This window comes from Candidatus Synchoanobacter obligatus, assembly GCF_024259865.1.
Classification (GTDB): Bacteria; Pseudomonadota; Gammaproteobacteria; order Comchoanobacterales; family Comchoanobacteraceae; genus Synchoanobacter; species Synchoanobacter obligatus.
The window spans coordinates 485,155-600,497 of the sequence record NZ_JAKUDN010000002.1; the positions used below are offsets into that span (position 1 = coordinate 485,155).

Here is a 115,343-nt window from a genome sequence, read left to right on the forward strand (position 1 = left end):
GTGAGAATGGCGAAGCTAAGATCTATGAAACAACGCCAGGACGGGTGATTCTATCTAAAGTACTGCCTAAGAAGTTATCTTTTGCTTCTGTGAATAAGTTGCTTAAAAAGAAAGATGTCTCTCAGTTGGTACAAGAATGCTATCGTGTGTGTGGAACAAAAGATACTGTTGTTTTTGTTGATCAAATCATGTATCTAGGCTTTGAATTTGCAACGCGATCCGGTGCATCAATTGGTATTGATGATATTGAGATTCCTGCTGAAAAAGGGCAAATTTTGGATGATAGTGCAAAACAGGTAGAGGATGTTTACAAGCAGTTCAATACGGGTCTTATTACACGTGGTGAGTGTTCAAACAAAGTGATTGATATCTGGTCAGATGCTCGTGATAAAGTAGCAGACGCAATGATGGCGAGTATGTCCGTTGAAACGGTTGAAGACAAAGATGGTGTGAAGCATGAGCAGGCATCATCAAATCCAGTTTACATGATGGCAGACTCTGGTGCGAGGGGATCGGTTGCTCAGCTACGACAGTTAGCGGGTATGCGTGGTCCAATGACACGACCAGATGGTAGTATTATTGAAACACCAGTAAAGGCAAACTTTAAAGAAGGTTTGGATGTATTGCAATACTTTATTACAACACACTCAGCAAGAAAGGGGCTAGCGGATACAGCATTAAAGACAGCAAACTCAGGTTATCTAACCAGACGTTTGGTGGATGTTGCACATGATCTTGTTGTCACTGAGAAGGATTGTGGGACATTGGGCGGCGTTGAAGTCGAGTCCTTGATTGAGGGTGGTGAAATTATCGAATCACTACGAGATCGTGTCCTAGGTCGTGTTGTTAGAGACGACATTATGGACTCAGAGGGCAATCTTCTAATGAAGCGTAATGCCTTAATCAATGAAGATGAAGCAGATAAGCTAGAGGCCGCAGGTATAGAGCGTGTATTTGTACGTTCTGTGATCACTTGTGAAACGGTCAATGGTGTGTGTGCATATTGTTATGGTCGTGATCTTGCTAGAGGAAATCTGGTGAATAAAGGTGAAGCGATTGGAATTATTGCAGCACAATCAATTGGTGAGCCAGGTACGCAGCTAACGATGAGAACGTTCCACATTGGTGGTGCAGCGTCTCGTGCTGCAGCTGAGAATAATATCGAAGCGCGTGGTACAGGTGTGTTGCGTATTCATAATGTTAAAATCATTGAGAATGCTGAAGGTAAGTTGATCGCAGTATCGCGTTCTGGAAGCATTAGCTTGGTGGATGAGAAAACCAACCGTGAACTTGAGAAGTATCCAATTGTATATGGTGCTAAGATTCTCTTTAAAGAAGGTGACCGCGTTGAGTCTGGTCAAGTCATGGCTGAGTGGGATCCATATACGCATCCAATTGTTTCTGAAGTAGCGGGTTATATCCGTTTGCATGATATGGTTGAAGGTGCAACGATTACGCGTCAGGTAGATGAGATGACAGGTTTGTCAAACATTGTTGTTCTACCAAGTGATAGTAAAATGAGCCGTGAGCAGCGCCCAATGATTGGTATTGTCGACAAGAAGGGTGAAGTTGTGATGATTCCTGGAACCAAGTTGCCAGCAAACTACTTCCTTGGCTCTGGCGCAATTACATCTTTAGAAGATGGTGCTAAGATTGAGGTCGGTGATGTTGTGGCAAGAATTCCAAAAGAAAGCTTTAAAACAACGGATATTGCAGGTGGTCTACCGCGTGTTGCAGATTTGTTTGAAGCAAGAAAGCCAAAAGATGCAGCGATTCATGCTGAGATTTCAGGGTTGGTAAGCTTCGGTAAAGAAACAAAAGATAAGAGACGTTTGATCATCACGGATATGGATTCTGATGAGCGCTGTGAAGAGTTAATTCCAAAGTGGCGTTCAATCACAGTATTTGAAGGTGAAACTGTTGAGAAAGGTGATGTGGTTGTAGATGGTGCAAGTGATCCACATGCGATTCTCCGACTCCTTGGGGTTGGCGCATTTGCGAACTACATTATTAATGAAGTTCAGGATGTTTATCGACTTCAGGGTGTGACCATCAACGACAAGCACATTGAAGTTATTACCAAACAAATGTTGCGTAAAGTTATGATTACCAATGGTGGTGATTCAGCGTTTATGAGAGGAGATATTGTTACTTATAAACAGGTGACAGAGGAAGAAGATCGCTTGTCTGGTGAAGGTCTGAAGCCAAAGTATGAGCGTGTTCTGTTAGGAATTACGAAAGCATCTTTGTCAACAGAGTCTTGGATTTCTGCTGCTTCTTTCCAGGAAACAACTAGAATCTTAACAGACAGTGCGGTTCAAGGTAAGAGTGATGAGTTGAAGGGCTTGAAAGAGAATGTAATTGTTGGACGTTTGATCCCAGCAGGTACAGGCTTTAAGAAAGAAGTGAAACATGAGAGTGCTGGGTTCAATCTTGACCAGTTATTCACAACATCATTGGTAGAGGAGTCAGAAGAACCTTCAGCATCTTCTGAGGACAATAGCAGTGATTAAGAAAAAGAGACGGAGTAAATGTATGATTTTTGAAATCTTGCTTGACAGATTCAATGTAAATCACATAGAATACTCCATCGTTATTAGTTAGTAATTAGGGTGATATTATGCCAACGACAAACCAGTTAGTAAGAAAGCCACGAAAGAGGCCACAAATTAAAACAAAAGTACCTGCATTGACAGGTTCGCCGCAGAGACGTGGTGTCTGTTTGAATGTAAAGGTTGTAAAGCCTAAGAAACCAAACTCAGCAAACCGTAAAGTTTGTCGTGTATTGTTGAGTAATGGTATGGAAATAACAGCTTATATTCCAGGTATTGATCATGACTTGAAAGAGCACTCCGTTGTTTTGGTTGCGGGTGGTCGTAGAAAAGATCTACCAGGTGTCGGATATACAGTTGTTCGTGGTAAGTTGGACGCAACAGGTGTCCAAGGTCGTAAACAGGGTCGCTCTAAGTATGGTACAAAGCGTCCTAAAGGTAAAGAATAGGTGGTAGAGTATGTCTAGAGGTAAAAGTGCAGCATTAAAGAATAGTGCAAGAAGGAAAAAGATCGTTGATACGAGATATGATAACTCTGAGAGTGTGTCTAAGCTAATTAGAGCACTAATGAAAGATGGTAAGGCATCTATTGCTAGACGCGAAGTGTATAAAGCAATGAATATCATGGCTGAGAAAGCCAAAAATGTCGATCTTCCAGAGCATAACGATGTTCGTGAAAAAGAGGTTTTGCTACTTGAGAAAGTCATAGAATCTGTAACACCGCGTGTTGAAGTAAAGAGTCGACGTGTTGGTGGTGCTAACTATCAGGTCCCTATCATGGTAAACCGTGAGCGTGGTAGGACATTGGCACTCAGATGGTTGGTAGATTCTGCGCGTAATCGTAAAGAAGGTCAGCCAATTTCAGCCAAGTTGTCTCGTGAAATGCTGGATACGCTAGAAGGTAAAAGTAGTGCATTGAGCAAGAAAGAAACTCAAGATAAAATGGCGAGTGCAAATAGGGCAAATGCCAATCTTGCAAGAAGAGAGCAGTCAACTAAGGATAGAGACGAAGGATCAAGGGGTAAAGTGTGAGTATTAAGAACGTAAATATTGAAATGACAAGGAATATCGGTATTTCAGCTCACGTTGATGCCGGTAAGACAACCACGACAGAGCGTATTCTGTACTATGCGGGGCATACCCGTAAGTTGGGAAGCGTTGATTCTGGCACAACGGTTATGGATACAATGGATGCTGAGCGAAAGCGTGGTATCACCATTCAGTCAGCGGCAGTGACCTGTTATTGGTCTGATCATAGAATCAATATTATTGATACACCTGGTCACGTAGATTTTACGGTTGAGGTAGAGCGCTCACTTCGTGTGCTAGACGGCGCGGTTGTTGTGTTTTGTGCAGTGGGTGGTGTTGAGCCACAGTCTGAGACAGTATGGCGTCAGGCAGATCGATATGGTGTTCCAAGGGTTGGTTTCATCAATAAAATGGATAGATCTGGTGCAGACTTCTTTAATGTCGTTGGTCAGGTGGAAAACCGCTTGAAGGCAACTCCAGTTATTATGAACTTACCGATTGGTAAAGAGGATTATTTTGAAGGTGTTGTAGACATCGTTAAGATGAGAGCCATCATTTGGAATGAAAGTGATAATGGCCTGACATGGGAAGAGAAAGAGATTCCTGACGCGCTGAAAGCGATTGCTGAAGAGAAGCGTGCAGCGTTGGTTGAGGCTGCTGCAGAAGGCAGTGATGCTTTAATGGATGCCTATTTTGCAACCAATGATCTTTCTGATGAGCAAATTAAAGAAGGTATTCGTGCCCGTACGGTTGCGAATGAAATCATTCCAATCTTTTGTGGATCAGCGTTTAAAAATAAAGGTGTTCAGCCAGTTTTGGATGCGGTTATTGACTACTTGCCAAGTCCTAAGGATGTGCCAGATGTTAAGGGTGTGGATGAGGCTGAAAATGAGATCACACGTTCAGCGGACCCAAGTCAGCCATTGTCTGCCTTAGCATTTAAGATCGTTACCGACCCATTTGTGGGTACATTGACCTATATTCGTGTATATTCTGGTACGCTGAAGGCGGGAAGTTCAGTATATAATATTGCCAAAGGTAAGAAAGAGCGTGTTGGTCGACTATTATTGATGCAGTCTGACCAAAGAATTGATATCACTGAAGCTAAGGCGGGTGAAATTATTGCTGCAGTCGGCATGAAGAATGTGACGACAGGTCATACCTTGTGTGATCAAGACAAGCCTATATCACTTGAATCCATGCATATTCCAGAGCCTGTTATCTCTGTTGCGATTGAGCCTAAAACGAAAGCAGACCAAGAGAAGCTATCGATTGCTTTGGGTCGCTTAACCGTTGAAGATCCATCTTTCCAGATTAAGACAGATCCTGATTCGGGTCAAACCATTATCATGGGTATGGGGGAACTACACTTAGAAGTGATTGTTGATCGCCTAAGAACAGAATTTAGTGTTGAAGCTGCTGTTGGTAAACCGCACGTTGCGTATCGTGAAGGTATTAGAAAGAGTGTTGAGCAAGAAGCCAAATACATTAAACAAAGTGGTGGTCGTGGACAATACGGTCACGTTTGGTTGCGTGTTGAGCCAATGTCTGAAGGCGATGGTTATGAATTCCATAATGAAATTGTGGGTGGCGTGATTCCTAGAGAGTATATCCCAGCAATTGATAAAGGGGTTAAAGAGCAGGCGGCAAATGGCGTACTGGCAGGATATCCTGTACAAGATGTCAAGGTCACTGTTTATGATGGATCGTTCCACGAAGTAGATTCAAGTGAGATTGCATTTAAAATTGCGGGATCACAGTGCTTCCGTGAGGCAGTCAAAAATGCAGATCCGTTCCTTCTAGAGCCAATTATGCAAGTTGAGGTGGTGACGCCTGAAGAAAGCGTAGGTGATGTTGTTGGCGACTTGAATAGGCGTCGAGGTATCATTCTTGGTATGGAAGATGGGCATGCTGGAAAGATTGTGAAGGCAGAGGTTCCTTTGTCTGAATTATTTGGTTATGTGACACAGCTTCGTTCTATGACGAAGGGTAGAGCGGTACCAAATGTCGATCCTAAGAGATATGGTGAAGTTCCTGCGAGCATTGCTGAAGCGGTAATCAAGGGTGAAAGTCATTAATTATTCGTAATTATGCCTTGATTTAATCGGGTTAACATGTTAAAAAAGATGTGTTATTGAGTTAAGTATAAATTTGATGTGTAAAATATAGTGGAGTAGCATAATGGCAAAGGTACACGTGAATGTCGGAACTATTGGTCACGTTGATCATGGTAAGACAACATTAACGGCGGCGTTGGTTCGTCAAAAAGGTGCAGAAGGCGGTATATCTGTTAAAGATATTGACAGAGCACCTGAAGAGTCTGCGCGTGGTATTACAATTAATACTGCTCACGTGGAGTACGAGTCAGAAAACAGGCACTATGCACACGTTGATTGCCCAGGGCACAAAGATTACGTAAAGAATATGATCACGGGTGCTGCCCAAATGGATGGTGCTATCCTTGTTGTATCAGCAAACGATGGTCCAATGCCTCAAACAAAAGAGCATATTTTGCTTGCACGTCAGGTTGGTGTTCCTCAGATCGTAGTATTCATGAACAAGTGTGACATGGTCGATGATGAAGAGCTGCTAGAGCTGGTTGAGATGGATGTTAGAGATCTATTGGGCCAACATGGCTTTGATGGTGATAACGCGCCTGTTATTCGCGGTTCAGCACTGAAAGCTGTTGAAGGTGAAGCAGGTGATCTTGGTGCTGGAGCTATTGATAAGCTGGTTGAGGCTTTGGATACGTTTATTTCTGATCCAGTGCGTGATTTGGATAAGCCAGTATTGGTGCCAATTGAGAACGTGATGACCATTTCAGGTCGTGGTTCTGTTGCAACAGGTCGTATCGAGCAAGGAATCTTGAAGGTCGGTGATGAAGTAGAAATCATTGGTATTCGTGACACTCAGAAGACAACCTGTACTGGTGTTGAAATGTTCCGTAAGGAATTAAAGCAAGGTCAGGCTGGTGATAACGTAGGTGTTCTCTTAAGAGGGCTAAAGCGTGAAGATATTGAGCGTGGTCAGGTTATTGCAACCCCAGGTTCTATTACACCTCATACCAAGTTTGTTGCTGAAGTGTATATCTTGAGCAGTAAAGAAGGTGGTCGTCATACGCCATTCTTCAAAGGTTATAGACCTCAGTTTTACTTCAGAACAACTGATGTGACAGGTGCTGTTGAGCTGCCAGAAGGTGTTGAGATGGTCATGCCAGGTGATAATATCACTATTACGGTTGAGCTGATTGCGCCGATTGCAATGGAAGACGGTCTACGTTTTGCAATTCGTGAAGGTGGTAGAACGGTTGGTTCTGGTGTAATATCTAAAGTAGTTGAATAAGTAAGTATTGAGAGGTTGATATGGCTGTTAAGAATAAAAGCTCGATAATCAGGATTAAGCTTAAGGCGCATGATTATCGTCTAATTGATAAGGCAACAAAAGAGATTGTTGAAACGGCTAAAAAGACCGGGGCGAAGATACATGGCCCAATTCCTATGCCGACTCGTAAAGAGCGTATTACCATTCTGGTTTCTCCGCATGTGAATAAGCATGCGAGAGATCAGTATGAGATTCGTACTCACAGTCGTTTGATGGATATTATACAACCTGATCCTGCAACAGTAGATGCATTGATGCGTTTAAACTTGGCAGCAGGGGTTCATGTTGAAATTAGAGTAGATGAAGTTAAGTAGGTATTAGAGATGACGATAGCAGTAATAGCTAAAAAAATTGGAATGACCACAGTGTTTGATGATAAAGGTCAAGCACATGCAGTAACGCTTTTATCTCATGCTGATGACCAGCATGTGGTCAGTCATAAGACAGCAGAAGTTGACGGCTATACTGCTGTTCAGCTTTCAGCCGGTCCTAAAAAGAAGAAGCCAACCAAACCTTTGAGTCAGCACTATGCTAAAGCCAGTGTTGAGCCAAAGCGTAAATTATATGAATGCCGTGTTGAGGATCTTTCACAGTATGATCTTGGTTCGGAGCTAACTTTAGAGACAATGAGCGAGTGGACTCATGTTGATGCAGTTGCTTATAGTAAGGGTAAAGGTTTTGCTGGGGTTATGAAAGCGCATAATTTTGCAGGACAGCGTGCTACCCACGGTGTCTCATTGGCACACAGAAAGCCAGGTTCTTCTGGTCAGTGTCAGGATCCAGGTCGAGTATTCCCTGGTAAGAAAATGGCGAGACGTTTGGGTAATGAAAGAAAAACCATTCAGTCGCTTCGTGTGATGGAAATCGATCATGAAAACAAGCTTGTTATTGTTAAGGGTGCGATTCCAGGTCCTAAGGGCGGTTATGTACTGCTGAAAGAAGCGCTGAAGAAGAATAGGAGCCAATCATGAAAGTAGCCATGCAGGATAACAAAAAGTCATCAGTAGATTTTTCACCAAGTGTTTTTGGTGTTGATACCAATCCAACAGTTGTCTGGAAAGTGATCACTATCTATACGAAGAAACGTATCACAACTTCTGCAAATAAGAGTCGTTCTGATGTTGCATTTAGTGGTAAGAAGCCATGGCAGCAGAAAGGTTTAGGACGTGCTCGTGCGGGAACAAAAGCCAGCCCGATATGGAGAAAAGGTGGTGTTACATTTGCTAAAACATCAATTGATTACCGTAGTAAATACAAAATCAATAAAAAAGAATATCGTCAAGCGATTCGTGTCATGTTGTCAGATCACATGAGAGAAGGCCGCATTAAACTTGTATCAGAGCTCAACGTGACTGAAGCGAAGACCAAAAGCTTCAAGCAGTTGATGACTGGTTTGGACTTTGTGAAAGCAGGTAAGCCAAATAACTGGACAGGTTTGATCATCGTTGGCGATTTAAGTGAGTCTATGTATCTTGCATCTTCTAACTTGTATGAGTACATGTTAACTGATGTCAGAAGTTTAGACCCATTGTCATTAAAGCATGCGAGTGAGTTATTGATCACTCGGGAAGCACTCAAACAGATAGAGGAGTGGTTGTCATGATTCAATCAAGTCAATTTGATATATTAGAAGCCCAGCGTATTACAGAAAAAACATCTCGTTGTTCTGCTCATAATCAGTACGTCTTTAAAGTTAGAAAAGATGCAACGAAAACGCTTATTAAGCGGCTTATTTCAGAAACCTACGGTGTTAAAGTAAAAGCTTGTAACATTGTAAATAGAAGAGGCAAGTTTAAAGCCCGACGTAATGGAAGCACCAAAGCTTTCAAGATTGCGTATGTGACGCTTGAAAGCGGCCAAGAACTTAACTTGACCAGTCAGGAGAGCTAATTATGACAGCAACGACAACATATATTCAGGTTAAAAAGCCGACAACCCCGGGTCAGAGAGGAACTCAAGCTGCAAAGCATCCTCATCTTTATAAAGGTAAGCCAAAGAAAAGCTTGCTGACTTCTAAGAAAGGTATCAGTCAAGGTGGAAGAAACTCAGAAGGTCGGATTACAGTTCGTCACCGTTCTTCTCGTAACCACAGATCACAGCTTCGTTTGATTGACTTCAAAAGAACGGCTAAAGATAATATTGCAGCTAAAGTGCATCGTATTGAGTACGATCCTCACCGTTCTGCACATATTGCCTTGGTTTGCTATGCCGATGGTGAATGGTCATATATCATTGCTGCCAAAGGAATGCGAGCAGGTGATGAGGTAATGTCAGGTGCTCAAGCTCAGATTACAGCGGGTAACCACATGCCTTTGGAATCTATTCCAGTTGGAACCGTCATTCACAATGTTGAAATGCGTCCAGGAAAAGGTGGACAGATTGCACGTAGTGCAGGTTCTTATGTTTCTCTGCTTGGTAAAGAGTCAGGGTATGCGATTGTTCGTTTGCGTTCCGGTGAAACAAGAAAGATTCATTTGTCATGCCGTGCAACAATCGGTGAAGTGTCTAATTCAGAACATTCATTGAAGAAGTTTGGTAAAGCTGGTGCAAAGCGTTGGATTGGTATTCGCTCTACAGTTCGTGGTGTTGCGATGAACCCAGTAGACCACCCAATGGGTGGTGGTGAAGGCCGTACATCTGGTGGTCGTCATCCATGTTCGCCATGGGGTTGGAAGACCAAAGGTTATAAAACAAGGTCTAACAAGCGTACAGATAAGTTTATTGTTCGCTCACGTAGAAAGGCGAAAGAAAAGAGGGGTAGCTAATCATGGCAAGATCATTACGTAAAGGGCCATATATTGATCCTAGTTTGTTTAAAAAAGTACTAGCACAAGTTGAAGGTCAGTCTAAGGGAGTGATTAAAACTTGGTCTAGATCCAGTACTATTTTACCTATGATGGAAGGTTTAACGTTCGATGTCCATAATGGTAAAGAGTTTATTCGTGTATTTGTGATCATGGAGATGATTGGTCATAAGTTAGGAGAGTTTGCTGCGACGCGTAAGCCACCTAGACACAGCGATAAGAAATCTTAAGTGGGGAGTTATTTGTGGTAGTAAGAGCAGAAATAAAAAATCAAAGATCGTCGGTCAAGAAAGCCCAGTTGGTGGCTAAAATTGTTCGAGGAAAGTCAGTTCCTGTTGTGTTAACGCAGTTGCAGTTTATGAATCAAAAAACTGCAAAGATTGTGCTGAAGGTGTTACGTTCAGCCGTTGCTAATGCAGAAAATAATCTAGGTTTAGACTCAGATGAAATGTATGTATCAACAGTCTTGGTTAACAAAGGGCCAACATTAAAGCGTTGGAGAGCTCGTGCAAAGGGTAGATCAGCACGTATATTAAAGCGTTCTATTCATGTCACAGTAGAGCTAGCAGAAAAGGTGGAGAGTAAGTAGTATGGGTCAGAAAACGAGTCCAATCGCAAATAGAATTTATATATCTAAGCTTCCATTATCAATTGGTTGTACGAATAATAAAAAGGAGTATGTTGAGCGTACAAAGGCAGACATATTGGTTCGTACAATGATACATGATAAGTATCCAGGCATTGAGAAAGTGGTTATTGAAAGAACAGCAAGTGAAGCACATGTGATCGTATATTGTGCTAAGCCTGGTGCGATCATTGGTAAAAAAGGCGCAGATGCTGAAGTTATCAAGGGTAAATGCAAAAACATCCTTAAAACCAATGTTCATTTAAGTATCCGTGAAGTGAAAAAGCCTGACCTATCTGCAAATTTGTTAGCAGAATCAGTTGCATTGCAGCTAGAAAAAAGGGTATTATTCAGGAAAGCTGTTAAGCGTGCCATCCAATCAGCAATGAGAGCGGGTGCGCTGGGGATAAAAGTTACAGTTAGTGGGCGTTTGTCCGGTGCTGAAATAGCGAGAAGCGAGACTTATAAAGAAGGTCGCGTTCCTCTACATACCTTTAGAGCAGATATTGATTATGCTTTGGCGGAAGCTCATACCACCTATGGTGTGATCGGCGTTAAGATATGGGTCTATAAAGGCGATGTATTTGATATTGAGAGTTTGTCATAAGATTGGAGTGAGGCATGTTACAGCCACCAAAAAATACAAAATTTAACAAGATGCGAAAAGGTAGGTCCAAAGGATCTGCTCGTAAGTCTGCAGTTGTGTTCGGAGATTTTGGAATGCAGTCAGCAGGTCGCTCTAGATTAAATGCAAGACAAATTGAGTCTGCACGGCGTGCAATGACAAGATATTTGAAAAGAGACGGTAAGTCATACACTAGGGTATTCCCAGATAGACCAATATCGAAGAAACCTCTAGAAGTAAGGCAAGGTAAAGGTAAAGGTGCAGTTGATCATTATGCATTTAATGTAAAGCCTGGCACGATTATTTTTGAATTGGCAGGTGTGTCTGAAGAGTTAGCAAGAGAAGCTTTTCGACTAGCAGCAGCTAAACTTCCGTTCAGAGTTAACTTTTTAAAACGAGAAATGAGCCATGATGAAAGCAGTAGCTCTTAGAGAGAAAACAGATAAAGAATTGCTCCAGACAATTCGAGACCTTCGTAAGGAGCGTTTGAAATTAAGAATGCAAAAATCACAAGGTGAAGACATTATGTTGCACCGATTGAAAGAAATCCGTAGGGATATTGCTCGAATTGAGACAGTTCTTACTGAGAAAGAAAAGAAGGAGGATAAGTAATGTCATCTCGCCAGAAAAAGTTAACAGGTGTAGTATCATCGAATAAGATGGATAAAACAGCTGTTGTGGTTGTTACTCGAAAAGTAAAACATGAAGTTGTTGGAAAATATTACAACCGTAGCCAAAAGCTTAAAGTACATGATGCAGAAAATGTACTTCAGATTGGGGATACAGTTGAGATTGGTGAAGTTAAGCCAATATCTAAGGACAAGTCATGGTCTTTGATAAAAGTGATTAGTCATGCGGCAGGAGTCTCCTCATGATTCAGATGCAAACAAAGCTGAAAGTGGCTGATAATAGTGGTGCGAAGATAGTCCAGTGTATTAAAGTTCTAGGTGGTTCACATAGAAATTCAGCAGGCATTGGTGATATTATCAAAGTGTCTATTAAAGAGGTACTGCCAACGAGCAAAATTAAGAAAGGCTCTGTTCATTTTGCAGTGATTGTTCGATCAAAGTATAAGCATGGTCGTCCTGATGGTTCTTCTATTCGATTTGACAATAACGCTGCAGTTATTTTGAATGCCAGTAAAGAGCTAGCAGGCACGCGTATCTTTGGCCCCATTCCAAGAGAGTTAAGAGAGCAGTTTGCAAAGATTGTCTCTTTGGCTGAAGAAGTATTATAGGAGCATATCATGGCAAGTAAGTTAAAGAAAAGTGATCAAGTGATTGTAGTAACCGGTAAGAGTAAAGGCCACGTTGGTGCTATTTTACAGGTACTAGATGATGGATATCTCATTGTATCGGGCGCCAACATGCGTAAGAAGTGTATCAAAGCTGATCCACAAAACAATATTGCAGCTGAAATTAAATCGATTGAAGGTAAGATTCATCATTCTAATGTTGCACTATATAACGCAGACCACAAAAAGAAAATCAAGGTTGGCTTTAAAACTGTTGATGGTAGCAAGGTTCGCGTAAATAAAGCATCTGGCGAGCAAGTATAGAGAGAAAGTTATGAACATGAAAACAGATTTGGATAAACAGTATCAATCAATCAAACCAGAGCTCATGAAAGCTTTAGGTATGAAGAGCATCATGGCTGTTCCAGGCATTAAGAAAGTGACTTTAAATGTTGGTTTGGGCCAAGACGCATCAAAAGAGGATGTAGAGAGAGCGGTATCAGATATTGAGAAAATATCTGGTCAGAAACCAATTGTTACTTATGTAAAGCGATCCGAAGCAGGATTTAAAATTAGGCAGGGTTGGCCTATCGGCGTTAAAGTGACTTTAAGACGTGATAATATGTATCGCTTCCTTGAGCATTTACTATTGATTTGTCTTCCTGCGTTAAGGGAATTCAACGGCCTAACAAAAAAATCAATTGATCGTCAGGGGAACATATCCTTTGGATTATCTGATTATTCAGTGTTCCGTTCAATCCCGTTTGAGCAGATTAAGCGTCGAACTGGAATGGATGTTTGTATTACAACCAGCGCGAGTGATTCGGCTTCTGGTTTTGAATTGTTAAAACGAATGGGCTTCCCATTTAAAGAAAATATGTCAGGAGGTGACAATGGCAACGAAGAGTAAGATCGCACGATCAACGAAATTATCAAAACTTCTTTCGCACAAAGAGAACCAAGAGAAAAGAGCAGATCTTAGAAGGGTTGTGAAGTGCTTGAAGTCAACACCTGATGAAAAGCTTCATGCCATGTTTACGCTTGCTGGTCGAAAGGTTGACGAGTCTCCAAGTAGGAATACAAGACGATGTTGGAAGTGTGGACGCCCTAAAGGTGTTTATCGTAAGTTAGGTTTGTGTCGTTGTTGCATTTTTGATGCAATGAGACGAGGCTGGTTAGTTGGTTTCAGAAAGGCCAGTTGGTAGAGGGGAACGATATGTTACAGTATGAAATAGCAGATTGCTTAACAAGAATAAGAAATGCTTATTTGCGTGGCCAGTCCAAGACGAAGGTAAGAAAGACGAAGTTTAATGCTTCTGTTCTTGCTGTATTAAAAGAGCAGGGTAGTATCAAGGGCTACGAAAACGGTCAAGGTGATGATAAGTACTTCATCGTTGTAAGCCTAATGTATATCAACCGTAGGCCATCTTTAAGGTCTGTAAAGGTATGCAGCCGTCCAGGTTTAAGAGTATACCATGCCTGTGACAAGATCCCGACATTTAAGTCAGGTCTTGCATATGGTGTGATGTCTACCTCTAAGGGTATGATGACAACCCACCAAGCAAAATCTGCTGGTGTGGGTGGTGAATTAGTTTGTGTGGTTGAATAATAGGTGAAAATATGTCTCGTTTAGCAAATGTACCAATAAAAATACCAAGTAGTGTGACCGTCACTGTTGAGAATAAGTCACTGAGTATCTCAAATGGTAAAGTGACTGAAAAGTGGGCGCTACATAGCGCGGTTAATGTCGCATTAGAAGATGATTCATTAGTGTTTACGATGAAAGAATCCGATAAAAAAGATGCGTTCTGTCGTGCAATGTTAGGAACAGATTATCGTCATATCAGTAACCTTGTTACAGGCATGGCCAAGCCTTTTGAAACTGTTTTGGAAATACATGGTCTTGGTTATCGTGTGAAGATGTCTGGAAATCAGCTGGTCTTATCATTAGGTAAGTCTCATGATGATATCGTTGACATCGTCAGTGATGTTGCTGTTGAAATGACAGGTGAAAAAGAGATTGTTTGCCGCTCACATTCTAAGAAAAAACTTGGTGATTTTGTTGCTGAAGTGTGTTCTAAGCGTAGACCGGATGCTTATAAAGCAAAAGGCGTTCGTATCCGCGGTGTTCATTATCGAACCAAAAGCGATTAATTGAGGAATAAATATGAGTAAGTTGAAAAGTCGAGTTCGGGATAGAGTTAAGCGTAAGAGTCGTGCAAGATTAGCGGGCAAAGACCGTATAATCATTACACGTAGCAACCGCCATATAAGAGTCCAAGTTGTTAATTTGAATGGTCGAGTATTGGGCGGTGTTTCTACATTAACACCTGCTGTTAAGAAGAAAATTTCTTATACAGGGAACAAAGAGGCTGCCAAAGAAGTAGGTATGGCACTTGCTGCTGTGATTAAGAAGTTAAAGTTGACGGACAATTTGGCATTTGACCGATCGGGCTATGTCTATCATGGTCGAGTGGCAATGGTTGCTGAAGGTTTGAGAGCAGCAAAAATCAAAATTTAAATGGGTAAAGTTATGGCAAAGAGAGAGCAGGAACAAGGTTACGAATTAAAGACTGAAGTCGTTACGATCAATCGTACGTCGTTGGTAAAAAGAGGCGGTCGTACTTTCAGTTTTACAGCGGTTGTGGTTGTCGGTGATGGAAAGTCTAAGATCGGTTTAGGTATAGGAAAGGCAAAAGAAGTATCTTTAGCTGTTCAAAAAGCTGTAGGCGAAGCCAAAAAGAATATGGTGAATATTCATTTGAAGAAGGGAACTATTCATCACCCGATTCGTTCGAAGTACGGTGCTTCTGTGGTATACATGGCGCCAGCAAGTATAGGTACAGGGGTTATTGCAGGTGGTGCAATGCGTGCTGTGTTTGATTGTTTGGGGATTAAAAATATTTTGGCCAAGCGCTATCGCTCATCTAATCCTATCAACGTCGCTAAAGCAACGATTAAAGGTCTGATGGAAATGGAGTCTATTTCTGTAGTTGCTCGCCGTCGCGCTGTCAGTAAGTCAGTCGTCGTAGGTCAAGAGGTTATTGAATCAGAGAAAGGTAAATAGTTATGAGTTTTTTAAATCAATTGTCACCTGTTAAAGGGTCAAATAAATCTAAATCCCGTCGTGGAAGAGGATCAAGTGGTTTTAGAGGTGATACCTGTGGCCGTGGTTATAAAGGTCAGAAGTCACGATCTGGTGGAAGTATACGCCCTGGTTTTGAAGGTGGTCAAATGCCATTTTATCTTCGTACGCCAAAGAGTGGTTTCTCTTCTAGAAAGCAATTTGTTAGAGAAGCATTGCCAGTTGGCGTGTTAAACCATATTGATGCCAAGTTACATCCTGAGGTAACGATTGAAGTATTACGTGAAATTGGTGTCATTCGTAAGAGCACGCAGTTTGTTAAGTTTTATGCATCTGGGAAAGTTAGTATCGCTCATACAGTAAAAGGCATTCCAGTGACATCTGGTGCTAAAGCTGAAATTGAGAGCGCTGGCGGCCAATATACAGAGAGTGAGTAATGAAACAAAACATGGTTGCAAGCAAATCAGGTTTTAACGACGTAAAATCTCGTATTTTATTCGTTCTATTTGCGATATTTGTATTCCGTGTAGGTTCTCACATACCTGTTCCAGGTATTGATTACAGCAAACTCTCTGTTATCTATGCACAGACAAAAACGGGTCTTTTTGGATTCATTAATGTGATGTCTGGTGGTTCTTTATCAAGAATGAGTGTCTTTACGTTAAGCCTTTCTCCTTACATTTCAGCATCTATTGCGATGCAATTTATGTCTTATGTGATTCCTCATCTTGAGCAACTACGTAAAGAAGGTGGCCGTGGTAAGCACAAGATGACCCAGTACACTCGTATATTCGCTTTAATGATTGCTTTAATCCAGTCCATTCCAATGACCCGTATGATGATTTCTATGGGCGTTGTCATTGATCCTAGCCGCCTATTTTATATTGTGACGGCCATGACCTTGGCAACAGGAACGCTTTTCCTTTTGTGGTTAGGGGAGCAAATTACAGAACGAGGCATTGGTAATGGCATTTCTGTGTTAATTTTTGCAGGAATCTCATCAAGATTTCCGGAAGGTGCGTCACAGTTATATGATATGGTGGCTTCTGGTGAGATGAATACCATTGTTTTCCTGTTAGTCATCGCCGCAGTCATTGCCATCACTGCAGGAGTGGTATTTTTTGAGAAAGCTCAAAGACAGATCAAGATTATGCACCCATCAAGGCATCAAGCACGTTCAGCATCAGCGCACTCTATTCCACTGAAGTTAAACATGGCTGGTGTTATTCCACCGATCTTTGCAACAACATTGGTGTTTATGCCAATGTCAATTTTGAATATGGTGTATGGTTCGGGACAGAGTCCATTTGTTGCAGCAATGATGAGAGCTTTGTCACCAGGCCAGCCGTTGTACATTATTGCCATGATATCAGCAATTGCTTTTTTCTCTTTCTTCTACACAGCAATGGTCATTAATCCCAGTGAAATTGCCGATAACTTGAAGAGAGGCGGTGTGATTGTGCCAGGCATACGACCGGGTGCTCAGACTGCAAGTCATATTGACTCAATCATTAAAAGAATTACATTATTTGGAATTATCTATTTGTCTTTTGTGATACTTCTTCCAGAAGTATTTGTAAGACTCTGGCAAATTCCATTCTATTTTGGGGGCACATCACTATTGATTGTTGTTGTGGTTGTTGTGGATTTTATGAGCCAACTATCTGCTCATTTATTACCAGACAAGTACGCAAACTTAGTAGATAAGCCAAGTAAAACGGGGAATAAACAAAACCTGCAACTATTTAGGTGAAAAGTATGAAAGTTAGAGCATCTGTAAAAAAAATCTGTAAATCTTGCCAATTAATACGCCGTCATGGGGTGCTAATTGTGCGATGTAAGAAAAATCCGAAGCACAAGCAGAGGCAGGGGTAGGTAATAAAATGATAAAAAACGTTGATTTATCGTTATTAAACGTTTAATCTATGACCGTAAACATAGCTGATTAAAATTTTGGAGAAAATATGACCATTATAGCGGGAAGCCGTTTAGCAGAAAACCAACACATTTGGGTTGGTCTAACACGTATTTATGGTGTTGGGAAAACTAGAGCGTACGAAATTTGTGAGTTAAGCAATATAGCGCCAGATAGAATGGTGAAAAGCTTATCCGATAAAGATGTTGAAGAAATCCGTCATCAGTTAACAGGAACTGGTTGGGATATTGGTACTGCACTACGTAGAGCTGTCAATAAATTCATTTCTGTTAAGAAAATGATTCGTTCTTACCAGGGGCGTAGACATGCCGTTAAGTTGCCGGTAAGAGGTCAGCGCACAAAGACAAATGCAAAGTCTGCACGCCGACGAAGAGATAGTTAATAATTTGTGAGTAAATAATGTCAGTTTCTACTAAAAAAGTTATGAAAACATCAACACGCAAGAAAGCTGGAAAGCATGGTGCTACAGTGTCTAGTGTTGGAACAATTTATATTAAGGCAACATCCAATAATACGATTATTACGTGTGCCAACCAGAAGGATCAAACGATTCGTCAAGAGTCTGGCGGTTCTGCGGGTTTTAAGAACTCTAGGAAAGGTACGTCAGAAGCCGCAGAAGTTGCTGCGAAGCGCTTGGGCGAGTATATTAAATCTAGAGGTATGACCACGGTTGTGATTAAACTGAACGGTGCTGGACAAGGTCGTGAAGGTGCTATTCGTGGTTTGGTCGTGTCAGGTTTGACTGTGACAACATTGCATGATGTAACTGGCGTTGCTCATAATGGTGTTAAAAAGAAGAAGCGTCAGAGAAAGTAGGGGGAAGTTATGGGAATGTATCATGGCCCAAGGGCTAAAAAATCAAGAGCAGTTGGTATGGATTTGAACCAGTTTGGTGTTCGTCCATATGAAACAAAGTGTAAAAACACAACGAAACCTGGCCAGTCTGGTAAAAGACGCCCAGGGTCTAGTCGCTTCGGTGACCAGCAGAAGGCAGTGAACGCTATGCGTCACTACTACTATGTGAAAGGGAAACAGTTTGAAAACTATTTTTCTAAAGCGAAGAAATTATCAGGTGCAACGGATGAAAACTTTATCCAACTTCTTGAGTCTCGGTTAGATAGCGTGGTGTTTACGATGGGCTTTGGTCTTACCAAGCGTCAGACTCGTCAAATGGTGTCTCATGGCCTTGTTACCGTGAATGGTAAGGTTGTGAATAAGCCAGGATATGCTATCAAGCCAGGTGATGAAGTTGCGATTAAAGAATCTGCACGTAAGCAAGATCAGGTGCAGATGTCAGTTCAACTTGCCCGCGAAAATAAGCAGTATGAATGGGTTGAGTGTGATTATGACTCAGTCTCCGGTGTGTACAAGTCTCATCCTACATTAGATCAAATTAATTTGTTTGATTCTAATATGTTGGGTATGGTGATTGTGTATTATTCTAAATAATTAGGTCCAAGTATGAATATTCAAGATGCATATAATATGTTAAAGCCAGAGACGATCAAGATTGACATGATCGATGATAATACTGCAAAGATTGTTCTAGAGCCTTTCGAAAGAGGTTTCGGGCATACTGTTGGCTTTTCTCTAAGAAGAACACTGCTATCATCAATGCCAGGTTGTGCTATCTCTTCATTTAAAGTTGAAGGGGTTATGCACGAGTACACGACTATGAATGGTTTGCAAGATGATTTTGTACAAGTAAAATTGAATCTAAAGTCTGTTGTGGTTGCACTAGGTGATGAATATTCTTCGGAAGAGTTTAAGCTTGAGGTGAAAGGACCTTGTCAGATTAAAGCGGGAGATATTGATACCGAAGGTAAAGCAACCATCTTTAATCCGGATCTTGTTCTTGCAACATTAAACTCATCAGATACATTCACGATGTATGTGACGGTTGAGCGTGGGATTGGCTATGTTCCCGCGTCTAGTTCTGATGAAGATGTGAATGCCATTAAAATTGATGCATCATACTCACCAATTAATCGTGTGATTTACAAAGTCGAAGACGCTCGTGTTGAAAACAGAACTGATCTAGATAAATTGGTTTTGGAAGTTGAAACCAATGGTTCTATTTCGCCAGATGATGCGATCAGATGGTCTGCAAGTGTGTTGCAGCATCAGTTATCATCATTCGTTGAGTTACAAGTTGCTCAGCAGGTTGATGATTCTCAAGGTTATACGGTCAACCCTAAGCTCTATGAGAAAGTAGATACTTTAGAGTTAACGGTTCGTGCTGCAAATTGCTTGAAGTCCGAGAATATTAGATACATCGGTGATTTGGTGACAAGAAGTGAGTCTCAGTTATTGAGAACACCAAACTTAGGTCGTAAATCATTGGCAGAGATAAAAAACATGTTAGCAGACCAAGGCTTGTCTTTAGGTTTACATGTTGAAGGCTGGGAAACGCCAGATGAAAGTAAGGTAAAGGGGTAAAACATGAGTAACAAGATTAAATTTAGAAAGTTAAACCGCACATCTTCTCATAGAAAAGCATTGATGCGCAATCTTACGTGTAGCTTGGTAGAGCATGAGACCATCAAAACAACATTACCTAAAGCAAAAGAAATGCGATCGTTTGTAGAGAAGTTGATCACTAAGTCTAAAGTTAATGACTTTAACAGTGTTCGTTATCTAAAAGCAGCACTTAACTGTAAAGAAACAGTGAAAAAGCTTTTAAATGTTGTTGGACCTAGAAATAAAGACCGCCCTGGCGGATATGTCAGAGTGTTAAAGGCGGGTCACAGAGCCGGTGATAATGCACCAATGGCTTACATCCAATTGGTTGAACAAGGCGAATAAAGTCGCCTTTTGACCCCCATAGTTTGACTTTTTTGCAATTTTGGCTATAATATTGTTAAAAAGGATCATTTATGTCATATTTTAATAGTATAAAATCTTTTGTTTTTCAGGTTCCGTCTGGTTCGTATCATTTCTTCAAAGATCTGATGCACTTCTTAGGTCATTGTATTTCAGATACAATGGCGAAAGTTCACAAATACCGTGAGTTTATTCTACGCTTTGTCTTTATTGGTATGATAACCTTATTGTGCTTCTCTAATATCTCGGTGGCATTATTATGCGGTGCAATTTATGCGTTAGCGGAGTTAAGTCAAATTACAGTGACTGAAGATAAATACCAAAGTACAATACGTGAAAGTCTTCAAGAGCTTAATCTTGATAAGTTAGAAGTGTTGGCGAGGTACTCCTATGGGTTGTCATTTCCAGATACGACGCAGCATGACATTGCACGTTCTAAAGTAGCTACAGCCTCATACCATATTGGGGAGAATGCATCACCGTTTGTGAAACAACCGCTTGCCGATGATTTGTATGCGTTGTTAGCGAGTAAAGAAAGTGACAGTATTCTGAATATGGCGTTTAGAGGAACATCGCTATATAAGCTTGATACGTCTATTGAGCATGACTTTGATGCGAATGGACCAGGTTATGGTGTGTTTCAGAAACACAAAAAGACGCTGCTTAAAGCGTTAGTAGAGAAGGTCAGTGATAAAGAGACCATTAACCTATGTGGCCACAGTTTAGGCGGCGCATATGCCATGATGATGGCCGTAGAGCTTCTTGATCGGATCAACGAAGGAGAGCTAACAGGAATTAAAACCATTAATGTGGCTTTGTATCAATCGGCAGGGGTTAATAACCGTGTGGCAGAAAGAGCAGAAACACTTTTGAAAACCTTGTTAGATAAGCAATCTCCAGTGCATTTTAACATTATTTCGCATGACTATGATTTTGATCCCGTTCCAGCGTCTGGTCAGCAAATATTGGGTGATTATCATGGTGAGAATGCTTCTGTGTATCTAGTAAGAAAGCGAATAAACTGGGCAGCTTTTGCGTATCAGTTGGCGACTTTTAATCCGTTTTTAGGACATTCACTATGGTTTTATAATTCGTCTAGAGAGAAAAGTACCGATTACATCAGTAATGCGGATAAAGCAGGGGTGTTACAATACTTTTCATCGAAGCAAACTGAGCATCAAGAAAGTATTTCAAAAAGCTTCAATGCAACGTACTTTAAGCTTATTAGTAATAGCTTATTACAACAATTCATTGGGTTTATTGGGGTTGATAATATTGTCATCGCCACAAACATGACGCTCTTTTTATTATCGACTGTTTCGGTTGGGGTGAATATGCTCCGCTTTGCAAGTTTACCAAGAATGTATCATTTGTTTCCATTGTTTGGTTCAGTGGCATCATGTTTGTTAGCTTCTGCCAAAGTATCTGTACCAAAACCTGTTGTAAATGCAACAAAGGCGGCATCTGGGACGTTGATACGTTGCATTTTCGGCGACGCTTTAAGCAGTAAAGCTTAATTCGTTCGCGTGCAGGATCGCATTATTTCCAAAGCGTTGCTTGATATCATGGTATACCTTCATTTTGGCATCAGAGGTTTGATCTAGCCAGTCTACTTGCTGAGACAAACAGAGTTTTGTAGCATATATACCGATCCTGATGACATTTAAAGGCCAGCTCAGTGATAGCAAATAGCGCTGATATTCTTGTTCAACTGTTTCCGGGTTATGGGTTCCTGCACTGATATTAAAGTACGTCTTTATTTTCTGTGTTCTTGTGTATATTACTAAGGTAATTCGCTTAGAAAACAGTTGATGTTCTTGAAGCCTATGACAGAGCTTAAGGTTCAGTGTATCGAAAGCTTTCTTGAGTTCAGAGGCGTTATAGTGGGTTGGTACAATATGTCGGCAGTGCCCCATGCTTTTTGGAAGCTTGGGCTTTGTATTGAGGGTAGTGGCGCCATCTCCCAAACACATATGCCATATCTGGCGGCCGATTTCTCCCCACCGGTTTGACAAGACACTGATGGGGATTTTTCGGATATCACCACAATTCATTACCCCGTACTGATTTAGAAAACGTTGGGTTTTTTTGCCAATGCCACAGAGAATACTGATTGGCTTATCATGTAAATATTGTGCGCCAGTTCCAGGAGGGATGATGAAATGCCCGCTAGGTTTGTTCACTTTAGAGGCGACTTTGGCAAGAGCGGTGTTTTCAGCAACCCCAATTGAGCAGGTGATACCAACCTGATCTTTTATGTGCTTTTGTATGCGTTGGATAATATCTATTTCGTTCTGATAGATATGTTCCATACCACTTATATCCAGAAATGCTTCATCAATTGAATAGGGTTGTAAGTGGGGTGAAAACGTTTGTAGGACATCCATAATAATTTTAGAGACAGTGCTATAGTGGGTATGGTCTGCAATGACAAGACTTAAGTTGGTTGCATTTGGTATGGGTTTACCGACCACCACACCTAAAGCTTTTGCTTGGTAAGAGGCGGCAATGGCTGTTTGGCTATATTTATTACTCAGTACCACAACGGCTTTGTTCCGTAGCTCAGGGTTGCGGGCTTGCTCAACAGATGCAAAAAATGCATCCATGTCAATATGGAGGATAAGGCTTTTCCAAGGATGTTTCATTGTAATGTCATGGCTGAAGTTATTAGGCAAATTAGCAATTATGACTAGGATAGGCAAATGGTATTCAATTTATGTTGTAGATTGCCCAAATATCAATAAGATTCACTGGCCTTGCATAAAATATTCAATTATACTCCAATGGATTAATATGATATGCCGTAGATTATAATGCATGAAACGTTAGAGGCTTTAAGACTTGGCTGGGATAATGATAAGCCAATGATATTAAATAAGTATATATATGAATTGGTCTGTCCACAGGAGGAAGAGGCTGGCTGTGACTTAGACATGGCGAATGTTGAAAATCTTGAGATCTCAACAATAAGGAAATTTCAGCTTATTTTTCCAGAGATTTATTCAAGGATGGTTGAGTACTTAAAGAGCTATTTGTCAATCATGTATGACTTATCAGGGTCTAGAGTGTATCTATCATCAACCATTGTGCCAGTAAAGAAAGCTTATTTGTTGGCGGTTAAAAATAAGTGTAGCCAATATTTTAGAGGCCTATCACTAGAATTACACACACACTTATTGCATGCGGCATATTCAGAGAAAGACGCATTAAGGTACTTTCCTGAGTATTTGGTGAATTATTTTGAACAAATAGGACTGTCAGCAGACGTTCTAAGCTGCTTTATGCTGAAATCATCTTGGCGATCGGAGTATGCTTTATGGGTGAGACTGTCGCTACTGGCCCCGGATATAAGCTCCAGATCTCTGTTAGAAGGAAAACGCGACCTAGATTCATCAATCAAAGCGATGATTATAAAAACGAGCAGTATTTATAAGAAACTCGTTGAAGTTTGGGTTAAGGAGAGTCTCGAAAGACACTCTTTGCCAAAAGATGTGGAGAAAGTATTAGATGTTGTGGATATTCTTATGTTAAATTTAACATCGATACAGATGAAACACCAAATACAATTTCCGTTAAGAAAAGAGCACAGAATTTCTCAGGAATTGATGGATTCTTTGTTTAGTGAACCCCGTAGTAAGGCGAAAGGTATCTTGAAATGATAGGAGAGGGCGCGTGATTGAGTTACTAAAAAACTCAAATTATAAAAGGATTTTACCGCTAGTATTATTACTGGCATACCCTCTTGTTGGGGGCAGTCTTCATCTATGTATGATGATATTGAGCTGTCTTTTTTGTTGGTTCTTTCATCCATCAGCAGCATTGGTTGCAAGTATATCAACGTGCTTAGGCTTGGTGATGTTTCAACATGTTTCTATATGGGAGGCTCAAACCATATTGTGTAGCCACCCAGTATTGTTATTGGTGGTTGGTTGTTTAATGGCAGAGGTGATTACCAAAAATAAAATACATTTGGTGGTATCGTCATTCTTATTAAAAACCTTTCGGCCAAGTACAGAATTAAGATTGGTGCTGATTATGCTGGGTATTTCAGGTTTAATTAGTATGTGGGTATCCAATACTTCGGTTGTTGCTATGCTGATTCCTGTGGTATTACATTTATCAAAGTCTAATGATATTGGTTGTGAGTATTTGCTCTTAAGTATTGCTTATGGAGCAACTATTGGGGGTATGCTAACCCCTATAGGTACACCAGCAAACCTTGTCGCTATTGATTATGCCAGTCGGTATTTTCATATTGAGATAGATTTTATCACGTGGGTTTTATGGGCACTGCCGTTTGTTGTGCTGCTGGCAAGCATGCTAGCGCTTTACTTTTATCGCGTCATGGATGACCAGCCCTTGTCAACGACATATACTCAGCAAAAGGTTACTTATGTTCAAAAGCGGGTAATGCAGCTATTTGGAGGGTGTATTTTTCTTTGGGCAACTCAAACCTTTCCTAATGGTGGTTGGTCAGCGTGGCTAGGCTATCATATCAAAGAAGAGTACATTGGTATGGTTGCGATACTGCTTTGTGCCTTATTACAGGATCAAAGTCATCGTGCTGTGGTATTGAGTGATATCAAGAGACTACCGTTTACCAGTATCTGGATGGTGATAACGGGTATTTTTATGGCCAGCGGCATCGAAAATTATGGCCTGGTTAAGCAGTTAATTGATTTCTGTTTATCCGATCAGTGGCTATATAATTACCAAACGCTGATTCTATTTGGGATGCTAATGAGCTCAGTAACTGAGTTGTGTAATAATACGGCCATTACGGCACTGGGCTTACCATTATCCGATATTATGATGAAATTGTCCCATTTAGAGGTATTACCATGTATATTCTTGATTACATTCAGTGCCAACTCAGCCTTTAGTTTACCGACTGCCACGCCACCTAATGCGCTTATTTTAGGCACTGGTCGATTACAAGCAAAGAAGTTACTTTGGGTAGGTGCTCAAGTTAGTTTTTATAGTTTATTGATTCTGACTATATTATTTAGTTGCATTTAATTCTGCCAAACTCAAATCTTGCGTTATAACATTCATGTTTAAATTGAAAAGGTGAATTATGAGTAAGGATAAAAGAGATGTAAATGAGATTTTGGGTGGTATTGGAAGTTCACTGTCGTCACTGGGTAAAGACGTTGTTGATCTTGCAGTAGCAGGAGCTGATAAAGCACAAAGTGCAATTAGTGACTATCAGTCAAAGTCTGCAAGTAAAAAGACAGAAGCTGCAGCATCTAAAGAAGAACCTGCTGAAGATAAGGCTGAAGCGGTAGAGGAAGCTAAAGAAGAACCTGCTGAAGATATGGCTGAAGCGGTAGAGGAAGCTAAAGAAGAATCTGCTGAAGATATGGCTGAAGCGATAGAGGAAGCTAAAGAAGAACCTGCTGAAGATATGGCTGAAGCGGTAGAGGAAGCTAAAGAAGAATCTGCTGACGCTGAGGCAAGCAGTGATGAGACTGTTGAGGAATCTTCAAGTGCTGGGCCTTCGCCTAAATCGTAGAGTTTTTCGAATCTTAAGTATCTAATTGAGAGATAATGTCAAGATATGCTTGTAGCTGTGTTTTTTCATCTTCAAGGGCTCTCATTGCACTTGCGTCGCTTTTCTTTAGCGATTCAGGTGCTCTCTCTTGATATTTAGGATTACTGGTTTTTTGTACAAGTTTGGATAAGTTTTGTTCAAGCTTGGCAATTTTCTTTAGGAGTCGTTGATGCTCTTGAGAGACATCAATATGACCAGAGAGATCAATACCAATCTCAAGGTTGCTTTGCACAAACGCACAGCATGTTTTAGGCATGGTGCCTGTGTTATGGATCGCTTCAATTCCAGCCAACGACTTCACTTCATCCATAAAGGTCTCGGTGAGCTTTAGCTCATCTTTAATGCAGTATAGGTCTAATGTTGCCTTAGGGGGGATATTGAGCTCTGAGCGTATATTACGGATGCCACTCACCAATGTTTTGAGTGCATTGAATTGCTTAAAGGCTGCAGCATTTTCTGGGAACTCTGTCAGGCTGGGGAATGATTCTGAGCAGATAGAGGCTTTAGAACCATGCTTGTCTTGCCATAGTGCTTCAGTAATAAAGGGCAATGCTGGGTGCATGACAATCAGGATTTTATCAAATAATTGGTTGAGATGGGCCATGCGTTCTGCATTTGTGGCAGTTTCATTAGAAACTTTTGCAATTTCGAGGTGCCAATCACAGAAGTCATACCAAAAGAACTCATAAATGGCTTGTGCATAGCGATCAAATCGATAGTCGTTTAAATGCTTCTCAAGGCCTGTTATCCACTGATGAACTTGATGGTTTAATGCTTGGGTAATGAGAGTATCCACTTGACCCGAGGCGGCATCTTGCTGGGATAAAAATCGTGCTGCATTCCAAATTTTATTACAAAAGTTTCTACTAGAGCGTAATTTATTGAGATCAAAGTTAATGTCTTTGGTATGGGTAGATAGTGCAAGAAGCGTTAAGCGTAATGCATCAGTCCCATGAGGGCTTATCCCTTCTGGGAAAGATTTTTTAGTGGCTTTTATTGCAGCATCACGCATTTTTGGTTGCATCATCCCGTGGGTTCTTTTTTCAATAAGATCTTCTAATGTTGCGCCTTCTATTAAATCAGTCGGATCAATCACATTGCCTTTGCTTTTAGACATTTTTTGACCAAATTCATCCCGAATGAGACCAGTCACATACACGGTTGAAAAAGGCATTCTTTGTGTAAAATGCTTGCCGAACATGCACATACGGGCAACCCAGAAGAATATAATGTCAAAGCCAGTCACCAGAAGGTTGTTGGGATAAAAGGTGTCTAATCGAGAACTATTGTTTGGCCAGCCCAAAGTGGCAAATGGCCATAGGGCAGAGGAAAACCAAGTATCTAAGACATCGTTGTCTTGAGTCAGCGGGCCTGAGATGTCATGGGCTTTTCTCACAGCTTCTTCAGACGTCCCAACATAGACGTTACCATTCTCATCATAAAATGCTGGAATTTGATGTCCCCACCAGAGTTGGCGAGAGATACACCAATCTTGGATATTATCAAGCCACATCTGATAATTTTTCTTCCAATTGTCCGGTACAAATTTTAATGATCCATTGTTAAGATCTTCTAATGCTGCTTCAGCCAATGCATCCATCTTGATGTACCATTGGTCAGTGAGATACGGCTCGAGCACGGTGTTGGTACGATCACCTATGGGTACTGCTGAGGTATGGGGTTCAACTTTTTCCATCAGCCCTAGACTGGTTAGATCTTTGATCATTTGCTTACGGGCACTAAAACGGTCTAGGTTTTGGTACTCACTGGGGCAATTATGATTCAAGCTGCCATCATCATTTAAGATATTCAGCATGTCTAATTGATGTCGTTTGCCAATGTCATAATCATTAAAGTCATGTGCGGGGGTGATTTTAACACAGCCTGTCCCAAATTCTGGGTCTACTTGATCATCGGCAATAATAGGGATTTCACGTTGGCATAGTGGCACTGTGGCTTGTTGTCCAATTAAATGTTGGTAACGTTTGTCTTCTGGGTGCACACAGATGGCCATATCTCCCAAGAGGGTTTCCGGTCTTGTTGTGGCAACGGTAATAAAGGTGTCACCAACTGGGTATTTGATGTACCAAATTTGGCCCTGACGTTCTTCGTTAATCACTTCTAAATCAGAGACCGCAGTCTTTAAGACAGTATCCCAGTTAACCAAACGTTTGCCACGATAGATATAGCCTTGTTCATAAAGCTGAATAAATGTATGAGAGACGGCTTTAGAGAACTCAGGGTCCATGGTGAAGCGTTCATTATCCCAATCGACAGAGACGCCCATTTGTTTCATTTGCTCAGAAATTTTACCACCAGATTGCGCTTTCCATTCCCAAATCTTTTGAATAAAAGCCTCTCTGCCAAGATCTGATTTACGGATGTTTTGGGCATTCAATTGTCGCTCTACAACCATCTGTGTGGCAATACCAGCATGATCTGTACCAGGCTGTAGTAAGACTTGATAACCATTTGAACGTTTATGGCGAACCAGTGTATCCATAATGGCATGCTGTAGCGCATGCCCTAAGTGCAAGCTGCCTGTGACATTTGGCGGGGGCACCATGATGCAGTATGGTTGACCATCACCCTTAGGTGAGCCAATGTTGTTATCTTGCCAAAAGGCAGTTAATTGTGTTTCAATGGTTTTTGGGTCAAAGGTTTTCGTTAACATCTCTTCGGTCATTTGAATCAAATTAATTCTATCTTTACAAATAAATAGATGCAAGAGATATATTTCTGTCAAGATAAAATAACCGGCTATAATAAGCCAGTTTACAATATGGGGAGAGGTATTATGACGTTAGATACATTTTTAGATGATGCTGGGGAGACAGTCGCTAAAAATGATGTGCTTGCTAAAAAATTAAACGGCTTGGAAGTCAGGTCTCACTTCGATGAGTCTTATCAGAATGAATTGGTCACTCAATCAGCTGAAAAGATATTTGCAGTGTGTATGTTGGGTATGACTGAGTCGGCATCCAGTGAGCCATCGGCGCTAGCTACTATTAAGCAGAAGCTCATTGAAAAAAAAGGTCCTGCCCATAGCGCGACACTAAAAACAATGCATATGGCGGGGATGAAGTTTCTGCAAGGGTTGAAGCCAAGTGCACAGGATCAGGATAGGGTGTTTGATAATTTACCAAAAAGTGTTTTGGCAAATATAAAAAATTGGGGAATGCAAGAAAATACCCATAAAGATTTTGCTAACCAAGATGGTAGAGAAGATTATATTAATGATTTGCTAGAATCATTTGGTGTAAAAGAGAACGAAGATTATTCACTAAGAAATGCTCAGGATAGTACTCCCAATCCTAGCGGCTAATGATTCTAAGCGGTATAGTGTAAATCAAAGCCGAGTTGTTTCCAGTGCTTGTAGCGTTGGCGTGCCAGTGCTTTGTGATCGGTATTGGGGTGATCTATAATCCATTCTATATGGGGTATCTTAGGTAATATCGATGTAGAACAATTGATAATGCATTCTCGATCTTCTGGAATGTCTTGATAGCCAATGTGAATAATGGCAGTAGGGCATGGTGTTGCAACCATATTGGCAATAAACCGATCAGGAGGGTGAGACCAGAGTAAATCGCTGATCTGGTTTGCGTGTTCTAAATCATTGGCATGAATATAAAGATTCTTGAAACTTTTCTCTAAGATAAATTCCGACAGCTCATGGGCTTGATTGGGTTGTTTGACATAAAAATATATTGCTTGGGACATGGTTTTCTGGTGCCTAGATTGGTTCTATGTTATGTTATCATTACCTTATTTGCAATATGATATTTATGCGTAGAACGACATTATTTTGGCCTACTTTAATGTGGGGTTTTGGGGCTGCATCTTTCTTACTACAGTATGCTTGTCGGGTATCGACGGGAAGTTTTCTAGGTCAGGTCATGCAAGATTTTCAAATTGATCCAGCAGCAGCAGGGATGATCGGGTCTTATTTTTTAATACCGTATGTCTTGATGCAGTTATTTGTCGGTCGGATTGTAGATCAAAATCCCGCTCACCAAGTTTTGATTGCAACGACATTGGTATTCTTTATGGCCAACCAGTTTTTCTCTGAGTCTACCTCACTGCTGGAAGTGGCTATTTCTAGAGCACTGATGGGTGCTATGGGCGCATTTGCCTTTGTGGTGACCATGAAGCTGGCGTTGGTATGGTTTAATAATCGTTTCTTAGGTGTCTTGGCGGGGTTAACCCAAGTATCTGGTATGTTGGGAGTGGTTGCGGGTTATACGTTGGTAGACTACTTAATGGTGGCAGGTCAGTGGCGTCATGTGGTGAAGATATTCTCATCGTTATTGGGGGTATTGGTGTTGCTCATGATTGTCCTTATGCGGGATAAACCCTATCAAGGCGATAAAAGTCAGGGTGTTGCCATGTTGCAGGGGCTGCTGCGGGTTTGGCGAAATCCTCAAAGTTGGTATAATGGTTTATTCGCAGGATTAATTTATTTGCCTACAGCGGCTTTTGGTGAACACTGGGGGCAGTTGTATTTGGTCAATACCAATACTGGGTTTGGACCTCATGAAGCATCGGTTGCCATGAGTACTATTTTTATTGGTTGGGCCTTAGGTGGGGTGTTGACTGGTTGGTTGTCAGATTATATTCAAAAAAGGAAGCCTTTGATGATATTGGGACCTATCGGTTGTCTGCTCACTTTAATGCCAGTATTGTACTGGCATAGTATGCCGGTAGCTCTGGTTTATGGTTCGTTATTTGCCTACGGGGTATTCAACTCGGCATTGGTGGTTTCTTATGCCATCTCAGGAGAAATTAATCCAGATAATGTTTCGGGTGTCTCAATTGCATTTTGCAATATGTGCTCAATTTTATTGGGAGCAGTGGCATTACCGTTTGTGGGCTATGTCATGGGTCAATATGCTCAAGAAGGTGCTTCTGGTGCCATGATTTACAGCACACAGGCATACGAAGCAGCTGTCTTTTGTTTCCCGGTGGCGTTAATTTTTGCGCTGTGGGCTGCTTATGTTATTCAAGAAACCCACTGCCAAAAAGTTTAACCATCAATCGTCTTTCTTTTTCTTCTTAAGAAGATTCTTGGTTGTACTGGGAATGCCTTTAATAAACGCAATGAGTTTTGGATAGTCAACTTTACCCGTACCCAATAATGGGATTTGCTTCATCACTTGGATTTGGCTTGGCACAGCAATACTGCTAACACCTTGTGACTTCAGTTTACGTGCCAATTCTGCTCGGTCTGCATCCGGTTTGTCAGTAATCAAAATGAGCTTTTCTCCTCTTTTTTGATCATGCATACTGACAATACCATGAATGTGTTCAGGCCAGCAAATAGCAACTTCATTTTCAATGGCGCTGAGTGAGACCATTTCCCCAGAGATTTTAGCAAAGCGTTTGATTCGGTCAACAATGGTGATAAAGCCATTGTCATCATAGGTGACAATATCCCCAGTATCGTACCATCCATTGGGTAGTGGAACAATTTTACCTGGGTTATCTAGATAGAGGTATCCAAGCATCACATTTTCACCCCTGATGCACAATTCGCCACCAATCTCCAATCCAGGGAAAGGGTTATAGCGGGTCTCTATTCCTGGTAGTGTCATTCCCACAGAATGCGCTTTTTGGTACATCAAAGAGTTGCAGCTAATAACGGGTCCACACTCTGTTGAGCCATAGCCTTCTAGAAGTCTGATACCACGCTGTTCTAACCAGTTCGTTCGGGTATCATCTTGCAGTTTTTCACCACCAGTAAAGACCATGCGTAAATTATTGAAGTCATAACTTTTTGAGAACTTTAGATAGGCGGATAAAAAGGTATTGGTTCCAATCAACAGTGTTGCTCGAGTATCGTAGATAAGCTCAACCACTGTTGCAAAATGTTTGGGGTTAGGATATAGGAATGTTTTGACCCCAATCAGTAGTGGCGTGATGGTTCCCAAGTTAAATCCAAATGCGTGGAACATGGGTAGGGCATTAAACATTGTGTCTGTTGGGTTTAGATCCATGACAGCGCAACATTGCTGAATGTTTGCAGTTATGTTGCGGTGAGACAAGACTACGCCTTTAGGAGACCCTTCTGAACCAGATGTGAACAATATGGCTGCAGGAGAATCAATTGCAGGTACGAATTGAGGATTACGGCGGTAAAAGCGGTTAATGGTGAGATATCGCCATAGACCTTTGACTTTATCACCAATACCTATGTTTTTAGCCAGATCTTCTAGGAAGATGATTTGAGAAACTTCGCCTTTTAACGCTTGTAGCTCTTCAGCAAGATCTGCTTTACTGATAAATTGTCTAGAGGTAATCACGGTTTTTAGCTGACTGGTTATGCAGCTGTTCACCAAGTTTTTGCTACCGGCAGTATAGTTTAACATGGTAGGAACTTTGCGGTATGCATAAAGCCCAAATAATGCGACAACATTGGCCAAGGTATTGGGAAGTAGCATCCCGATATTGGATTCCTTTTCAGCTTTTTGGTGGATAATACGACCAATAATAAGGGATTTTAAAATTAGGTTGCGGTAGGACAATTTCTTTCGTGTGAAATCTTCAACGATTTTATGGCCATATCCATGATTCTTTGCGGCTTCGATTAATGATTGGTATAACGGTGATCTGCCTTCACCAACATATTGGCCATACGCCAACGCTTGGTGAATTTGGTCAACCTGCTTTTTTCTTTGTTCTTTTGAACTGAGTGCTTCGTCTTTAATAAGCTTAAATGTTGGGAAAGCAGTAATAGATACTTGGGTTCTGAGCTTAAGTTTAAAGATGCCACGCAGTCTTGAGAATAGACTGTATTTTAGCCCACTCAGATGAACCGGTAAGATGTCGGCATCAGACATATTGGCAATGGCTGCAGTACCTTCAAATATTTTCATTAAGCTACCAGTATTGGTTAGACGGCCTTCTGGGAAGATAATACAGCGTTTCCCTTGGCTGATTGCGTCAACAATGCGTCTAATCTGCATTGGGTTGGTTGGATCAACTTCGTATGCGGTTGCAAACTTCCGGGCAAATTTTACAATGGGGGTTTTTGCAATTTCGGTATCAACAGCAAAAATGTATTCTCCTGGAAGGAATAGTGCTAAGAGGACTGGATCTAAAAATGACACATGGTTTGCAATAATGATCAAACGTTTGCTTGCGGTATTAAAATGTTCTAGGCCTTGAGTTTCTATACGAAAGAACCACTTAAATGCACGTGCAACAATCGGTTTAATTGAAGAAAAGGGTAGGATTTTCAAAAGATACATGCTCAGTCCTATGTTAAATAAAGCGGTGAAAAAGAATAATTGGGTAATGGGTAGTTGAAGAATAAATAACACAAATAAGCTCAGAAGAGAAGCACATATCATATATAATCCGCTGACAATATTAGATGTTGCAATCACTTGAGCACAAGAATCTTGAGGACTGTTTTTTTGTAGTAAGGCGTATAGTGGAACAACAAACAGTCCAGAGAAGATTGATATGGCACAAAAGTCTAAAAGAATAATGTAGTTATGCCATGTACCTAAAAAGTCTTTGATAGTGCCTAGCGGTGCATCTATCGGAACACTTGAGGTTGAAGATGACACTAGGTGAATCCCAAATATGCCAATTAAAAATAGACTGATAGGCACAAAGCGCGCATTCACTTCACCCTTTAAGGCTTTGTTACACAGGATAGAGCCAAATGCGATTCCAATCGTAAAAACAGAATGTAGTAGCGCCAATACACTGGCATTATAATGTAGTACAAATTGTACATAATTGGCAAGGTTGGCCGTATGAACCATTCCCACAACCCAAAACCATGAGATACCAAGTATTGGTAGCCAAATATCAGGATTATTAGAACAAGCATCAATTTTTTCTTGTGTGGATGTTAAGACGTTTAATTGCAGTTTAAGATGGGGGTTCTGAGCGCGATTGCTTGGGATGATTAAACTGGATAACCACCCTGCGACAGCCACAGTCATCATGATAGAGACAATGGCAATGATACCGAATTGCGTGTTTTCAATCAGAGTACTGATGCCGGATCCAATGGCAATGACCGCAAATGTAGACCCTTCAATCAATCCATTTGCAGGTAAGAGCTCATCATCTTCAAGGTATTCTGGAAGGTATGCAAATTTAGCAGGACTAAAGATAGCTGCATGCGTTCCCATCAAAAAGATACAGCTCATGAGAAAGATCGGAGAGGGGTCATCCCCCAGTAATAAATAAGCCGCATAAAAAATAATAAATATCTCACTGAGTTTCACAAAACGCAGCAGGGATGACTTTTTATATTTATCAGCAAGTTCTCCCGATATTGCAGAAAATATCAGTACTGGCAAGATAAACATTGCGGTTGCAATATTTGCCCATATGCCAGCTTGTTGCGCATCTGTTGCTAACGTGAAGCTGATAAAAATAATGATCCCATTTCTTAGGATGTTATCATTAAGAGCACCCAGTAGCTGAGTGATAAACAGTGGTAAAAACTTTCTTTTTCTTAACAATTCAGTTGTTAAAATCATTTTAATACCTCTAGTTTTTTGGCTATATTATTATAAATGAACTGGCTATAATCTGGAACTCCCGCTACATATGGGGTTTGTTCTTCCCCTTCAATTAATGGTTGAAGGTAGTCGATGCATGCGTCGGATACAAACATTTGGTCTTGAGAGATAAACTCACTGGGTAAATAACGTGTTTTCCCTGCAATGTCTTGCAGTGGGATATGGCTGGTATGCCATGTATAGGGTGTTGTGCTCTCACGAACAATGCAAGCCATGAGTCCTGTTTTGCCTTTTTCTGCAATGAGATAAGCATGCTCTGCTAGAGCGATTGTTTGCATCACATCAACATGAGAGCTTAAGTGCCTGGCTGAACGTTGTAGATAGTCAGGTATGACAGTATGTGCTTTAATGGCTAGTTCTTTTTGTAAGATATCACTAAGATGCAGGCTTTTATAAGCGTACTGATGTTTGGCGCTTGATAGAAGCCCATCAATATCATCAATGCCTTCTGCCAAGCATATGACACAGTGTTTGTGTGTTGCTAAAATATCCCGAGTTTTTTCAATAACACTCTTGATTGAGAACGTGGCTTCAGGCAATAAAATAATATGAGGCCCTGCATAGGGATGCTTTTTGGCCAAAGCACTTGCAGCAGCAATCCACCCGGTATCTCTTCCCATGGCTTCATAAATAAGCACTTGCGTTGAACTAAAACACATGGCTGCAAGATCTAATGAGATCTCATAGACAGAGGTTGCGGTATATTTTGCAGTGGACCCAAACCCAGGGCAGGTATCTGTTTTATGAATATCGTTATCAATGGTTTTTGGAATTCCAATACACTGTAATGGGTATTGGTAAGCTTCAGACGCCTCTTGAATCGCTTGGGTAATGATTTGAGAATTATTGCCCCCATTGATAAAAATGGTACGAATATTTAAATCTTGAAGGTTTTTAAAAAAACGTTCAAGCGCTTTTGGGCTGTTGTCAAAAGGTTTACGACTTGTGCCAAATGCACTGCTTGGCGTTATATGAATCTTGGCCCATTCATCTTCAGCAATCCCATCACCATCAATAAAAGTGTGCTGAGTCATGCCATCAACACCATAAGGACTGATAAACATTTTTCGCTGGTGGGCTTTGGCTAAGCGATAGATGGTTGCTGCAACCGTATTGACAACAGAAGTAACTCCCCCAGAATGGGCGAAGAGTATATTTCCGTGATGCGTATTCATGATAGAATATGGGCACCTAAAATAACATTAGGTGCCTACCCAGCCTTAAGATTTCTTGCTTTCGGCAGGTTTAACCCTGCGCTTTTCAGCAATTCTTGCCTTCTTGGCAGTCAGATCCCTGATGTAGTATAGCTTTGCTTGGCGTACTTTACCGTGACGCTTAACAACAATGCTCTTTACCAGCGGGCTATGGATTTTAAAGGTACGTTCAACACCTTCACCGTTTGATATTTTCCTAACGGTAATGGATGTGCTGATGCTTCTGTCACGTTTTTTAATGACAACACCTTCAAAGGCCTGTGTCCTAACACGGTTTCCTTCTTCGATTTGTACCTTAACAACAACGGTATCTCCTGGATGATATTCAGGGATGCCATCTTGCTTTAACTGTTTGTTTTCAAATTGTTTCAATAAATTAGTCATAGTCTTCACCTCTTCGCTGATGATTTTGCATGAATTTAACCAGTAATGCAAGCTCTCTTTCATTTAATTTACGATTTAACAGCAAATCTGGCCGATTTAGCCAGGTTTTTCCTAGTGACTGCATTAATCGATAATCTTCAATCTTTTGATGGTTGCCCTCTAGTAAGACGCTAGGGACCTTGTTTTCTTCCCAATTTTCAGGTCGGGTGTAGTGTTCATGGTCCAGCAGTCCATTCTCAAAAGAATCGTTTTCAACAGACTCGGTCTTGATGACACCAGGGATTAATCGGCCAATGGCATCGATCATGATCAGTGCAGGAAGCTCACCACCTGAGAGGACATAGTCACCAATCGAGACTTTTTGATCTATTAAGGGCTCAATACGGGCATCAATGCCTTCATATCGACCACATATTAACGTAATATTGTCTTTTTTGGCAAAGCTCCGAGCAAGCTTTTGATTCAAACGTTGGCCTTTCGGACACAATTCAATAAAGTGGCTTTTACCAATGCTTGCAATCGCTTTGCTCATAACGTGAGGTTGAATCACCATACCTGCACCACCGCCATAGGGCCGATCATCGATACGTCCATCTGCTCGATCACTAAACGCTCTTAAAGGAATAATATTCAAGGTAATCTGTTTGTTTTTGATAGCATGGCCTAAAATGCCATGGTTAGCAGCATCTAAGATATCGGGTATCGATGTAATAACATTGATAATCATGCGGGACTGTATGAGAGTTGAATGGTTTTATCGTGATGATCAATATGCTCAATTTGCAGGGGCAAGTGTAAGGTTTGTTGGTCACTTTGGATAACCATCATATACAAGTTTTGCATTATAGAGATATTGTTTAATAGGCCAAGTAGTTTACTATTAGCATTATAGATACGATAGCCGTGACATAAGTCACTAAAAATCTGCTCAGGATATTGGGCCCGGAATGGCTCCAGCTCGCAATAGATCTTAACGGAGTTAAAGCGTTCGGCTTCTGTTCTATCAGCAATGAGTGGTGACTTGCAAACGACTTTTTTGTGGAAGATATCAAATGATGTCACGTCAAACGTTTGGAACTGGTGATCTCTTTTGATATATAAGGGGATATCAAAGATTGTCTCTACAGGCTCAGTTTTTGAAATGATAGAAACCAAGCCTTTAATGCCATGGGCTTTACCGATTGTGGCAATATGCAAAGGAACGAAGGTCATTAACCTTTGTTCTTTTTCAAGACTTTATATAAAGACTTAACACGAGGAGACATCTGAGCGCCTTCACCAACCCAGTGCTCAAGTCTTTCAATGCTTAGTGTTAAACCCTTTTGCTCTTCCTGTAAAGGATCAAAGTGGCCAATTCGCTCAATGAACTTACCATCGCGAGCAGATCTGCTATCTGCAACAATGATATGATAGAATGGTGCTTTTTTTCTTCCACCTCGTGAAAAACGTATTTTTACCATATTAAGATTACCTCATAATCGATTAATTTACATGTAATTTATAGGAAAAAAAATCAAATGTAAAGAATATTGTGTGATAAATGATCGTTACCGCACCCGGATACAAAAAAAGCATTAACACCGATCTGCCAATGCTTTTTTATGATAGCCTATGCCGTCTGCTTCTTAGTGGATTCCCCGGGCTTTGTTCTGCTGATCAGTATAACTCCTTCGGCTATATATAGTATAATCATTGTTATCTTGTTGCTCTTGGCTCTTCTTGACCAATTGAAAGCAGCGATCGAGAATTTTGTTCTCATCATTGTTTTCGGGCGAGCAGGGGTTAGATGTGTGTTGAATGCATTTTAGCGCTGCTTTTAAGCATCCCACTTTTAAAGTTTAGTTGGCCCCGCAGGTGTTGGGAGAGCTTGTGTTATTATCCAAGCCGAAGAGGCAGCTTGCTAGTGTTCCGACTGGAATGGCTGTCACTTTTAAGGCAGTGCTCAATGCGGGGGGGCAGAACTGCGCAGCAAGGATTAACCCACAGCTGATTGAAGAGCTATTTTCGCGACTCTTGTATCCAGCGGCAATGTTAGAAATAATAGCACTATAGTACCCCCATGCACCCATTGCGGAATGGGTTGCTAAAAAACAGTGGGTGATTCCCTGAGATACCTGGCTAACTAGCGCAAGGGTAAGACCGAGGCCGGAAAAAATAGCCCAAAAGCACAGCAGTGTCGCAGCATTTCTGAGCATAGGTGAACGCAAGTCATCCACATAAAGATCTTTTGATATTATAAGGATTGGATAGGAAGGCAGCCTACCGAATAGCGCTACTAAGATAATGACAAGGGCTATGGCCATTGTAATGCTCACAGAAATCCACAGTATGGATAAAAAAACACAAAAAATACGGGAAGACTTTGGATATCCTTGAAATATACTAAAGTCTTTGAATTCTGGTCTGTCAATCAATGGTGGAGTCACTTTTGGGCTAATGAGTGTGATAAAAATTATGCTGAGTATTAATGGTGCCCCTATGACAAGCGTGGTAGAAAATGTAGCACATAGTGCAGTGATTACTGATATTATATATAGTGTAGTTCTGATACTGATTTTTTGTTGCACTGCAATGTCCTTAGTAAATGATTTATGTTATAGCCTATCTTAAAATGGAGGCTATGTAAATATCAGTATGTCATGATACGCATCAATAGCCAAGGGCTTGTAAAAGAGTGGTAGCAATGAGGTGTTATAGTCTAAATGCTGACCAGGAGGTCGGCAAGTGAACGTAGAATGCTACCATCACGATGCGACTGGGGGGAGCTTGCATTATATACTGGCACAAGCGCTTCACTTGGGTGTGGAGAGTATTTAAATCGAAATACATCTTTTTGAGTTATGAAGCTGATTGTATCTTTAATGAATGCGTATGCTGGAACTGCGTTGACAAGACCAATGGATACAGTGGCACCAAACTGAGCATGTGATGCACTGGCAAGTAGTGTGAAGGCAAAGCCTGCGTGTATCGCACAAAAAGCAAGTTGTATCAGTGCCGTGGCTGCTAGAGATGCAATGATGATACTAAGACAAGGTAGCCCGAATACAATAGCGGTTAAGAGTGGTCCGACAGAAAATGATTGCAAGATAGCCAAAAAGCCAATGCTGCCAAAAAGACCAAAGTTGAGATATAATTTAAAAGAAGCAAGAGTGATAGAATAAAGCACTGAAAAAATCATGAAAAGAGATGGCGCAGTGTTTAATGTTGAGGGCTTGAAGTGCCGATTTCGATGTTTGTATAGATACGGGCTACAATGGTGGGTTGCAAAGATTGTCCAGATCGTTGCTGATGATAAAATTGCAGCTAGCGCTAAAGGGGAGTGTGCAGCTAGTAGGACTGAAAATATTGCTGGCGCAACATGGGATATCTTAATGTTCATCATTTTTCTCTGTTAACCAGTTTTCATTGTTTCATGTTTTAAAGCCATGGTCAACGGGGTATTGCATTCTCAAGCTCCATGGTAAAGCACGGTTAGGTAGAGTGCTGTAAAAGCTGTGAAAACAAGCGCTTCAGGCTTAAGGGTTATGTCATTGTAAAATAGGGATAAAAGAGCATCAGGGTATAAAGTGGCGCTTTTGTTGAAAACTACTGCCCAGAGTGCTGTAGATAATGATATGACACCTAATGCAAGCGGGGCGTAAAATCCAAGTAGCGTTGCTATTGCAACTGTTGCCAATGTCAGGCTATGATTTTTGATCGTTAATGTCTTCATGAAGTTTTCCTGCTATTTTCATTGGTCTTTCATGTATCGTCTTCGTCGTCAACTGTTTCTGTAAGTCAGTGCTATGTTTGCTTGTAAGTTTAAGACTGATCCCAAGGAGGTTGGCCTGATTGGGAAAACTGCTGCATGAGTGCGCGCATTTTGCCACCCTTGAGTTTTTCCGTCATTTTTTTCATTTTATCGTAGCTTTTAATCAAATCATTCAGGTCATTTTTGTTTCGTCCAGATCCTTTGAGAACCCTTTTTTGTCGGCTTTTATTGTTTCGAATTAATTCTGGCCGGTTTCTTTCTAGTGGCGTCATGGATTGGATAAGGGATTGTATGGATGTGACTTTGGTATCATCTTCAATCATTTTCACCATATGGTCGGGGATTTTGGCAGCGCCTGGGAGCATTTTGAGAATGGAAGCCATGCCGCCCATTTGGTTGATTTGTTGGATTTGTTCTAAAAGGTCATTTAACGTAAATTGGCCTTTTTGTAAGCGATCAGACAGTTGTTTGGATTTTTTCTCATCAAAGTGTTGTTGGGCTTTTTTGGCAAGTCCAATGATGTCTCCCATATCCAATAATTGGTCTGCGATGCGTTCAGGATCAAATGGTTCTAGCTTTGAGAGGTGTTCCCCGGTTCCCATCCATAAAATGGGCTTTTCAATAGCAGTTTTTACAGATAGAGCGACGCCACCTTTGGTGTCAGAGTCGATTTTAGATAATATAATGCCAGAGATATCGACCCGCTTGTTGAAGGTTTCAGCAATTTGTAAGGCACTCTGTCCCATCATGCTATCGACGACATAAAATGTATGATTAGGGTTGATTGCTCGGTTAACGGACTCAAGCTCTTGCATTCGTTCTTCATCAATGTCCAATCGGCCTGCGGTATCGATGATTAGGACTTGGTGGTTGGTTCTTTTGGCATGATCAACGGCATGCTGACATATTGTGACGGGATCAAGGGTATCATGATGTGGATGAAAGGTCGTTTGAGTTTGGGTGCTTAAAATCTTTAATTGCTCAATGGCTTTTGGGCGGTAGATGTCAATAGATGCCATCATGATTTTGTGTTTGGGATTTTGTTGCTGGATATATTGCGCTATTTTTCCGCAGGTGGTGGTTTTACCGGCACCTTGCAGACCAACCATGAGTATGATCTGTAATTGGTGGTGCTGAAAGTTTGGCAATGGGGTTTCGTGAGAGAGTAGGTCTAACAGGGCTTCACGAATAATCTTCATTAAGTGTGCTTGAGCGCTGAGTGATTTCTCTTTTTCAGTACGTTGTGCTAGCTCTAAAATATCAGACCTGAAGTGAGCAATAGCGGCTCTAGAAACATCGGCTTCAATAAAGGCACGTTCGATTTCATCTAGTGCTGTTTGAATGTCACTGTCTTTAAGCTGCTTGCTGGTCATATTGGCCAGTGCTTGAGAGATTTTTTGTGTTAAGGTTTTGTACATATTTCAGAATCAGTTATGTGACTATGCGTAGGTTATCAAAAAAAAAACAGATTTAATAGTCTTGAGAGGTGACTTTATTTTTGATGATTTATTTGTGCTTAGGGGTATTTATTTGTTAGTCTAAGGGGAATCAGGAGTTGAACATTGATATTTTTTGGAATTGCATTACTGTTGGGGTTGTCGGCTTTTTTCTCTGGGACTGAGACGGCGGTTATGGCGCTGGATCGTTATCATATTAAAGCATTGGCCAATGAGGGGCATGAGAATGCTAAGCGCTTGCTGCAGTATTTAGAAAAGCCAGAACGATTCTTCTCAGTTGTATTGCTAGGGAATACCTTTGCGAACATTGCAGCAGCGTCTTTATTTACTGTCTGGGTTGTGGATGTTTGGGGGGAAATGTCGATGTTGGCAACCATTGTTTTAACCATCTGGGTATTGTTGTTTTGTGAATATTGGCCAAAGTCTATGGCAGCTAGACATTCTTTGGTTATCAGTATGGCAGTGGTTAGGGTGATTATGGCCTTAGAGTATATTTTAGCACCATTATTGATTGTGATGCGTTATATGATGTCATATATGAATCAATCAAAAACAGTGGCTTCTGTTAGTGTGAAGGAAGTTCAAAAGGTTGTCCGAGCAGCAAGTGCGCATCTATCTGATGAAGAGCAGGATATGTTAGAGGGGGTTTTTGAATTAAGTCAATTAACCGTCGATGAGGTGATGAAGCCAAAGCATTTGGTGAAAGTGATTGATATATCGCTGTCTATCGGTGAGATCAAACAAATGATTCGACAATGTTCGTCGCATTATCTTTTGGTGGTCTCTGATCGTAGTTGGCATGAAGTCTTGGGAGTGATATATGTTCACGACTTTGTTTTTTCTACTGAACCTTTGAGTTTGAACTTTTTAAAACGCCAATTAAAAGATGTGGTCTGTATTCCCAGTGGTATGGCGTTAAACAAACAGTTGGCAAACTTCAAGCGTCGTCGGCAAGAAGTGTCTGTAGTGGTTGATGAGTATGGGGCTATTTTGGGCGTGTTGGATGTGCACGATATTCTTGAGGAAGTCGTAGGGTATTACGCCAACCGGCGGGCTGTGCCTATAGGTAGCGTGCGCTTTGATGGTGACAAAGGCTATTGGATTCGAGCAGACTTGAATGTTCGAGATCTAAACCGTTATTTGCAGTGGTCATTGCCAGAACGAGCGACTACAGTGGGTGGTATGGTTTTTGAGCATTTAGAACGAATTCCTGATGCGGCTTGTGCAATCAGCTTGGGCGAGTATGTGATTGAAGTGGTTGAGGTTAAGAATAATGTCTTGATTTTGTGTCATATATGTAGGATAATCGAGGCTAAGGTATGAGGTCATGGTGTTTTTTGATTCTGATGCCGCTTGGTTGGGCTTTGGATGTTTCATTAAAAGCCAGACAGGGTACAATGCTTGGTGTTCTTTATGCATTAGGTCATGCATTAGAAGAGTATTCACTTGTATTGGGTATGGGGCTTGCCGCTTTTGGGGCTGCGAAGTATCTTGCCGGTAGGAGGCAGCCTATGGTTAAAATGCTGCTGCCTTCGTTGGTTCCTATGTTAATAGGGCTAATGTTTGTTGGTTTGTATTATATGACAGAAATAGAGTTTTAATAGAGAAGAAGATGAAGGTTTTTTTAAGATATATCGGGATATTTTTGGTTAACGCAGTCACTGCAAGTACATTTGTACAAACAACGAAAAAGCCGATGCGACTGATGACGGTGGCTTTAGACATACAGTATGTTGTGCAAAGCCTGTGTTTTGCTTTTGGTCTGGGGATGCTGTTGTCAAGTGTTCACCAATATGCTCGGTATCGCAGTAATGCTCAAGCGCATCCTCTAGCCCGAGCAGCAACAACATTATTTGTTGCCGTGATGCTGATAGGCGTCTCGTATGTACCGTCTCCTAAAATTTACTAAAAGATAAAGGACAGCCAAGATGTTTTTGTAGGACCTTTTGTGACTTCAGCATTTGGCGCTGCAGCAGCTGAAAATGGATTAAGGATATGCATGCTCCTAACGTGGTTGACATATTTAGGGATGATATAGTGCTTGGTATAGTATTGGCTACATAAGCTCAGAGCTGCTGTCCCAATGACTGTAAAGCATGCAGTGGGGATAGAGATATGGAATGCTAAGCAGAGCACGATACTGAACATCAATAGTATCGGAGCTAAGAGGGTGTTAAATATTGAGAATACCATGGATGCTGTGTGGCTGAGGTAGTCGCTGTATTGCGAGGATATCAACCAGTCAACAGCAGAGGTGCCTCGTGGTATTGCTGGATAAACTTGGGTAAGGCTATGGTTAAGAGCCTGTTGGATGCTTGTATCAGGTTGGACACTTTGGTCTAGCGCATAGCCTGGGAGTATTAAACAGTTAGCAAACTCAATTTGTTGTGCTTTTGGATTGGTTATGCCACATAATCGATGGTAAATCTGCGTAGCCACTGTTGCATCTGCCCCAGTTCTATAATTTATGAATGCAATAATAGCCCGCTCATGTAAGGCGAATGCTTCATCGATCAGTATGGTTTGTGTCTCGGTGCTGCCAAACGGTTGCAGCATATGAATTATCGCGGTCTCAAGGCTGTGCGCGTTTGGATTGCTGCTTTCATAGTAAAGACTGTGAAAACGTAGGAGGCGTATTAACAAATCTTTTAGAAGATGATTGAACGCATTGGCTTCATCTCCACCATCAGGTGAGCCAGTTGCTAGCCTTTTGTCTACCAGGCTACCATCGGAAAGTAGTTGGAATCCTGGCTCACCGCTGCCACCGCCAAAGTCTGTCATGCTAAGATCAGGATTTAAATCATCATGGGTATGGGGTTCACTGTGTTTTAGTAAATCGCTTCCAAATACCTCAGCCACAGCGTTACTAGAGGAGCACTCACTTAATTTTGTAAGCAGAACTTGCTGTTGCCTCTCGTTTAACTGCTTGAAGGTTAAGTGGTGAATTAAAAGGTGTAAAAAGCTTTGTTGCAGTATATGCAGTGTGATGTTGTCGCCATCTTCTTGATGGGAAAGTATTTTTTGAAGCATACTGGTTGCATGATTATGGGCATAGGCTATTTGTAGAATAAGGAGATTCTGAGTATGGGTCATTTGAACAGGGTATATGTCTTGCTGGGAGACAAGATCTTTGAGTTTGCCAATACTTTGAGCGCTTAAGGTGTTCAAGAAGTAGGTGAGTAACAGGTGAAGGCTGATGGTGTCTTCAGTGGTGTCTTTAAAAAAGAATGCTTGAGAGGCCTCTCCAGGTCTTAAGCTGGTGAGTATAAATGTTATAAGATAGTATAGATACATTGGTTTCGTCCTTGTTACCTCTATTTATAACGTATAAGGCGTATTTTGGCAAATGCTTTTAATTTGCACATTGTGGTATCACTTGTTATAATAATGATTATTAATGAGATTCCAGTTGAATAAAGTATTTGAACACCAGTCTGTTTTGCCCAATGAATGCCTGGCAGCACTGCAATTAAAGCCAGGTGGTTGTTATGTTGATGCCACTTTTGGGCGCGGTGGGCATACGGCCTTAATTCTTGGAGCCTTGGATGATTCTGCAACAGTCATAGCCTTTGATCAAGATAAAGAGGCGATTCGATACGGGCAGCAACGTTTTGAGAAAGAGTCGAGGCTCAGCTTGGTCCATGACAATTTTTCTCAAATGTCGCAGTACTTAAATCAGCATGGTGTGTACGGGGCGGTTGATGGGATCTTGATGGATATTGGCGTCAGTTCACCCCAGTTAGATGATGCAGAGCGTGGGTTCAGTTTTATGCGAGATGGGCCTTTAGATATGAGAATGGATCAGCGGAAAGCTCAATCTGCGTTTGACTATTTATCAAATATTAGTGAAAAGGAGCTACACCATATTTTAGAAGTTTATGGGGAAGAACGTTATGCCAGACGCATTGCTAAGGGCATTGTGCAGTCAGTTAAAGACAATAGGTTGAAAAATTCAACGTTATCATTGGTTGAGATCATTGAGGCTTCAGGCGCAAAAAGAGACAAGCATAAACATGCTGCAACACGAACATTTCAAGCAATTAGAATTGCTGTGAATCGCGAGGTTGAGGTTTTGGAGCAGGGATTGTATAGTGGGTTGCAGAGTTTGGCAATTGGAGGCCGATTGGTGGTTTTAAGCTTTCACGGATTAGAGCATAGGATCGTCAAAGCTTTTATTAGAGAATATCGTCAAAAAGATGGCGATATTGTGCTAAAGCAAATCGGCAAAGCACAAGGGGTGAGCTGGCATGAGCGTAAGCAAAATCCTAGATCACGAAGTGCATTTATAAGGGTGATGGAACGAGTTAAATGACCAAGTCAGCAAGGACGGTGCTAATTTTTTCATTGGTTTTTCAGTTGTTGGTTCTCCTGGTTTTGCGGCAAGAAAACCAAATACGTTTTATTCAGCTACAGGAAATTCACCGAGATCAGCGTATTGAGCAGCAACAGCTGAATAAAGTCCTGGTGGCATATTTATCAGCGGAGGAAACATTGTATCAGTGGGGTATCAATGAAGGTTTTGTTACAAGAGGGAAGCGATAGTGTTGGTTCAGCGATTTAGATATTTTCGCTTTATTGTTACATTAATGGTTATTATCTTTGGGTTTTGTTTAATATTGTATCGGCATGGCTTTTTGGTTCACCATCAACAAAGTTTCTTATTAAAAAAAAGTCATGCGAGAACAGAGAGAGCATTAACCTTTACTGCAGATAAGGGACAAATGATGGACCGTAATGGTCAGTTGTTGGCAGTTAGTTTGCCATATTACCGTTTTGCTATAGATCCTCGTAAACACGATTATAATAAAGGTGAGGTTAAAAAGCTGGCCAGTATTTTAGGGGACAGTTTTGATCGTTTGTGGCAAAAAATTGAGCATTCACAAGGCAAAAAATACATCTTAATTTCAAATCGACTAACCGATACTCAAGTTAAAGATTTGATGGCACTATCATGGGAAGGACTCATCTTTGAGAACCGTCGTGGTCGGTACTACCCTATGGGTGAATCGGCATCTACTTTGGTTGGATATGTTGATTTGGGCGGGAAAGGACAAATTGGTATGGAGTATCAATTTGACCAATATATTGATGGGAAAGAAGGCACGATGTCATTCACTCAAAATTTGTTGAATCAAGTGACTCAGGTTCATGCATACCACCCCCCCATTGCTGGAAAGTGTTTAACGCTCACGATCGATCGGCGGTTACAAAAAATGGCATATGATGCTTTAAAAGACGCTGTGGACTATCATGATGCTGAGTATGCCAGTGCAGTCATTTTATCAAGTCGCACAGGAGAAGTGTTGGCGTTGGCCAATTATCCAAGCTTTGATCCTAACATACCTATGGCGTCTTTGGATGAACGGGTAAAAAACCATGCGATTTCAGATTTATTTGAACCAGGGTCTATCATTAAACCTTTGGCCTTAGCGTCAGCACTAGAAAAAAATCAGCATAATATGCCAACCAGTGTTGATACTCATGGCGGGTCCTATACCTATCTTGGGCAAAAATTCCAGGATCATCAGGATTTAGGCGAGGTGGAGTTTGAAGACATTTTGCTTAAATCGTCTAATATTGCCATGGTAAAACTGGTATCTCAGATGCCTGAGAATACATTGATTCAAAGTTATCAAAAGTTTGGTTTGTTCTCACCATTATTTGTACAGTTGCCGGGGGAGTCTAGAGGAACTCATGTCGATCATCCAACAAAAGTTGATGAGGCTGCTATGTCCTACGGATATGGATTGTCAGTAAATTTATTGGCGATGGCACGAGCCTATAATATTCTCGCAAATTCAGGAGAGGATTTTGGTGTACACTTGGTGTTTGAAAAACATCGACCAAAATCGGAGCGTGTTGTGTCTGCGAAAACGGTGAAAGAATTATTACCTTTGATGGTTAAAGTGACAGAACAGGGTGTCAGTAGTCATAAAGCAAAGGTTAATGGCGTTTCGGTTGCAGGGAAATCAGGAACGTCACACCTTTTGGGAGAGAGTGGTCAGTACGAAAATAGTTATGTGGCCACTTTTGCAGGTTTTGCACCCAGTGAGGATCCGGAGATTGTGGTGACGGTTATGGTTTACAAACCTAAAAAACATGGACACTATGGAGGGCAGGTGGCAGCACCAATATTTTCAAGTCTGCTATCTAGAGCATTAGAGTATGTTCCAAAGGAGAATGTTAAATGGACGTAAGTGGAGACTATCATTCAACGGTTTCAGAGTTAGCTGCAAGCATTGGTATTGTTTCAGACAATGATGCTATCGTTAGAGGCATTCATACCGATGTGTCAGTTGTGATGCAGGGAGATATTTGGGCATCGCTTAGGCCGACAGAGGCTCAGTGTGCTTTGGCCAAAGAACAAGGCGTGGTTGCGATATTGTGCCGTGATGTTCCTGCTGTTGAGGGTGTTGATTTCTTGCAAACAAATCATTTAGAGCAGTCGTTGGGTGTTCTATTGAATGTGTTATATGCTGAACCATCCAGTCATATGAATATTATGGCGGTTACTGGAACCAATGGTAAAACAACAGTCGCCTATCTTTGTGCCTCTGCAATGAGTTACCTGCAACGCTCAGCGACCATGATTGGTACTTTGGGTTATGGGCCTTTAGGTCAGATTAGGCCACAGCGTCATACAACACCACCAGTAGGAGAGTTACATCAAAAGCTGGCATTGGCAAGAGATCGAGGTGCTGATTTTATTGCAATGGAAGCCTCATCACACGGTTTGGACCAAGGGAGGCTAGCTGGTGTTATGATTGATGTAGCTGTTTTTACCAATCTCACTCATGAACATCTGGATTATCATAAGACCATTAATGATTATTTAGCAGCAAAACAAAAGCTATTTATGATGCAATCTGTTGGGGTGGCTGTGATCAATTATGATGACCCAAGTGGTGAGATTTTGGCGGCTCGGATTAATAAGCCTTTATGGGCATGTGGGTTAAACGCAGTACCACGCGGTCCTCAAAGATGGAGTTATTGTACGGTGCATGATCAAACGCTTAATGGAATGCGGCTAAAAATAACAACACATGAAGCAAGCGTTTCAATAGATACCCCATTGATTGGTCGTTTCAACGCAGAAAACTTAATGTTATCTCATGCAGCATTATGTGTTTCGGGTATTGATCCTTTACTGGCAGCATCTGCTTTGGGGTCTGTCTCATCAATCCCTGGTAGAATGCAAAGGATTCAATTTTCTGAATTATTGTGTGAAGTGATTATTGATTATAGCCATACGCCTGCAGCGCTTGAGGGGGTGCTACAAACGTTGGACGAAGTCAAGCAAGGTCGGTTATGGCTGGTCTTTGGTTGTGGTGGTGATCGTGATCGTAAAAAGAGACCAATGATGGGATCAATTGCAGAACGCTATGCAGATGAAGTCATTATTACAGAAGACAATTCTCGATCAGAGCAGTTTGAAGATATTGCCCAAGAAATCTTATCAGGCGCAAAGTGTCCAGCTTATTGTCATACCATTAAAAGTCGACAGAAAGCTATAGGATATGCCATACGTCAAGCACAAGCGGGTGATATCGTTTTGATCGCAGGCAAAGGACATGAAACTTATCAGGATAATGGAGAAACGCTAAAGTCATACTCAGACATACTCGCAGTGGAATCAATATTAGAGGCCAATTAATGTTGCATGCGTTACTTGGTCAGCGTGGGCTTAATGTGCCGCTGAGTGCTACTGTACATTTTGATTCAAGGGTAGTCCGTAACGGAGATGTATTTGTTGCTTTAAATACTGGTGGGGAATACATCAATCATGCCCTAGATCAAGGGGCGAGTGCAGTTGTCACAACTGTTGACTCAGATCATCCAAAGGTACACGTTGTGGGGTGTACCACCCGTTGGCTAGGTGAATTGGCTAGAGCATACCGGTTGCAGTTGAACGCCACAGTCATTGGTGTGACGGGTAGTGTTGGTAAAACCAGTTTGACTCAATGTCTACGTTATTCATTGGGTCATCATGCTCAGGTTATTGCAACCCTTGGAAATGAGAACAATGAACTGGGTGTTTGTTTCACATTGCTGCGTGCTTATGAATTGACAGAGTTTGTGATTGTAGAGATGGGGGTTGCAAAACCAGGTGATATGGACATATTGGTTGATATTGTGAGACCAGACATTGCTATAGTTACCCATATTGGTCCATCACATTTAGAATTTCTCAAGAACAGAGAAGGGGTATGGGCTGAAAAACAAAAAATCATGCGATTTGCAACGGGGGTGATTGTGCCTGATAGTATGGTATCAAAAAGTCAGATGAAAACGATATCATTTGGCGTTTCCCCTTATGCAGATGTTGTGGTCAGTGAGACAGAACTGACCTTTGGTCATCAGCGTATGTCATTGGTCGGCATTCCCAGCTACCGTAAAAATATGATTGCTGCAGCATTTGCGCTACACGTCTATTTGAAGATACCAATGAATCTTTCTGGGATTAAATGGCCGCGTTTGAGGATGTCAACGTATATTCATTTGAGTGGTGCGAAGATTATTGAAGATTGCTATAACGCAAATTATAGCTCTTGTTTGGTATCGTTACAGCATGCAGCGCAAGAGAATGTTGATTTGGTTGTATTGGGAGAAATGGCAGGTTTGGGGCACTTAAGTGCATATTACCATGAGTTGTTGGGTCATGTTTTGAGCACATTAGGTATTCGAGAAGTTTGGTTGATTGGAGTGCATCACCAGGCAACACTACTCAGTTATATGGGAGAAGCTACATATTATCATTGTAAAAAAGTATTAGAAAAAGATCTCAATTGTTTTTTGAGGCCAGGAGTTGTTGTTTTGGTGAAAGGATCAAGGCATTTAGCCCTAGAGGAGGTGTATGTATAATATTTTGATATCATTGATAGGTCATTACGTTGGTCGGCAATGTTTGCTTGGGCTTGCGCAACCCATTCGAGAAGATGGGCCCAAGTCTCATTTGAAAAAGTCAGTTCCTACAATGGGTGGACTGATCTTTATTCTACTGACGTTAGTGCTTTGCTTTCAGTCAGGAATTTTGTCACATCCATTATGCCAGGTATTGGTAGGATATGGGTTTTTAGGGCTCTATGATGATGGGCATAAAGTATATTATGGCAGTAGCCAGGGTATTTCAGCATCTCGCAAATTTCTTTATCAATGGGGACTTGCGTTTGCCGTTGTGTCTCAATTACCAGTGCATCCCTTAAACGTTTTTGGTTATGTTCTTAATCTTGGAGGCTTCTTTTATATTTTTTCAAGTTTTATAATTGTGGCATCATCAAATGCATTTAACTTAACAGATGGTATTGATGGTTTGGCGGTGTCTCAAGGTATCTTGGTATTGCTATTTTTTGGCGTTCTGGCGTTGGCTACTGGTTCTGAAGAGTTGGTCACTTTCTCAATGATATTGATCTCTTCCCTGGTAGGGTTTATGTGTTTTAATCTTTATCCTGCAAAGCTTTTTATGGGAGATGTTGGCTCACTGGCAGTAGGAGCTGTCCTGGGGTTGTATGCTGTGCTGCTGCACTGTGAAATTTTGTATGCACTGGTTGCCCTGGTGATGGTTATAGAAACAATATCAGTCATTTTACAGGTATATTATTACAAACGTTATAAAGTTAGAGTGTTCAAAATGGCCCCAATTCACCATCACTTTGAAATAATTGGTTGGTCTGAAACAAAAATTGTTGTGGTTTTTGGCCTGGTCACATTATTCATGGTTGGGGTTTCTGGGTTGTTGTATGGTTTATGATTTGTCATCTAACGTGGTAATAGGGCAAGGTGTCACCGCTCAGCACACGGCACGTTTTCTACTAAGTAAATCAAAAAAAGTTAAAATATTCTCCTTGAAAGACAATCATCTCCCTCAGGAATTATCACACCTTTATACGAATAGTTTTGTTCCCTCTACGCAAGTATGGATGAGCCCGGGTATCTCGCCAGAGGACCCCGTTCTTGAGTTACTTCGAAAAGACAACATTATTTTGGATGTTGATTATTTTCTAGCCCATACAGAGGTTCCGGCCATACTGGTTACCGGGACCAATGGGAAAAGCTCCGTGTGTTTATACCTTCAGAGCTTGCTAAAAAAAATGGGCAAGAACAGTGTGTGTGTTGGTAATTTTCAACCTGGTATTCTGAGTCTTGAAACCCAAGATCTTGATTGGGTGATTATCGAGCTATCAAGTTATCAGCTGTATTGGCTACAGAAGAATCATCATGTAGCAGCAACGGTGTTATTAAATGTTGAACACGATCATATTGATTGGCATGGCAGCTTTTCAGCATACACCAGTCTGAAGCAGGGGGTTCATCAGTATGGTCAAGTATGTGTTGATTCTGGAGATTATGGGGGTATGTCGTTTATGCCGTTGGCGCACAAGCTGTTCCATAGAGGGCATGCTTGGCATGATGCGATGAACATGGCAGCAGCACAGCTCGTCTTAAAGTCTTTGGGAATGGAGGTCGCAATTCCTGAACAATGGCCAGGTTTGCCATATCGTCAGTCTATTGGCTATCAGCCACTATCGATTGTTATTAACGACTCTAAAGCAACCAATATTGCGGCAACATTGAGTGCTGTTGCTATGATGAAAATGCGGTACCCCAATCAATCAAAGGTGTTGATTTTGGCCGGAGTCAGCAAGGTAACAAATCATTCTCAGCTCAGAGAATCGGTGAGGGGATGTCAGTTATTGATCGTAGGCAATGATTTTCAAGACTTGGAAGATATCGGGCAGAGATTTTCTAATTTAGAGGATGCAATTAAAACGTTAGCACTGTTTAAAGGTGTGATTTTATTCTCCCCAGCAGGTGCTAGCTATGATGCTTATAGCCACTTTGAAGCACGAGGAGAAGATTTTGATCGATGTATTCAGCGTTATTGTGGGACTGTAACTTCTGACTGAAAGAGGGTATGATGGAACAAGAGACTGATGGATCAGTGATGAATGACATAGGGATTGTACAGGCAGATCTAACGCTGCAAGAATATACAGGCCATAAGCCCTCAGTAGACTACTGGTTGTTGGGGTTGTTTGGTGTTTTCTTTGTTCTGGGATTGCTCGCAGTGTTAAGCTCATCATACTTCCTATCTTATCATACAGTGGGGCATGGCAGTTATTACATTACGCGGCATGTGTTTCATATGATACTGGCTGTGATTACAGGTGCTATCACGTACGCCATTCCTGTTTCCGTGATTCGTTCAGTGTCACCATTTGTATTGCTCATCGTGGTGTTGTTATTAATCTTGGTTTTACTGCCTGGGATAGGCCGATCGGTTAATGGTGCAACACGCTGGATTCATTTTTTAGGGATTAATATCCAAGTCTCAGAAATTGCAAAGCTTGGGTTGATTGTTTATTTGTCGAGTTATATCCAACGAAAGCAGTACTATATTCAAGAGAGTGTTCGAGGCGTTCTGACACCATTGTTGGTAATGGGAGTTCTAGGTTCTTTGGTGTTGCTAGAACCTGATTTTGGTGGTTTTTTTGTGATACTAACAATAGGTATCGGTATGTTGTTTTTTGCCGGACTACCATGGCGAGTGATCTTAACATTAATGGGAGTTGTGGGGGTATTGATGTTGGCTTTGGTATACATGACACCATATCGGTTGGCCAGGCTAACTGCGTTTTTTGACCCTTGGAAAAACCCCTTTGGTGACAGCTATCAATTAACACAGTCATTGATGGCCATTGGCCGTGGGGGTGTGTTTGGTGTTGGTCTTGGCCAAGGGTTACAAAAGCAGTTATATCTTCCTGAGGCACATACAGACTTTATTTATGCCATACTTGCTGAAGAAACGGGGCTTTTGGGAAGCGCATTTATTATTATGTGCTTCATGCTGTTGGTAGGGCGTTTAGGCTACTGGGTTTACAAGGCTTCTAAAAAGGGCTTATGTTATGAGGCTATGTGTCTTTATGGCATGATGATTTGGTGGAGTGTTAGTGCAATGTTTAGTATGAGTGTCAATTTGGGATTGGTTCCGACCAAAGGCATTGCACTGCCATTTTTCAGCTACGGAGGCTCAAACTTATTGGTCAATGCTATTGCCATAGGGGTTTTATTAAGAATTACTCGGGAGGTTGGTAAAGTATGAGCATACGTTTGGGTATTGCAGCAGGTGGAACAGGAGGCCATATTGTACCAGCATTACAGGTTGCAAAAGCCATTCAGAAATTAGGAGGGGAATGTCTATGGGTTGGCAGAAGTGCGAGTATGGAAAGTAAGATAGCGCACACACATGACATTCCTTTTCAAGCATGGGTGTCTCGAGTGACCAGCCATCATTGGCGTATTCCTCGGTTAGCAGTGGCAATAACAGGGGATGTTCTTAAGATCCGACAGCATTTAAGGCGGCATCCAATTGATTGTTTGTTTGCCACAGGAGCATTTGTATCATTACCTACGGCACTTGCAGCCAAATCTCTTGGAATTCCCTTGGTGATTCAGGAGCAAAATACCGTGATGGGAAAAGCCAATACATTATTAATGCGTATGGCTGATGGTGTTTGTTTGGGCATGCCGATTTCAGGCCTTCCTCTATCATGGGTTACGGGCAACCCAATACCCAAAAGATCAATGGCTCATATAGGGAATAAAGTGCTCATTATGGGAGGTTCTCAAGGGTGTAAGTTTTTGAATGAAATATCACCGAAAGTGTTGAAAAATAATCAAATAAATTCAGGGATCATCCATATTGCGGGCAACCATCATCAGGTGGTGGCTGAGGTTTATCAGAACCTTGGGATGGAAGCAGAGGTGCATCCTTTCGTGGATGATATGGCACATGTCTATCAGCAAGCCAAGTTTGTTATTGCAAGAGCTGGTGCAATGACGTTGGCAGAGCTTAGTGGGTATGCTAAGCCTGCGATTGTGGTGCCGTATCCGCATGCAGCAGGAAACCATCAACGGCATAATGCAATGCACTATGTTAATAAAAATGCAGCGTTGCTTGCTGAAGAAAGCGCGGCGTCATTACAAGAAGCACTGTCCATCATGCTCAGTGATAACAAAATGCAACATTTGGCGGATACAATTTCTCAATTAAACCCGCCTAACGCAGTACAAGAAATCATCAAAATTATTCAACAACATGCATGTAAATTACCCCATTAAATCATTAAACTCCTGGCGCTTAGGAGACAGAGTTCGTTATTTCTCACAGCCTCAATCATTAGAGGCATTGGTCAGTCTTTATGAACAGTATCAACATGTTCCAACAATTTGGTTGGGGCTTGGGAGTAATATATTATTTTCAGATGACGTATTAAATGCTCATATCATTCGAACCAATAAAGCACTGTCAGTGATGTCTTTTGATCAGTATTTTTACGTTGAAGCTGGTGTGAGTTTGGCAAAATTTGCAAAATTTTGTATGAAGCATGGGTGTGTTGATGCGGTGTTTTTAGCCGGTATTCCAGGAACGATAGGAGGGGCTTTAGCCATGAATGCTGGTGCATATAAATATGAGATTTGGCAGCATGTTGATAGTGTGACGGTGTTAACCAGTAAAGGGATTAGAACCTTATTACCGTCTGATTTTAAGATCGGGTACCGATGTGTTCAAGGACCAAAAGATTTGATCTGTTTCTTATCAGCAAAGTTGTCTTTTATTCCAAGTTGTGCATTAGAAGCAAAAAAAACCATGAAACAGTTTTTACTCCAGAGAAACACAACCCAGCCCATTGGTACATTTAATTGTGGTAGTGTGTTTCGTAATCCAGAAGGGCAAAGTGCCGGTAAAATGGTTGATCAATTAGGGTTGTTAGGCTACCAGGTAGGGATGGCCAGAGTCTCTCCTAAACATGGAAATTTTATTGAGAACATCCAAGGTAAAGCAACCAGTGCCGATGTGCGTCAAATTATCCAGTTTATTAAAGAGCAGGTGTTTGCAGAATATGGTATCCAATTACAGCTAGAGGTTAAAGTATATGAGTAATTTTCGCTTGGGTGTGATTTGTGGTGGCCCTTCTGGAGAGCGTGGGATTTCTTTAAATTCTGCACGGAGTGTCATGGACCATTTATGGGAAATAGATGTTGTTTTGTATTATATGAACCCTAAACTGGAAGTCTTTCTACTTGACCCTCAGCAGGTCTATTCCAATACGCCAGAAGACTTTGACTTTAAGTTACATGATACGCAAACGAGCATGACTCAAAAACAGTGGTTATCCCAACTTCAAAGCCTCAGTTTAGTATTGCCTTTGATTCATGGTGCTTTTGGTGAAGATGGGACCTTACAGGTGTTGCTAGAGGAACACAACATACCTTTTGCTGGCTCAGGCTCTCAGGCGTGTAAAAGCATGTTTTACAAAGATGTTGCGATTGCTGCTTTACGAAAAGAAGGTTATGACACACTGCAAATGTTCTCAGCATATGATCCACGGTGTCAGCACTTGTTGCAAAAGCACGGCCGTGTGGTCATTAAGCCCCAGGCCGGAGGCTCGTCACTGGGCGTATCGGTTGTGAGTTGCTATCAAGATTTACTGGCAGCAAGAGAGAAATTATTAAATCCTTTATGTGAGGCTTATTGTACCGGTGATGAGTTTACAGTATTAGTGCTAGAATCGCTATCTGGTCCTGTGGCATTATTGCCTACGGAAATCGAGATTGATAAGCCGGGAGAAATCTATGATTATCGTCGCAAGTATTTACCAACGAGTAATACCCGATGGCATTGCCCGCCAAGGTTTTCTAAGGAGTGTATCCAGAAGATTCAATCCTTGGCTGAAGAAATTTTCCTTAAATTTAACATGAAAGATTTTGCCCGGCTAGATGGCTGGGTGGATCGGAACGGTAAGGTATTATTTTCTGATTTTAATCCAATTAGTGGCATGGAACAAAATAGTTTTCTCTTTCTACAAGCAAGTCGTGTTGGACTGACTCACCAAGATATCTTGTATTGTCTCATTGGCCACAGTTGTCAAAGGCATGGGATAGATTTTGTCAGGCCAAGAACTAAGATGGGATGTAGACTGAGTGTCCCTATTCTTATGGGAGGTGATACTGAAGAGCGGCAAGTATCATTGATGAGTGGCACAAATGTTTGGTTGAAGTTAAGACGTTCTCATTTATATCATCCAGTCCCTTATTTACTTGATGACAAGCGACAATTATGGGAATTACCGTATACCTTAGCCCTGCATCATACAACAGAGGAGATATTAGGTTTATTAGACAATCAGAGGGCACTACAGAAACAATTGATGTGTTTTGTTCCAGGTATTCGACAAAGGTTACAGTTAATATCAAAAGCAGTAGGGAGTATTTTACCTCAGGTCAAGCCAATTTCCCTAAAGGATTTTTGCGAGCAGGAAATAGATTATATCTTTCTTGCACTACATGGTGGGTTTGGTGAAGATGGTCGAATACAGCAGTTACTATTTGAGCATAAGATTCTATTTAATGGCCCCAAGGATCAAGTATCTGCTTTAGGGATGGATAAGTATGCTTTTGGTAAAATGGTGAATCAAGCCAGTATTAAAGGACTCAGTGCATTAGATAAGCAGGTAGTCACTTCAAATACTGTCATTGAGGCTATTAAAATCAGTTTACCATGGGTAGTCAAGCCAAGGTCCCAAGGATGCTCTGTTGGGGTGGAGAAAATCACGACAGTGTCAGAGTATTTGTGCTATCAGAAAAAAATGATTGCTCAGCAAGATTACCTAGTGGAACCCTTTATTGATACAGGCAGTGTTCTGATAAAAAATAACCAAGTGGTTCGATCAGGCCTAAATCAATGGCAAGAGCTGACGATAGTTGTTCTTGAGCATGAAGGTGCTTATCGTGCACTCTATCCATCTGAAACAATAAGCCAAGATAGCATATTAAACATTGAAGAAAAATTTCAGGGGGGGACTGGTGTTAATATCACCCCCCCAAATAATCTTGATGAGGATGTAATTGAGGATATAAAGGATAAAATTGAACGTTTAGCAGCTTATGTTGGCTTAAACCATTATGCACGTATCGATTTATTTTACCACCCTCTAACTCGGCATATTTATATTGTTGAAATGAATACCCTTCCTGCTTTAACACCATCAACAGTGTTGTACCATCAAATGTTGGCGTCAAGAATTGCTTTATCACCAACAGATGCATTAGAGTATCTGATTACAACGAGTATGAGCGCCAGACAACCTGCTAATGCCATAGAATAAGTATGTCATCGATAAGTTCACAAACCTCCCCGAGGATTCTCAGCTGACTTTTTCTGGCTATATTTTGGGTAGATAAAATTAAACATTTTACGATCACGTTCATAAATAGTCTGGTGGAGGACTTTAAATGATGGAATAGTGTGTCTAAGTATAGTTTGTTCCACATTTAGTCGTTGCGTGATGAAGCTGTATAATTCTTCATTTTGTAATGATTGCCGTAAGTTGAGTAGGGTTTTAGATTTCTGCTCAGTTGTACAGATAAACCGAATGGTGTAACCAGCACGGCCATAGTGTTTGCTGTATTTATATAATAAGTCATAGGTATGGTTTCTAGTGCCACATGAGGAAAATATTTGGTATGCATTAATATATAAAACAGGTCTAGCAGATTGCGCTGCACTACCACCACCTGGCTGGACATGTTGTATGGGCAAGGCGGGAGCAGGGGCTTGAGGGGCCTTAGGCGCAGGTTGGTGGCGTTTTGAAACAGGCAGGCTCTCTTCTGGTGCTTCTGCAATAGATGGGAATTGCTCTTGGGTATTAGCGAGAAGTATTCGGAATGAGCTTAAGGTTGTGGGTAGGTCAATATAGCATGCTACTTTATAAAGTAGATGGGATAATGTCTCGCCAGGAATGTTTGTTTTAATGGATGCGATTAAGCCATTAATATGTTCTTTTAGCCCATCACGTGTGCTATAGCATTCTGGAAAATCTTCAATGAAGCTATGCACGCTATCAGCATTCACAGGACTATCGTAAAGCGCTGCTGATTTAGCGATAATATAAGCAACTCGTTTTATAAATGCATTTTCGATAAGTGAAATACTTTCTGCAGAATAGTCAGTAATTGATGCTTGTTCTAATAGCATTAAACTGATTTTTTGGTACGTGCTAAATATTTGTGCGCTGAGCAAATTGGAGAGCTTAATAATTCGGCTATGTATTTGTTGGCCTGGTTGCATCCTGTGGGTTTGTCCATGTAGAGGGAGCTTGCCAATGCGGCCGATACGGCCTCGGAATTGTGTGTCAGGCGTGAATCCTGAAAGACCTGCATCAATTAGTATGTCTGCAGATAATGATATACCTTCTATTGCTGTGGGTGTGCAAATGACAATACGTGTCACAAATACTTCATATAGTCGTGAGACAACGGCTTCAAGTAGACCGCCGCTATTTTCATTAAAGCGTTTGGTATGCCGCCCAAACTGTTTTATAAATTGAGCGGAAATAGTCTGCTTTAAGGGATGGCTTTTAGCACGAAGTGTTTCAGACAGAGCAAAGCGAAAAGTATCAGAGAAGCTAAAAGTAGTTTCGTTGAGTTGGGTTAAAATCTTACAATGATCTTTTAGATGGACTAAAACCATTCCTATTTGGGGTTGTTTGCATTTAATGCCTCCTTTTAGTAACTCAGCACGAATAGAGTCAACGGATATAATGTTATTAAATAGGTTTTTATTTAGTATATTTTGACGTTCACTGTTTTGGCCAGTTAAAGTTGTGATGGCTATATGCGAGTACACTCTATGGATACTTGCCAATATGGTTTTTGCTTCTAAATAGGTTTTAGAAAAAATGGCTATTTGAGGTACAATCCCATCTTTTTCTTGGGATTCTTTTATGAGTCGAAGAATGAACTGTACTCGAGGTGACTGCTTAATGAATTTTGCAAAATTCTCTTTGCTCAAACCAATAATAAGGGGGATGGCTTGCTCGGGTTCAACTTTGGGATAGTATGTGGTATCTCGTGAGTTTAATCGAGAAAGATATGCAAAAAGTGTGGCCGGTTTTCCAGATTCTTCATTTGTTGATTGCTCATAGGCTTTTTTCACATCTGTGTAGTATGCCTGTAGCTCAGGGGTGATTTCCACTTCATGGTGTTCGATGTGTACAACACTTTCATGAGGAACACTGCAAAGATCACAGTGTCCTGCTTTGGCAGGTATAAGCCTTTTGTACTCATGTGCATGTAATGCTGGTCTTAGATCTTTAGATGATGTTAGGCATAGCTCTATAAGTTGGCTGGTAATGCCAATAAGCTTTGCAGATCTTCCCAGCTCATGAAGTAGCGCATCTGCTGATAATATTTGATCATCATGTGTGAATGTTTTCATGAGTTTTCGGAAAACAGCGTCAAGTTTATCCTCTGCGTTTATTAGTTTGTCTATGGTAAATTGTAGGCTTGGGCTCTGGGTTAGAAGCTGTTTTGCAAGAGACAGAAGGTTGCCCATTTTACTAATAATGGGTGTGGCAGTATTTAACAGTAGGAGACGGATGCTGTTAGTTTCGATGAGATCAGAGAGATTCTTTTGGTTTTGTGATTTGTTACAAAAAGCATGTGCTTCATCAACAACGAGTGCATCAATTTCCAGTTGGTTATCTATGTGCGTTTTTAATGAGGGATGTGATCCAACTATAACAGTATGTTTGAGGCTATTATGTTGAACTGTGATATGATGTTTTTCATATGTGGTTTTAAGCACACAGATATCTGATAATTCTTTTTTCCAAACATCAATAACCGTTACTGGACAAACAATAACAGTTGTTGTAGGTCGGAGGGAAATTTTTATCATTCGCATGACAAGTGCAATGCTCAGTAGTGTTTTACCGCCCCCAACGGAGAAATTAATGATATTTCCTGGCAGGCTTGTACGGACGATCTTTTGAAAAGCATGAATTTGGTGTGCTCGAGGGGTGATATGGTTGGGTAAAAACGCTTCGATATGGTCAAACGATTGAGGGCGTTTAACTGCTTGCATCAGGACAGTGATCTCATGTGCTGCTTCTTTGATTTCAAGCGTACTAAGCATCTTTTTCAGTTTTGAACTGGATTGGTTAATCACTCTTTCCCACCATGAATTTGCGCTTTTAGCAGTTTGTGCTCTTTGAGAGTGAAGGGCAGCGCTGTTTGGTGCACGTTTTTTAACAGAGTCACTAAATTGACAGTGTGGTGAAAGTAGTACTAGCTGAGGCATGGTTTTAACATGCTGTTGTAACTCATGGATTTTGAACTCTTGTGTTTCTGTCGGTAATGACAAGCGAGAAAAGAATTTATTTTTTGTGTATGGATCTTCTGAGAGGAACAGTGTGAATTTAGCAGATTTAGTATGATTTCTTGTTGGGTAGCACCATATAATAGGTACAGTACTGCGTGTGTTTTGTAATGATGCAGATGTTATGATTTCATTCTTTTTTAGCTCAATGAGTTTGCTTGCTAGTTGTTGGTCTAATTGGTGGGTATTCGTAAGGGCAGGAGGCGAGCATGGAATATTTAGGCGTTGTATGCTCCATAAGTATTCACTATCAATACTGCTAATGTCATGAATATAGCAGCAGGACTGATTGAAGAGAGAACAAAGTTGATCCCATAAGATTGTTTGTTCTTCAGTAGGCAGACTTTGTATAACTGGTGTAACAAATGATAAAAAATGTTGTAAGTCTGCTGCTTTAAGGGGAAGTGCTATACGCCCAGTTTGGCATAATGTTATAGAGACCAGAGCTTCATGTGATTGATAGAGGCTAGCAAGCATTTTTTTACAGTGGGTAAGAAGATTGTTGGTGAACAGTGACATAGGAGGCAAGGGGCATTCTGATCTTGCTGTATATGTTTCAATGCTAGGATCTAACAATATGGTTGTTTCGCTCACTCTAAATTGGTCAAGTTGCTTTAGAAGAGCCTTGAAATCAGCAAGACTCATGGCTGTGACGCCAAGCTGTTCATACAAAGTTTGTATTAACATGGGCTTGGCAGTTTCTTCTTGATTATAAATATGTTCAAGAATATCTAAAATGTGCTCAGAATACATACTGATTTTTTGAGAAATATCATCAAAAGCGCTTTCTGTATCAAGTTGTGATGATATTCTATAGCCAGTGTGTACAAGGCCACCATCAGGTTGCTCGACTTTGACGAGATAGCCATCTTGAATTAATAAATCAATAATAGAATCTGTGATGCTGCTGTCTATATCCATCGATTCCTGCACTTTAATTAAATCTATTAAAGGCATGGTTCGCTGATGTGCTAATAATATTTTAATACAATTTTGTATCAGTGGGTTTGTTTTTTTAAGCGCTGCTGGCGTTTCTTTTTGAGTGTTAACGTGCGATAGCGTTTCTGCATTAACCATTAGTTGTGCATTTTCTGTTAATTGAGAAAACAGTTCTTGGTAGGTTGTGAGAGTTTGGGGTAGGAGTGATTGCACCAGCTGTTTTTCTGAGTCAGAGGCGATATTCACTTTGGTTTCTGCAAAGTGATTGATAATCTGGGCGATATACTCAGTTTCTTGAAGAAGAGTAAAATGACTGATGAATGCTATAGCTGTTTCAAAGCACTGGTGGTCTATTAAGGCTATAACCGCTTCAGTCATTCTTTGAACTTCTTCTGGAGGAAATTCAAAAGCCCATTCAATGTCTAGAGCGAGTTGCTCTTGCTTTTTGTATAGTGCAATTAATTCTTGTGCTGCAGGGATAAGTAGCGTTGGGTGGGAAGGAACATCTGCTATAAAGATGATAAAAGGGAACTCAATTGCCATTTCTGTAAATACACTGTTCCATGCACTTTGAATATAATGTTTTTGAATTGTTTGTGTCAGTGATCTTGGGTCTATGAGGTAAGTAAAACTATTATCTAAGGATTTGTGTAATTGAGCCCGGTGCAGCACAATGTGGTTATAAAGGTATCGCATGTCTGCTAAAGACAGCTGGTTACCTTCTAACGCATCTTTTAGATATGCATTAGGAGCGCACTGGATCAGTAGTAAGCTTTCTGGGTGTTGAAAAGAAATATGTTGAAGGAATGATAGCCATTGCTCTTTGGAGCTATGCTCAATAAAATACACAATAATAGATTCATTGACTTGAGGTGGCAGATCGCAGAGCATATTCGCCATGTTAACAAGGTCCTCTTTTTCAGAGGAGTGAAGAATTTCTGCAATAGATGTGCAGTAGGTATCGTGACTAAACAAGGCTTGATACTTGGCCATGTCCTTCATGCAAGCATCAGAGTGGAGCGTATGGCTGTTGAGTTGATCAATGGCAGTGGGAGAAAAGCAGAGTGGTTGTAGGTAGGCGTTCTCAGGCTTTTTAAGTAGCGCTTGGTAGATGCTTCTGAAAGATAGGTGGTTGTTTTTGAGCAAATAGTATATTGATGGTCCTACGTTAGTTTTACTAAATAATGTCATTAAAGCTGCGAGTTCACTTTTAGATACTTCAAAGGTATCAAGAATATATGATACAGCTTTAAGTATGGTGTCTTCTGGAAGATGCTTTGGAATGCTAGGGAATTTTTGAGTTCTTTTGTAGAATGCCCAGACATGTATTGCTAGTGATGGACTAAATTTTCTGTGTTTGATCACAGGAAATCTTTCAGGGGAACGAAAAACTTGATGGCATTGTGTGATATTTGAGACAACTGCTTTCATATTAGCTGTTTTGGATAATGAGACACCTTTGCTGATTAGTGTTTTATCAAGATCTAGGCCTTCTTCAGACAATGACCAAGGTGTGAATCTCTCAAAAATATCATGTATTGCTGCGGTATTCAGATTGCTATCTGTGATTAATTTAATCGCCTTGGCTAGGGATTTATTAAGGTCAGAGAATGCTAAGTCATCTTCTATTTTTGCGTCAGGGTAGAGCAGTTGATAGGATAGAATATAGTTTGGGTAGTAAGTTAAGAGTGTGTCTAAAACCTGATCTTTGCTCATAGAGGAGTGTGCTAGAACATGGAGAATTTGTGCCATGGTTATGCGTAGGCCCATACAGGATGTCATGATTTGGTTAAATTTTTCAGGGGTGTTGAACTGTGCATGTTGAAAAAAATCTGTAAAATCTACGGCTGTGATATATGGTAAAATACTAGAAAATATCTTTGGAGTCACATGATGGTACTGGAATGTTTCGCTAATTAAGCGTTGGTGTATTTTTGCAGGAAATCTAGGCATAAGGGGGAGGATTTTTTCCCAGGCGAGAAGGTTTATTTTAACGCGACCAACCGCCAGGCTAAGTTCACACTTTTTGCCATAGGTTGTACTGATGTTTGAAATATCAATATTTAACATTCCAGCAAGTTCGCAGAAATCATACCAAGGCATATCTCTTGGTATACCATGTTGAGTATAGTTTGCAATGATAGCCTGATATGTTGCGCATAGTTCTCTGGGTATCGCAGTATAGGCTGTGCTGTTTGCCCAGGAGAGTAGGATTGGTATAAAAAAAGTTTGATCTCTTAAGAAGGGGTACTGCTCAATAAGTCTGAGAGTCGTTTCATTAGCCGTTTTTTGGGTATAGTATGATTTAGCATATTGCAACACTTTTTTGGTTTTATCGAGACCTACAGCAGTCAGCTGCCCCTCCTGTAAGTAAGGGCCCACTACTGCAGGATCTAGTAGGTCCTTTTCGGTATTTGAAAGATTCATAGCTAAGTAGGGCATGATTGTTAACATAAAGTTAGCAAGATATTTAGTGTCTTCATGTTTGAGGTACTCTTTAATAAGCGCTAGCGAATACTGATTGGTGAGAACTTCAGGGTACAATTTTACGAAGTGTTGTATGTATGGGCTTGCTTGCTTTTGGATGATGCATTGCCATGTTTCTGCCATTACAGGCGAGTGATGGGGAAGGATTTGAGCTAGGTGCCCTTTTCCTCGTGGTTGGAACCACTCCATAAAAATCTCTTCTTTTCGGGTGACTTCCCTAATGAAGGCCTTTCTATATGCTGCAGATTCTAAGGCTTTGACCATGAAAGTACGATATTGCTTGTAGGCAATTTGATAATGGTCTGAGGCCAATAAACAGATTCCTACAGCTTCAGGGATTAATAAATGAAAGGGTTTGAAAATACGGTGTTTTTCAAAACATCCTAAGAGGCGACTACTCTGAGTACTGTTTGGCATTTTGGTTAGAAATGACATAAGGTAGCTTTGTACTACGTCTAATGATGCACCTTTAAGTTCCTGCTCAAGATGCTGGGATAATTCTATAGCTGATATTTGTTTTAAGGTACAGACTTTTGCCGTCTCTCTTGTGACAACAAGTTGCTGTGTTCTAATGCAAAACTCAAGTGAGGGGATGCAGTGCGCTATCACTGTTAATATTTCAGGGGAACTTGAAAAGCGCTCCCATTGATACTTAAAGTGGTAGTTAGAGAAAATGGGGTCACGTAATATGGTTTTAAGCGCAGCAGTCTTTCTTTCTTGTGCAAGCTCTATAATTGATAGGGCATAATAATCTTTTTTACCAAAGTGTGGTTGCAGAATGTTTGTAATGACGAATGGCATTTTGTGTCTATACTGAGTGGAGATAATTGTTTGAATAAGCGCAGTAGGGAGTGTGCGAGGTAGGCTATGGTAGTGGGTTGGCATTAACTGTTCAAGCTGTTTAAACCCCCCATTCTTAATCAGTCCAGTAAATATCGCTTTACAAATTTCACCAGAGCCTGAAAATTGAGTTAATAGATCATTAATTTGGCTTGTGCTGAGTGTTTGACATATTTTTTGGCAAAGTTTAGGCTGGTGTCGAGAGTCAATAGATATCAATTTTCGGATAAAACTCATATCTGCTGTTTGAGAAATCAGCAGTATAAGAAAGTTTGCGTTATCGTGTGTTGTGGGCGCTGTGGTATACAAATATTCTAATGCGTGGAAGGCGCAGCCAGGTTGGCTATGTATGAATGGTTTGCTCATATAGCGCAATATTCTATGGTCTAGTTTTGTTGTGTTAAAGAGAAGCACCATGATATCAGCGATAATGTTTGTTGATTGAGAAGGCGTGTCTTGTATATTTGCATGTAAGATAAATCCTTTGAGTGCTTTATCAACCCAGACTGTATCTGCATAATGCTCGGAGATAATAAAAGACTTAGCTTCAGAAAAACTAGGGGCGATAGTAGATGTTGGAGAAAAAAAGGGCACTGTGTGCATACGCAGCCATACAAATAATATTTTTTCTAGACAAGCTTGGTTTTTTTTATAATCTTCCGAGATGGGGTGTGTAGTTTTTTTCATTATATTCTTCAAGTCTGTATCTATGTATGATAGTCGTATATTAAGGCTAATGCGTCAATGATTTTCAATATTTATTTCGGGTTACAGGCCATTCTCGTTTTGTTTTGTGCACAGTAGCGAGTCACACTTCCCTATGCTTGGTAATTGGTTTCATTATTGTGATAGTTGATCATAGGAAGCATTTTAAAGCAGCCTCATATCTCCTCTTCTAGGTAAATATGATTTGAGGGATACGTCATGTTAATGGTGAGATATTAGAATAGTAAATAGCATATGCTATGCTGGTTCGCGGCTCGAATTAAACCCTTTGTTTTTAACGGTATTTTTCGGATTTATGCTATTATATAATTAAATTAAAAAAGAAGATAAAATATGTTAATGATTGTTAGCTATTCGGCTCGTTCTTAACATGGTGAGTAACTTTTTTCAGCTTATCTATAATCAGTTTTATGGCCGATTGTTATTGTATTGCATGGATTATTAATGGTATTACTGCTGTTTTGGCTGCCTTTACGTATCGGGTTATTGTCCCGTTATAGAATGTTTGGTTAAACTGGTTTTTCGTGCCATTGTGGGATTTTATTTATTCTGTTGTCAATTTAGTAGCAAGCATTGTGACTTGGAAGAATATAAGTCATTTATTATTCATCATAGATATTATTCTTCACCCATTAATTGCCCTTCATATTGCTATTGTTGCTCCTGCGCTAACAAATAAATTTTTCCTTTGAGCAGGTGTTGCTGCTCTATTTATTATTCCAGCTTCATACTATAAAATTTGTGAGTATAATAAAAACATCCAGGATCCTAAGAATCAATGAGCCTATGTTTATAAGGTGTTTTCTTTAGCGATATATTCAATATTATCATTTGCAACAATTAGTAGTTTAACTGAGATTTCTAAAGTGCTACATGTTGCTGTATAGTCTAAGTTGATATAGATAATGGTATTTTTGGTTATGATGTAACACTTATTCATACATAGTATGGATGTATGGTGGTTGCTACTAAGGAGGGGGGAAAGCTTGTGTGTGTCAAGAAAAGCTCATAGCTTACTTCCTTTTCTTTTTGCTTTTACGCTTATAGATAACGCTAGCATATGCTACATAGGCAAGTTGCTTAGGGCAATCTTCCAGCTTCGTTAAATGATCAAAGTCTAAAAATACACGCCCAGGATAGAGAATCATAGGATGCCCTTGGACTGTCGCGTAGGTAAAGCATGCGCATTCTTCCAAAACAAATTCAATAGACATTTTAAATGCGTCACTTTCATAAAATGTTTCCTTGTCAACCTGGTGGTGGAGTTTTAAAAAAGAACATACAAACTCTCTCATCACGTGGGCAAAGGGGCCATTTTTAGCATATGCAGATTTGAAGTCTTGTAATATATGTTGAAAAGCTGGGGCCTTATAATATTGCTCCCAGTCAATAATACGTGGGTTTAGGTTAGGAAGACTTACCAGTGTGGGGTTTAGTTCTTCATTGATGTAGGTATATTGTTTGTCCATGGCCATTTTTAAGCCCTCTTCATGGTTTATATGTTTTGACGCCATATAAGCATAACGGTATAGATAACCAGGAGTTACTATAACCAATTTTTTCTTAGAATTTTCTAGATATTTAAGGAATGAGTACAGTCGGTTTCCAAAAAAGTAGGGGTTTGCAAAGCTGGTATATATGGTGCAGGGTAGTTCTTCAAGATCTTGATTTGTATAGTGTGGGGAATAAATCGTTTTCAGTGATATACGATAGTGCTGCTCAAGGGGCTTTACACTAGTTTGCGCATCCATGCTTTCTTCCTAAAGTGTGACATATCTAAAAAAATATACTATCTTTTAAACGGTAGCACAAGATACAGGGCTTTTAATTATTTTCTTATAGGTTATGACGGCAAAAAGTATTGTAAAAAAGTCCGATCATATATCCTGATATGAAGCCATGAAGCACTGAAAATATAAAGAGTATCAAGACCCCTCTTGGACCTGTTCCTGTCCCAGGGTAGAGGGCGTCAAGTGCTTCAACATATGAGCTTTCAATGCCTAAAAAGTGGGAAAATAAACCAATCAGAAGCGTTGTAAGGCCCCAGGTAGCTGCTAATGAAAATCCAACCCCGATTTTATTGAGTTTGTGCATGAGTATCTCCAGTTACCAAGGTAGTTTATGGCCTTCAGCATGCCAAAACTGCCCTGTATTTTCTAAGGTTAATGTTGAAATAAGTTTACAGATGTTTTGAGCAGCTTCCTCAGGTGAGAGATATCCTTGGTTATTGGTCATTTCTGTTTTAATATAGCCCGGGTGTATTAGAAAGACTCCAATACCTTGTTCTTTCAGGTCATGAGCCAAGTTGCATCCTGCAGCATTTAAAGCGGCTTTGCTCATTCTATAACCATCTAATTGCCCTGAGGAATTATCACTCATTGAGCCCATTCGACTTGTCATTAGAACAATTTTAGCATTCGGCTTTAAGTGTGGTATAAGCATTCTCGCAAATATAAGTGGGCTTATAGCATTTGTTTGTAATTGCTGCTGCAGTGTTTGTTCGTGTTCTATGATTTCATTGGAATCTTTCTGCAGAATACCAGCATTTAAGATAACAAGATCTAAGTTTGGTAGTTGCTTAATTGCAGCCAAACGATTTGAGTGGTGATTGATATCAATGTCCTCAATGATGGTTGTATTGGGAATGGCTACCAAATCATCTGCTCTTTTTCGGCATAAGCAAAAAATATGGTTATTATCTGCTAAATACCTGGTTAAAGCCAAACCAATGCCTCTATTGGCTCCTGTAATACATACCTGTTTCATCATTATGGTCATCCTTTCCGTATCATAATTATAACATATGGCCAGATAAAGTAAAAAGCAATTCAGGTTGAGACGCCATACGGTATTGGATTTGGATGTATATTTTTTTATGGTAGCGATTATTTGGATGGGAGATCGAATGACTGCAGTTGATTTAACCGTAGTATCAAAGACAGTCTGGCATAAGCTAAGTGCTATGAAAATGGCAACATGGGAAAATGGAATAGATCTACAATTGTTACAAAGGTTATTATTGAATTATCTGGATAATGTAGACTGTTTTGAGCCAATTATTGATGTATCTCAAAATCTATATCAGCAACTTTGCTGGGTATATATGTATCAGAGCATGACGTTCTCTGAGAGACCCTGTAATGATATTTTGTGGTTTGCCGGCATTGATCTGGGTTTTAAAGGGTTTTTGAGTAACTACATAGAGTTTACGACCAGTAGGCTATGGTTAACGCTGATTCCGGCATCCTATCGTTACACAGCAGATTGTTTTTATAATCGGTTTTTTTTTGGTGCTCACCTCTTACAAGCATGGTCAAGAAACCATCAGTTTCTATGTTACTATTATGCTTATTATATGCTTTTAACAATGCCACTTGAGAATACCCCAGAGTTATGGTTACGATATATCCGCCTCCATCGAGATCTTATTGCGTATTTACAATCATTGCAATCTCAAACCTGGTTTTGGCAATTCGGTCTTAGATCCTTATTATTGAAAGCTATTGATCAGTTGAATCAAGACATTATCGCTCTAAATCTCAAGCTAAAGGAGCGCTTCAATATAGACAAATGCTGTGTGCAAATTGGGGATATGTTATTGCAAGAGGGGTTTTATCCTGAGCTGTTTCAGTTTGTGTTTTCGGCCGAGGAGGTAGACGCCTTAAAAGTTGGTTGGGAGATGTATGCGCCAGAATGTTTGGTTGTTTATAAAGGCCTAACATCAGATATATTGTCACCAGAAGAATATGAACTGTGGTGTTCAAGATATTTGATCTTTGATGAGAGAATGATCTTAAGTGGTGGTAGGCAAGGGTACTTATATGCTCATATTATTCATCGTCTATTAAATAGTGAACCAATAGATGGATCAACATTGGCAGCACTTTTTGAGAAAACCATCTCAAAATCTTTTGGTTTTTGGTATCAGTTTCAAGTCATAGCAAAACGCTATAGTAATGAAACACATGAGACATGGGTACATAAAAAAATAATGAGCTGGCAATATGTGCCAGGTTCAATATTTTTAAATTCTCATGAGCCTATTGTGCTGGCAAAGGTACCTATAAAAGATTATCCGGGTTTTGTGATGAGTTTTCAGCGTAGTCATAATCGTCAGTCGATGCGAGAAAACTGCAAACAATTGGCGGATTTATCGTTTCAGATAAGTACGGGTTTGACGTTTCAAGCACTTAAAAGCGCTTGGGTGATATGGCAGTCACTGGATTGTGTGATGCGCACCCCAGTCTATAATCTAGAGTCATTTCATAAAAAGCTATTATTTTGGTTGGATAGCCATGAGTGCTTGCCTATTCAAGTGAAATACCAGCTGCAAGCGTATATGGCAGTTCTTGCAAAATATATATGGTATCAGCGTTGGGATAGAAAACGTGTTTCAGATGTATCAGGACAGTTTTCCAAATGTCCACATATTGCTTGGCGTATTGGTATGCAGGATATGAAGCAGTTAGCAGATACACCTACGTTTCATCATCAATATTTATCAGGAGATAACAGTCTATGACGTATTCTAAAGACCTTTTGGTGACTATGGTGCAAGATGCTTTGGTGGCATACCGGGCTACAGTCAGCACAGTCAAGCCTTGGAGGCACAGTCAAATGAGTAAAATTCTTCAGTTGTGTGAGAGTTGTCAAAGTGACTTTGTTTTATTGTGTAGTATTCTTAAGGTAGTAGAAGAGATTGATAACGCAGCAAGCTCTGGAATAAGGCGTTTTTTTCTTAAGCCCTCTCGTTTGACTCATTTGATTAAATCGGTTCTTTATGAATACAAAGTGCTGACATTAGAGCACCAAGAAGCAGTCCATCCCGGCGAGATAAGTAACGTTAGCCGGCTATCCCATGAGCAAGAGCCTGTTGTGATGATTCCTGATCAGCATTTGATGCAACAAGAAGCTATTGATATTGTGTCACGAGTGAATTTATTAACACATAATTAGAACCATACATAGAAAAAAACACTATAATTATTGTTTTGAGGAAACAATACTGTTCTGAATACATACAAGCACCATTGTTTGGCAATGATTTGTAGATAAAAGTATTTACTTTTAGTGTGTTAGAGTTATATTTGTGGCATCAATTAGGTGACAAATAAATGAAAAAAATTGATAGTATAAATGCAGCAGTAGCTGCACAGTTAAATGGCATAACGGATAATCAGATCATACTATGGTTTGATGATCTTGTTGGTTCCAATAATATGACTCAGTTTGGGGAGCTATTTAGAGCGACATTTGAGTATAAAAAAGAGTGGGCAGGTTTTCTCAAGGATAAGTTTATAAAGAGTGAACCCAGCATAGCGTTATTACAAGAGATGGTGTATGCCTATCAAAATGCAGGTCATTATGATCAATATTATAGACCTCTTAGTATGATGATTAACCATGATGATTTCAATACGTTGACGCTTCTTAATCAGGTTTCTGCTATTGTTAAGTTAGCATATCTTCAGTATATAGGTTATAGCAATCTTACTGCTGATATTGCCCCAAAAGAAGCGCTGAAAAATTTTCAAAAAGCTAGAGAGCATGATGGATTTAAGGAGAGGAAAGCTGTAGCTCAGGCTGAGAGTATTTATCGTATCGCACGGCTGCAGAATGAAGGGTTCAGTGATCTTGATATTCATGAGGCGAAACAAGAGGCATATACAAATTTTCAGACAGTCAGAAAGCATGATGGCTTTGGGGCCTTACAGGCTGTAGATCAGGCTTTCACTCTTTATAATATAGCCATGCTCCAGTTGGTAGGATATAGCGATCTTGATCTTGGTGGCGCTAAAAGAGAAGCACTCAAAAATTTTCAGTTAGCTCAGGCGCATAATGGTTTTCATGGGGTATGGCCTGTAGATCAGGCCAGCACTATTTATTGGATAGCACAGCTACAGTATGACGGATTCAGTCATCTTTGCCCTAAGGAAGCTAAAGAAGAAGCGCTGCGTCATTATAAAGAAGTAAGAGTACACGGCGCATTTGAGAGGTTGGCGGATGTCATTCAAGCGCATACTCTTTATAGTATTGCATGCCTACTAAAAGAACGAGGTACGGCTGAAGGGGAAAAAGAAGCATTCATCTACTTTCAACAAGCAAGAATGCATGGTGGTTTTTTGAAGCTAAGTAATCTGAGGCAAGCTGTTGCTATTTTTTATATAGCACAGCTACAGTATGACGGCTATAGTTCTCTAAACCCCACTGAATCTAAGCAGCGAGCGCTTCGTGATTTTAAGCAAGTAAGAGCTCATAACGGGTTTGGGGATATCAAAGCGGTATTTCAAGCCCTAACTATCTCTATGATAGCTACCTTACAGGCTTATAGCGCTAATACAATTGAGTCTAAAAAAATAGCGCTTAAGAACTTTCAAGATGCTACTAGGCATACTAGGTTTGAAGATTTGACAGATGATATTAAGTCCTCAGTGCTTATAAATATGGGAGTATTGTATGAAATTTATAAATTTGGTTTGGAGGATGCATTAGAAAGAGCGTTGGACTCTTATAGAAGAGTTGCTGAAGATTCTAAAAATAGTCAAGTAGCTAATGCCAACATTCAGAGAGTAGAGGCTAAGATTCAGAGAATAAGTGTTCAAAAAGCAGCACTCAGTCTTGTGTCTCTGGGGTCTAATCGTCAGGCTTCTTCTAGTGATAAGGAGTATGGTAACCCAGCAAAGAAACCTAGATGTACCTAGAAGAGTAGCCCGACAGTTAAATGATACATCGGATGTTCAGATCTCACTATGGTTTAGCAAATCTATATCTTGGAGGACTTAGTGATCTTGGGATTAATGCAGCTAAAAATGAAGCATTCTTGATTCTTTTACTATTAAGAGGCCATGCTGGATTTGGGCTGCTAGGAGATTCTGACCGGTCGAATGTGCTGATGAATATAGGGATATTATGTGAGCCAGGGCCTTCTGGTTTAGATGATCGCAGCGTATTTAGGGTTGATACTAACGCACTTTCTCCGGAATCTATAAGGCTAGAAGGTATCATTGAAAAGCAAGCTCCAGTGTCGCCTCAGTCAAATAATTACTGTGCTAAGGAAAAGGGTTCCTTAGCAAAAAGACCTAGATTTTAATGAATTAAGTTAACCTTGTTATTGGTGTAATAATCGACTATGAGCAGTAGGTTGCTCTTTTTGGTTTGGGGCCTTTGGGCAGGAGTCCATCATGCAAAGGGAGGTTGCCAATATGATACTATCGGGTAAAAATTTAAAACCTGAGGGGAGCATTAGACGGCATATTAACAGTTGTGGAAGATAGTGCAGTGACCTGTAATATGGTGAAGGGGGATTGGAGAGTGGGTCCATTAAGTGGAAGTCTGCCTTTTTATGCGGTGAGTCATACGATAAAAGTAATGCATATGTGGTCATAAAGCTGGTTAGGGGATTTGTGAATAATATCAGGACCAAAATAGAGACACATGCAGCGACCATTGGGTAGCTTAATGTGATTCGAGAATGTAATAGAGCCTTTATGCTTAGTGATAGATAATGTTTGGAAAATGCCGCACTAAACCCAAATGGTTCCCAGCCTAATCGAATATGATGACAGCCCTTAATTTTTTGACGGTATAGGGGAATCCAGTGTCGATATTTTAAAATCAATGTATTGAGATGTGTGGTGATTTTTGATGAAAGACTGTCTCTTGTTGTTCGGCCCATGCCTGAGAATGATACCGTGTTGGATGCTGTCTGTTGCGGCGTGGAGCTGTTGAAAATTTTCTTCCAAAATTCTGACTGTGCATTAGATATTTTTAAAAGCGGCGGGGGGCTTATTTGGTAGTAAGACTGATAGAGCTGATTCAGGGTGTATAGAGTGAATGCTATGATTTGGTATTGGGGAAACCATATTGACGTTAAAAAGATGCTTGCTAATAAGAGCGTATGACGGGTGCGGGTATAGTCTGGAAACATCACTGTTAACCTATTTATGTATAACATTATTCTAAGTTAAACCGGTCTTCTTTGCTAGTTGGAAGATTGCATTAGTTGAAAATTTTTATTATGATCAGAGATATATTTTACAGGAGAGTACCGATGTCGATGAGGGTTAGATTTGCACCATCACCAACAGGATCACTACATTTAGGGGGTGTGCGCACCGCATTATATAATTTCTTATTAGCAAAAAAGAATGGCGGAGCCTTTGTCATTCGGGTTGAAGACACAGATTTAGAAAGAAACCAGCAAGGTGCTGAGAACAATCAGTTGGCAGATTTGGCATGGTTAGGGATTGAGGCAGATGAGGGCCCTAATAACCCTGGTGATTATGGTCCGTATTATCAAAGTAAACGTCAGGATATCTATCAACAGCATGCAGAGACCTTGGTAAAAGAAGGGAAAGCCTTTTATTGTTTTTTAACCGATGCTGAGTTAGATGCACTTCACTCCCATGAAAACCGTCAGCTGAAAAGTCCTTATAGAGATACGTCTTTAGAAGAGGCTCAAGCAAAGATTGATGCAGGTGAGTCATGTGTCATTCGCTTTAAGAATAATTGGGATGATCGGGTGTTTCAATTTGACGACCTTGTTCATGGAACGACTGAGCTGGCTGGAGATATGGTTGGTGATTTTGTATTGATTCGGTCAAACAAGCAGCCAGTGTATAACTTTTGTTGTGCAGTTGACGACCATTTAATGGCAATTTCACATGTATTGAGAGGAGAAGAGCATTTGTCTAATACCTTAAGGCAATTGATGATCTATGATGCTTTTGGTTGGGATATCCCGCAATTTGGTCATTTATCGATGATTTTGGGGGCGAACCGTAAGAAGTTATCGAAGCGAGATGATGCGGTGTCGGTAAAAGATTTTGTGTCATCAGGGTATTTGCCTCAGGCGATTTTAAATTATGTTGCGCTATTGGGTTGGTCTCATTCTGATGGTGAGGAGAAGTTCACGCTTGATGAGATGATCAGTTCTTTTACGTTAGACCGTGTGAACAAATCTCCTGCCATGTTTGACCGAGACAAACTAAACTGGTTGAACCATTACCACTTAAACCAATACCGTTCTGAAGAGGTGGCTCAGGCACTGCAAGATATTTCATCGTCGCCTTTGTTGAATGATACAGTCTGGTTTGAGCAGTTTTGGACACTGATAGGGCATCAATTTCATACTCTCCTTGAAGTGAATGACACCTTAGCGTTCTTTGAGCAGCATGAGATTCGAGATAAAGAATTACTATTGGGTGAGGGTAGAGACGTTGTCACAACATTTCAGGGAATTTTATCCAATGAATCAAATTATAGTGAAGAGGCGTTTTTATCAGCCATGAAGGCAACGGGTGAACAAATGGGTGTTAAGGGCAAGCGATTATTTGCACCCATTAGAGTAGCACTAATTGGTATCCAGTCTGGTATGGAGCTAAAGGTTATCGGTGCCTTGATGACAAAAGATCAGGTATTAGAACGTATCAACGCGGCTCTTTTGGTAGGATAACCTCTTCAGGAATATTGACATAGGCAAGGCCAATGAGCCCGATGATTAGGAATACGATTATCGTGCTCATGCCTAAGGTTTGAGAGCCAGTGTAGCTTGTAACAAACCCAAGAGCCAGGGGGCCTAAGAAGGCTGTGATCCGACCAGACAAAGCATATAAACCAAAAAATTCAGCCTGAGAGTCTAAAGGACACATTTTGGCCATAAGAGAGCGGCTTGACGTTTGTAATGGTCCAACAAATGTGGTGGCTATCAGCGCCAATGACCAAAATGTAGATAGATCATTGGTTGTCAAAAGAAAGTATATGGTCACAGACAAAATGGCCAAACTTCCCATAATGGTCTTCTTTTCTCCAAAAACGCTGTCGCTATAGCTGGCTAAAAAGCAGCCTAAGCCTGCTGTCAGGTTGCAAGCAATGCCAAAGTAGATGATATCTTCAAATCCCATATTGAAGGTGCTAGCGGCATAGATGCCAGCAAAGCTAAATAAGGTATTGATACCATCGGTGTAGATCATACGGTAAACAAGGAAGTAGTAAATATAGGGTGTGGACTCAGTCTTTTTAATAGATTGTCTAACCTGGCCAAATGCTTGGTGTACAATACTTCTAAGCGGGGGTAGCTGGAGGGATGATTTTTCTGATGAAATAAATAGTATGGGCAGTGAAAACGCCAAATACCATGTTCCAACGATAGGACCAATCATTCTAATATGAGCGGCATTGCTCTTTGTTATCAAGCCAAATAATGGTTGGTCTGGTAGTACAATGGCAACCAAACAGAGTCCTAGGCAAAAAATCCCCGCAATATAGCCAAGCCCCCATGCAAATCCTGATATTTTACTGAGGTCTTTCGGTGTGGTAACTTGTACCAAATAGCTATTGTAAAAAGCGCTTGAGACCTCAAAGCCAATAGAGCCTGTAATGCAGAGTGTCATGGCTAAAATCATATAGTCAGGACTGGGCTGAACGAACCACAATAAGTATGCACAAATGATATTGATGGCTGTGAAAAAACGAAACCAAGAGAGGCTGTTTTTTAGCGTGTCAGATATAACGCCAGTGATAGGGGCTAAAATGGCAATAATAATACCAGAAATAGTCAATGTATTGGCCCAATAGATATTGCCTTCCACAGGGTTGCTGGCAACCGAATTGACAAAGTAATTGGAAAAAATAAAGGTTATAATTAGAACAGGCCACACACTGTGCGCCCAGTCATACAAGCACCAAGCGAACTGGTGGTATTTGGTCGGTTTCATCATCTTATTGGTACGAAAAATATTTGTTGCTGTCGTTGTATTTCAATTAAATGGGTTTTATTTGGTTGAAATGCATTCTGTTTGATGTCATTAAAGCTTCGAATTGGGATGTTGTCAACTGATTTAATAACATCTCCAGTTTGTATTCCGCTGAGAGCGGCGCTTGAAGGATATGATACTTGGTGAACTTCAATACCTTGGTCAACTTTTCCATCCAGTTGCATATGTTGGTACTCCATTAAATTAAGTCCCCAAGTGCCTAGAGAATTATTGGGCCTTTGATGGGGCGAGTCTGTTTTAATTCTTGTGGTAAAAACTTTATGTCCCCGTAAATAGCTCATGGATAGCAGGGTCTGATTTCCCTGGGCTGTGATCAAGCTTGCAAAGTGCTGTGGCGATAGAATGTTAATATCATTCACCGCTAAGATAACGTCTTTAGCTTCTAAATTAGCCCGTTCTGCAGGTGAGCCGGGGTATACTTCGCTCACAAGTACACCATCATGATTAGAAATGTCTAACGCATCTTTTATTTCAGGGGTTAGTGACTGGGTGGCCATACCAATCCAGCCAGGATTTACATGACCTTTGTTAATTAATTGTTTGATTACGGGAGTTGCGATGTCTGCTGGGATAGCAAATGCGATACCGATATTGAATTTAGGACCAAAAATACCACTGACAATTCCTACTAACTCACCATTTTTGTTTACCAATGCGCCACCAGAGTTTCCAGGGTTAACGGCAGCATCAACTTGGATATAACTTTTAACTCTTGAGCTCAAGCTCACTTGCCGATCAATGTGACTGACAACACCATGGGTCAGTGTTTGGTCAAAACCAAATGCATTTCCAATTGCTGTCACAGAGTCACCTGCATGCAAGTGGTGTGATTCACCAATTGATATGGGCTTAAAGGGTTGGTTGGGCAATGGCTCTATTTTTAGGACACTGATATCAAACTCGGGTGCTGCACCTATGACTCTTGCAACTGCTCTTTGCCCTTCGTGGGTCTGTACAACAATCTGCATGGCTTGTTGGATAACATGATGATTGGTGACAATATAGCCATCTTCGGATACGATGACGCCTGAGCCAAAAGCCTTGTTTTGCCCGGTGTTGTGGTCATAATACTCAACATAGACACCCACAACTGACTCCATGAAGTCATGAGGAGTATTATCAGAACTGGCTAGTGAAGCCAATGATAGGAAAGTAAAAAACACTCTGAGAAAAAACATAAAGTATCCTCCTTGGTACTTATGAGTTATTCTAAAGGATATTACTTAAGCTTGTCAATCGTGATCTTAAAAATGGTTAACACGGGAACTTTACATGCTGTTTTTGACGGTGTAATATATGAGAACATGTTCTATGAGAGCCGAAATGAGTAAAAAGAAGATTATATTAGCGATGTTAGCAAGTGTCTGTTGTGCAGAGTTTCTTGTTCAGGGGAGTTATTCCTTTCAAGTCAATGATACGCTGAGCAAGTTGTCAGGTTACGATGTTAAATATACGCAGGAAGAAGCCTCACCGTTGGATATTTCTGTAGGGTATATGATCTCGTTTAGAGATATTGTGGTTATGCCAGTGATGCTTGAAGGGAAAACAACAACGGTTGAGTCTTATGTGAATCCTGAAAAGATTTCGGCAAATGATCTGGCGCCTTTAGAAGTGATGTTAAAGCCAGGTTTGCGCCTAACAGACAACGATGTGTATATGATGTTGGGATATCAGGTGGGTAGTTTTACACAGCATGTTGAAACAGAGGGACATGCATTTGAGTTGAATGTGAAGCCTTGTTTTTATGGGGCAGGTTATACAAAAGGTATGAGTGATTATTTGGATTATATTGCTGAAGTAAAGGTCTATTATGACTCCATGTACTCGTATGCTTTAGATACCGCGACAATGACACTCGACCCAGATCTTAAAATATCAGATGCACGGGTTAGATTGGGCTTTAGGGTTAAGATCTAAGGGCCCCCAGAAGTGCTGAGAAGTCTTCAGGGATTGGGCATTCCAGTTGAACGATTTTGTCTTCTGAGGGATGTTGAAATGAAAGGAATCCAGCATGCAACGCTTGTCGCTTGAAATTATAGAGAAGATTTAGCGTCTCTGTGCTCAGTGACTGGTGTTTTAAATATTGCCCGCGATGGTAGGTTAAGTCACCAACAACAGGGTGTTTGATATGGCACATATGGACACGAATTTGATGGGTTCTTCCCGTTTCAAGTTGAACTTTTAATAGCGTATGAGCTTCAAATCGTTCATGAACTTTGTAGTGCGTGATAGCCGTTTTCCCATGTGCATTAATGGCGAATTTTTGTCGGTTTTTAGGGTGTCGGGCTAGAGGCTCATTGATGGTGCCCCCTCGATGCACAACACCTTTGACCAGGGCCAAATACTCTCTTTTGATATGGCGTTCTGCCATGGCTTGGTTCAAATGATAGTAGCTCTCAGCGTTTTTTGCAATCAGTAGTAGGCCGGTTGTATCTTTGTCCAGTCGGTGAATGAGGCCGGCCTGAGGTAATGCTTCATTGCCAGGGTAGTAGGCTAAAATGGCATTTAGCAAAGTTTGGTCTGGTACGCCAGCACCGGGGTGGACAACAAGACCAGCAGGTTTGTTAATAACAAAGAGATCAGCATCGTCATAGATAATATCAAGAGGAATGTTTTGAGGTTTGTCATGAGTAATGGTTTCTTGTTCTAATGTCAGAGTTATGTCGTCATGAGCATTTACCAAGACTTTTTTGCTGGTTTGAGTTTCACCATTAATCGTTACCTTGCCGTTTGCAATGAGTTTTTGAATGTTGGCACGTGAGATGTCTTGGCAAAGTGCTGCAAGCGCGGCATCTAACCTTTTTTTGTCATGTGCTTCGGGAATTGATAGATTACATATATTCATAACCTTATCATAGTTTTTTTTTAAGAGAAGATCAATTGTTTATCAATGCGCTTCTATGGGGTTAAAAGTTTAGGATAGGTTGACTTTTTTCACCTTTTGTGTTATTTTTCAGTGCCTTTTTTGTTTAGGGTATGATTTTTGTATAAAAAGCTTGGGCATGGTAATAAAAGTTGATATGGTGGTGCCGTGGAGACTTTATATTATGAATGTGTTTAGAAGGCACAAATAATTGGAAAAAAGGAGGTAAAGTATGATGAAAAAACATATTTTTGTGATTGCAGTAGTCATGTTGTTAGGAAACGTTGTGGCCGCTTTTGATTATGAGGCTTACTCAGCTGATGAAATTTATTCGCAGATAGAACGTAAAGAGCAGCGAGCTGACTACAAAGAGGTAAGGGATTCAGCTGAGTTTTTTGTTGCGCACTTTCCGCTTGATGAACGTATCGATGCCGTGCGCTTAAAACTGGTGTCTGCGTATATTGACAGTCGACGGTTTAAGTTAGCAGCAACCTATATAGAACAGTTAAGAAATAGTGTTTTGTTAAAAAAAACCTACCACGAGGACTTATCGTTTTACGAGATTAAACTGTATGTAACAAAAAGCAAGCATTGGATGGCAGAGTTGTTTAAAATGAAGCAGGTTTATAGAAATCATGGAGAGATTGAGAAAGCAGTGCAGCAATTTGAGACTTTTGCAACACTATATCCACGAAGTCAGTATCTGGAGCCATTGCGTGAAATGCTAGCTGATACACGGTTTGCTCTAGCCAACCATGAGCTGGGTATCGCATTGCACTATGCTCAGAAGGGTAATCTTGATGCAGCAAGCCAACGATTGGATCGATACTATGCTGGATATGCGGACATTGATACGCCACTTTTAGAAAAAGTGCTATCTTACCTAGAAGGCTAGGGGAAAGATCACCAGTTGGTAGTCACGGTTTTCTGCAATAGATAATTTTGTCATCTGGCATGCTGCTGCTATTTTTAAAAGTTCTATTTGAATATTTTTCTGCCAGTAGAGATCAAGAAGGCTAGGGTTTGGTGTTATTTCTGGCCAAGATAAAATTTGCTGGACCGGTAAGCGCATGGGGTGGTTAATCCATGTATCGGGTGTCAACGCATCAAGTTCTGTTACCAGCCAAGTTTTGGTGATCAAAATAGGGCATGTATAGGTATTTTGGTTTACGATAATAGATTGATCTACGTGGTCAATCATTGGTGCGTCTGGCAGTTGGGTATGGTTGGTTTTCATGATAAGATGGCTAAGTAATATTATGGATATGGTAGCCGATGTTTAAGCAGATTACGATTGTTCAATTGACAGATATGAATCCTTTGTTTGATATTAGGTTGTCCTGGCCTGAGGTTTCGCTAAAGAAAACAGCGTGTTACTCTAACATGGCGCTACTGGCTTCGGCTGGCTTGTTGGCAGAGGCAGAGGGTTTGGCAGATGTTATTTTAACCAAGAGTCATGAACCTAAAGCAAATATGATTGTTTTGCCGGTATATTATCAAAGGCGTGGTCATAATAATGTGGTGGAGGTTTTAGGGGATCTATCGTCTAGTCATTATGAAGAAATCAGCCAGCTATTGGTAGATTTTGATTATAATATTAGCCAATCTGGTCAGTTTTGGTCTTTGAAAAGTGACTGGCGTCATGTTTTTTCTGAGGATGTGGTGTCTATTGCAAGTCAGTTGCCTCATGTTGCTGCTCAAGAGATTGAAATGGCATTGTATTCTCATCCAGCCAATATAGCTCGTGAAGCTCGACAGCAAAGGCCTGTGTCAGGGTTATGGTTTCTTAACAGGTCTCCTGGAAAGGTATTTAAGATGTCCGTGGTGAGTAATGTTAAAATGTTACCACTATTGACAGATGTGTCTTCAGTAGAGGCTTGGTTGGAAAACCCCGTTCCTGGCGTTATGATTGTCTTGGGCTCAGAAGCAGGGGATTGTCAGCTAGAAAGGGTTAAAGAAGAAGTGCTGGCTTTGTTGGAAACAGGGCGGTGTGCTCAAGTCAGATTGGTTCAGCCAGGGGTTGATTATTACTATAGTGCACATTTGTTCGCAAGCTTATGTGCTCGGCTTAAGGTGGTGTTTTCTTAAAGCAAACAATATAGTTTATCCAGGTGTTGTGACACATTGAGAAGCTTTTAAAGAGGGGGTTGTATGCAATTCCTTTGATATCGACAAGCTTGAGTCCTTCGTTAGAGGCTGCATGGATCAGTTCGCTTGGCTTGATGAATGCTCGGTACTCATGGGTATGTTTCGGAAGGATCTGTAAGATGTATTCAGCGGCGACAATTGCGCCTAAAAAGGATATTGGGTTTCGATTAAGTGTCGAAAAAAAGACATAGCCATTTGGTGCTGTAATGTTAGCAATGCTTTTAATCATGGCTGCTGGGTTGTCAACGTGCTCCAGGACCTCTAGGCAGGTAATTAGGTCAAATAATTCTGGAGGACTTTTGACAAACTCTTCAAGGTAGATATGCTGATAGTCAATAACTTGGTTGTGATGTTTTGCAATATCAATCAGGTTTTCATCGGTGTCGATTCCAGTCATATCGAAGTGATGTGCTAAGGCCTCTGTTAATATGCCGCCACCACAGCCTACATCAAGTCCTCTGCCTTTTTTGATATGGTTCAATATAAACTGAGTTCTTAGGGGATTGATGGCATGAAGGGTCCAAAAAGGACCTTCCTTGTCCCACCAGGTGTCAGGATCCTCAGTGAATGGTTTATGCGTAGGCATCTTCAATTTCCTGAATAATGGTTTTTAAATGCTCAAGGTGGTCTTGGCGAGAGGATGCTTCTGTTTGTATCGATTGTAGTGTTTTTTCAAGTTCCGGTGCTGCAATATATCGAGACTGGCCAATGCCTTTATGGCATATCTTGTTAATCATATCTTGATCATTGAGGTCAAGAGAGTGCTCAATTTCTTTGATAAGCTGCCCTGATTTTTTAACAAACATTAAGATAATTTCTTTTGCTGTCTCTTCTGATCCGTAGAGCGCTAAAAGTTTTTGTTTTTCGATGATGGCCATGTTCATCTCCTTTGATGGATAGTGGATACTGTTCGAGTTTCAGTGCCCACATTTTACAGAAATGATAAACTATATACAATCGGTAATTGATGCTTTTGTCGCAGTATCTGGGGTGTTGATTTTATGTTACTTATGCAGTTGCTTGAGAAATACGATACATTTTATTTATAAGTATGCTAGTATTTCTTTAGCTGCTTGCAGTAGCGCGTTTGGACTCGCGTTGGTTCACAGGCCAATAAGGAGCTATGGATTGTTGGCAGGCATGGATTGCCGCTGTGGATCTCTTTTAATCTCTTTGGCCAGAGAAAATCAAAAATATTCTCAGTAAGCTCAAAAACAAGTTATATATTGAGACAAATAAAGCTACGGTTGCCATAATATAGTTCGTTTCGCCACCATGTATGATTTGGCTGGTATGGAATAATATATAGCCAGCTGAAATTAAAGCAAAGACCGCAGATGTGATGACCATCATCATAATAGAAGGGAAGAAGAATGAGGCGATTGCCGCGAGCATCGCAATTACAGAGCCGATAATTAGCATGCCACCCATGTAGCTGAAGTTACGACTGGTCGTTAATACATAGGCAGATAATGTTAAAAAAGTAACCCCAGTTGTGGCAAGAGACATGCCTAGGATGGCATAGCCATTGGTCGTTGAACGTAACACCATACCTAAAATTGGGCCAAGGGAGTATCCTAAGAATCCGGTAAATAAAAATGCTGTTAACACACCCATAGCACTATGACTGTAGCGCTGGGTTAAAAAGTATAAACCATAAAATCCTAAAATCATTCCAAGAAAGCCTGGGTGAGGTAGGCGTAAAATCATTGAGCCCCACGCAACAATAGCACTAAATAGTAACGTTAACCCAAGAAGAGCATAAGTGTTGCGAAGGACACTATTCGTTTCTAAATGTGAGGATTGGGTGGCGGTATGGACACGAAAATTCATGTTTGGCTCCTGTGATTATATAAATGTATTTTATTTCCATTTTTAGCAAATGTCTATGTTTTTTTGGTGACTTGTGCTTGAACAATAATGGTAAAATCTGTACTATGTCTCAATAGATAGACAAGGAGAATTAGGCTATGAACGCAGATATGTACCAGCCAGCTGTCTTGATGACAGGTGCAATGCGAGGTATTGGTTTGGCAATTGCTGCTAAGTTTGCTCAGGAAGGCGCAAGGTTGGCAATGATTGTGCGAGACGATAAAGGAGAAGATTGTCAAAAGATTCAAAGTGAACTGTCACAGCTTGGTGGAGAAGTTCATCTCATTAAAGCAGATATACGTTCTAAAGATGATATTGAATTGGGTGTTTCAAAAGCTGCTGAAGTATTGGGAGGCTTAGATATTTGTGTGCTTAACGCAAGTGTTGTTGTTTTGACGAATACAGAAGAAACGTCTATTGATGTATACGATATGATGCATCAAGTGAATGCCAGAAGTAACTTTTTAATTGCAAAATCTGCACGCCAGTATTTGCAGGAGTCAGAAATTGCCCATATTTGTATGATAGCACCCCCTATGAATTTAGATCCTAAATGGCTTGGTGCGCATCTGGCTTATACCTCTAGCCGTTATTTAGCAAGTATGATGGTTGTGGGTCTGTCAGAAGAATTTAAATCAAGTAACATATTGGTCAATGCACTATGGCCAAAAACAAATATCAATAGCAAAGATGCCTGTAATGTGATTCAAGGAACTTATGAGTCCCAAAAACAGTGCCGTCATCCGGCAATAATGGGTGACGCATGCTGGAGCCTCATTGTTCGTAATGCAATGGGCTTGACCGGTGAATTCTTTGTCGATGAAGAAGTGTTGCGTGAAGATGGCGTCGAAGATTTCAACAAGTATGTTGAAAGCTTTGAAGAAGAAGTTTTTTAAAGTTTTTCCATCATCTGTTGTGGTCTCTATCAAGAGACCACAATATTAATCAACTTTCCTGGAATGTGGATGACCCGTTTTATGCTTTTACCTTCTAAATGCTTTTGAATTGATAGTGTTTCCTGTGCCAAATGGATAATATCACTCTCTGAACACTCTTTATTAAGGTTGAGTTCTCCGCGGCGCTTGCCATTAACCTGTACAACAATGGGCCTGGTTTGCTGTTGTAGTGCTTCTTGATCTATTTTAGGCCATGCTGTTTCTGATAAAGGTTTTTCTCCATCCCAGTAAAAGCTGCTGGTATGGGGAGCAAGTGGGAATAGGGCGATAAAAAAGATTTCTTCTATTTTTTGAATGGTGGTGTTTCGTACCGGTGATTGCTGGATAATATTGAATAACTTCATGCAGCCAGCAACTGTAGTGTTTAGTTGTCTCTTTTCATAGTCATGTTCTATTTTTGATAAAATTGTCTGGGCATCTGACCAAAGCTTTGGGGTTACGCCTTCGCTTACCGGCTGTTTGTTTGAAAAGTATAGAGATACTTTTTTGAGGAAGCGGTGCATGCCTTCAATGCCAGAATGACACCATTCTAATGACTGAGAGGGTGGTGCTGCAAATAAGATAAATAGCCTTAGAGCATCTGCGCCATAGGTCTTATGTAACTCTGAGGGTGTTACCAGGTTACCCTTTGATTTGGACATCTTGCTGCCATCTTTAAGCACCATTCCTTGCGTTAAAAGTTCTTTAAAGGGCTCTTTTGCAGGTGTGATGCCAATGTCATGCATAAAGTGGTGGATAAACCTTGCATATAATAAGTGTAAGATGGCATGTTCGATGCCGCCAATATATAAGTCTACAGGAAGGCCATCTGTAACACTAGGCGCAATCAAGTCGTTGGATTCTTTAGGCGATAAGAATCTGGCATAGTACCAAGAGGAATCAAAGAAAGTATCAAATGTGTCTGTTTCACGTTTGGCAGGCTGATGGCATTTAGGGCAAGATGTGTTGACAAAATCTGGATTATTTGCAAGCATTTTGCTTGAATCTGAGAAGGTGATATTTGTAGGTAGCGTTACCGGAAGGTTGGCTTCACTTTCTGGGACGATGCCGCAGTTATCACAATAAATGATTGGTATAGGACAGCCCCAATAGCGCTGACGTGAAATTCCCCAGTCTCTTAAACGGTATTGGTCCTTGGCTTGCCCTTGTTGAGAGGCGGCTAAGGTTTTTGCGATCTCTTCAATGGCTTCTTGGCTTGATAAGCCCGTTAGCTGGGCTGAGTTTATCAAAGTGCCGGTTTCAGTCATTGCAGACTGGCTATAGTCATGCTCTTTGCCATTGTCAACAACAGGTATCACAGGAATTTGGTAGCGTTTGGCAAATGCATAGTCACGGTCGCAGTGTGCAGGGACCATGATGACAGCACCATGGCCGTAGTCCATTAGGACATAGTTTCCAGCATAAACAGGAATTTCACGTTTAGATATGGGGCAGAGGGCTGTTAGACCAATAGCGACGCCAAGTTTTTCACCGGCTTCAATCTCAGCTTCACTCACGCCACTTTGAGATAGTTGGGTGAGGGCTTGTGCAATTTTAGGGTTTGTTTTGCTGACTGCTTCGCATATGGGGTGGGTTGGGGCAAGTACCAATGCTTGTGCACCCAATAGGGTGTCGGCTCGTGTTGTATAGACTTGACACGTTGCATCAAGTCCAATAATGGAAAAGGTGATATCAACGCCTTTAGACTTACCAATCCAATTTTTTTGCATGGTGACAACTTGTTCAGGCCAGTGGGTTAAATGTTCGCACTCATCGAGTAGCGCATCTGCATAGTTCGTAATTTTCAAAAACCATTGATTGATTTCTTTTCGCTCAACTGGTGCACCAGAACGCCAGCCTTTACCATCAATAACTTGTTCATTAGCAAGCACAGTTTGGTCTACAGGGTCCCAATTAACGGTTGCATTTTTTCGGTAAGCAAGTCCTTTTTCATATAGTTTGATGAACAGCCATTGTTGCCAGCGGTAATACTCTGGATCACATGTTTTGAGTTCATGATCCCAATCAAAGTGTAGTCCAAGCATGTCAAATTGTTCACGCATTTGCTTTATGTTGCCGTCAGTCCAATCCTTTGGGTGTTTGTTGTGTTTGATGGCAGCATTTTCAGCAGGCAGTCCAAAAGCATCCCATCCCATTGGGGAAAACACATTAAATCCTCTGGTTCGATAGTATTTGCTCATCGTATCTGCCAAGGTATAGCATCGAGCATGGCCCATATGAAACTGTCCACTAGGATAAGGAAACATTGCTAAAATGTATTTTTTATTAGCAACGTTCAGCTTAGGCTTTGCAAAAAGTTGCGCGGCGGTTTGGTTTTGGATGTTATGGGGGTTATAGTCGTTGCTCATTATCTGCACCTTACTGATTTATAAACACTATAGATAATATTGGGAATAATCGCAAATGATTTTCAAGGAAAGAAAACAGTTTTACTAAGGGGAATGAGGATGGTTTTTAAGCGAGGGCTTAATTTGATTCTTGCCCTGGGCTTGAGGTCTCTTTATTGACATGTAGTTCTTTTATGGCAGTTGCGCTGGCTTTGTGAATGGTCAGCACCATATCATGAATGGTGATGGTTTCACCTTTCTTGGGGATATAGCCAAAGTGATGAGAAACAATGCCCGCGATAGTATCAAATGACTGTGTGTCTAATTTGGCTTCGAAATAACGGTTATACTGCTCTATGGGGGTTGCGCCTTGAACAAGGAATTCACCATGAGCCAGCTTGATAATATACTCAGGGTGGTGGTCATCATACTCATCTTCAATTTGACCGACAATTTGTTCTAATAGGTCTTCAATGGTCACCACACCTTGAAACTGACCATATTCATCCAGAACAATGCTCATATGTTGATAGGTTTGTTGCATGCGGTTGAGTAAAGACAGTACAGATTGGCTGGAGGGCGTAAAGTGAGGTGTGCGTAATATATTGATAATGGGTGTTGAAGTGTTGTCACCAAGAGGTATTAGATCCTTGATCAGCAGTATGCCACAAATATTGTGATTGTCATCAATCACCGGGTAGCGAGAGTGTTTTGTTTTGCTGTAAATACCTAATGCATCTTCAATGGTAGATTGATGAGATAAGGTGATGGTTTGAGATTTGTTCAACATGACTTGATCGATAGGGGTGTTTCGAGCGGATAGGCTGTGTTCAATGAGCTTCAGCTCATTGGGGTTAATGATTTTCTTTTCGGCAGCATGTGCAATTAATGTCATGAGCTGTTCCTGACTGTTCAGCATGATCGTAATTAATTTAAGAAACAGTTTTTTAAGCATAAGGGTTGGGTACTCCTGCCTGGTTTAAAATATCGATCTCTTTGAGGCTCATGGCTTTGAAGTCCTCATCGTGATCATGGGTGTATCCTGAGATGTGGAGTAAGCCATGGACAAATAAGTGGAGTATTCGATCAGTTGAATGGTGGTCTTGGAAAATGAAAGCCGGGCAAATGTAAACTTCACCGGTGTGTGTTTCATGAGGTAATGAAATCACATCTGTTGCGGTGGGCTTTTGCCTGAGTTGATTGTTTAGATGGAACATAGCATCTAATGGTAAAAAGTTGAGTTCAATACTGAGAGAACGCCCTAAGCTCTGTTCAGTTGCTGAAAAAGCTAGGGACAATGGAACATCTCGATGATCAAAATCATCGGTTTCATTATTAATGATGAGCTGGGTCTCTGTATTTGCCATTAATGTATCCTCATTTTGTATGTTATAATGCATTATTAGTATTTGACAGTTATTTCGTCAGGTTTTCGATAGAAGATTGAGAAGGAGTTCTTGGTAGATATTTGTCAGCTGGTGTAATTCAGTCTCTGTTGCTTGCTCATTAATCTTGTGAGCGTATTCTGAGCGTAAGCCAAATTCAATAATTTCTTGTGCAATGGGTTTGAGAAACCGTGCATCACTCGTGCCACCTTTAATCGATGCTTGGGGCGTGAGCCCTGTTACAGAGGCGACAGCTTGTTCTAGAGCCTCTTTAAGACGGATTGGCTTGGCTTGATACGGTAGGGCTCCAGGTTTCTCTTGAATAGCTGCATGATGCTGTTGAAATACCGTCATGCATTGTTTGATGGTGTTTTTTGAAAAATATCGGAGGTTTAGACCAATAGAAATGCTTTGCGGGATGATATTGGAGGTGCTGGTGCTGGTGTTTACTGAAAATAATGAAATATTATGATGCTCTGGCAGCGTTTCTTGTAAATGCTGCAGGCTTATCAGAAACTGAGATAAAGCAGTATTGGGTGACCAAGCTTGGTCAGGATAAGCAGTATGCCCTTGTTGGCCTTTTAGCGTAATGTTAAATGTATATGATCCTCTCCGTTCATGTTTATAGTAATCCCCAATATTATTGACGCAAGTGGGTTCTCCAACAAGTGCCCATTGAGCTAAAAAGCCTTGTTGTTGAAGTTTGGGGATGACAGATTGCATACCATTTTGTCCATCGCCTTCTTCATCGCTGGTTAATAAAATGCCTACGCGGCCTTTCAGTTTATGCTGAACTGTTTTTAAGGCATGGCAAAACGCCCAAATTGCACCTTTCATATCTACAATGCCCCGTGCAATAATAGGGTTGGTTTCTTGGCATGAGAATGGATGATTGTCCCAATAATCTAGTGGTCCAGGAGGCACAACATCGGTGTGGCCAACAAATAAAAAGAGCGTATCGCCAGTTCCCAGCTCGAAATAGCTATTATTCGTGTCGCCTTGGTGATAATTTATAGGGGTTGTTTGTAGGTATTGGGCAATGACATCCATGCACCCGGCATCGTCGGGTGTGACAGAAGCGCATTGCAGCAAGTGTTTTAGAAAAAAAATATCGGGTAACATCATTAAATTTTAATGAATATTTTTGCTGCCGTCAAAAAAAAATAGTCATGGCTCTTTAATTTAGTCCCAATGGCCTTAAAATAGGATCATGATTAAAGTGTCATAATTTTTTACATAACATGAGGAGGTAATGATGACAGTAAAAATTAAACCATTGGCTGATAGGGTGGTTGTAAAGGCTCATCCTGCAGAGGAGAAGACCCAAGGTGGGATATATATTCCTGTAAAGACGGAAGAAAAGGTTGTCGAGGCAGAAGTTGTCGCTGTTGGTCCTGGTAAGGTCGCTGATGGTAAAAGTATAAGTCTGGTCCTTAAGGTTGGTCAAACAGTTGTGTTTAATCAATATTCTGCAACAGAGGTTGAGTCTGAAGGTGAAAAGTTTTTGGTGCTGCGTGAAGATGACGTAGTTGCGGTGATTGAATAGGAGAAAATAGATGTCTAAATCAGAAATATTAAGTGGTCAAATGGTTGGCAATACAGTGATTAGTGCCAGTGAAGCTTTAAGCAAGCTTGTAGGCTCGACCATGGGCCCTCATGGCAAAAGTGTTGTTATTGGGGTCGGTGGTGCGCCTAAAGTGACCAATGATGGCGTGACTGTGGCAAAAAATGTGACTGTAGATAATCATCATGAAGATGTGATTATTAAGTTATTGCGTGAAGCTGCGATGAAAACCAATGACAATGCAGGAGATGGAACCACAACAGCGACTGTTTTGACTCATGCAATGTTACAAGCTGCAGCTAAGTATCAGGTAGCAGAGGTGAATCGATGGGAGCTAAAACGAGGAATGGACGCTGCTATTGTCGAAGTGGTGAAGTCATTAGAGACGTTAGCAACGCAGTGCCAGGACAGTGAAACAATCAAGCGTGTTGGTACAGTGTCTGCAAATGGCGATGAAAGTATCGGTGGTTTTATTGCTAAGGCAATGGATCAAGTGGGTATCAATGGTGTCATTACTGCTGAATCTGGCTCTGCAATTGAAACAGAACTGCAAGTGGTTAAAGGTATGCAGTTTGACCGAGGGTATGTATCACCCCATTTTGTATCGGATGCCAAAGCCATGTTGTGTGAATTTGAGAACCCGTACATCCTGTTATTAGATAAAAAGCTAAGTACCATTAGAGATATGGTGCCATTGCTAGAAGGTGTTGCCAAATCTGGCCGTCCGTTATTGATTATAGCAGAAGATGTTGAAGGCGAAGCTTTAAGCACTTTGGTTCTAAATAATATTCGTGGGGTTGTAAAGGTCTGTGCGGTTAAGGCACCTGGTTTCGGAGATCGAAGAAAATCCATGTTAGAAGATATTGCGATTCTAACAGGAGCACAAGTGATTTCAGAAGAGATTGGCTTGACTCTTGAATCAACTACTGTTGATCATTTGGGTAGCTGTAAGCGTGCGGTGATTACAAAAGATGATACAACGATTGTTGATGGCTCGGGAGATCGCAAAGCGATTGATGAACGTACAGCACATATTCAAGCTCAGATGGATGACAAGTCATGTTCAGATTATGATCGTGAAAAGTTCCAAGAGCGTTTGGCAAAGTTGTCTGGTGGTGTTGCTGTTCTAAAGGTTGGCGCTGCGACTGAAGCTGAGATGAAAGCCAATAAGGATATTGTAGAAGATGCCTTAAATGCAACAAAAGCAGCGGTTGAAGAAGGTGTTGTGCCTGGAGGCGGAGTTGCCTTAGTAAGAGCTGCACAAGCTTTGGCTGATTTTAGCTGTGGTCATGAAGACCAAGATATCGGCGTTAAGATTGTGAAGCAAGCCATGTTTGCCCCTCTAAGACAAATTGTAACCAATGCAGGGGATGATGCTTCTGTAGTTCTGAATAATGTCTTGGACGGAAAAGCCAACTTCGGATTTAATGCAGCCAATAGTGAATACGGTGATCTAATGGAGATGGGGATCATTGATCCTGCCAAAGTGACACGTTCTGCACTACAGAATGCTGCATCGATTGCTGGAATGTTGATTACAACCGACAGTATGATTGTTGAAATCCCATCTGAAGGCAGTGATGATGCTGCTGGTGGCATGGGTGGCATGGGCGGCATGGGCGGCATGGGTATGATGTAATCTACCAGTCCATGGATTAGAAAGGGGGCCATTGCCCCCTTTTTTTATGGCTATCTGTTTTAACTCGTGTGTGATTAAGGGCCATGCTTAGATGTATGGCTTGATGCGATGGTGCTATACGCTTAAACAATGTGAGTGTTTTTGTAAGGTGTTGATTTATATGGCTGTTTGTGTTATAATGGTCTCATAATAATAAAGAGGCTAGAATTATGAATATGTCCACACGTATGTTTATTAGTAGTGCATTTGCTTTGGTAGTAGCATGGATCGTTATACCGCATATTGTAATTTCTTATGGAATGACTGTTGGTGCCGCTGCAGTATCGGGTTTGCCATCGTATACGCCAGTTGTTGTTGCTGAGTTGATCAAATCTCAAGCGATCCAAGCAGCAGTTTTGTCTGTTCATCAGTTAAGGCCAATGATTCTAACAGCAGCATCTGCAGTAGGATTTATCTTGCCGCCAATCTTTGAGGGAACATTTAAAGCCACGAAGTTTGTACTGAGTCATACATTGTTACCAGTTGCTAAAGCAGTTAAGAATGTAATGTTGCCTAAAAAGATTCATAATATCAAATCACCAGTTATATCTGGATAAGCATTTAAAGATTAAAGGGCCTTTGGGCTCTTTTTTATTGTTTGGTCGTATGGCAATGGTTTAGTAGAGATATCTGTGAAATCATAAATTTTGTTTCTAACATTTAGGCCCTTGGGTTAATTTTTGAAATATAGCATTCAAGATCGCACCCATATGTTCATAAAGTACTATTCATAAGTTTGAGTAACTTGACTTGGAGTCAGTTGTCAGAGTAGACTATATTCATATGAAAATATGGTGATGTTTGTATGTATGATAAAGATATCTTTTCCCATAGTATCGCACTGTCATGGCGATTTTTGCTAGTTTTTTTATTGGTTGAGACTCTTTATGGATACATCGTCCCAGATGCTGTGTATGAGCTTGATGAGTCTGGCTTTCTTCTCTTCATGCTGGTCGTGACCTGTTTAAAAATCTTTTGCTCCACATATGGCGCATTATTATGGTTAACAATAACGGCTAGGAATAAGCATAGTGGCTAGTATATTCGCCCGTTTTTTATTAGGGATTGCCATTGTCGCGCGTGCATGTGTGGATCACCCCCAAACTGATCCAAGGACATTTCATTGTGAAGTATTGGATAATGGGCTATCAATGCTTATTGTCCAGGATCCTGCTGCGCGCGAATCTGCTGCTGCTATGTATGTGGGGGTTGGGTCTCAAGATGACCCTCCAGGCATTGAAGGATTGGCGCATTTTTTAGAGCATATGCTCTTTATTGGGACAGAAGAGTATCCAGAAGTTGATGCCTTAAGTCATTATGTTTCTGATCATGGTGGGGGCTATAATGCTTTTACATCTAGAGATCACACACAGTATTTCTTCTCGGTACAGCCCCAATTTTTTTCTGAGGGGTTTAATATCTTTTCGTCATTTTTTGTTTCACCCTTATTTGATGAAGGGTATGTTGAGCGAGAACGGCACGCCGTTCATGCTGAGTTTAAAATGCATCAAAAGGAAGATCCTTGGCGGCATTATGCAGTATCTCAGCTAATTAGTAATCCCAACCATCCAGCAAATCGATTTCATGTCGGCAATCTTGATACATTAAAGGAGTGCCGTGAGGGAGATTTGCGTAAATCGTTGCTTGCATTTTATCATAAGTATTATAGTTCAAATAATATGTACTTTGTAGCGGTGACACCTGATACGATAGAAACACATTTAGACACGATAAAGCAGCGATTACTAAGCATACCCAATCGGAATACGGTCAAAAAAGACTTGGGTAAACGCTTTGATAAAACATCATTAGGACGGTTTATCCAGGTTGAAAATATAGCCCCAAATCGCTCTCTTGATTTTGAGTTTGCAATTCCCAATCAAGATAAAGAGTATTTTTCACCTGCTGCTAGCTATATTTCATCGTTAATAGGGGATGAAGGAGAGGGCAGTATCTTGGAGGCCTTAAAACGTGAAGGGTGGGCTCAAAGTCTGTCAGCAGGTTATGGAAAGGTATCTGATCATGAAGGAACGATTAATGTTGAAATCGAGTTAACAGAAAAAGGTTACCATCATATTCATGAAATCATCTCAGCAGTGATGAGTTATGTTGAATTGATTCGCTATGAAGGGGTCACACAAACTCGATTTAATGAAGCACAAAGAATCAGTTTTTTAGAGTATTTGTTCTATGGACAGCAGCCAGTATTATCTCAGGTGAACGGTTTGGTGGCTAGTATGCCCAATACGCCTTATCGTTTGTTGAGAAAGGCACGATACATTACCGATGAATCAGTCTTTGATAAGGCGCATATCTATCAGTTATTGGATGCCATTAGGCTTGATAATGCCAGAATATGGTTATCGAGTCCTGATGAAGAAACCAACGAAGTAGATGACGTTTATCATGTCGAATATAGTAACAGACCCATTGGCATGCTAGAAGCGGTTCGGTGGCTTGAACCCAGCAATTTTGCATTGGCGCTTCCAAAAGAAAACTCATTTATTCCGAACAGCATATCTATCCATAAAGCAGATCCTATGCCCTTACCCGTAGAAATATCTTCTGGGAAATGGTACCTGACAGACTCAGATTTTCTTCAGCCAAAGCAGTATATGGATATCGCTTTGTTAGGTAAAGAAATTGTATCAACCAAAGATATTGTTGCTATGGATATGGGGGTATTGCTTTTAAGACATTTGGCTAATCCAGTACTGTATCCGGCGAATAATGCAGGTTTAAACTGGAGTGTATCAAGACACCTGCATGGGTTAAATATATCAGTTTGGGGAATGGGAGACCAATCACAGGCTGTGCTACAGACGATATTAAAGATGCTTGGAGAGATGCCTCAGATAACATCAGATGCCATGTTTCATCTGTTAAAGGAGCGTTATGAACAGGCTTTAAAAGAAGAAGACACTATCTTGCCTGCTGCGATGCTATCTAAAAGGCTTAATACAATACTTCGGCCAGATCTTGCCCATAGAGAAGATCGATTGGAGGTGTTAGATGCCTTAACATTGCAGGATGTGGTGTCATTTTTGCAAGACTATTTTGCTGAAACCTCTATGAAGCAGATGTACTATGGTAATTTGACAGTCGACAGTATACAGAACATTTCACCAGAAACTGAAGGTATGAAAGTTGGTAAGCAATATTTAGACGTTAAGCCAAATAGGGTGCTAAAGCTTGAAAAGGGGATTGCTCGGTATGCGTACCCTAGTGAGCAAAGCGACCATGCTGTAATCTTATACTATCAGATGCCGGGTAATAGTTATCGAGAACGCGCAATGACGATGATTTTAAACAAAATGATTGCACCAGATTTCTTTGAAGAGCTCCGAACAAATCAGCAGTTAGGTTACTTTGTGCGTTCTGCGTATAGGCCTATACATGATTGGCCAGGTATGGCATTCCTGATACAGTCCCCACATACAGATTCTGCCACATTAATTGATCGAATACATGCCTTTTTAGAAGCGGGGGAGTTTTGGCATGATTCATCTTATGAAACAGCTAAAGCGACACTGATCCATCAGTATGAAGACCCATTTGAGACAATGGGCGAGGTCTCAGATTTTTATTGGTATAAAATATGGCAGGGCACTGAAGAATTTGACTCAAAGCAAAAAATGATTCAGGCGCTTGAGGATCTAACTTACTCTGAGATAAAAGCTTTCTATCAGCATACATTTGTAGATGAGGTGAGCGCTATATATTTAACATCGAAATAGCCCTATTCTGCAGAATAATTGTTGATAGTTGGCTGATAGAATGTTACTTTTTCATCCTAATGCTATTAGGATAGAAAATGAGAAGGATTTTATTAGGTTTATGTGTAACTGGGGCTCAAGCAGTTGATGTTGGTTTATTGAGTGGCAGAGGTTTAGATACTGGTCAAATAATTTATGGATTTTCCTTACAAAAAGACCATCAACTGATTAGCTTACCTTGTGCAATAGAGTTTAAAGCAACTTTGGTCGGTGATTTATCCGGTTGGCAGGTAGGGACCTCAGCAAGGTTTGCTTATAGCCTTAATGATACCGTTGAAGTGCTAATAGGCCCCACTTTTTCCTTAGATTTTGAGACTCATAGTGATGACAGTAAAGACATAGCAGGGATCTCAACGGGTATACAGTACTTGGTTGATCAGTGTAAGCTGCAGTTGAATATCGATCCTATGACCCGTTCCGCGCATGCAGCAGCAGTTGTAGCCTTGGTTTAATAAGGTGTTGATCTTATTATCTTTGTAAGATATATTGAATAAACGAATAAACGAATAAACGAATAAACGAATAAACGAATAAACGAATAAAGGAATAAATTATGAAAAAAGTATTGTTGTCTATTGCCGCACTCTCTCAAGCTGTTGGAATTGGTGTGTCTGCAGGTGTTGCATCACCGGCTGTTACGTATCAAAGTGGCTACTCTTCTGAAGAAAAAAAAGGTTATGTTTGGAATGAAGCAGCCGTTTATGGTATGTCTGTAGTCCATATTTTGGAGAGAGGGTTATTGCCATTAGACGTTGAGGTTAAAGGAAGTTTCTTTGCGTTTGAGGATTTAGGCTTTGCAAATGCTTCAGCTCGTCTGGTATTTCCAGTTTCCTACCGAGAGGCTATCCTTGTTGGTCCAAGTATCGGGAAAGCTTTATGGATTAGTGATGATATGAAAGTGGCGTCTGATTTTTCCCTTCCCGCGTTTTGGGATAAGCAGGAACATATTGAACCCCGTGTGGCGATAGGCACGGCTATCGGTTATCAGGTCTCATGGCCTGATGGTAAAAAGTTTCAAATTAATATAGATCAAAGCATGGGGTCCTTTTATATTTCTGCCTCAAGCTGCTGACTATGTTGACATTGCTTTGAATGACTATTAAGATTCGGCACGAAAAAAAAGAGAAAAAGTCATGAAAAGAATAATATTACTATTGGCAGCCGCTGCATATGGGGCTGAATTTGGTGTCACTGCAGGTGTAGGATCGCCTCTTGAGGTAAAAGTTGATTACAGCTATCAAGGTAAGCACTCTTATTCTTCTTCCCGTGAGACTTCTTCTGAGTGTATGTATGGCGTGTCATTATCACACCTTGTATCGCATGAAAAATCACCGACAGACATTGAATTTAAAGTTGGTATGCTTGCGAATCAAAATTTAACACTGGCGCAAGCGTCAGCCCGCATTGTTTTTGATTGTGGTGATAATTATGCCCTTTTGATTGGACCATCTGTTGCTAAGACGATTATGTATAGTATTGAAGCTGATTTGGGGAATGATGGCAGTAGCTATTTCGAACATAAAGTATCGGTTAGTGATAGTATGTTGTTTGGTCCTTCAGCAGCAGTGCAGTATACGTTAGATGACGGCAAAAAGATTCAGTTCATTGCAGATAGTGCAACGAACTCTCTTCAGGTAACAGCATCAATGGACCTTTTATAGTTCTACTGAGTTAGGTCAAAGGCACAAATCTAGTACCGTACTGGATTTGTGCCTTTTTCTTTTTGAGATAAAGAAGTTTTATCTGGCATTGGGGTTGAAAATGCTTGACGTAGAGAAGGATGCTTGGTAACGTTAAGGTGCTTGGCCAGATAGCTCAGTAGGTAGAGCAGTGGACTGAAAATCCTCGTGTCGGCAGTTCGAATCTGCCTCTGGCCAAATCCTCTATTCAAATAGAAACGACTCCATTTCTTCTCGTAAAAACTGTTGTGTTTTCTCACTCATAGGATCCATGCGATATTCATTAATGAGTTTCGTTTGCTGGATTAACCATTGTTGCCAGGCTTCTGCAGATATGTTTTGTTGTATTCTGGCACCCATGTCTCCTGGAAATGGAAGAAAGGCTAGTTGGGGCAGGTTTTGTTTCAGCTTCTTACAATAAATAAGGTTACTCATAAGGACTCCTGTGGCAGGGTTGCAACTTGTATGTAGGCATTAAGAAGCTCAAGAGCAGGCTTTATTCCAGTGGGCAGGCCTAGGGTAATATCGCTTAATAATTGCCATTGATCTTCATGGTTAGACGGGTTCAGGTCTATAAAAGGATAGATGGTTAAGGTTAAATGGGTCAATTTGTGCTTGTATCTGGGTAAAGGATGAAGAACTTTATTGTCAGGATTTAATTCGGTAAAGCTTTCAAATAATGCGGGTGAATACAGTTGGGCCCACAAACCAGTATTGGAACGTTTGATCAAACGGATTTTTTGATCTCTAACTTCTAGTAATAGATACAGATCTTTTGGCTTAGGCTTGGCACGTTGTGTTTTGGCGGGGATTGTATTAGTCATTTGGTGGGTATGGGCATAACATGATGTGTGCAATGGGCAATATGTACAGCTGGGCTTGGTTCTAGTACAGATGTTGGCACCTAAGTCCATCATGCCCTGGGTATACGCTCGTGCATTTTCTGTGGGGCTATTGTCTTCCGCTTTTTGCCAAAGTACTTTCATTGTTGACGTTGCTTTAGGGTCACTGGTAATGCCATGGTATCGACATAGTACACGCTTAACATTGCCATCTAAAATGGCATCAGGTTGGTTGTATGCAAGAGACATAATGGCCGCTGCTGTTGAGCGCCCAATGCCTGGAAGTTCAACTAGCTGCGCTCTTGTCTCTGGGAATATACCTTTCTGCTCATTGACGATGATGGTAGCAGCTTTATGTAAGTTACGAGCTCTGGAATAGTAACCCAAGCCTTGCCAGTACTTCATGAGCGTATCCGTGTCACATCGAGCGAGATCCCCAATAGTGGGAAATTTATCCATGAAATTATTATAGTAAGGTATAGCAGTGCTTACTTGCGTCTGCTGCAGCATGATTTCAGACACCCAAACTCTATATGGTGTCGGGTTTTGTTGCCATGGTAGGCTATGTCGCCCATGCTGTTTCTGCCAAGTAATAACGGTCGTTGCAAATGGTGTATTCATCATATTATACCGGCGCTAAGGTTCTTGTGTTGATCGACTTAACTGGATTCGCTTAAAGCATTTAAAAATGCTTCAGGCAATCGTTTATCAAACGCTGTTGGTACAATTTCTGTTTTTGACGGTTTTTTGATAAGGTTGGCTACAGCTGTGGCACAGTTTGCAATCATCTGAGGTGTTATTTGCGGTATTTTAAGCGTCAGTGCTGCACGGAGAATATGGGGGAAAGCCAATGCATTGTTGATTTGATTGGGTAAATCGCTTCTACCAGTGCTATAAATGGCTGAAGGCAGTCGCTTGCTGACACTTTCTGGCGAGACCTCAGGGACTGGATTGGACAATGCAAATACAATGGATTTTTCTTTCATGAGATCTAAATAGTGTTCAGGAAGGGCATTGGGTGCAGCAAGACCAATGAAAACATCCGCATCAGTCATGGCATCTTTTAAACTCATATTTGCCTTTTTGGCAAAAGGGCGTTTGAAGTCAGGTAGGTCTCTCTCTTCATGGACGACACCATTCCGGTCAACCAGATGAAACAGCTCTGGGCTAGCACCTAAGTTTAGGACGATGTGTGCAACAGCAATACCCGCTGCACCAGCACCCAGTAATACAATCTTAGATTGATGAATCTCTAGGTTTTGCACAGACAGTGCGTTGAGCAGTCCTGCAGCAACGACAATTGCTGTACCGTGCTGGTCATCATGAAAAACTGGGATATTGAGTCTTCTTCTGAGTTCAGTCTCAATATAGAAGCAGTCCGGTGATTTGATATCTTCAAGATTAATGGCGCCAAAAGTGGGTGCAATGGCTTCAATAATATTAATTAGTTTATCAGGGTCTTCTTCATTGATGACAATGTCGTAAGCATCCAAGCCAGCCATTTTGCTAAAGAGGACAGCCTTACCCTCCATCACTGGTTTCGCAGCTAATGGGCCGACGTTACCAAAGCCAAGGACAGCAGTTCCGTTGCTGATAACCCCGATTAGGTTGCCTTTGTTTGTATATTGATATGCGTCCTCGGGGTTTGCATGGATTTCTTTGACAGGTACCCCAACTCCAGGGCTATAAGCTTTAGAGAGATCCTCAAGTGTCTCTGTTGGCTTGGTGGTTTTAATAGATATTTTTCCAGGTTTGGGTTTGCTGTGGTAATCTTTGCATGCTTGTTCGAATGACATTCTCAATCCTGTTTTCATCTTGGTATAATATAGACGATATATGGAGAATCTTCCAGTCAATCGCGAGGTTAATCCTCTATGGATAACTTTAGACCAGTCTGCTTCAGTTGATATAAGATTTGCAAAGCTTGTTTTGGGGTTGTTTTGGAAAGATTCACTTGTTCTAGGATAGCCAGCTGCTGCGGTGGTGGTGGCGATGATGTTTGGTTGTTTTCTAAGGTGTTCAATATGACCTTAGCATGTTCAATCATGCTGTCCGGAATCCCTGCAAGTTTTGCGACCCAAATGCCATAGCTTTTGGTTGCAGCACCTTGCATGAGTTTGTACAAAAACACCAGTTCTTGTTCATGTTCAGCTGCGGCAAGATGAACATTAAAGATAAAGGGATAATGCTGTGCCAATAAAGTAATTTCAAAAAAATGTGTTGAGAATAGAGTGAGGCATTGGATTTTTTGTGCTAGATGCAAACAGCAGCTTTGGGCCAAAGATAGGCCATCATAAGTTGAGGTTCCTCGGCCAATTTCATCAATTAAAACCAAGCTTTGAGAGGTTGCGTGATGAAGAATGTATGCTGTTTCGCTCATCTCAACCATGAATGTAGAGCGCCCAGCAGCCAAATCATCACCGGATCCAATGCGGCTAAATATTCTATCTATAGGGCCAATTTTCGCATATTCAGCAGGTATGTAGCACCCAAGGTGTGCCATAATCACCAGTAACGCCACTTGACGCATATAGGTAGATTTCCCCCCCATGTTTGGCCCTGTGATCACCTGAGTTCTTTGAGAGGGGGTTAACGAAGCATGGTTGGGTACAAAGTTTTCTTTGAGTAACTGCGATAAAATAGGGTGCTGTCCATTGGTAATTTCAATACACGTATCTTTCACCAAAATGGGCTGAATATAGGATCTTTGTTGCGCTATAAATGCCATAGAAACCAAGTTATCAAAAACGCTAATGGCTTGGGATATCTGCTGTAGTGTTTGAATGCTGCTCTGTAGTGATATTAGGAGGTTTTGGTAAAGCGTCTTTTCTTTCTCAATCGCTTTTAGCCTTGCATGTTGTATGTCCTGTTCGTACCGCTGGAGTTCATCAATGGTATAACGATGAACGTTTTTTAATATCTGTTTAGCTTTATAATGGCTAGGAACCTGCTTGGCCTGGCTTTGGCTGACTTCAATAAAGTAGCCATGGATTTTGTTGTAGCTCACTTTTAAACTGGACAACCCAGTGGTATCTTGCTCTCTTTTTTCTATCTCTAGTAAAAATTCACTACTATTTCGGCTTAGGGATCTTAGTCGATCAAGCTCTGCATCATAGCCTGATTGTATCACACCACCATCTCGAATGATGGCGCTTGGGTTTTCGTCAATTGTCGTGTTAATTTGTGCAATTTCGTGGCTACAATCAACTAATGCTTCAGATAAAGCATGGGTCCCGTGGCCTGGAATCTTTTGTAGCAAAGCTTTTAATTCCGGGAGTTTTGTCAGAGAGTGGCTAAGGCTTAACAAATCATGTGGCCTTGCGGTTAGTAAGCCAATTCTTGATGTGATGCGTTCTATATCAGAGATTTCTTCTAAAAGAGATTGTGCTGGTAGGATGAGACCAATATGAATCAAATGCGAAATGATCTGATAGCGCAGTTGAATTTGCTCAAAATCTCGCATGGGTTTTAGAATCCAATGTTTTAACAATCGTTGGCCCATCGGTGTTTTACAATAATTCAGTGACTCATAAAGGGTGTGTTCTCTCCCACCATCCATATTCTTAACCAGTGCCAAATGTTTGATGGTGGTGGCATCAATGATCAGATAAGCATTTTGAGTGTCAACAGTGAGCTTTTTTATATGGTGGAGCTGTGTTTTTTGAGTATATCGTAGATATTGTAGCAGAGCTCCGGCTGCTTGTATGGCTGGAGGTATTTTTTCACAGCCAAAGGCATCTAAGGTTTTGGTGTTGAAGTGTTCTGTTAAAACTTGGTAACAACGCTCGTAACCAAACTCCCATTCAGGTCGGTTAGAGGTTAAAGCCTTAGTGTCTAGGGACAGTTTTTCAGGTTTGATGATTTCTTTTGGTTGGATTTGGGTAAGCTTTTCTATGATCTCTGATTCGGAGGCGGCAAGGTCTAAAGAAAACTTCCCCGATGCACATTCAGCCCAAGCAATACCATATTGTTTTTTAACTTTTACAACAGAGGCAATGTAAACAGATTCTTGTTGGTTTAGCAGATGGTCGTCAGAGAGGGTGCCAGGGGTAATAATACGACTTACTGCACGTTTAACAGGGCCTTTTCCAGTAACTTCACCAACTTGTTCACAAACCACAACACTTTTGCCTTGTTTGATAAGCCTTGCGATATAGTTTTCTGCAGCATGATGTGGGACGCCAGCCATTGGAGTGGCATTTTCAGACTTCCCGCGCTTGGTTAACGTGATGTCTAGAAGCTTTGAGGCATCAATGGCATCTTGGTGAAACAGTTCATAAAAATCTCCAAGTCGGAAAAATAATAATGCATCAGGGTGTTCCTCTTTGATTTGCAAATACTGTTGCATCATGGGGGTTATTTTGCCTTTAGAAGCCATAAGCCAATCCTAGAAATATTATGCACAGACTAAGGTGAGATAGTTCTCCTGTCAACAATTTGTATGTGAGTCTAAAAAAAACCTTGTTTCATATGAGGGTATGCTGTATTATATTCCTGATTATAATGTAAAAAAAAGAATGAGACAAAAAAGAAAAAATATACAATTGGTGTTAGCAGTATTTCAAAAGAATGAGACAGAGGTTAAAAAGCTTTTGGCCGATGGTGCATGTCTTAGATATATTTGTTCACGTAAAGATGAAGGAGGAATCTTTGAGAATGAAACGGCTCTAGAGGTTGCTATAAAGTGGAAACGTATGGCGATCGCAATACTTTTGATTCAGCACGGAGCAAATCTCATGCACAAAGTTATATCTGGAGGATATCAGGGATCTTCTATGCTAAAGTTGGCGTGTATTAAAGAGCAAAAAGATTTAGTAGCGTTCATGGTTAAAAAGGGTGCGGAGTTCCATGGTAATGAAGTACTAAAGCTTACTGAGCTTGAAGTGATTGGTATGGTTATACCCACACTAGATTCTAAATATCTAAATTCTCAATATGCAAGAAGTGTTGCGTTCTGCTTTCCAATATTGCGCAAAATATGGTATACATTGCTCTTCTGCTTGAGTAGATATCAAGCAGACATTAACATTCATGTTTTTGGACGATTGCTGTCCGAGCAACTGCTTCATATTTTATATCCTGTTGCAGAACATACTGAAGACCAAAAGTTGGCCTATAAAAAAAGAGCGGTGCTATTTTATACAGTTGAGGACGCTTTGTATTGCTTAGCCAAAAGCGGCTAATGGCCATCTGGTGGTATTGTAAAAATTCTCGGTATATTGATGCGTTATGTGTCCCTAATAGTGGTTATGGTATGATAGTCAGAAATCATTGTTACATAACATAGCTTTATGAGGGTCGGTTGTTAAAACTTTATTGTGGTTCTGTGTTATTTATAGGATGAAAGATTGTGTATAGTCAGTCATAATATCCATGTTAAGTACAGTGTTATAGGGAGGGATATGTGTCAAAGTTTTTGAATTCTACGATGTCGTTATTATGGACATTTTCTGGAGGGCTTTTTTTCTATTTACTGTTGCTTGTTGTGATGCAACGTAAGATGATCTATTTCCCTAGTCAATACCCTGATGGCGTCACTAAGGATTTGCCTGGGGTTGAGGCGGTTCAATATCAGATTGAAGGTCATGCTCAAACGGCTTATTTTATTCCGCCAGGAAGCAATGATCAGGGCTGCCTTTGGGTGATGTTCTCAGGCAATGCGTCATTGGCTTTAGGGTGGTTGTCTATTCTTCAAGAAAAGTTAGGTGATAAGGCAGGATTTTTATTGGTTGATTATCCGGGTTATGGTGACAATAAAGCCCGGCCTAGTTTGGGTTTAAATATGCAGGCAGGATCGGCTGCTTATCAGGCGCTCATGCGCCAACATCCACATCTACGAAGGTTAAAGCTGGGTGTTATGGGCTACTCACTTGGTGGTGCGATGGCCGTTGACTTTTCTAGTAAGCATACTGTTGATCGGGTTGTCCTGTTCAGCCCATTCACATCGATGCAGGACATGTTAAAAACCCATTACCCATGGACATATCCGTTATTAAGACCGTTTTTATTCGATCAATATGATATTGAGAGTGGGCTTGATCAGCTGTTAAAGCAGCGTTGTCGGCCTAAAGTGTTCTTGCTTCATGGTTCTGATGATGAGGTGGTGCCGGTTACAATGTCAAGAAGCATGGCTGAGCGTTTCTCTGCTGGAATTACCTATCAAGAGATTCCATTAGCAACTCATGATTTGGTTTCAACCCATGCTGATATAGTACGCCGAGAAGTGGCCAAACTCTGTGAGCACTAGCTATCCAAGAGCTTGAAGGGCCTGGATGGCCTTGGCTTTTAAGGTCTTAAGCAAGCTTTCTTCAGTGGGTGTTGAAATGATAAAGATGGCGTGCGATGTGAGGTGGTCCTGGATGTATTCATCACTGGTGTAGAGTTGGTCAACCAAACCTTTCTCATGTGCCACGGTTGCGGGCCATGTTTCACCAGTAGCAACCTCATCAAGGTTAAGGTCTCTATACTGGGTGATATGCTCTTTAAAGAGCTTATGGGTTAACTCAGCATCTTCTTTAACTTTATTTTCACCTTCTTCAGTCGGTTCGCCAAAGACAGACAAAGTACGTTTGTATTTGCCTGCAGTGATTTGTTTGTACTCAATACCATGTTTGGCAAGTAATTGGTAAATATTTGGAAGCTCATAAGCAACACCGATAGAGCCAATACAAGCAAAAGGGGCGGCAATGATTTGATTGGCAAGAGAGGCAATCAGATAGCCACCACTGGCAGCCATTTCATCGATAGCAATGGTAAGGTGCAACCCTGCTTTGCGAATACGGTGTATCTGAGATGCTGCCAAGCCATAGCCTGTTACGGTTCCACCACGGCTGTTGAGTCGAATCAATACTTGGTCGTTTTCATTGGCTATGGAGAGGATCAGGTTAATTTCTTGGCGTAAGACTGATACTTGGGAGGCTTTAATGTCACCATCAAAGTCGAGGACAAATAAATGTTCTGAGGGCTTTGATAGTGCTTTGGTCGATTTTTTGATTTTCTTGAGGACACTTTTAAAATGCTTGAATGACTTCAGTTCTTTACAGGTGGATGCTTGATCCTCTAGTGCCTCTTTGTTGTAATGGGTGATAGACGGTTTGTGGCTACGGGCCTTTTTTGTGCTGGCTTTAATGATGAGTAGAATGAAAAAAAGAACAGTAAGGCCTTTAGCAAGAAATAACAGGTATTGGTCGAGTAGTAACATAGCGGATAATGGTATGAATTATTAACATAATAGCCGAAATTGATTTTTGATACAATAATTGAAAATTAGCTTGTGTTTTTTGACGGTTGTGGTAAATTTAATATGAATAAGATAGGTTATTATAATGAATTTAATCATATCTAGTCGTTCGTTTATAAAAAAAATCAAACATAGTTTCATCATCATCTTTACTCAATGGTCTGATACGTCAGGTAGGGTATCAAGGGAGCAGTTTTGGCCAGGGTATGTATGTATCAATTTGCTGTTAAATGCCGTGCCTTATTTTTTTGCTCAAGCACTGTTAAATGATCAAGATCCATCGGCAGTTTTGGCATGGAAAGTCGCGCTTAAACATTTTTATATGATGATGTTTTTGCCAAGCGTGGTGTTTGTTTTACTGATGTTAGCGATGAAGATAAAGCGTTTTCATGATACAGACCGCTCTGGGTGGTTATGTGTTGCTGAAGCAGTGGGCAAAATTGTCAGTATGGTGTGGATGATCTCTATGATTGTCTCTGGGTTTAGTCGCTCATACATAGTATCTTCATTGGTATTTATGGTGCTTGTTCTGTATGTGTTTATTGTCCTGTTACTTCCGGGTAGTCAGGGTCGCAATGAGTATGGTCTACAGCCAAAATAGCTGATAGGGTCTATCACTTTTAAGATACAAGATTTTTAAAAAAAGTAGAAGCACGTCTATCAGATAAGATAAAAAAGTATTAAACTGTAAAAAATATCTTAGAGGACGATGCGTATGGAAACAAAAAAAGGTAAAAGTACCCTTGATGCTGTAATGAAGGACATTGAGGCGCAGTGTGGTAAAGGTGCTGTGTGGTGTTTGGGGGATGTGCCTGTCGCGGACGTTGACACCATTTCAACAGGGTCATTGTCTTTAGATGTTGCTTTGGGTATTGGAGGACTTCCAGTTGGTCGGGTGGTTGAGATATATGGGCCAGAGTCTTCGGGTAAAACAACATTAACTCTACATGCTATTGCAGATTGTCAAAAGAAGGGGGGTGTGGCAGCGTTTATTGACGCAGAGCATGCACTTGATCCCTTGTATGCAAGGAAGTTAGGCGTTGATATTGATAAATTATTGGTGTCTCAGCCAGATACGGGAGAGCAAGCGCTAGAGATTGCTGATATGCTGGTCCGTTCAGGAGCGATTGATCTGGTGGTGATTGACTCAGTAGCGGCATTAACACCTAAGGCTGAAATTGAGGGTGATATGGGAGACTCTCATGTCGGGCTTCAAGCCAGGTTAATGTCTCAGGCATTGAGAAAGTTAACAGGGCATATCAAGCGTTCTAACACCATGGTCATTTTTATTAATCAGCTAAGAATGAAAATTGGTGTGATGTTTGGGAATCCAGAAACAACAACGGGCGGGAATGCGTTAAAGTTTTATGCCTCAGTGCGGTTAGATATTCGCCGAATAGGTGCGATCAAGCACGGTGATGAGATTATTGGGAATCAAACCAAAGTTAAGGTTGTAAAGAATAAAATGGCTCCGCCATTTAAAGTGGTTCAGTTTGAGATCTTTTATGGAGAAGGGATCTCTCGGGCGGGTGAAATTATAGATCTGGGTGTTGCGTATAAAGTGATTGAGAAGTCAGGAGCATGGTATAGCTACGGTGGTGAAAAGCTAGGGCAAGGAAAGGATAAGGTTAGAGAGCTGTTAAAAGCCAATACAGCTTTGGGGGCAGAAATTGAGGCAGCTGTTTTGGCCAAGGTATTGCCAAACCATGGATAATACAGTTTTGCTTAAAATGATGGACAGTCTTCTCAGTGGTGGTGGTTTAGATTATGATGGCTTGATTGGGCGGCTCGAGGCGATGGGATTTGATATTCAAGAAGAAGAGCGCTATCTGGTTAAAGATAAGTACGATGTATGGTTGACGACTTCGTTTGATCTTGATAAAAAAGTAGGGGAATATATAAAGCGTGGCTATGGTCCTTCTTATGTCTCCAGGGTGGTTGCGAAAGAGGATGCTGATTTTAATATAGATAAATATGATTGGGCTGAAGCCTATCGTATAGCTATTAATAAATCAGGGAATAGAACCGGGAAAAAGCGCCAAGGTTTTTTATATCGAAGAGGCTTTTTAAGCAATAGTGTTATTGACTGAGGTACAAATATGATTAAGAAATTACCAGAATTATTAAAGAATCAAATTAAGGCAGGTGAGGTGATCAACCAGCCAAAAGATGTTGTAAAGGAAGTTTTGGAAAATGCACTTGATGCTGGGGCCAATCAGCTGCTTTTGGAGGTTAAGGGGGGAGGTCTCACGTCTATTGTTCTTAAAGATAATGGCTGTGGTATTGAAAAGCATCAGCTTGAATTGGCGCTCACGGCACATGCGACCAGTAAGCTTTCAGCATTGGAGGACTTTTCTAAAATGAAAACGATGGGTTTTCGAGGAGAGGCACTAGCCAGTATCGTATCGGTCTCACGGGTAACGTTAGCATCTACGGTTAAAGATCAATCTCACGGTTGGGTATTAACAGCTTCAGAAGATGTTTTTGATAAAAACCAACTCAAACCGCATGCCATCCAGAAAGGAACAATGCTTGAAATAAAGGACCTTTTTTTTAATGCAAAAGCCAGGAGAGAGTTTTTATCATCAGCCAGCTCTGAGGCAAGAAAAATAGAAGAGGTGGTTAAAAAAGTAGCATTGTCACGTCATGACATCATGATTCAGTATGCTTCTGAGAAAAGGTCTTTTGAGATACCTGCTTCTGAAGAGAGGTCAGACGTTAAGCGTCTTGCCAGTATTATGGGAGATGCTTTTGCAAAACATGCCTTATGGATTGAAGGGGACCAAGATGGTGTGAGCCTCTCTGGTTTTGTGACAGACCCTCAGTATCAAAGGGCAAGAGGTGATATGCAGTATGTTTTTGTTAATGGAAGAGCCATTAAAGATACCTCGATTGTTATGTCAATTAGGCAAGCTTATCAGGATGTCATGTACCAAAAGAATCAGCCAGGGCTTGTGATTTATATCACGTTGGATCCTTGCCGAGTAGACGCAAATATTCACCCAACAAAAGAGCTTATTCGTATTAAAGACATGAAGAGTGTCACAAGTTTCCTGTTCCATTTGGTGAAATCAACGTTGAGAGGACTGAGGCCTGTGGTAGCAACGCCCCCCTTGTACTCTGAGGTAGGGCAAAGTACCTCATTGACACTGGCTATGCCGCCAGTGCCAATGAGAGCAACGGTTGCAGCGCCAGTGCCAACGCAGTTAATGATACAAGAGCCTGGAGCGGCAGTTGTTAATGAAGACCCTATGCCTGTGACAGTTTCAGCTCAGCAGAGTGAAGTTGTACGACCACAGCCGCTGGGGCAAGCAATGGTGCAGTTACAAGGGGTGTATATTTTAAGTCAAGCGCAAGATGGTATGGTGATTGTGGATATGCATGCAGCACATGAGCGGATATTGTACGAGAAAATGAAGGCAGCTTATGCAGATAAGGGTATCTATAGGCAAACCCAGTTGGTTCCTGTTGTGGTTGACGTTATATCTGAGCAGCTTGCGTGTGCTATAAAAAACCAGTTGCTGCTTGAGCAGCTGGGCTTTGAGGTGCATCAATCGGGGCCTGATCAGCTGATGGTCCGAGCCATTCCCCAAGGCTTGTCTGAGAAAAATATTTCAGTGCTGGTTCAAGCCGTGGTCCAGTCATTATTAGATCATCAGGCGGTTTCACCTGTAGAAGAGACTGTTCATGCGGTACTGTCGACGATGGCGTGTCATCGAGCAATCAGGGCTAATCGTCAGTTATCTATCATTGAAATGAACCAGCTGTTAAGGGACATTGAAGAGGCAGAGCATGGTAGTCAATGCAATCATGGGCGGCCAACTTGGATTCATTGGAATATGGCGACATTAGATGGTTTTTTTCACAGGGGAGCTTAAGATGGAAAGATACTTAATTGAGGCACATGGAGAGGTGCAAGGCGTAGGGTTTAGAGCTTTTTGTCAGAATATGGCTAAAAATCTAAATATAATGGGCTATGCAAAGAATATGCCAGAGGGATATGTTGAAAGCGCAGTTGTTGGAAGAATAGAAGATATAGAAAGCTACTGTGAGGAGTTAAAGAACTCCTCACCAGGTCACCTTGAGCGTATCGTTGTATCTGATTTAGATACTGATACAGAATTCAAAGGATTTGACATCCTTTAAATTCGCTGGGGGCTACTCTGAGGAAACTTGTAGATCAGTTGCCGCAGGTTTGCCACCGTTGCCTGATTCAATATTAAATTGAAGTCTTTGGCCTTCTTCAAGAGATTGAAGTCCAGCTGCTCTAACAGCACTAGAATGAACAAATACATCATTTTCCCCAGAATCTGGGACAATGAAACCATAACCTTTTGTAGGGTTATACCACTTAACTATACCGCTTTCCATGATTGATCCTCATATATTAAAAAATTTAAACAATACTATATATACTTCAGTTTTCATGAATCCTACATAGATAAAGCGACTATACTGTATTGCTAACAAATATGCAAGTCTAAGTTCTTCTTTGAATAATATTGAGAAATTTTTAATATCTGAGACTTGTAGGTTGGGTTGTTGTAATCCGGCAATTGGAGTGGTATTCGCTAGTGAAATTTGCTATAGTGTGGCAAATATGATTTATGAATATTGCGCGAAAGAGAAAAAGGTGGTTTATGAGCGAAATTAAGGTTGGTGAAATTAGCCAAAGTACAGTGGAAAGTGTGTTGGTCGATGGTTGGTCAATGTACGCGTATAGCTCATTAGCACGTGCGCTTCCTGAGGTTAGAGATGGATTTAAGCCCGTGCAAAGAAGGATTCTTTATGCGATGCATGAGCTAGGAAATGACTGGGGAAAGCCAACAAAAAAGTCAGCGAGAATTGTGGGTGATGTTATTGGTAAGTACCACCCGCATGGTGATTCTGCTGTATATGAAGCATTGGTAAGAATGGCGCAGCCTTTTTCACTCAGATATATGTTGATTCAAGGGCAAGGAAACTTTGGTTCAATCGATGGTGATGCTGCAGCAGCAATGCGTTATACTGAAGTCAGATTGTCAAAGATCACCAGGGCTGTTTTAAAGGATATTAATAAAGACACGGTCGACTTTGTTCCCAACTATGATAATACAGAGTTTGCACCCAGTGTAATGCCAACTCAGATCCCCAATTTATTGGTGAATGGCTCAACAGGGATTGCAGTAGGCATGGCAACCAATATCCCGCCTCATAATCTATATGATGTGATGCAGGCTGTTATTATGATGATTGATGAACCTGAGGTTGATATTGAGGCGTTGATTGATGTGGTAAAAGGGCCAGATTTCCCTACTGGCGCCATGATTAATGGTCGTGCGGGTATTGTGCAGGCTTATAAGACTGGGCGCGGCAAAATTTATATGAAAGCAAAGGCATTTGTTGAAACCCACAAAAATCAAGAGATTATTGTGGTGACTGAAATACCATATATGCTGAATAAATCACGGCTTCTAGAGAAAATTGGCTGGTTGGTCAGAGAGAAAAAGATTGAAGGGATTAGTGCATTTCGTGATGAGTCAGATAGGGACGGCATGCGAGTGGTTGTTGAGGTGAAGCGAGGGGAGTCTGCAGAAGTTATTTTAAATAAGCTGTATGCGATGACTCAGTTACAGTCGGTATTTGGAATCAATATGGTAGCCCTTGATCAAGGGCAGCCTAAGTGCTTAACTTTAAGAGAGATCTTGTCGTCATTTATTGATCATCGCCGGGATGTGGTGAGACGTAGAACCCAGTTTGACTTGAATAAAGCAAAGTCACGGGCGCATTTATTAGAAGGTTTGGCAGTTGCTTTAATTAATATTGATGAGATTGTCACCATTATCAAGGCTTCTAAAACACCCCAAGAAGCAAAAAAAGTTTTGGTAGAAGCAGCGTGGGGCTTGGGCGATGTTGAGTTACCCTATAATGACCCTGATATGCTTAAGGTATTAACCTTGTATCCTAAGGCGGGTCTTGATGCGAAGAGCAATGTTTATCATTTGTCTGAAATGCAAGCACAAGCCATTCTTGATATGAGGCTGCACCGGTTGACAGGTTTGGAGCAAGATAAGATATTGGTTGAGTACAAAGATCTTATTGCGAAAATACGTGAGTTAATGGAAATTTTGGCTGACTATCAGAAATTAATGGGTGTGATCCGTCAAGAGTCGGAAGAAGTTGCAGAACAGTTTAAAGATGGGCGTCGTACTGAGATATTGGATAGTAAAATTGATATTGAAGATTTAGATTTGATTCCTGATGAACCTGTTGTGGTGACGATCTCTTGTCAAGGTTATACTAAGATCCAAGCACTTGATGGGTATAAAGCTCAGCGTCGAGGTGGTGTTGGGAAATCATCGGCAGTGGTAAAAGAGGAAGATTATGTTAAGCATTTATATATTGCTTCTCGGCATGATTTCTTGTTGTGTTTCACCAATTTAGGTCGCTTATATTGGTTGAGAGTGTATCAGTTGCCGATGGTGAGTAGAGGCTCTAAAGGAAAACCCATTGTTAATTATTTGCCTTTACAGGATAAAGAAGACGTGACAGCCGTTCTTCCAATTAGAGATTTTGAAGAGCCGTTTTCCGTTGTAATGGCAACCCGTTGTGGGGTTATTAAGCGTGTGGCTTTAGATAACTTCTCAAGACCAAGACAGTCTGGAATTATAGCCATTAATCTTGATGAAGGGGATTCATTGGTTGGTGCCTCGTTGACCATGTCAGAAGATGTCATGTTATTTTCTCGCCAAGGTAAAGTCATCCGATTTTCAAATGATGATGTGAGAGTCATGGGACGTGGTGCTCGTGGTGTCAGAGGTATTCGTCTGAAGGACGGTGATGAGTTGGTATCGATGATTGTGGCTCAACTTGACAAGAAGGTGTTAACTGTTGCCTCATCAGGTTTTGGTAAAAAAACCAAAGTAGAAGAGTTTCGTCGTACTGGGCGAGGAGGGCAAGGTATTATCGCCATGCAGTTACCTGAGGGTATTGAACTGGTTGGTGCTAGTGCAATCTCAGAAGGAGATGATATCTTTTTGATCACGGACGGTAGTACGTTGGTGAGAATTACAGAGTCAGAAGTTTCAACCATTGGCCGAAGTACCAAAGGCGTACGGCTTTTGCGTTTGAAGCCACAAGAGTATTTGGTGTCAACGCAGGTGTTCGCTGTAGTGGATGGTGATGAAGAAGCAGAGGGTGAAGAAAAGTGATGCTGGTTGCTGTTGATGGCCAGTCATCAACAGGGAAAAGCTCATTGGCTGGCGCCTTGGCTTGTCGTTTGGGGTTTAATTTTTTAGGCACAGGTTCACTATACCGTTTGGTAGCGTATCAAAGGCTGAATTCTAGCAAAAGCTTTGAAAATATTGTCACAGGTTTGGTTGAGGCAGTTTCTTTTGAGTACCATCAGGGAGACATGAAGGTATTATTTGGGGGAAAAGATGTCACTGCGATATTGAATGCGACTGATGTGACCAAAATGGCTTCTGATATAGCAAAAGATAAAGAAGTTAGGGACTTGTTAGAGCCGGTGCAGCATGATTTTTACGTGAATCCAGGCTTAGTAGCTGAAGGCCGTGACATGGGTACAGTTATCTTTCCTAATGCGGATTTAAAGTTTTTTTTAGCGGCAGATGTTCAGATTAGAGCAAAGCGTCGGCATCAGCAGTTATTGGCTATGGGTATGATGCGAACAGAAGAAGAGCTGGTAGAGCAGTTACGGGCAAGAGATTTTCAAGATGAAAATCGTGATGTATCACCATTGGTTCCAGCAACTGATGCGATCATGATTGATGCTGCGTTACCTTGGGGAGAAAACTTAGATCAGATGTATCATAAGGTTGTTGAGATGCTGCCTCGTGGTGTATTGCCTAAAGAGCTCGAGGTTGATTTTAAGTTAACGAAGGAGCGCGCATATCAATTACGTCAGCAGCATGAGTTAACGGGTAATAGCAAGATCTTAGAGTGGTGGCGTATGCAAGTGTTAGATATTGAGAAAAAATATGGAGAGGATCCATTGCCAGGTATGCGTTGGTTGATGCCGGCATATCAGCGGGGTTTCAACGTTTATGCAGATAGTCGGTCAGAAGAGATGAATGATTTTATGTCGCCTGACTTCCAGATAGTAGATCAGCATTTTTACAATCAGTTGATTCGTATACCACAGAAGCACCCTGTAACAGCGAAGAGGGTTTTTCAAATTGCGCTGAATGTAGGGCAAGGTTTGGCCAACAAAACAGTTAGAATAGATTATAATATTGACGACTTTTTGTACATGGAGTCTTGATGGCTATTGCTTAGTATATGGTACCTGTATCAGGTCTTTTTGCGTATTAAATAGCCAGTAGTGAAGTAATAGCGTGGGGTCTTCGGAGCCGAGTCCTTTGAAATGGCGCTCAAGAGCTATTAGATCTGAATATTGCGTTGCAAGTGTGGAACGTGTCAATTGATGAAGGACTTTCTGTACTGTTTTATGCTGGTTTGGCCAGGGAAAGTGCTGTTTTATCTCAGGAGGGTTTTTTGCAGTAAGATACAGCTTTCGCCAGAGCGAAGTTGTTGCCCAAAAAAGTTGCATTGGGTTGTTTTGTGCCTGTAAAAATATATAGAGTTTTGTTGGACTGGAGAGCACGGCATCTAAGATGTCATAAGCGCTCATATTGTTTTGCATGTAAATCGCTGTTTTGAGTTCAGCGTCAGAAATTTTTTTGTTACCAAAGATAAGCAAAAGCCGATTAATCGTTGCCGGGATTAGGCTTTCAGAGCCCTGGTGGCTGATGGCTAACCATTGAATGCCACGTTTAGACATTTGAAGACCACTTTTGGATGTCAGAGTAGCGATTTCTCGCGACAAGAACGGTTCTTTTAGGGCATAAGTTCGAATAACCGAGCCAAAAGACAGCATGTTTTTGGTATCTTTAGGGGCTTTTTCTATGCCATAAATAACAATAATTTTTTCAGAGCAGGTTGGGACCTTCCAAGGAAACTTTGTGATTAGCTTGTCAGATAGTCTGATGTATTGGATTTCGGGTTCTGCAAATAGAGAGCTAGAGAGGTGCTGCGCTTTAAAGGATTCGATATCATCAATATCTAGTAGCGAGCGTCTATTGACTCGATATTTTGGATAACGTTGCTGGATTGTGCCAAACAAGTTACTTAATATCAGTCCTTCAGGGCCAATAATGGTGAAATGCTGGCTTACCTTGTGCCAGTCGTTGCTTAACTTGTAATAGGGTATCATGAGGTTATTTTACATGGATCAATTTTTGGTTCAAGTAGTATCTAATAACTTTATCGGGGGATTTGGTTAAAAGTTATTGAATTTTTGGTATAAGTATAGTATTATCCGAGCATTTGGTGGTATCCCTTAGGGGTACTGGAGTATTAACGAACTATCCCTATAAGGGAATATAATTATGTCAACATCATCTAATACAGATTTCCAGTCCTTAGTAGACTTGGTAAATACGATTCCATCATTCAACGCAAAATCAGGGTCACTGATTAAAGGCCAGGTCACAGAAGTAGGGCCAGAGTTTGTCGTTGTTGATGTCAATATGAAATCAGAAGCCTTGGTCCCAGTTGCAGAATTTTTGAATGTATCTGGAGAGCTGACGGTTGAGGCAGGTGAAGAGTTAGATTTCTTGCTCGAAGCTGTCGATAATGGTTTCGGAGAAACATGTGTATCTCGTGAAAAAGCCATTAAAGCTGCAGTTTGGGAGCGTCTAGAAGAAGCGCTAAGAAATGAAGAGAATGTTGTCGGTCAAATTATAGATCGGGTTAAAGGCGGCTTTACAGTGAATGTAGAAGGCGTCAGAGCATTCTTGCCGGGTTCTCAGGTAGATTTACGACCAATCAAAGATCTTGATATGGTTGCAACAAAGCAAGAGTTCGAATTTAAAGTTGTTAAAATGGATATGAAGCGTAATAACGTGGTTGTATCTAGAAGAGCAGTGATTGAAGAGGAAACAAGTGAAGAGCGTGAGCAGCTTCTAAGCACATTGGCAGAAGGTCAAGAAGTGAAAGGTGTTGTTAAGAATCTAACAGACTATGGTGCATTCGTAGATCTAGGTGGTATTGACGGCCTGCTACACAGTCTAGATATGTCATGGAAGCGTATCAAACATCCATCAGAAATGTTGAGCGTTCACGATGAAATCACAGTTAAGATCTTATCCTTTGATCGTGAAAAGAAGCGTGTTTCACTAGGGTTGAAGCAGCTACAGGGTGATCCTTGGCATGATTTATTAGAGCGTAACCCTGTGGGAACAAGGCTCTTTGGTCGCGTTACCAACATTACCGAGTATGGTTGTTTTGTAGAAATTGAAGACGGCATTGAAGGTTTGGTGCATATGTCTGAAATGGATTGGACCAATAAGAATATTCATCCGCATAAGGTGGTTGAAATTGATCAAGAAGTTGAGGTTATGGTTTTGGATATTGACGAAACCAGACGTCGTATTTCACTTGGTTTGAAACAATGTATGTTAAATCCTTGGAATGAATTTGGTCAAAACCATGAAGTAGGTAGTAAAGTAAAAGGAGCGATTCGCTCAATTACAGACTTTGGTGTCTTTGTTGGGCTCGAAGGTAATATCGATGGTTTGGTGCATCTAACGGACTTGTCTTGGGTTCTTCCTGGTGATAAAGCGCTACGTGCTTATAAGAAAGGTCAAGAAGTTGAAGCGGTTATTTTGTCAATTGACCCTGATAGAGAAAGAATTTCATTGGGTCTAAAGCAAGTAGATACAGATCCATTCGATAACTTTATTGCTTCATGCCCTGTGGGTCAGCAAATAAACGGTAAGATTCTGTCTGTCGATGCAAAGAAAGTACTTGTATCACTAGATGCTGGGCTAACAGGAACAGTCAAACGTTCTGAGTTTGATGAATCTCAGTCGCTAGAGGAAGATGAAGTTCTTTCATTGTACGTTGTTTCCGGTGAGCGTAAGAACCAGATGGTTCAGCTAAGTACGCTACCTGCACAACAATCCTCATCAGCGCCAGGTTCAACCTTAGGTGACTTGATGAAGGGACAATTATCGCAGAATTCA

The 115,343-nt window shown here is 40.9% G+C and carries 116 protein-coding genes and 1 tRNA gene (2 of these 117 only partly in view); 81 read left to right on the forward strand and 36 right to left on the reverse strand.

The window, feature by feature from the left end; all coding sequences use genetic code 11:
• The 33 genes from rpoC to MKS91_RS04350 all read left to right on the forward strand — a co-directional run.
• Positions 1–2,513: the 3' portion of a DNA-directed RNA polymerase subunit beta' gene (gene rpoC / locus MKS91_RS04190; RefSeq protein ID WP_258569585.1), read on the forward strand. Its footprint begins 1,699 nt before the window's first position; the window shows 2,513 of its 4,212 coding nt (coding positions 1,700–4,212); the start codon falls outside the window, past its left edge; the stop codon is at positions 2,511–2,513.
• A gap of 107 nt (positions 2,514–2,620) precedes the next feature.
• On the forward strand, positions 2,621–3,001 hold the full coding sequence (gene rpsL / locus MKS91_RS04195) for a 30S ribosomal protein S12 (RefSeq protein WP_258569586.1): 381 nt from the start codon (positions 2,621–2,623) through the stop codon (positions 2,999–3,001).
• A gap of 10 nt (positions 3,002–3,011) precedes the next feature.
• A complete protein-coding gene (locus MKS91_RS04200) occupies positions 3,012–3,584 on the forward strand; it encodes a small ribosomal subunit protein uS7 (RefSeq protein WP_258569587.1) in 573 nt (190 codons plus the stop codon).
• Between the two features lie 23 nt (positions 3,585–3,607).
• Positions 3,608–5,659, forward strand: coding sequence for an elongation factor G (fusA, locus tag MKS91_RS04205; RefSeq protein ID WP_425248425.1), 2,052 nt, complete (start codon positions 3,608–3,610; stop codon positions 5,657–5,659).
• Between the two features lie 103 nt (positions 5,660–5,762).
• Positions 5,763–6,923 carry an elongation factor Tu gene (tuf, locus tag MKS91_RS04210; RefSeq protein WP_258569589.1) on the forward strand — a complete coding sequence of 387 codons (1,161 nt, stop codon included), beginning with the start codon at positions 5,763–5,765 and terminating at the stop codon, positions 6,921–6,923.
• A gap of 20 nt (positions 6,924–6,943) precedes the next feature.
• Positions 6,944–7,276, forward strand: a complete 333-nt coding sequence (rpsJ, locus tag MKS91_RS04215; RefSeq protein ID WP_258569590.1) for a 30S ribosomal protein S10 — start codon at positions 6,944–6,946, stop codon at positions 7,274–7,276.
• 9 nt (positions 7,277–7,285) lie between these two features.
• Positions 7,286–7,933, forward strand: coding sequence for a 50S ribosomal protein L3 (gene rplC / locus MKS91_RS04220; RefSeq protein WP_258569591.1), 648 nt, complete (start codon positions 7,286–7,288; stop codon positions 7,931–7,933).
• The gene (rplD, locus tag MKS91_RS04225) at positions 7,930–8,565 is read left to right on the forward strand and encodes a 50S ribosomal protein L4 (protein ID WP_258569592.1); all 636 of its coding nucleotides are present in this window, start codon (positions 7,930–7,932) and stop codon (positions 8,563–8,565) included. Before rplC ends, rplD begins: the two co-directional genes overlap by 4 nt.
• A complete protein-coding gene (locus MKS91_RS04230) occupies positions 8,562–8,852 on the forward strand; it encodes an uL23 family ribosomal protein (protein ID WP_258569593.1) in 291 nt (96 codons plus the stop codon). Before rplD ends, MKS91_RS04230 begins: the two co-directional genes overlap by 4 nt.
• 2 nt (positions 8,853–8,854) lie before the next feature.
• Positions 8,855–9,727 (forward strand): 50S ribosomal protein L2, encoded by an 873-nt coding sequence (gene rplB, locus MKS91_RS04235; RefSeq protein WP_258569594.1) that lies wholly within the window; start codon positions 8,855–8,857, stop codon positions 9,725–9,727.
• Positions 9,728–9,729: 2 nt separating this feature from the next.
• On the forward strand, positions 9,730–9,996 hold the full coding sequence (gene rpsS / locus MKS91_RS04240; RefSeq protein ID WP_258569595.1) for a 30S ribosomal protein S19: 267 nt from the start codon (positions 9,730–9,732) through the stop codon (positions 9,994–9,996).
• 14 nt (positions 9,997–10,010) lie between these two features.
• On the forward strand, positions 10,011–10,355 hold the full coding sequence (rplV, locus tag MKS91_RS04245) for a 50S ribosomal protein L22 (protein ID WP_258569596.1): 345 nt from the start codon (positions 10,011–10,013) through the stop codon (positions 10,353–10,355).
• Position 10,356: 1 nt separating this feature from the next.
• Positions 10,357–10,998, forward strand: a complete 642-nt coding sequence (gene rpsC / locus MKS91_RS04250; RefSeq protein ID WP_258569597.1) for a 30S ribosomal protein S3 — start codon at positions 10,357–10,359, stop codon at positions 10,996–10,998.
• Positions 10,999–11,012: 14 nt separating this feature from the next.
• Complete coding sequence (gene rplP, locus MKS91_RS04255; protein ID WP_258569598.1) at positions 11,013–11,447, forward strand: 50S ribosomal protein L16; 435 nt, start codon at positions 11,013–11,015, stop codon at positions 11,445–11,447.
• The gene (gene rpmC, locus MKS91_RS04260; protein ID WP_272880579.1) at positions 11,428–11,628 is read left to right on the forward strand and encodes a 50S ribosomal protein L29; all 201 of its coding nucleotides are present in this window, start codon (positions 11,428–11,430) and stop codon (positions 11,626–11,628) included. Before rplP ends, rpmC begins: the two co-directional genes overlap by 20 nt.
• Positions 11,628–11,891 carry a 30S ribosomal protein S17 gene (gene rpsQ, locus MKS91_RS04265; protein WP_258569600.1) on the forward strand — a complete coding sequence of 88 codons (264 nt, stop codon included), beginning with the start codon at positions 11,628–11,630 and terminating at the stop codon, positions 11,889–11,891. Before rpmC ends, rpsQ begins: the two co-directional genes overlap by 1 nt.
• On the forward strand, positions 11,888–12,253 hold the full coding sequence (gene rplN, locus MKS91_RS04270; protein WP_258569601.1) for a 50S ribosomal protein L14: 366 nt from the start codon (positions 11,888–11,890) through the stop codon (positions 12,251–12,253). Before rpsQ ends, rplN begins: the two co-directional genes overlap by 4 nt.
• Before the next feature lie 9 nt (positions 12,254–12,262).
• On the forward strand, positions 12,263–12,574 hold the full coding sequence (gene rplX, locus MKS91_RS04275; RefSeq protein WP_258569602.1) for a 50S ribosomal protein L24: 312 nt from the start codon (positions 12,263–12,265) through the stop codon (positions 12,572–12,574).
• A 10-nt stretch (positions 12,575–12,584) separates the two neighbouring features.
• On the forward strand, positions 12,585–13,160 hold the full coding sequence (rplE, locus tag MKS91_RS04280) for a 50S ribosomal protein L5 (RefSeq protein WP_258569603.1): 576 nt from the start codon (positions 12,585–12,587) through the stop codon (positions 13,158–13,160).
• The gene (locus tag MKS91_RS04285; protein ID WP_258569604.1) at positions 13,144–13,455 is read left to right on the forward strand and encodes an uS14 family ribosomal protein; all 312 of its coding nucleotides are present in this window, start codon (positions 13,144–13,146) and stop codon (positions 13,453–13,455) included. The genes rplE and MKS91_RS04285 overlap by 17 nt, the downstream gene beginning before the upstream one ends.
• Positions 13,456–13,466: 11 nt before the next feature.
• The gene (gene rpsH / locus MKS91_RS04290) at positions 13,467–13,859 is read left to right on the forward strand and encodes a 30S ribosomal protein S8 (protein WP_258569605.1); all 393 of its coding nucleotides are present in this window, start codon (positions 13,467–13,469) and stop codon (positions 13,857–13,859) included.
• Between the two features lie 11 nt (positions 13,860–13,870).
• Positions 13,871–14,404, forward strand: a complete 534-nt coding sequence (locus MKS91_RS04295) for a 50S ribosomal protein L6 (RefSeq protein ID WP_258569606.1) — start codon at positions 13,871–13,873, stop codon at positions 14,402–14,404.
• Positions 14,405–14,417: 13 nt separating this feature from the next.
• On the forward strand, positions 14,418–14,771 hold the full coding sequence (locus tag MKS91_RS04300; protein ID WP_258569607.1) for a 50S ribosomal protein L18: 354 nt from the start codon (positions 14,418–14,420) through the stop codon (positions 14,769–14,771).
• Positions 14,772–14,783: 12 nt separating this feature from the next.
• Entirely contained in the window at positions 14,784–15,317 is a 534-nt protein-coding gene (rpsE, locus tag MKS91_RS04305; RefSeq protein ID WP_258569608.1) for a 30S ribosomal protein S5, read from the forward strand.
• Positions 15,318–15,319: 2 nt separating this feature from the next.
• The gene (rplO, locus tag MKS91_RS04310) at positions 15,320–15,772 is read left to right on the forward strand and encodes a 50S ribosomal protein L15 (protein WP_258569609.1); all 453 of its coding nucleotides are present in this window, start codon (positions 15,320–15,322) and stop codon (positions 15,770–15,772) included.
• Positions 15,772–17,088 carry a preprotein translocase subunit SecY gene (gene secY, locus MKS91_RS04315; RefSeq protein WP_258569610.1) on the forward strand — a complete coding sequence of 439 codons (1,317 nt, stop codon included), beginning with the start codon at positions 15,772–15,774 and terminating at the stop codon, positions 17,086–17,088. The genes rplO and secY overlap by 1 nt, the downstream gene beginning before the upstream one ends.
• 5 nt (positions 17,089–17,093) lie before the next feature.
• Positions 17,094–17,210, forward strand: coding sequence for a 50S ribosomal protein L36 (gene rpmJ / locus MKS91_RS04320; RefSeq protein WP_258569611.1), 117 nt, complete (start codon positions 17,094–17,096; stop codon positions 17,208–17,210).
• Between the two features lie 89 nt (positions 17,211–17,299).
• Positions 17,300–17,653, forward strand: coding sequence for a ribosomal protein uS13 (locus MKS91_RS04325; RefSeq protein WP_258569612.1), 354 nt, complete (start codon positions 17,300–17,302; stop codon positions 17,651–17,653).
• Positions 17,654–17,694: 41 nt separating this feature from the next.
• The gene (gene rpsK / locus MKS91_RS04330; RefSeq protein ID WP_258569613.1) at positions 17,695–18,087 is read left to right on the forward strand and encodes a 30S ribosomal protein S11; all 393 of its coding nucleotides are present in this window, start codon (positions 17,695–17,697) and stop codon (positions 18,085–18,087) included.
• A gap of 9 nt (positions 18,088–18,096) precedes the next feature.
• Positions 18,097–18,720, forward strand: a complete 624-nt coding sequence (rpsD, locus tag MKS91_RS04335) for a 30S ribosomal protein S4 (protein WP_258569614.1) — start codon at positions 18,097–18,099, stop codon at positions 18,718–18,720.
• A 12-nt stretch (positions 18,721–18,732) separates the two neighbouring features.
• Positions 18,733–19,710, forward strand: a complete 978-nt coding sequence (locus tag MKS91_RS04340) for a DNA-directed RNA polymerase subunit alpha (RefSeq protein WP_258569615.1) — start codon at positions 18,733–18,735, stop codon at positions 19,708–19,710.
• Between the two features lie 3 nt (positions 19,711–19,713).
• Positions 19,714–20,076 (forward strand): 50S ribosomal protein L17, encoded by a 363-nt coding sequence (rplQ, locus tag MKS91_RS04345; RefSeq protein WP_258569616.1) that lies wholly within the window; start codon positions 19,714–19,716, stop codon positions 20,074–20,076.
• A gap of 71 nt (positions 20,077–20,147) precedes the next feature.
• Positions 20,148–21,611 carry a lipase family protein gene (locus MKS91_RS04350; protein ID WP_258569617.1) on the forward strand — a complete coding sequence of 488 codons (1,464 nt, stop codon included), beginning with the start codon at positions 20,148–20,150 and terminating at the stop codon, positions 21,609–21,611.
• Here the strand turns inward: MKS91_RS04350 and MKS91_RS04355 are convergent.
• Complete coding sequence (locus MKS91_RS04355; RefSeq protein ID WP_258569618.1) at positions 21,594–22,739, reverse strand: DNA polymerase Y family protein; 1,146 nt, start codon at positions 22,737–22,739, stop codon at positions 21,594–21,596. The genes MKS91_RS04350 and MKS91_RS04355 overlap by 18 nt on opposite strands.
• 168 nt (positions 22,740–22,907) lie before the next feature.
• Here MKS91_RS04355 and MKS91_RS04360 point away from each other — a divergent pair, with 168 nt between their 5' ends.
• The 3 genes from MKS91_RS04360 to MKS91_RS04370 are packed head-to-tail and all read left to right on the forward strand — an operon-like array spanning position 22,908 to position 25,609.
• Positions 22,908–23,753, forward strand: a complete 846-nt coding sequence (locus MKS91_RS04360) for a hypothetical protein (protein ID WP_258569619.1) — start codon at positions 22,908–22,910, stop codon at positions 23,751–23,753.
• Positions 23,754–23,766: 13 nt separating this feature from the next.
• Positions 23,767–25,113 carry an SLC13 family permease gene (locus MKS91_RS04365; protein WP_258569620.1) on the forward strand — a complete coding sequence of 449 codons (1,347 nt, stop codon included), beginning with the start codon at positions 23,767–23,769 and terminating at the stop codon, positions 25,111–25,113.
• A 58-nt stretch (positions 25,114–25,171) separates the two neighbouring features.
• Entirely contained in the window at positions 25,172–25,609 is a 438-nt protein-coding gene (locus MKS91_RS04370; RefSeq protein WP_258569621.1) for a hypothetical protein, read from the forward strand.
• Positions 25,610–25,622: 13 nt separating this feature from the next.
• Here the strand turns inward: MKS91_RS04370 and MKS91_RS04375 are convergent, their stop codons facing one another.
• On the reverse strand, positions 25,623–28,394 hold the full coding sequence (locus MKS91_RS04375; protein WP_258569622.1) for a valine--tRNA ligase: 2,772 nt from the start codon (positions 28,392–28,394) through the stop codon (positions 25,623–25,625).
• A 51-nt stretch (positions 28,395–28,445) separates the two neighbouring features.
• On the opposite strand from MKS91_RS04375, the gene MKS91_RS04380 reads away from it, so the two are divergent.
• Positions 28,446–28,973 (forward strand): hypothetical protein, encoded by a 528-nt coding sequence (locus MKS91_RS04380; RefSeq protein WP_258569623.1) that lies wholly within the window; start codon positions 28,446–28,448, stop codon positions 28,971–28,973.
• Positions 28,974–28,978: 5 nt separating this feature from the next.
• On the opposite strand, the gene MKS91_RS04385 is transcribed toward MKS91_RS04380, so the two are convergent.
• Entirely contained in the window at positions 28,979–29,371 is a 393-nt protein-coding gene (locus MKS91_RS04385) for a DNA polymerase III subunit chi (RefSeq protein WP_258569624.1), read from the reverse strand.
• A 65-nt stretch (positions 29,372–29,436) separates the two neighbouring features.
• Here MKS91_RS04385 and MKS91_RS04390 point away from each other — a divergent pair, with 65 nt between their 5' ends.
• Positions 29,437–30,678 carry an MFS transporter gene (locus tag MKS91_RS04390; protein ID WP_258569625.1) on the forward strand — a complete coding sequence of 414 codons (1,242 nt, stop codon included), beginning with the start codon at positions 29,437–29,439 and terminating at the stop codon, positions 30,676–30,678.
• A 3-nt stretch (positions 30,679–30,681) separates the two neighbouring features.
• Here the strand turns inward: MKS91_RS04390 and MKS91_RS04395 are convergent, their stop codons facing one another.
• The 8 genes from MKS91_RS04395 to MKS91_RS04430 form a co-directional block, all read right to left on the reverse strand.
• Positions 30,682–34,152, reverse strand: a complete 3,471-nt coding sequence (locus tag MKS91_RS04395) for an MFS transporter (RefSeq protein WP_258569626.1) — start codon at positions 34,150–34,152, stop codon at positions 30,682–30,684.
• Positions 34,149–35,369, reverse strand: coding sequence for a diphosphate--fructose-6-phosphate 1-phosphotransferase (locus tag MKS91_RS04400; protein ID WP_258569627.1), 1,221 nt, complete (start codon positions 35,367–35,369; stop codon positions 34,149–34,151). Before MKS91_RS04400 ends, MKS91_RS04395 begins: the two co-directional genes overlap by 4 nt.
• 45 nt (positions 35,370–35,414) lie before the next feature.
• The gene (rplS, locus tag MKS91_RS04405; RefSeq protein ID WP_258569628.1) at positions 35,415–35,792 is read right to left on the reverse strand and encodes a 50S ribosomal protein L19; all 378 of its coding nucleotides are present in this window, start codon (positions 35,790–35,792) and stop codon (positions 35,415–35,417) included.
• The gene (trmD, locus tag MKS91_RS04410; protein WP_258569629.1) at positions 35,785–36,519 is read right to left on the reverse strand and encodes a tRNA (guanosine(37)-N1)-methyltransferase TrmD; all 735 of its coding nucleotides are present in this window, start codon (positions 36,517–36,519) and stop codon (positions 35,785–35,787) included. The genes rplS and trmD overlap by 8 nt, the downstream gene beginning before the upstream one ends.
• The gene (locus tag MKS91_RS04415; RefSeq protein WP_258569630.1) at positions 36,516–37,004 is read right to left on the reverse strand and encodes a ribosome maturation factor RimM; all 489 of its coding nucleotides are present in this window, start codon (positions 37,002–37,004) and stop codon (positions 36,516–36,518) included. Before MKS91_RS04415 ends, trmD begins: the two co-directional genes overlap by 4 nt.
• Positions 37,004–37,252, reverse strand: a complete 249-nt coding sequence (gene rpsP, locus MKS91_RS04420) for a 30S ribosomal protein S16 (protein WP_258569631.1) — start codon at positions 37,250–37,252, stop codon at positions 37,004–37,006. The genes MKS91_RS04415 and rpsP overlap by 1 nt, the downstream gene beginning before the upstream one ends.
• 378 nt (positions 37,253–37,630) lie before the next feature.
• Complete coding sequence (locus MKS91_RS04425) at positions 37,631–38,107, reverse strand: hypothetical protein (RefSeq protein ID WP_258569632.1); 477 nt, start codon at positions 38,105–38,107, stop codon at positions 37,631–37,633.
• Between the two features lie 383 nt (positions 38,108–38,490).
• Entirely contained in the window at positions 38,491–38,970 is a 480-nt protein-coding gene (locus MKS91_RS04430) for a hypothetical protein (protein ID WP_258569633.1), read from the reverse strand.
• On the opposite strand from MKS91_RS04430, the gene MKS91_RS04435 reads away from it, so the two are divergent.
• Positions 38,969–39,187, forward strand: a complete 219-nt coding sequence (locus MKS91_RS04435; RefSeq protein ID WP_258569634.1) for a hypothetical protein — start codon at positions 38,969–38,971, stop codon at positions 39,185–39,187. The two genes, MKS91_RS04430 and MKS91_RS04435, sit on opposite strands and share 2 nt — an antisense overlap.
• Before the next feature lie 53 nt (positions 39,188–39,240).
• Here MKS91_RS04435 and MKS91_RS04440 read toward each other — a convergent pair whose 3' ends face one another.
• Complete coding sequence (locus tag MKS91_RS04440; protein ID WP_258569635.1) at positions 39,241–39,504, reverse strand: hypothetical protein; 264 nt, start codon at positions 39,502–39,504, stop codon at positions 39,241–39,243.
• Between the two features lie 89 nt (positions 39,505–39,593).
• Positions 39,594–40,961, reverse strand: coding sequence for a signal recognition particle protein (locus tag MKS91_RS04445; protein ID WP_258569636.1), 1,368 nt, complete (start codon positions 40,959–40,961; stop codon positions 39,594–39,596).
• Between the two features lie 144 nt (positions 40,962–41,105).
• On the opposite strand from MKS91_RS04445, the gene MKS91_RS04450 reads away from it, so the two are divergent.
• The 3 genes from MKS91_RS04450 to MKS91_RS04460 are packed head-to-tail and all read left to right on the forward strand — an operon-like array spanning position 41,106 to position 42,909.
• A complete protein-coding gene (locus MKS91_RS04450) occupies positions 41,106–42,323 on the forward strand; it encodes a CNNM domain-containing protein (protein ID WP_258569637.1) in 1,218 nt (405 codons plus the stop codon).
• A gap of 23 nt (positions 42,324–42,346) precedes the next feature.
• Positions 42,347–42,601, forward strand: a complete 255-nt coding sequence (locus MKS91_RS04455; RefSeq protein WP_258569638.1) for a hypothetical protein — start codon at positions 42,347–42,349, stop codon at positions 42,599–42,601.
• An 11-nt stretch (positions 42,602–42,612) separates the two neighbouring features.
• A complete protein-coding gene (locus MKS91_RS04460; protein ID WP_258569639.1) occupies positions 42,613–42,909 on the forward strand; it encodes a hypothetical protein in 297 nt (98 codons plus the stop codon).
• On the opposite strand, the gene MKS91_RS04465 is transcribed toward MKS91_RS04460, so the two are convergent.
• Positions 42,906–44,294, reverse strand: coding sequence for a hypothetical protein (locus MKS91_RS04465; RefSeq protein ID WP_258569640.1), 1,389 nt, complete (start codon positions 44,292–44,294; stop codon positions 42,906–42,908). The genes MKS91_RS04460 and MKS91_RS04465 overlap by 4 nt on opposite strands.
• Positions 44,295–44,397: 103 nt before the next feature.
• On the opposite strand from MKS91_RS04465, the gene rsmH reads away from it, so the two are divergent.
• Genes rsmH through MKS91_RS04520 form a run of 11 tightly spaced genes read left to right on the forward strand, consistent with a single transcriptional unit; the run spans position 44,398 to position 57,166 of the window.
• The gene (gene rsmH, locus MKS91_RS04470; RefSeq protein ID WP_258569641.1) at positions 44,398–45,312 is read left to right on the forward strand and encodes a 16S rRNA (cytosine(1402)-N(4))-methyltransferase RsmH; all 915 of its coding nucleotides are present in this window, start codon (positions 44,398–44,400) and stop codon (positions 45,310–45,312) included.
• Entirely contained in the window at positions 45,309–45,542 is a 234-nt protein-coding gene (locus tag MKS91_RS04475) for a hypothetical protein (RefSeq protein ID WP_258569642.1), read from the forward strand. The genes rsmH and MKS91_RS04475 overlap by 4 nt, the downstream gene beginning before the upstream one ends.
• A 44-nt stretch (positions 45,543–45,586) precedes the next feature.
• The gene (locus MKS91_RS04480; RefSeq protein WP_258569643.1) at positions 45,587–47,197 is read left to right on the forward strand and encodes a peptidoglycan D,D-transpeptidase FtsI family protein; all 1,611 of its coding nucleotides are present in this window, start codon (positions 45,587–45,589) and stop codon (positions 47,195–47,197) included.
• Positions 47,188–48,654 carry a UDP-N-acetylmuramoyl-L-alanyl-D-glutamate--2,6-diaminopimelate ligase gene (locus MKS91_RS04485; protein WP_258569644.1) on the forward strand — a complete coding sequence of 489 codons (1,467 nt, stop codon included), beginning with the start codon at positions 47,188–47,190 and terminating at the stop codon, positions 48,652–48,654. Before MKS91_RS04480 ends, MKS91_RS04485 begins: the two co-directional genes overlap by 10 nt.
• Complete coding sequence (locus MKS91_RS04490; protein ID WP_258569645.1) at positions 48,654–49,862, forward strand: UDP-N-acetylmuramoyl-tripeptide--D-alanyl-D-alanine ligase; 1,209 nt, start codon at positions 48,654–48,656, stop codon at positions 49,860–49,862. The genes MKS91_RS04485 and MKS91_RS04490 overlap by 1 nt, the downstream gene beginning before the upstream one ends.
• Positions 49,855–50,748: a phospho-N-acetylmuramoyl-pentapeptide-transferase gene (mraY, locus tag MKS91_RS04495; RefSeq protein WP_258569646.1), complete on the forward strand. Its 894-nt coding sequence runs from the start codon at positions 49,855–49,857 to the stop codon at positions 50,746–50,748. The genes MKS91_RS04490 and mraY overlap by 8 nt, the downstream gene beginning before the upstream one ends.
• Positions 50,738–51,904, forward strand: a complete 1,167-nt coding sequence (locus MKS91_RS04500) for a Mur ligase family protein (RefSeq protein ID WP_258569647.1) — start codon at positions 50,738–50,740, stop codon at positions 51,902–51,904. The genes mraY and MKS91_RS04500 overlap by 11 nt, the downstream gene beginning before the upstream one ends.
• 8 nt (positions 51,905–51,912) lie before the next feature.
• Positions 51,913–53,100 carry a putative lipid II flippase FtsW gene (gene ftsW / locus MKS91_RS04505; protein WP_258569649.1) on the forward strand — a complete coding sequence of 396 codons (1,188 nt, stop codon included), beginning with the start codon at positions 51,913–51,915 and terminating at the stop codon, positions 53,098–53,100.
• Positions 53,097–54,119 carry a UDP-N-acetylglucosamine--N-acetylmuramyl-(pentapeptide) pyrophosphoryl-undecaprenol N-acetylglucosamine transferase gene (locus MKS91_RS04510; protein WP_258569650.1) on the forward strand — a complete coding sequence of 341 codons (1,023 nt, stop codon included), beginning with the start codon at positions 53,097–53,099 and terminating at the stop codon, positions 54,117–54,119. The genes ftsW and MKS91_RS04510 overlap by 4 nt, the downstream gene beginning before the upstream one ends.
• Positions 54,097–54,942, forward strand: coding sequence for a UDP-N-acetylmuramate dehydrogenase (gene murB, locus MKS91_RS04515; RefSeq protein WP_258569651.1), 846 nt, complete (start codon positions 54,097–54,099; stop codon positions 54,940–54,942). Before MKS91_RS04510 ends, murB begins: the two co-directional genes overlap by 23 nt.
• A complete protein-coding gene (locus tag MKS91_RS04520) occupies positions 54,935–57,166 on the forward strand; it encodes a D-alanine--D-alanine ligase family protein (protein ID WP_258569652.1) in 2,232 nt (743 codons plus the stop codon). Before murB ends, MKS91_RS04520 begins: the two co-directional genes overlap by 8 nt.
• A 17-nt stretch (positions 57,167–57,183) precedes the next feature.
• Here the strand turns inward: MKS91_RS04520 and MKS91_RS04525 are convergent, their stop codons facing one another.
• From MKS91_RS04525 to MKS91_RS04535, 3 genes are all read right to left on the reverse strand, one after another.
• Positions 57,184–65,172 (reverse strand): SNF2-related protein, encoded by a 7,989-nt coding sequence (locus MKS91_RS04525; protein ID WP_258569653.1) that lies wholly within the window; start codon positions 65,170–65,172, stop codon positions 57,184–57,186.
• A gap of 1,052 nt (positions 65,173–66,224) precedes the next feature.
• Positions 66,225–66,962, reverse strand: a complete 738-nt coding sequence (locus MKS91_RS04530; RefSeq protein ID WP_258569654.1) for a hypothetical protein — start codon at positions 66,960–66,962, stop codon at positions 66,225–66,227.
• 355 nt (positions 66,963–67,317) lie between these two features.
• Positions 67,318–67,980: an SDR family oxidoreductase gene (locus MKS91_RS04535; RefSeq protein WP_258569655.1), complete on the reverse strand. Its 663-nt coding sequence runs from the start codon at positions 67,978–67,980 to the stop codon at positions 67,318–67,320.
• A gap of 136 nt (positions 67,981–68,116) precedes the next feature.
• On the opposite strand from MKS91_RS04535, the gene MKS91_RS04540 reads away from it, so the two are divergent.
• The 4 genes from MKS91_RS04540 (at position 68,117) to MKS91_RS04555 (ending at position 72,301) form a co-directional block, all read left to right on the forward strand.
• The gene (locus MKS91_RS04540; RefSeq protein ID WP_258569656.1) at positions 68,117–69,733 is read left to right on the forward strand and encodes a hypothetical protein; all 1,617 of its coding nucleotides are present in this window, start codon (positions 68,117–68,119) and stop codon (positions 69,731–69,733) included.
• Positions 69,730–70,167: a hypothetical protein gene (locus tag MKS91_RS04545; RefSeq protein ID WP_258569657.1), complete on the forward strand. Its 438-nt coding sequence runs from the start codon at positions 69,730–69,732 to the stop codon at positions 70,165–70,167. The genes MKS91_RS04540 and MKS91_RS04545 overlap by 4 nt, the downstream gene beginning before the upstream one ends.
• A gap of 158 nt (positions 70,168–70,325) precedes the next feature.
• A complete protein-coding gene (locus MKS91_RS04550) occupies positions 70,326–71,912 on the forward strand; it encodes a hypothetical protein (RefSeq protein WP_258569658.1) in 1,587 nt (528 codons plus the stop codon).
• Positions 71,913–71,944: 32 nt separating this feature from the next.
• Positions 71,945–72,301, forward strand: coding sequence for a hypothetical protein (locus MKS91_RS04555; protein ID WP_258569659.1), 357 nt, complete (start codon positions 71,945–71,947; stop codon positions 72,299–72,301).
• 18 nt (positions 72,302–72,319) lie between these two features.
• Here MKS91_RS04555 and MKS91_RS04560 read toward each other — a convergent pair whose 3' ends face one another.
• A complete protein-coding gene (locus tag MKS91_RS04560; RefSeq protein WP_258569660.1) occupies positions 72,320–73,165 on the reverse strand; it encodes a hypothetical protein in 846 nt (281 codons plus the stop codon).
• 96 nt (positions 73,166–73,261) lie between these two features.
• On the opposite strand from MKS91_RS04560, the gene gltX reads away from it, so the two are divergent.
• Positions 73,262–74,665, forward strand: coding sequence for a glutamate--tRNA ligase (gene gltX / locus MKS91_RS04565; RefSeq protein WP_258569661.1), 1,404 nt, complete (start codon positions 73,262–73,264; stop codon positions 74,663–74,665).
• On the opposite strand, the gene MKS91_RS04570 is transcribed toward gltX, so the two are convergent.
• Positions 74,640–75,929 carry an MFS transporter gene (locus MKS91_RS04570; RefSeq protein ID WP_258569662.1) on the reverse strand — a complete coding sequence of 430 codons (1,290 nt, stop codon included), beginning with the start codon at positions 75,927–75,929 and terminating at the stop codon, positions 74,640–74,642. The genes gltX and MKS91_RS04570 overlap by 26 nt on opposite strands.
• Positions 75,926–77,164 carry a trypsin-like peptidase domain-containing protein gene (locus MKS91_RS04575; protein ID WP_258569663.1) on the reverse strand — a complete coding sequence of 413 codons (1,239 nt, stop codon included), beginning with the start codon at positions 77,162–77,164 and terminating at the stop codon, positions 75,926–75,928. The genes MKS91_RS04570 and MKS91_RS04575 overlap by 4 nt, the downstream gene beginning before the upstream one ends.
• A 145-nt stretch (positions 77,165–77,309) precedes the next feature.
• On the opposite strand from MKS91_RS04575, the gene MKS91_RS04580 reads away from it, so the two are divergent.
• A complete protein-coding gene (locus tag MKS91_RS04580; protein WP_258569664.1) occupies positions 77,310–77,903 on the forward strand; it encodes a hypothetical protein in 594 nt (197 codons plus the stop codon).
• Here the strand turns inward: MKS91_RS04580 and MKS91_RS04585 are convergent.
• The gene (locus MKS91_RS04585) at positions 77,893–78,831 is read right to left on the reverse strand and encodes an RluA family pseudouridine synthase (RefSeq protein WP_258569665.1); all 939 of its coding nucleotides are present in this window, start codon (positions 78,829–78,831) and stop codon (positions 77,893–77,895) included. The two genes, MKS91_RS04580 and MKS91_RS04585, sit on opposite strands and share 11 nt — an antisense overlap.
• 250 nt (positions 78,832–79,081) lie before the next feature.
• On the opposite strand from MKS91_RS04585, the gene bamD reads away from it, so the two are divergent.
• Positions 79,082–79,744 (forward strand): outer membrane protein assembly factor BamD, encoded by a 663-nt coding sequence (gene bamD / locus MKS91_RS04590; RefSeq protein ID WP_258569666.1) that lies wholly within the window; start codon positions 79,082–79,084, stop codon positions 79,742–79,744.
• On the opposite strand, the gene MKS91_RS04595 is transcribed toward bamD, so the two are convergent.
• Complete coding sequence (locus MKS91_RS04595) at positions 79,733–80,086, reverse strand: hypothetical protein (protein WP_258569667.1); 354 nt, start codon at positions 80,084–80,086, stop codon at positions 79,733–79,735. The genes bamD and MKS91_RS04595 overlap by 12 nt on opposite strands.
• A gap of 38 nt (positions 80,087–80,124) precedes the next feature.
• Here MKS91_RS04595 and MKS91_RS04600 point away from each other — a divergent pair, with 38 nt between their 5' ends.
• Entirely contained in the window at positions 80,125–80,937 is an 813-nt protein-coding gene (locus tag MKS91_RS04600) for a hypothetical protein (RefSeq protein WP_258569668.1), read from the forward strand.
• Here MKS91_RS04600 and ubiG read toward each other — a convergent pair.
• The 3 genes from ubiG to MKS91_RS04615 all read right to left on the reverse strand — a co-directional run bounded on the left by ubiG (position 80,918) and on the right by MKS91_RS04615 (position 82,830).
• Entirely contained in the window at positions 80,918–81,583 is a 666-nt protein-coding gene (ubiG, locus tag MKS91_RS04605) for a bifunctional 2-polyprenyl-6-hydroxyphenol methylase/3-demethylubiquinol 3-O-methyltransferase UbiG (RefSeq protein WP_258569669.1), read from the reverse strand. The two genes, MKS91_RS04600 and ubiG, sit on opposite strands and share 20 nt — an antisense overlap.
• Positions 81,570–81,875, reverse strand: a complete 306-nt coding sequence (locus MKS91_RS04610) for an Hpt domain-containing protein (protein ID WP_258569670.1) — start codon at positions 81,873–81,875, stop codon at positions 81,570–81,572. Before MKS91_RS04610 ends, ubiG begins: the two co-directional genes overlap by 14 nt.
• A 286-nt stretch (positions 81,876–82,161) precedes the next feature.
• Positions 82,162–82,830, reverse strand: a complete 669-nt coding sequence (locus tag MKS91_RS04615; protein WP_258569671.1) for a Bax inhibitor-1/YccA family protein — start codon at positions 82,828–82,830, stop codon at positions 82,162–82,164.
• A gap of 137 nt (positions 82,831–82,967) precedes the next feature.
• Here MKS91_RS04615 and MKS91_RS04620 point away from each other — a divergent pair, with 137 nt between their 5' ends.
• Positions 82,968–83,765: an SDR family NAD(P)-dependent oxidoreductase gene (locus MKS91_RS04620; protein WP_258569672.1), complete on the forward strand. Its 798-nt coding sequence runs from the start codon at positions 82,968–82,970 to the stop codon at positions 83,763–83,765.
• A gap of 29 nt (positions 83,766–83,794) precedes the next feature.
• Here the strand turns inward: MKS91_RS04620 and leuS are convergent, their stop codons facing one another.
• The 4 genes from leuS to dapE all read right to left on the reverse strand — a co-directional run bounded on the left by leuS (position 83,795) and on the right by dapE (position 88,662).
• Positions 83,795–86,173 (reverse strand): leucine--tRNA ligase, encoded by a 2,379-nt coding sequence (gene leuS / locus MKS91_RS04625; protein WP_258569673.1) that lies wholly within the window; start codon positions 86,171–86,173, stop codon positions 83,795–83,797.
• Positions 86,174–86,291: 118 nt separating this feature from the next.
• Positions 86,292–87,047 carry a transporter associated domain-containing protein gene (locus tag MKS91_RS04630; protein ID WP_258569674.1) on the reverse strand — a complete coding sequence of 252 codons (756 nt, stop codon included), beginning with the start codon at positions 87,045–87,047 and terminating at the stop codon, positions 86,292–86,294.
• A 52-nt stretch (positions 87,048–87,099) separates the two neighbouring features.
• Positions 87,100–87,519 (reverse strand): rRNA maturation RNase YbeY, encoded by a 420-nt coding sequence (ybeY, locus tag MKS91_RS04635; protein ID WP_258569675.1) that lies wholly within the window; start codon positions 87,517–87,519, stop codon positions 87,100–87,102.
• Positions 87,520–87,576: 57 nt separating this feature from the next.
• A complete protein-coding gene (gene dapE / locus MKS91_RS04640) occupies positions 87,577–88,662 on the reverse strand; it encodes a succinyl-diaminopimelate desuccinylase (protein WP_258569676.1) in 1,086 nt (361 codons plus the stop codon).
• Positions 88,663–88,789: 127 nt separating this feature from the next.
• Between dapE and MKS91_RS04645 the strand changes: the two genes are divergently transcribed.
• From MKS91_RS04645 to MKS91_RS04685, 9 genes are all read left to right on the forward strand, one after another.
• On the forward strand, positions 88,790–89,083 hold the full coding sequence (locus MKS91_RS04645) for a co-chaperone GroES (RefSeq protein ID WP_258569677.1): 294 nt from the start codon (positions 88,790–88,792) through the stop codon (positions 89,081–89,083).
• Positions 89,084–89,093: 10 nt separating this feature from the next.
• Positions 89,094–90,740 (forward strand): chaperonin GroEL, encoded by a 1,647-nt coding sequence (groL, locus tag MKS91_RS04650; protein ID WP_258569678.1) that lies wholly within the window; start codon positions 89,094–89,096, stop codon positions 90,738–90,740.
• 209 nt (positions 90,741–90,949) lie between these two features.
• Positions 90,950–91,336: a hypothetical protein gene (locus tag MKS91_RS04655; protein WP_258569679.1), complete on the forward strand. Its 387-nt coding sequence runs from the start codon at positions 90,950–90,952 to the stop codon at positions 91,334–91,336.
• A 248-nt stretch (positions 91,337–91,584) separates the two neighbouring features.
• Positions 91,585–91,818, forward strand: coding sequence for a hypothetical protein (locus tag MKS91_RS04660; protein ID WP_258569680.1), 234 nt, complete (start codon positions 91,585–91,587; stop codon positions 91,816–91,818).
• Positions 91,811–94,516, forward strand: coding sequence for an insulinase family protein (locus MKS91_RS04665; RefSeq protein ID WP_258569681.1), 2,706 nt, complete (start codon positions 91,811–91,813; stop codon positions 94,514–94,516). The genes MKS91_RS04660 and MKS91_RS04665 overlap by 8 nt, the downstream gene beginning before the upstream one ends.
• Before the next feature lie 77 nt (positions 94,517–94,593).
• Positions 94,594–95,007 carry a hypothetical protein gene (locus tag MKS91_RS04670; protein WP_258569682.1) on the forward strand — a complete coding sequence of 138 codons (414 nt, stop codon included), beginning with the start codon at positions 94,594–94,596 and terminating at the stop codon, positions 95,005–95,007.
• A 101-nt stretch (positions 95,008–95,108) separates the two neighbouring features.
• Positions 95,109–95,627: a hypothetical protein gene (locus MKS91_RS04675; RefSeq protein ID WP_258569683.1), complete on the forward strand. Its 519-nt coding sequence runs from the start codon at positions 95,109–95,111 to the stop codon at positions 95,625–95,627.
• Positions 95,628–95,688: 61 nt separating this feature from the next.
• Positions 95,689–96,216, forward strand: coding sequence for a hypothetical protein (locus MKS91_RS04680; RefSeq protein WP_258569684.1), 528 nt, complete (start codon positions 95,689–95,691; stop codon positions 96,214–96,216).
• A 143-nt stretch (positions 96,217–96,359) separates the two neighbouring features.
• Positions 96,360–96,432, forward strand: a tRNA-Phe gene (locus tag MKS91_RS04685).
• Positions 96,433–96,438: 6 nt separating this feature from the next.
• Here MKS91_RS04685 and MKS91_RS04690 read toward each other — a convergent pair.
• The 4 genes from MKS91_RS04690 to mutS all read right to left on the reverse strand — a co-directional run bounded on the left by MKS91_RS04690 (position 96,439) and on the right by mutS (position 101,454).
• On the reverse strand, positions 96,439–96,669 hold the full coding sequence (locus MKS91_RS04690) for an oxidative damage protection protein (RefSeq protein WP_258569685.1): 231 nt from the start codon (positions 96,667–96,669) through the stop codon (positions 96,439–96,441).
• Positions 96,666–97,700 carry an A/G-specific adenine glycosylase gene (mutY, locus tag MKS91_RS04695; RefSeq protein ID WP_258569686.1) on the reverse strand — a complete coding sequence of 345 codons (1,035 nt, stop codon included), beginning with the start codon at positions 97,698–97,700 and terminating at the stop codon, positions 96,666–96,668. The genes MKS91_RS04690 and mutY overlap by 4 nt, the downstream gene beginning before the upstream one ends.
• A gap of 35 nt (positions 97,701–97,735) precedes the next feature.
• Positions 97,736–98,872, reverse strand: coding sequence for an NAD(P)-dependent malic enzyme (locus MKS91_RS04700; RefSeq protein WP_258569687.1), 1,137 nt, complete (start codon positions 98,870–98,872; stop codon positions 97,736–97,738).
• Positions 98,873–98,940: 68 nt separating this feature from the next.
• Positions 98,941–101,454, reverse strand: a complete 2,514-nt coding sequence (gene mutS, locus MKS91_RS04705) for a DNA mismatch repair protein MutS (protein WP_258569688.1) — start codon at positions 101,452–101,454, stop codon at positions 98,941–98,943.
• Between the two features lie 139 nt (positions 101,455–101,593).
• On the opposite strand from mutS, the gene MKS91_RS04710 reads away from it, so the two are divergent.
• Positions 101,594–102,259 (forward strand): ankyrin repeat domain-containing protein, encoded by a 666-nt coding sequence (locus tag MKS91_RS04710; protein WP_258569689.1) that lies wholly within the window; start codon positions 101,594–101,596, stop codon positions 102,257–102,259.
• A 221-nt stretch (positions 102,260–102,480) separates the two neighbouring features.
• Positions 102,481–103,323, forward strand: a complete 843-nt coding sequence (locus MKS91_RS05330) for an alpha/beta hydrolase (protein WP_258569690.1) — start codon at positions 102,481–102,483, stop codon at positions 103,321–103,323.
• On the opposite strand, the gene sohB is transcribed toward MKS91_RS05330, so the two are convergent.
• Complete coding sequence (sohB, locus tag MKS91_RS04720) at positions 103,324–104,277, reverse strand: protease SohB (protein ID WP_258569691.1); 954 nt, start codon at positions 104,275–104,277, stop codon at positions 103,324–103,326.
• 124 nt (positions 104,278–104,401) lie between these two features.
• On the opposite strand from sohB, the gene MKS91_RS04725 reads away from it, so the two are divergent.
• The 5 genes from MKS91_RS04725 to MKS91_RS04745 all read left to right on the forward strand — a co-directional run bounded on the left by MKS91_RS04725 (position 104,402) and on the right by MKS91_RS04745 (position 108,462).
• Positions 104,402–104,917 carry a DUF805 domain-containing protein gene (locus MKS91_RS04725; protein ID WP_258569692.1) on the forward strand — a complete coding sequence of 172 codons (516 nt, stop codon included), beginning with the start codon at positions 104,402–104,404 and terminating at the stop codon, positions 104,915–104,917.
• Positions 104,918–105,031: 114 nt separating this feature from the next.
• Complete coding sequence (gene recA / locus MKS91_RS04730; protein WP_258569693.1) at positions 105,032–106,030, forward strand: recombinase RecA; 999 nt, start codon at positions 105,032–105,034, stop codon at positions 106,028–106,030.
• Positions 106,023–106,406: a hypothetical protein gene (locus MKS91_RS04735; protein ID WP_258569694.1), complete on the forward strand. Its 384-nt coding sequence runs from the start codon at positions 106,023–106,025 to the stop codon at positions 106,404–106,406. Before recA ends, MKS91_RS04735 begins: the two co-directional genes overlap by 8 nt.
• 9 nt (positions 106,407–106,415) lie before the next feature.
• Positions 106,416–108,194: a DNA mismatch repair endonuclease MutL gene (mutL, locus tag MKS91_RS04740; RefSeq protein WP_258569695.1), complete on the forward strand. Its 1,779-nt coding sequence runs from the start codon at positions 106,416–106,418 to the stop codon at positions 108,192–108,194.
• A 1-nt stretch (position 108,195) separates the two neighbouring features.
• Positions 108,196–108,462: an acylphosphatase gene (locus MKS91_RS04745; RefSeq protein WP_258569696.1), complete on the forward strand. Its 267-nt coding sequence runs from the start codon at positions 108,196–108,198 to the stop codon at positions 108,460–108,462.
• Between the two features lie 12 nt (positions 108,463–108,474).
• On the opposite strand, the gene MKS91_RS04750 is transcribed toward MKS91_RS04745, so the two are convergent.
• A complete protein-coding gene (locus MKS91_RS04750) occupies positions 108,475–108,687 on the reverse strand; it encodes a cold-shock protein (protein WP_258569697.1) in 213 nt (70 codons plus the stop codon).
• Between the two features lie 269 nt (positions 108,688–108,956).
• Here MKS91_RS04750 and gyrA point away from each other — a divergent pair, with 269 nt between their 5' ends.
• Both gyrA and cmk read left to right on the forward strand, forming a co-directional pair.
• The gene (gyrA, locus tag MKS91_RS04755) at positions 108,957–111,506 is read left to right on the forward strand and encodes a DNA gyrase subunit A (protein ID WP_258569698.1); all 2,550 of its coding nucleotides are present in this window, start codon (positions 108,957–108,959) and stop codon (positions 111,504–111,506) included.
• On the forward strand, positions 111,506–112,579 hold the full coding sequence (gene cmk, locus MKS91_RS04760; protein ID WP_258569787.1) for a (d)CMP kinase: 1,074 nt from the start codon (positions 111,506–111,508) through the stop codon (positions 112,577–112,579). Before gyrA ends, cmk begins: the two co-directional genes overlap by 1 nt.
• A 3-nt stretch (positions 112,580–112,582) precedes the next feature.
• Here cmk and MKS91_RS04765 read toward each other — a convergent pair whose 3' ends face one another.
• Positions 112,583–113,530 carry a DNA polymerase III subunit delta gene (locus tag MKS91_RS04765; protein WP_258569699.1) on the reverse strand — a complete coding sequence of 316 codons (948 nt, stop codon included), beginning with the start codon at positions 113,528–113,530 and terminating at the stop codon, positions 112,583–112,585.
• A gap of 175 nt (positions 113,531–113,705) precedes the next feature.
• Here MKS91_RS04765 and rpsA point away from each other — a divergent pair, with 175 nt between their 5' ends.
• A protein-coding gene (gene rpsA / locus MKS91_RS04770) for a 30S ribosomal protein S1 (RefSeq protein ID WP_258569700.1) crosses the window boundary here: on the forward strand, positions 113,706–115,343 show its 5' portion. The gene runs 18 nt beyond the window's last position; the window shows 1,638 of its 1,656 coding nt (coding positions 1–1,638); it begins with the start codon at positions 113,706–113,708; its stop codon lies beyond the right edge, outside the window.

Coding starts and splice junctions, on each gene's coding strand:
- mraY (WP_258569646.1), top strand. CDS start 49,855: ATGTATAATATTTTGATATCATTGATAGGTCATTACGTTGGTCGGCAA.
- fusA (WP_425248425.1), top strand. CDS start 3,608: ATGACAAGGAATATCGGTATTTCAGCTCACGTTGATGCCGGTAAGACA.
- rplX (WP_258569602.1), top strand. CDS start 12,263: ATGGCAAGTAAGTTAAAGAAAAGTGATCAAGTGATTGTAGTAACCGGT.
- MKS91_RS04400 (WP_258569627.1), bottom strand. CDS start 35,369: ATGAATACGCATCACGGAAATATACTCTTCGCCCATTCTGGGGGAGTT.
- MKS91_RS04660 (WP_258569680.1), top strand. CDS start 91,585: ATGTATGATAAAGATATCTTTTCCCATAGTATCGCACTGTCATGGCGA.
- rplC (WP_258569591.1), top strand. CDS start 7,286: ATGACGATAGCAGTAATAGCTAAAAAAATTGGAATGACCACAGTGTTT.
- MKS91_RS04340 (WP_258569615.1), top strand. CDS start 18,733: ATGAATATTCAAGATGCATATAATATGTTAAAGCCAGAGACGATCAAG.
- MKS91_RS04655 (WP_258569679.1), top strand. CDS start 90,950: ATGAATATGTCCACACGTATGTTTATTAGTAGTGCATTTGCTTTGGTA.
- rplQ (WP_258569616.1), top strand. CDS start 19,714: ATGAGTAACAAGATTAAATTTAGAAAGTTAAACCGCACATCTTCTCAT.
- MKS91_RS04670 (WP_258569682.1), top strand. CDS start 94,594: ATGAGAAGGATTTTATTAGGTTTATGTGTAACTGGGGCTCAAGCAGTT.
- MKS91_RS04620 (WP_258569672.1), top strand. CDS start 82,968: ATGAACGCAGATATGTACCAGCCAGCTGTCTTGATGACAGGTGCAATG.
- MKS91_RS04535 (WP_258569655.1), bottom strand. CDS start 67,980: ATGATGAAACAGGTATGTATTACAGGAGCCAATAGAGGCATTGGTTTG.
- MKS91_RS04445 (WP_258569636.1), bottom strand. CDS start 40,961: ATGTACAAAACCTTAACACAAAAAATCTCTCAAGCACTGGCCAATATG.
- MKS91_RS04735 (WP_258569694.1), top strand. CDS start 106,023: ATGGATAATACAGTTTTGCTTAAAATGATGGACAGTCTTCTCAGTGGT.
- MKS91_RS04525 (WP_258569653.1), bottom strand. CDS start 65,172: ATGAAAAAAACTACACACCCCATCTCGGAAGATTATAAAAAAAACCAA.
- rpsC (WP_258569597.1), top strand. CDS start 10,357: ATGGGTCAGAAAACGAGTCCAATCGCAAATAGAATTTATATATCTAAG.
- MKS91_RS04415 (WP_258569630.1), bottom strand. CDS start 37,004: ATGACCTTCGTTCCTTTGCATATTGCCACAATCGGTAAAGCCCATGGC.
- MKS91_RS04540 (WP_258569656.1), top strand. CDS start 68,117: ATGACTGCAGTTGATTTAACCGTAGTATCAAAGACAGTCTGGCATAAG.
- MKS91_RS04645 (WP_258569677.1), top strand. CDS start 88,790: ATGATGACAGTAAAAATTAAACCATTGGCTGATAGGGTGGTTGTAAAG.
- ybeY (WP_258569675.1), bottom strand. CDS start 87,519: ATGGCAAATACAGAGACCCAGCTCATCATTAATAATGAAACCGATGAT.
- gltX (WP_258569661.1), top strand. CDS start 73,262: ATGTCGATGAGGGTTAGATTTGCACCATCACCAACAGGATCACTACAT.
- MKS91_RS04460 (WP_258569639.1), top strand. CDS start 42,613: ATGAAGGTTTTTTTAAGATATATCGGGATATTTTTGGTTAACGCAGTC.
- MKS91_RS04510 (WP_258569650.1), top strand. CDS start 53,097: ATGAGCATACGTTTGGGTATTGCAGCAGGTGGAACAGGAGGCCATATT.
- MKS91_RS04615 (WP_258569671.1), bottom strand. CDS start 82,830: ATGAATTTTCGTGTCCATACCGCCACCCAATCCTCACATTTAGAAACG.
- MKS91_RS04710 (WP_258569689.1), top strand. CDS start 101,594: ATGAGACAAAAAAGAAAAAATATACAATTGGTGTTAGCAGTATTTCAA.
- rplB (WP_258569594.1), top strand. CDS start 8,855: ATGACAGCAACGACAACATATATTCAGGTTAAAAAGCCGACAACCCCG.
- sohB (WP_258569691.1), bottom strand. CDS start 104,277: ATGTTACTACTCGACCAATACCTGTTATTTCTTGCTAAAGGCCTTACT.
- rplO (WP_258569609.1), top strand. CDS start 15,320: ATGAGTTTTTTAAATCAATTGTCACCTGTTAAAGGGTCAAATAAATCT.
- MKS91_RS04690 (WP_258569685.1), bottom strand. CDS start 96,669: ATGAGTAACCTTATTTATTGTAAGAAGCTGAAACAAAACCTGCCCCAA.
- rplP (WP_258569598.1), top strand. CDS start 11,013: ATGTTACAGCCACCAAAAAATACAAAATTTAACAAGATGCGAAAAGGT.
- secY (WP_258569610.1), top strand. CDS start 15,772: ATGAAACAAAACATGGTTGCAAGCAAATCAGGTTTTAACGACGTAAAA.
- MKS91_RS04680 (WP_258569684.1), top strand. CDS start 95,689: ATGAAAAGAATAATATTACTATTGGCAGCCGCTGCATATGGGGCTGAA.
- mutL (WP_258569695.1), top strand. CDS start 106,416: ATGATTAAGAAATTACCAGAATTATTAAAGAATCAAATTAAGGCAGGT.
- MKS91_RS04200 (WP_258569587.1), top strand. CDS start 3,012: ATGTCTAGAGGTAAAAGTGCAGCATTAAAGAATAGTGCAAGAAGGAAA.
- rpsK (WP_258569613.1), top strand. CDS start 17,695: ATGAAAACATCAACACGCAAGAAAGCTGGAAAGCATGGTGCTACAGTG.
- mutS (WP_258569688.1), bottom strand. CDS start 101,454: ATGGCTTCTAAAGGCAAAATAACCCCCATGATGCAACAGTATTTGCAA.
- recA (WP_258569693.1), top strand. CDS start 105,032: ATGGAAACAAAAAAAGGTAAAAGTACCCTTGATGCTGTAATGAAGGAC.
- rpsS (WP_258569595.1), top strand. CDS start 9,730: ATGGCAAGATCATTACGTAAAGGGCCATATATTGATCCTAGTTTGTTT.
- MKS91_RS04480 (WP_258569643.1), top strand. CDS start 45,587: ATGGTTATTATCTTTGGGTTTTGTTTAATATTGTATCGGCATGGCTTT.
- trmD (WP_258569629.1), bottom strand. CDS start 36,519: ATGATTATCAATGTTATTACATCGATACCCGATATCTTAGATGCTGCT.
- MKS91_RS04745 (WP_258569696.1), top strand. CDS start 108,196: ATGGAAAGATACTTAATTGAGGCACATGGAGAGGTGCAAGGCGTAGGG.
- leuS (WP_258569673.1), bottom strand. CDS start 86,173: ATGAGCAACGACTATAACCCCCATAACATCCAAAACCAAACCGCCGCG.
- MKS91_RS04380 (WP_258569623.1), top strand. CDS start 28,446: ATGACGTTAGATACATTTTTAGATGATGCTGGGGAGACAGTCGCTAAA.
- MKS91_RS04490 (WP_258569645.1), top strand. CDS start 48,654: ATGTTGCATGCGTTACTTGGTCAGCGTGGGCTTAATGTGCCGCTGAGT.
- MKS91_RS04700 (WP_258569687.1), bottom strand. CDS start 98,872: ATGTCATTCGAACAAGCATGCAAAGATTACCACAGCAAACCCAAACCT.
- MKS91_RS04575 (WP_258569663.1), bottom strand. CDS start 77,164: ATGTTTTTTCTCAGAGTGTTTTTTACTTTCCTATCATTGGCTTCACTA.
- MKS91_RS04360 (WP_258569619.1), top strand. CDS start 22,908: ATGCATGAAACGTTAGAGGCTTTAAGACTTGGCTGGGATAATGATAAG.
- MKS91_RS04725 (WP_258569692.1), top strand. CDS start 104,402: ATGAATTTAATCATATCTAGTCGTTCGTTTATAAAAAAAATCAAACAT.
- bamD (WP_258569666.1), top strand. CDS start 79,082: ATGATGAAAAAACATATTTTTGTGATTGCAGTAGTCATGTTGTTAGGA.
- MKS91_RS04440 (WP_258569635.1), bottom strand. CDS start 39,504: ATGAAGACATTAACGATCAAAAATCATAGCCTGACATTGGCAACAGTT.
- rplE (WP_258569603.1), top strand. CDS start 12,585: ATGAACATGAAAACAGATTTGGATAAACAGTATCAATCAATCAAACCA.
- MKS91_RS04465 (WP_258569640.1), bottom strand. CDS start 44,294: ATGTATCTATACTATCTTATAACATTTATACTCACCAGCTTAAGACCT.
- MKS91_RS04230 (WP_258569593.1), top strand. CDS start 8,562: ATGATTCAATCAAGTCAATTTGATATATTAGAAGCCCAGCGTATTACA.
- rpsL (WP_258569586.1), top strand. CDS start 2,621: ATGCCAACGACAAACCAGTTAGTAAGAAAGCCACGAAAGAGGCCACAA.
- MKS91_RS04435 (WP_258569634.1), top strand. CDS start 38,969: ATGAAAAGAGATGGCGCAGTGTTTAATGTTGAGGGCTTGAAGTGCCGA.
- MKS91_RS04675 (WP_258569683.1), top strand. CDS start 95,109: ATGAAAAAAGTATTGTTGTCTATTGCCGCACTCTCTCAAGCTGTTGGA.
- MKS91_RS04390 (WP_258569625.1), top strand. CDS start 29,437: ATGCGTAGAACGACATTATTTTGGCCTACTTTAATGTGGGGTTTTGGG.
- rpsP (WP_258569631.1), bottom strand. CDS start 37,252: ATGGTAAAAATACGTTTTTCACGAGGTGGAAGAAAAAAAGCACCATTC.
- MKS91_RS04475 (WP_258569642.1), top strand. CDS start 45,309: ATGACCAAGTCAGCAAGGACGGTGCTAATTTTTTCATTGGTTTTTCAG.
- MKS91_RS04765 (WP_258569699.1), bottom strand. CDS start 113,530: ATGATACCCTATTACAAGTTAAGCAACGACTGGCACAAGGTAAGCCAG.
- MKS91_RS04750 (WP_258569697.1), bottom strand. CDS start 108,687: ATGGAAAGCGGTATAGTTAAGTGGTATAACCCTACAAAAGGTTATGGT.
- groL (WP_258569678.1), top strand. CDS start 89,094: ATGTCTAAATCAGAAATATTAAGTGGTCAAATGGTTGGCAATACAGTG.
- MKS91_RS04350 (WP_258569617.1), top strand. CDS start 20,148: ATGTCATATTTTAATAGTATAAAATCTTTTGTTTTTCAGGTTCCGTCT.
- MKS91_RS04600 (WP_258569668.1), top strand. CDS start 80,125: ATGTTTAAGCAGATTACGATTGTTCAATTGACAGATATGAATCCTTTG.
- MKS91_RS04560 (WP_258569660.1), bottom strand. CDS start 73,165: ATGTTATACATAAATAGGTTAACAGTGATGTTTCCAGACTATACCCGC.
- MKS91_RS04610 (WP_258569670.1), bottom strand. CDS start 81,875: ATGGCCATCATCGAAAAACAAAAACTTTTAGCGCTCTACGGATCAGAA.
- MKS91_RS04455 (WP_258569638.1), top strand. CDS start 42,347: ATGCCGCTTGGTTGGGCTTTGGATGTTTCATTAAAAGCCAGACAGGGT.
- MKS91_RS04585 (WP_258569665.1), bottom strand. CDS start 78,831: ATGAATATATGTAATCTATCAATTCCCGAAGCACATGACAAAAAAAGG.
- MKS91_RS04555 (WP_258569659.1), top strand. CDS start 71,945: ATGTTCAGATCTCACTATGGTTTAGCAAATCTATATCTTGGAGGACTT.
- rsmH (WP_258569641.1), top strand. CDS start 44,398: ATGAGATTCCAGTTGAATAAAGTATTTGAACACCAGTCTGTTTTGCCC.
- MKS91_RS04295 (WP_258569606.1), top strand. CDS start 13,871: ATGTCTCGTTTAGCAAATGTACCAATAAAAATACCAAGTAGTGTGACC.
- mutY (WP_258569686.1), bottom strand. CDS start 97,700: ATGATGAATACACCATTTGCAACGACCGTTATTACTTGGCAGAAACAG.
- rpsD (WP_258569614.1), top strand. CDS start 18,097: ATGGGAATGTATCATGGCCCAAGGGCTAAAAAATCAAGAGCAGTTGGT.
- rpsH (WP_258569605.1), top strand. CDS start 13,467: ATGTTACAGTATGAAATAGCAGATTGCTTAACAAGAATAAGAAATGCT.
- MKS91_RS04500 (WP_258569647.1), top strand. CDS start 50,738: ATGGTTTATGATTTGTCATCTAACGTGGTAATAGGGCAAGGTGTCACC.
- MKS91_RS04550 (WP_258569658.1), top strand. CDS start 70,326: ATGAAAAAAATTGATAGTATAAATGCAGCAGTAGCTGCACAGTTAAAT.
- MKS91_RS04300 (WP_258569607.1), top strand. CDS start 14,418: ATGAGTAAGTTGAAAAGTCGAGTTCGGGATAGAGTTAAGCGTAAGAGT.
- rplD (WP_258569592.1), top strand. CDS start 7,930: ATGAAAGTAGCCATGCAGGATAACAAAAAGTCATCAGTAGATTTTTCA.
- rplN (WP_258569601.1), top strand. CDS start 11,888: ATGATTCAGATGCAAACAAAGCTGAAAGTGGCTGATAATAGTGGTGCG.
- MKS91_RS04325 (WP_258569612.1), top strand. CDS start 17,300: ATGACCATTATAGCGGGAAGCCGTTTAGCAGAAAACCAACACATTTGG.
- rplS (WP_258569628.1), bottom strand. CDS start 35,792: ATGACTAATTTATTGAAACAATTTGAAAACAAACAGTTAAAGCAAGAT.
- gyrA (WP_258569698.1), top strand. CDS start 108,957: ATGAGCGAAATTAAGGTTGGTGAAATTAGCCAAAGTACAGTGGAAAGT.
- MKS91_RS04545 (WP_258569657.1), top strand. CDS start 69,730: ATGACGTATTCTAAAGACCTTTTGGTGACTATGGTGCAAGATGCTTTG.
- ubiG (WP_258569669.1), bottom strand. CDS start 81,583: ATGCCTACGCATAAACCATTCACTGAGGATCCTGACACCTGGTGGGAC.
- rpmJ (WP_258569611.1), top strand. CDS start 17,094: ATGAAAGTTAGAGCATCTGTAAAAAAAATCTGTAAATCTTGCCAATTA.
- tuf (WP_258569589.1), top strand. CDS start 5,763: ATGGCAAAGGTACACGTGAATGTCGGAACTATTGGTCACGTTGATCAT.
- dapE (WP_258569676.1), bottom strand. CDS start 88,662: ATGATGTTACCCGATATTTTTTTTCTAAAACACTTGCTGCAATGCGCT.
- MKS91_RS04595 (WP_258569667.1), bottom strand. CDS start 80,086: ATGAAAACCAACCATACCCAACTGCCAGACGCACCAATGATTGACCAC.
- MKS91_RS04385 (WP_258569624.1), bottom strand. CDS start 29,371: ATGTCCCAAGCAATATATTTTTATGTCAAACAACCCAATCAAGCCCAT.
- murB (WP_258569651.1), top strand. CDS start 54,097: ATGCATGTAAATTACCCCATTAAATCATTAAACTCCTGGCGCTTAGGA.
- MKS91_RS04570 (WP_258569662.1), bottom strand. CDS start 75,929: ATGATGAAACCGACCAAATACCACCAGTTCGCTTGGTGCTTGTATGAC.
- rpsE (WP_258569608.1), top strand. CDS start 14,784: ATGGCAAAGAGAGAGCAGGAACAAGGTTACGAATTAAAGACTGAAGTC.
- MKS91_RS04520 (WP_258569652.1), top strand. CDS start 54,935: ATGAGTAATTTTCGCTTGGGTGTGATTTGTGGTGGCCCTTCTGGAGAG.
- MKS91_RS04430 (WP_258569633.1), bottom strand. CDS start 38,970: ATGATTTTTTCAGTGCTTTATTCTATCACTCTTGCTTCTTTTAAATTA.
- MKS91_RS04630 (WP_258569674.1), bottom strand. CDS start 87,047: ATGACATTAATTGCACATGCTGCCGAAAAGAAAATCATTAACCCCAAT.
- cmk (WP_258569787.1), top strand. CDS start 111,506: ATGCTGGTTGCTGTTGATGGCCAGTCATCAACAGGGAAAAGCTCATTG.
- MKS91_RS04370 (WP_258569621.1), top strand. CDS start 25,172: ATGAGTAAGGATAAAAGAGATGTAAATGAGATTTTGGGTGGTATTGGA.
- MKS91_RS04580 (WP_258569664.1), top strand. CDS start 77,310: ATGAGTAAAAAGAAGATTATATTAGCGATGTTAGCAAGTGTCTGTTGT.
- MKS91_RS04485 (WP_258569644.1), top strand. CDS start 47,188: ATGGACGTAAGTGGAGACTATCATTCAACGGTTTCAGAGTTAGCTGCA.
- MKS91_RS04395 (WP_258569626.1), bottom strand. CDS start 34,152: ATGATTTTAACAACTGAATTGTTAAGAAAAAGAAAGTTTTTACCACTG.
- rpmC (WP_272880579.1), top strand. CDS start 11,428: ATGAAAGCAGTAGCTCTTAGAGAGAAAACAGATAAAGAATTGCTCCAG.
- MKS91_RS04285 (WP_258569604.1), top strand. CDS start 13,144: ATGGCAACGAAGAGTAAGATCGCACGATCAACGAAATTATCAAAACTT.
- rpsQ (WP_258569600.1), top strand. CDS start 11,628: ATGTCATCTCGCCAGAAAAAGTTAACAGGTGTAGTATCATCGAATAAG.
- MKS91_RS04530 (WP_258569654.1), bottom strand. CDS start 66,962: ATGGATGCGCAAACTAGTGTAAAGCCCCTTGAGCAGCACTATCGTATA.
- rpsJ (WP_258569590.1), top strand. CDS start 6,944: ATGGCTGTTAAGAATAAAAGCTCGATAATCAGGATTAAGCTTAAGGCG.
- ftsW (WP_258569649.1), top strand. CDS start 51,913: ATGATGGAACAAGAGACTGATGGATCAGTGATGAATGACATAGGGATT.
- MKS91_RS04355 (WP_258569618.1), bottom strand. CDS start 22,739: ATGAAACATCCTTGGAAAAGCCTTATCCTCCATATTGACATGGATGCA.